Source organism: Paenibacillus sp. FSL H8-0332, from assembly GCF_037963835.1.
GTDB classification, from domain to species: domain Bacteria; phylum Bacillota; class Bacilli; order Paenibacillales; family Paenibacillaceae; genus Paenibacillus_AQ; species Paenibacillus_AQ rhizoplanae.
The window spans coordinates 57,672-173,014 of record NZ_CP150145.1; the positions used below are offsets into that span (position 1 = coordinate 57,672).

The following is a 115,343-nucleotide window of genomic DNA, read 5'->3' on the forward strand; positions in this document are numbered from 1 at the left end:
CTTGCTGCGCGCCTGGCTCTGCCTGAGCCGGTTCTGTTTATCGGATTCGCCGAAACCGCTACCGCCTTGGGCCATAGCATGTATAATGCGTTCGCTGGCGGTGCGTCTTATATTCATACCACGCGTGAGATGATTCCTGAGCTGGAATCGGTGGTCACCTTTGAAGAGGAGCATTCCCACGCCGTAGATCATCTCTGCTATGCCCTGGACGCCGGGTTGTTATCGGGGACAGAGCCGATTGTGCTGGTGGATGACGAGATTACGACCGGTAATACGGCAATTAATACGATCCGGGATATCCAGTCCAAATTCCCGCGCAGGGAGTATGTAGTGGCTTCTCTCTTGGACTGGCGGAGCGATGCCAATATACAAGCTTACCGTGAGCTGGAGCAAGAGCTGGGTATACGGATAACCGCTTTATCCCTGCTTCAGGGAAGCATCAAGGTTGAGGGAATACCGCAGCTGCAAGCCGCAGCTGATAGCGGAGCCGCTGCTTCCACAGGCGCAGAGCTTGTAACCACTTATGTATTCGACGGTTTAGAGCGGCTTCCGGTAACCTCGGCGGATGGGCAGGGCGTTATCAATTCATCGCCTTATCTGAAGCACAGCGGCCGCTTCGGGCTGGAGTCTGCGGATAATGCGCAAATAGATGCAGGTGTAAGCCGTGTGGCCAGGCAGCTCCGGGGACTGCGCGAAGGTGCCCGTACGCTGGTGATGGGCGTAGGCGAGTTCATGTATCTGCCGATGCGGATCGCCGCAGAGATGGGGGAAGGCGTGTTGTACCAGTCCTCGACCCGCAGTCCGATCCATCCCGAGCGGCGTGAGGATTACGGCGTGCATAACGCCGCTGCCTATCCGTCCGCAGGCGATACGGAGATCACGAATTTCATCTATAATGTGGACCCCGGCCAGTATGACGATATCTTCGTCCTGCTGGAGCGGGAGGTACCCTGGCAGCGGATTGCGCCGATGACGGATATTTTACAGAGGCTGGCGGGCAATAAGGTACATCTTGTTGTGCTCAGCTCAGAACCACATACGGGAGGCTCAGGGCTATGAAGGGAATAGATATCGAAGCGATTCACAACAGAAGAATATCCCCTCCGGTTGCGCTGGGCAGCTATCCTGCTTCCGACGTTACCTTTCTGCTCAAGGATCTAAGCGATGTATCCCTGGAGCGGGGAACGGCCGAGCGGGAGGAAGCGATCCAGTCCGGCGTGCATTATTCGGAGATGCTTCCGGTGGAATACCAGCCGACAGAGCAGTATATCGAATTGTTTCATGAGACGCTGCAGCTGACTGCGAAGAAGGTGGCGCTGGCTGTAGCTGTGGTGTCCGAGATGATTGTTGCCCGGCGGGGAACGGCGAATACCGTGCTGGTCTCTCTGGCGAGAGCGGGCACTCCTATCGGGGTATTGATCAAACGTTATATTCTTGAGAAATATGGAGCGGACCTTCCGCATTACAGCATCTCGATAATCCGCGGTAAGGGGATTGATGAGAATGCGGTGCTCTACATGCTGCAGCAGCATGGACGGGATGCCGAGCTGCAATTCATCGATGGCTGGACCGGTAAGGGGGCCATCCGGCAGGTGCTGATAGAGGCCTGTGAGAGTATGCATAAGAAATATGGCATTACGCTAAATGATGATCTGGCGGTACTCGCAGACCCCGGGCACTGCTCGGGAACCTACGGCACCCGGGAGGATTATCTGATTCCAAGCGCCTGCCTGAACTCCACGGTATCCGGTCTGATGAGCCGTACGGTGCTCCGCGATGATCTGATCGGTGCTGAGGAATTCCACGGAGCCAAATTCTACAAGGAATGGCTGGACAGTGATCTGTCCAACGTATTCGTTGAAGCAATTACCCCGTATTTCGCGGAAGTAGCGGCAGAGGCACTAGCACAGGCTGCGGGGATGCTGGAGCATCCGCCGGAGATTACCTGGCAGGGGCTGGCTGATATCCGCAGTATTCAGGATACCTTCGGCATAGATAATATCAATCTGGTGAAGCCCGGAGTGGGTGAGACGACACGTGTGCTGCTGCGCAGAGTGCCCTGGAGAATTCTTGTAGACAGGCTGGATAATCCCAACCTGCGGCATATTCTGCTGCTGGCTGAGGACCGGGGCGTGCCGGTAGAGGTCTATCCCGGGCTGACCTACTCCTGCTGCGGAATCATCAAGCCGCTGAAAGGGGAGAGTGAATGATCTACGCCAGCGATCTGGACCGTACGCTGATCTACTCTCTTAGCGCGATAGGCGTTCCTGAGGACACCCCCGGTCTGGTTCCGGCAGAGGTTGTTGACGGCAGAACGGTATCGTATATCTCACAGCAGGCTCTGGCTACACTGAAAGAGCTGGCGGCGAAGATTGTTTTCATGCCGGTGACTACACGTACGATTGCCCAGTACCGGCGGATTAACCTGTTCCAGGAGACGGTCATTCCGGATTATGCCATCACCAGCAATGGGGGCAATATTCTTGTGAACGGGGTAGTGGACCTGGATTGGCGGACGGCTGTAGGCAGAGCGGTGGAACGCGGCTCCGCAGCGGCGGAAGAAGCCGAAAGTATCGTGCGTGCTGTGGTCCGGGAAGAATGGATCATTAGCCGGCGGTATTGCGATGAGCTGTTCTTTACGTTCGTGGTTCACCGGGATTCGCTGCCGCTGGAGGAGATTGCCCGGATGGCGCAGCGGCTGGGTGAGCTTGGCTGGAAGGTATCCCTGCAGGGGCGCAAGCTCTACATCGTGCCGGAGGCAGTGAACAAAAGCGATGCCATTATCCATGTCCGCCGCACCGTGCATTCGGAGCCGATGGTCGCCTCTGGCGACTCTCTTCTGGACAAGAGCCTGCTCGCCGCCGCCGACTATGCCATAGCCCCCTGTCACGGAGAAATATTTGCCGAGCAGCAGGCGGGTTTAGTACACTTAGAGTATCCGTTTACTGAGCGGCCGGGGGTGTTTGCCGCGGATGAGATTATGCAGTATGTTCACAGGATTTATACACATTTGACAGCATTGGGAGTTGGACCGCCACCATGAAAAAGGTAAATATATATTTCAACCGCTGGTTCTCTGTTGCCTATCACTATATGAATCTCATCCGGAGCAATGAAGACGGGATTCCGGTGCAAATCTTCGCCACCCACCCGGATATCCACCATATGTCGCTGCAAGGCGCCGATGTGGCCGGAACCGAGCCGGCGCTCGAAGGCATTGAATACGTGCAGTTCTGTGTTGATTTTTGCCGCCGGAATGAGATTGATATCTTCATCCCCCGGCTGCATATGCTCGATATTGCGCTGCATGCTTCGCTGTTCGATGAGATCGGGACGAAGGTGCTGGTCTGCCGTGATCTGGATCTGCTTGAGATGATCATGGACAAAGGCAAGTTCTATGAGAGCGTGAAGACCAACGGGATTATGACGATCCCTGATTATCATGTGGTTAGTAATGCAGAACAGTTCAGGGAAGCTTATGAAGATCTCACAGCCAAAGGACACAAGGTCTGCTTCAAGCCTACCGAGACGGAAGGCGGACTCGGATTCCGGATCATTGATAATGACCGCAGTCCCGTGGAGGAGCTGTTCGGGCATGTGACTCCGCTGATCTCCTTCGAGGAGGCTTACCGCATCCTTGCAGAAGCCGGGAGCTTCCCTAACCTGATGGTGATGGAGCTGCTGGAGGGCTATGAATATAGTATTGATTGTCTGTCGGATGAGAAGGGCAATCTGCTGGCCGCCGTCCCCCGCCGGAAGGCGGGCGGCCGTCTGCGGCTGATGGAGTATATTCCAGAGCTTGCGGAGGTTGCCCGCAGGGTGGCTGAGACGTACCGGATTCCGTTCAATTTCAATGTCCAGATGAAGTACAGCGGCGGCGTCCCCAAGCTGCTGGAGATTAACCCGCGGATGTCCGGCGGCCTGCATATCTCCTGTCTGTCCGGAATCAACTTCCCTTATCTGGCTGTCAAAAGCGCGCTCGGCGGCGAGGTTCTGCCTGCGGAGTTCGAGCATAACGTCCTGGCCAGCCATGTTGAGCAGCCGCTGATCATGAGAATAAACGGAGAATCCGTGATTACGGATTCCGTGAATTGAGCGTGAAGCATTCACGCTCATAAGAGGTGAGAGGAATGCAAGCTAAATTCAAAGTACTGGCGTATGCCGGTGCCGGTTATGTCGTAGCCGTACTGACCAGCGGCTTCCTGCCTGAGCTGGTCTCGCTGCTGCTTCCGGTAATCGGGGCGGCACTTGCGGTGCCGGAGCTCAGGCGCACAAGAGTGAATCTCCCGGTGGAGGTGATTCCTGCCGGACAGGAGCCGAAGGCCATTCCGGCGGCATCCGCCGCCGCACCGCAGGCTTCGTCTGCTGCCGCTGTTGCGACTCCTGCTGCTGCGGGACAGGCCTCCCCGGCCCAGTCGGGAGCCGGACACAGGGAGGAAATACAGATCGGGGCAGAGTTCGCCCCGGTGGTGGAGTATCTCAGTATTCTGGAGGATATGATTATCTCCGAAGGGCAGAAGGATACGCTGGACAATGAGATTGTCGAGAAGTCGCTGGCGCTGTTCGCCCGGCTGCAGCGCGTCATTCCGCTGCTCCAGGAGCTGGGCAATGGCGAGATAAACCATACCGTCCGCAGACTGGTGCTGAAGGACCTTAATGGAGTAATCAACCCGTTCCTGCGCCTGGGCGGCGAAGCCAAGACAAGAAACCGGAGAATGCTGCTGAACGGTCTGCGTGATGTCGATGCCAAAATTTCCGATATTGCGTCGACGATTGAGCACAAAGACCTGATGGAACTTCAGACCAAGGCGGAACTGATTCATCAGCGCTACAGCAGTTCCGAATTATAGGAGGAGGATAGCCATGTCCACGCAGTTAATTGAGCTTAGAAAAGAAGATGAGCAGAAGGTAGTCCAGGAGGCTTCCCAGCTAATTGAGCAGGTAGCCAAGACTGACACGGTGGCGCTGGATTCCCTGATGGATGATATCGGGAAGCTTGGGGTGAAGACGCAGGAGAAGGCAGGCCAGACCCTGAAGCTGCTGGACCGCCCCGTTAATGACCTGATGAGCGGCAAGCGGGTGGAAGTGCCCAATATGATTATGAAGCTGCGCAATGAGTGCGAGACCCTTCAGCAGAGCAAGAATGTCAGCTTCTTCGGCAAAATGCTGCGCAAAAGCCCGCTTAAGAATTATGTCTACAAATATCAGTCGGTCCGCACCAACATTGATGCCATTATCACCGGTCTGCGTGACGGCCGGGATACGCTGGAGGAGAGCATCGTCAACATGCGCCAGCTGAAGCGCACCTCCATGGAGGAGATCTATAACCTCCAGACCAAGATCGCCTTCGGCAACAAGCTGAAGGAGCTGTTCGAGGTTGAGATCGCCAAGCCCGAGAATGAATTCCGCAAAGCGTATCTGGAGCGCGGGCTGCGTAAGGTCATGGTGCGGATTCAGTCCATGACCGAGATGATTCTGCTCTACAATCAGGCGATTGCGGCAACGGATATCATCAATGACAATAATGACAAGCTGATTGATTCCGTAAACAACGCGATTGATAAGACCTCCAACCTGATCACCGTCTCGGCGATGATTGCGATGTCCCTGGCTGATCAGGAGAATGTCATCAATGCGGTCGAAGCCACCAACAAGACGATCGAGGACCAGTTCAAGGAGAATGCGCGGCTGCTGCGCACGACGACCGAGAAGACTACGGAGCTGCTCTCCAAGCCATCCATGTCCCTGGAAGCCGTGAATCAGGCCATTGGCGACCTGCTCAGTGCCCTGGATACCTCAGAGCAGTCCAACCGGCGGATCATCGAGAGCTGTCAGGATTATACGTCCAAAATGACCACCATCAACACCCAGCTGAACAACCGGCTCGGGCTGAATGAGGGCTCGCAGCCGCAGGCTTTGAAGCAGGCGGAGAGCGGGCTGAGCAGCTTTTTGAATTAGGGGTTTGATTCTGGGCCGGTAGAAATCCACTCATATTATCCCGCTCTCCCACATACGTTGTCACTAAGGCGACCTGTGGAGAAAGAGGGGATAAGCGGGATGATTCTGGGATGCTTGATCGTGGTGCTTATCGTCGTAGCCAGCAGTGAGAAGGCGGAGGCGATTGCCAGCCTGAATGATCGGGAGGATAACGGCCTGTGAAAAGGGTGCGGGCAGTGAACGGAATCCATAAATTATTGATGCTCTGTGATTCAAGCAATTTCCAGTGGTTTATTGGGTATAATAGCCTGGAGGCTGTACATCAGTCTTCCGGCACCACTGAAAATATAAAGTGAATACGGAGGTCAAATGGAGAACGAGGCACTGCTGCAGGTAGAGAAGCTTGCACTTAAGAAACAGAAGATCTTCCGGCAAAGCGTATTCCGGTACATTGCCAGGGCTATGCTCGCCAGCATGTTTATCGGCTTCGGCGTGATCGTAGCCTTTAAGACCGGCAACTTCTTCTATATGGAACAATCGCCGATGACCTATCCGATGGCTGCGATTACGTTCGGCGCAGCCATCATCCTGATTTCATACGGCGGGGGCGATTTGTTCACCGGGGATACTTTCTATTACACCTATGCGGCACTGAGGCGCAAGCTGGCATGGACCGAGGTTGTGCGGATGTGGGTCGTCAGCTATCTGGGCAACATTCTTGGGGCTGCGGCGTTTGCGCTGCTTATTTTTCTGACCGGATTGTTCTATGATTCCTCTGTCAACGGGTTCCTGCTGGATGTGGTGGCTCATAAGATGGAAGCTCCGGCGATGCAGCTGTTCTTCCGGGCGATTCTCTGTAACTGGCTCGTCTGTCTGGCTTTCTTCGTGCCAATGTCAATGAAGAACGACGGTGCCAAAATGTTCGCCATGGTGCTGTTCGTGTTCTGCTTTTTCATCTCAGGGTACGAGCATAGTATTGCCAACATGTGTACCTTCGCGATTGCCCTCGTCCTGGACCACCCCGGTACGATCTCCTGGGGAGGCGTGGTGCATAATCTCGTCCCGGTCACATTAGGCAATCTTATCGGCGGCGGCGTGCTAATGGGTGTGATGTATTACTATGTGAACAAGCCGTTTCTGGAGGATGAGTCTCACTGAACGGCAATAACACGACACAACAGCGATTCTCCGGTGATAGGGGGATCGCTGTTGTGCGTCCGTAGTTTGGAATTAGGGAACTGGGGGATATTATAGTGAGCTGTCAGACATGTTCCAGTAAAAAGGTGCGTTCTCTTTAGTATTGTGTTGGTACGAGGGTGCATGGTCCGGAGGAAGTACATAGAAAGCAAAAATCAGGGGCACTAATGCCCCTGATTTCGCTTAATGCCGCAGAATAAGTTGTTACATCACCTACCTGTTAGGATGAGTATGTGCTGTAGCGGTAATCTGCTGCTTACCACTTGGAGCCGCCGGAGCTTCGGCCGGATTTGCCGCCGCCAAATGAAGAGCCGCCGGAGGAACGACCGCCACCGCCGCCGCCCCAAGAAGAGCCGCCGGAGGAGCGTCCGCCGCCACCGAATCCTCCGCCCGAAGGCGGGCCGGAATTGCGTCTGCGGGCTTGGTCCCGGCGCTGCTGCTCGCGCAGCATGGCCATTCTGGCTGCGCGTTCGGCCTCTTCCTTCTGGCGGACCAGCCGGTTCGCTTCCTCTACGAAGGACGCGATCTGCGAAGCGTAGGAGCGTCCTGTCTCCTCCAGTTGATCCAGATCGTAAGGACCCGAGGCGAGACGCTGCTCCAGCTCGGTATACTCAGGCAGCAGGGACAGCTGGAAGCGGTTCTGCGAGGCAATTCCTCTGCTGTGCAGCAGATTGTAGGCGGCATCCACCCGGCCCTGCCCTTCCGTGAACAGCCTGCTCAGGCTGTCCAGGCGCTCCTCCAGAGAGTCTAGACTGCTGCTAATGCTACTCATGCTGTTTGCCGTCTCATCCTGCAAGGCAAGCAGCCGGTCCAGCCCGCTGCGGGCATTGTCATACTCTCCGCGTGCATCGCTGGTCCAGGTCTCAAGCTGCGGCACTTCTGCCGCGCCTTGCCGCAGTGCGCCGCCGGCCTCTTCCAGCAGCTTCTCCAGAGCGTCCAGATGCTGCCGGGCGAACCGGTTCTTCACCCCGGCCAGCCGGCTCTGCAATTCATTCCGCCGCTGGCTAAGCATTGCCCATGTGCTGCGTACAGTCTCCAGATCCCTGAGATTATTCTGCCGGATCATAGCCTGGCGTTCCGTCATAGCCACGGCTTCAGTCAGAAGGGCATCCATGTCAGCGCCAATCCGGCGCACTTCGTCCATATGGCCGCTGTGCAGCGGCGCTTCCATGGAACTGGCGGCAGCGGAAGCCTGGTCCAGGCTGTCGTAAGGCTTAACCTTCATATTGTGCAGGGAGTTCTGGTCGATCAGCTCTGCAATCCGGCTACGGGTAGCCGCCAGGATACCGGGGAAGGCCTTCAGCTTGTCGTCAAAGGTCTCCACATCCTGCACATCCTGCACAATCTGCTGTTGCCGCTCCTTCGCTTGTGCAGTAATCTCCTGGGCGGCGATTGGGTCGAACAGCTCCAACTGATCTGCCTTGGCCGTCTCTTCAGCCAGCTCCTGAAGATCTTGGGCAATCTTCTCCAGCGTATAGCCCGTCTCCCGGACCGCTTGCTGGCGCTGTTCTTCAAGCTCGGGGGCAGCCTGCTTCAGCTCGGTGATCTGCTGCTTGACGTTCCGGTCGGCATCGCTTATGACCGCGACCTTTTTCTCTTCTTCCTCCAGGGAGGCACGGAATTCCCCCTCTGTCTGCTGAAGCTGCTCTGCCGCCGCCTTAAGCGCAGACAAGCGGTAGAACGGCGGCAATGGTGCTTGCCCTGCTGTCTGCAATGCAGAGATTTCGACCAGCCGGGAGGTCAGGCGCTTCGAGATGCCCTCGACCATCTCCCCGGTCTTGCCTTGCACAATCCCTTGGAAAGGCTGAAGGGATTCCAGAGCGTGGTTCGCCCGTACCAGCAGGTCGGCGAGCTGCTCGCGCTGTGCGGACAGTCCCTTGCGGCGGCGCAGTCCGGTAATTAGCACATACAGCAGCAATATCAGCAGGGCGGCTAAGACAAGGCCGCCTGCAACCGGCAGGAGGGGGAATCCGCTGCCGCTGCCGTTAGCACCGGAGGCGGCTCCTGCGGTACCCGCAGCCGTACCGCCTGCCGCACCGCTGCCAGTATTACCGCTCTGTCCGCTGCTGCCAATGGCTTGCATCTGTTGGATCACAGAACGTATGCCTTCAGGGATATCTCCGTTTTTGGCATAAGGATTGAAATATTTCTCCAGCACCTTGTTAATTGCTGCGTTACCCGCAGCTCCGCCCTGTTGTATGGACCAGGCATCGAGCGCATCCTGCAGCCCGGGGTTAATGAAGCTGATCTCGGTTAGCTGATCTTCGTAAGCGATCAGGAGCAGGATGTCCCGGGACTTCAGCCCCCAGGTATCATATACATCCGCAGCATAACTGGATATGTCGCTCTCGGCCAGCGAATCAACGGTTAAGACGTGGAAGGTGTACCGGTCTGTAGTGGCAATCCGGCTAAGGCTCTCTGCTTCTTGGGCAGACAGCAGCCGGGCTTCATCCGTAATTACTCCCTGCTGTGCGGGGACATTCGCAGCATAGACCCCCGGTATCCACAACAGCGATAATATCAAGACCAAGGCGAGGGTGAGGTTTTTTCTCAATCTGACACACTCCGATCTATAGGCTATTGTTCATTGTAGTATGCTGATCATTATACTATATCATTAAACATTCTAAGCGCCGCAGATGCAGGCACCGCTGAATTGACGGGATAACCGCACAAAAACCGCACCCCCTTAAGGGATGCGGTTATGTAAGAAGTAAGCTATATTCATCTATTTCTGTATGAAATGGGCTATCTGGTCTGCAGGCACAGGATATACTGCAACCGGGACTTGATTTCTTTCTGCCATTTCATATCTCCGACTTTCACAGCAAGATTGAGCAGGTCCAGGTAATCGTCAACCTGCAGGGCGGTCCGGGTAGTGGCTGCGTTCATGGGTGTTCAGTCTCCTTTTAGCTCAAATATAGAAAATAATGAATGTTATACATCCAATAATGATAATCATTATCAACCACTAATGTTATTATCCACATTTTAACCGCAAAAAGCAATACAAATCTAAAGTTTTTGATTAAATCTAAGATTGTGCGCTCAAGAGTTAAGGATACGGAACCACAGGATGTGCACAATTTATCGGAAATGAGAAAAAAGGAGCAGGAACCCTCCCATTTTTTGTCGAATAAGCTTGTATACATATTAAGCCGATCTTACTGGGATAAAGGAGAATTGCGATGAAGCGGTGTAAATTGTTGCTTCTAATTAGCATTGTGCTCATGCTTGCACACCCCGCTGCCGCTTATGCCGAAAGACAGGAAATTAAGTACCAGGCAGAACTGGAGTATCCACCTTATAAGTACATACAGAATGGTTATCTGACTGGCTTCGATATTGATCTGACAAGTATGATCTTTGAGAAGAATGAATATCTTGTCCACTACAGCACCGGAAATTGGGAGCAGACGTACCGGCGGCTGACTGAGGGCGGGATTGACACTACCGGGCTGATGGCTGTCAGCGAGGAGAGGAAGCAGGATATTCTTTTCTCAAAACCAGTCTTGAAAAGCTATATTTCCGTCTATTCGCGTCAAGGACTCCAGGGTGAGGTCACGCTGGGCACACTCCGTAAGTACAAAATCGGTATCGGTAAAGGACAATATGCAGAGACCATCCTGCAGAACAAGGTGGGTATACCGCCTTCAGAATACATAGAATATGCAACCGTACCGGATGCGTTGGAGGCTCTGCGTCAGGGCGAGATCGACCTGCTGTTCGAGAATCAGGGGGTGGTCGATTATCTGATTGTGGAACAGGGCTTAACCGGTAATATTATCCGCAAAATGAGCAATTTGTATCCGCAGGATGTGGCCTACGGCATCAGCAAGTCCAAGCCGGAGCTGGTGTCCTACGTCAATGCAAGGTTAGAGCATATGGTAAGCTCGGGCGCCTTCGAAGAGCTGTATCAGCAGTATTTCTTCGTGCATTCCGACCATTATAATGAAAAAATGCGTAACCGGATTTTTACCTTATTCTCCATCGGGACCCTTCTGCTGGTTTTGGGCGCCATTCTGCTCCGGATCTATATCCGGCGGCTGCGCCGTACGATTCACTCTGAACAGGAATTTTTCAAGGATGTGATCGAGAATACCGGGGTGATTGTGTGGGCCGTTCACGGGGACAAACGAAGCGTGCGCTTCAACAAATATGCCGAGCTGATGACCGGGCTGACGGAGAAGGAGGTGCTGGGCTTAAGCATAGATGAGCTGCCTCTGGAAGCTGGAGCAGCCGTGCTTAGGGATCTCCTTGCCAAGGCGGCAGCACAGGATTATGCGACTAATGTGGAGCTGAGGCTCCCTGACCATTCTCCGGGTGCGCATTATTTCTCCGTCCGCACGGCCCTCATCAAGGGGATGGACGAGCAGGCGGAGGATATCCTCGTGCTGGTGGGCATCGACATCGATGAACGCAAGCAGAATGAGCTTAAGCTGCAGCTTAGCTACGAGGAGCTGGAGTCCACTTATGAGGAGTTGGCGGCGACAGAGGTGGAGCTGCAGGATCAGTTCAATAAGCTGGGGGTCAGCGAACGGCGGTTCCGCCTCGCCTCGGAAGGCTCGGGTGCGTACATGTGGGAGCTGGACTGGGACAGCGGCTTCTACAAGCTCTCGGACCGGTGGTACGAGGTGATGGGATATACCGAGGCGGAGATCAACTCCTTCGAGGGAGGCGTTCTCAGCATTATTCACCCGGATGATCAGGAATCCGCGCGCAAGGCCAGGCAGGAGCATCTTACCGGACTAACCCCGATCTATGAAACCGAATACCGTATGAGGACGGGGCAAGGGGAGTACATCTGGTTCGAGGTGCGGGGAAAAGCGATCGTTGACCCGAAGGATCAGATTGTCCTGTTCCTCGGCTCTCTGATTGACATCAGCAAGCGGAAGCAGGCTGAATTCAAGCTGAATAACAGCTACCGGGAGCTGGAAGTGACCTATGAGCAGCTTACAGCGACCCAGCAGGAGATTGTAGGGCAATATGATATGCTGCTGGAGAATCAGAAGAATATGCACCGTCTAGCTTATGTGGATTCGCTTAGCAATCTTCCGAACCGGCTCAGTCTGCTGGAGACGATGGAGAGTTATTTCCGCCGGACGGGCGGCAGTGCGGCGCTGCTTTTTGTAGATATGGATAATTTCAAATACATCAATGACACGCTTGGACACAAGTCCGGCGATATTCTGATCCGCAAGGCCAGTGAGCGTCTCCAGTCGGTTGTGCGTGAGACGGATATGCTGTCGCGGCTGGGCGGAGATGAATTTGTTGTTTTCCTTAAGGATATTGAGAGCCGTGTGGATGTGCTTAATCTGGCCGAGGATATTATGCGTGCGTTCCGCAAGTCTTTTCTTATCGGTGAGAGCAATCTGTATGTCTCCTCCAGTATCGGGATCTCCTTCTATCCCGAGGACGGCGAGACGACGGAAGAGATTCTGAAGAATGCCGATGTAGCGATGTACCGGGCCAAGGAAGAGGGGAAAAGCACTTATGTCGTATACGATAAATCCATGCATACCGCCTTCAATGACCGGATGAATATTGAGAAGCATCTGCGCAGTGCGATGAATAATAACGAATTCGAGCTGCATTACCAGCCGCAGGTACAGATGGAGACCGGTCTGATCTCAGGCTTCGAGGCTCTGATCCGCTGGAACAGTCCGGTCCTCGGATTTGTCTCCCCGCTCTCCTTCATCAAGATCGCCGAGGATTCCCGGCTGATTATCTATATCGGAGAGTGGGTGCTGCGCGAAGCCTGCAAATTCATGAACAGCATCCATCAGCGGACCGGCATTCCTTACAAAATATCGGTGAATATCTCCATTATTCAGCTCCTGCAGGATGATTTCGTAGAGATTGTGCTGGATAGTCTCGAGGAGAGCGGCCTTGCGGCATCCAGTCTGGAGCTGGAGATCACAGAGTCGATCTTCATGGAGTCGTTCGGGAGTACGGTCAGCAAGCTGGAGTTCCTGCAGTCCCGGGGGATACGGATTGCCCTGGATGATTTCGGAACAGGGTATTCCTCCCTTAGCTATCTGCAGCAGCTGCCGATCTCTACCCTTAAGATGGATAAAATCTTCATCGATTCCCTGGCCGATAAGGCCTTTAGTGAATCTTTTGTGCAGACGATTATTATTCTGGGCCACAAGATGGGCCTGGATGTAGTAGCAGAGGGCGTGGAGGATGCCAGCCAATGGGCTTTCCTCCGGGAGGCTCACTGTGACAAGGTGCAGGGGTATCTGATCAGCCGCCCGGTGCCGCAGCGCCAGGTGATGGAGCTGCTCGTTCCGCAGCGAAGGTATGACGCGGAGGAGCTTGAATAGAGCGCAGAGAACAAGTGCATAGGAAAGCGGGTCCCCGGCATAGGTTGCTATGCACGGCGGACCCGCTTGTTTGAAATATGGAATTCATATGTTTTGGGGCCTTAGAGGATGACGATTTTGTTTTTGCCGGTTTTCTTGGCCTCGTACAGGGAGTCGTCCGCTTGCTGAAAGATAGAGCTTTTGGAATCCCCGCCGTTATATTCATGCATTCCGATGCTCACGGTAACCGAGTTGTTGTCCATTTCGCTGATCCGAAGGCTCGCAATCCCCATGAGGATATTCTCCATGATCCGTTTCGAATCCTCCAATGTCTTGGCTGTCAGAATAATTACGAATTCCTCCCCGCCGTACCGGGCTGCGAAATCATCCGAGTCGATATGCTGTAGCATAACAGCGGCGACCTGCCGGAGAACGATGTCTCCGACCCAGTGTCCGTACTGGTCATTGACCTTTTTGAAATTATCGATATCAATAACAGCCAGCTGCATGGGAAAAGGATTGCTCTGCTGGTGCTCAATCAGCCAGCCCAGATATTCATGGAAGGTCTTGTGGTTGTACAGATCGGTCAAGGGGTCGATTTTGGACAGCCTGTCCATAATGATGTTCTGGATGCGCAGCTCTTGCTCTGACTTCAACGAATTCTCCAGCGAGCGCATAAGATCCTTGCCCCGGGCTATAACACCAAAGCCGGCCAGCGAGGTTCCGGCTAAGATCAGGGTGATAATGATGTTCTGGATGCGTAGCGTGTAATCGGTAATAGAGGTGTTCAGAAACAGTAGGATGATGTAGATCAGGCAGATCACAGAGGAAATCCTCAGATAATTCTCCCTCAGATAGATCATGGATACCAGCAGGGGAAGCAGCATAATCAGCGGCTTCACATGATATTCGGAACTAAGATTCAGGATGAACACGATGCCGCACAGGTGGCTTCCAAGAATGATTGAGAATTCGGATAACAACGGCTTGTATTTATGGACAGCCTCCAGAATCAGCAGCAGGGCGAACAGAATAGCATCTGGAATCCAGATATGCCTAATGAGATATGGCTTGTCGGACAACTCGGGCCGGTGGCCCCACATGGATAAGTAAACATATAGCTGGCTGGTCAGATAAACAATAAACGCCATCCAAAAGGTATTGAGGATGACGCGGTTCCAATACATTTGGCGAGGAGTAGGCGGCGGGATTTGCATAAGATGTTCCTCTTTTCCAGTGTCAATGTACTTATATATTCGACAATGTTCTCGTTTTTCCTTCTAGGTCTTATGTCGGGTACTAGGTCTGGAATAACGTTCGTGTTTGTGAGGTAATTGTTAGGTGATCTGAGTGTGTAATTCCGAGTTATGCTATAAACACGAACTATTAATGCTATTCATCATTGACACATTCGGATTTATTCGGTAAAATTCCAATTGGCCCGTAATAACGGGTTAAGCTGTTCGTATATCCTCAATGATAAGGTTTGGGGGTTTCTACAGGGGACCGTAAATTCCTGGCTACGAATAGGGTGCATTTTGCATACCTATGAAGAGGCCGGGATTTTTGTGTGCTGTTAAATATGCTGCTTGGAGAAGTGGACTGATATACCGCAGAGACGCGTCGCGGCCCCTGTCAACTGCAGGCCGAAGCCGTTTCACCCTGGGAGGAACAGAGAAGATATGAGTAAATATGATGTAATTGTTGTTGGAGCCGGTCCGGCTGGAATATTCGCTTGTTATGAATTAACGCTAAAGGCCCCTGAGCTGAAGGTGCTGCTGGTGGACAAGGGACATGATATCTACCGCCGCAACTGCCCGATCCTGGAGGAGAAAATCAAGCTCTGTCCGCCCGCCTCCGGCCGCAAGGAATTCGCCGGGTGTCTGCCGGCCTGCTCCATTACTGCGGGCTTCGGCGGTGCTGGCGCATACAGTGACGGCAAATTCAACATTACAACCGAATTCGGCGGCTGGATGACGGATTATTTGCCTCCTTCCAAGGTGCTGGAGCTGATTGAATATGTGGACGGGATCAACCTGGAGCACGGGGCAACCCCGGTCATTACCGATCCGACGACGGAGAGCATTCGCGGCATTGAGCAACGGGGATATGCCGCCGGGCTGAAGCTGCTGCGGGCGCAGGTCCGTCACCTCGGAACCGAGCAGAACCTGGAGATTCTGAAATCGATCTATGAATATCTGCGGACACGCATTGATATGTTATACAAGACGGAAGTAGCAGACATCGTTACTGTCAAAGAGAGCGGAACACACCGCATCACAGGTATTACGCTGAAGAACGGGGAGAGTCATGAGGCCGCTCTGGTGATGATTGCTCCGGGACGGGACGGCTCGGCCTGGCTGACAGAGGTGCTGAAGAAGCGCAGGCTCAAAATGTACAATAACCAGGTCGATGTCGGGGTGCGTGTAGAGACCTCGGATGTGGTGATGAGGGAGATTAATGAGCATCTGTATGAGGGCAAATTCATCTTCAATACCTCCGTGGGTACACGTGTCCGCACCTTCTGCAGCAATCCCTCGGGGCATGTGGTCGTGGAAAATCACAGCGGAGCGATGGCCGCGAACGGGCACTCCTACAAGGACCCGGCGCTGGGCTCGAAGAATACCAACTTTGCACTGCTGGTCTCCCATACCTTCACGGAGCCGTTCGACAAGCCAAATGAATATGCCCGGGAGATCTGCAAGCGGGCGAATGATCTGTCCAGCGGCGGGGTCATCGTGCAGAAATACGGAGATATCCTGCGGGGCCGCCGTTCTACGGAGACCCGGATCAAGGAAGGATTCCTGGAGCCTACGCTGAAGGAAGCGGTACCGGGCGATCTCGGTCTGGTGCTGCCATACATCACGATGAAGAGCCTGATTGAAATGGTTGAAGCTTTGGAAAAGGTAACCCCAGGCATCGCCTCCGAACATACCCTCTTCTATGGCGTGGAAGCGAAGTTCTATTCCGCCCGTCCGAAGCTGACGGATGAGTTCGAGACCGAAATCTCCGGCCTCTACTGCGGCGGCGACGGGGCAGGCATTACCCGTGGACTGGCCCAGGCCGGGGCGGCTGGCGTCTGGATTGCCCGCGGGATGATGGCGAAGAATGCCCAAGAGGTTAGCGTGCAACCGGCAGGAGTATAATCCTGGGCGGGAAGACGCCGTAAGGACAGCCGTACCCTCAAAAGCTGGGGGTGCGGCTGTTTTTTTAGCTGTTATGCCGATGCTTGAATTAACGCGTTTAGCCTGAGGCGGCGAAGGAACTGGAGGAACGGTAGCGACCGCCTGAAAGCTCACAGCAATCCCATAACAGAAAAAATACAATTGCAATCTATATAGTAGTGGTTCCCTTAATTTAACTCTGCTGATATAATGTTAGAATACATAACATGACAGAGTGGAGTGAACGTGCAGAATGGGAATTCGCCGGAGCAAGGCCGCTATCGTTATTATTTTACTGCTGAGTGTGGGGTTGTATGGCTTATGGATGGAGATGTACTGGGTACATAAGGTTGTCTATATGCTGCTGATGGCGGTGCTTGCCGGGCTTGTGCTGGATATCCGCCGGGGCGGAGTGCTCGGAGCCGGGCAACTGGCGGAAGCCCGGAGCAAGGTAGAGCTGCTCGGCAATGAGATCGTTGTGACCTCAGACCGGCTGCATGGTGCTTTGGAGGAGATCACCCGCCATACCGGAGGGCTTCAGCAGACGGCAGATTATTCGCATGCCTACGAGGTGGAGCTGCAGACCCGCAGCAATGAGGCGAAGGCCAATATTGAAGGCGCTTTTGCCACAATGGGCGGAGTAGCGGCGGTTACCGGACATCTTGGAGAATTGAACGGAAGGCTGAACGCAGCCATGCAGGCGGCGCGCACGGGGATGGCAGATATGCTGGATTCGCTGAAGAATACAGATGGGGTCATGGAGGAATTGCAGGAGCAGAGCGGAGATATGCTGGGCAAATTCACCGTGTTAAGCGGACATATTGCGCTGGTGGAGGAGATGAACACCCTGATCGTAGGCATTGGCAATGAGACCTCGCTGCTGGCGTTGAATGCCTCGATTGAAGCTGCGCGGGCCGGGGAAGCGGGCCGGGGGTTCGCTGTGGTCGCAGGCCGGATCAGGCAGCTTGCCGATCAGAGCCGGGATTCCGTGGAGCGCTCAACGGCGGTGCTGCGGGATCTCAATCATGGAGTACGGCAGGTGCTGGAGTCGGTCACGAAGGAGCAGACTGCGGTTGCGCATGGAGTGAATGAAGTGGCGAAGGTGAAGCGGCGTCTCGGGGATATCTCGGCCCGGGTGGAGGAAGTTGGGGTCATAGTTACGGAGTCAGCGGCTGCGGCAGAGCGGCAGAGCAGGCTGATCGACGAGGTGACCGGCGAACTGAGCGGTGCAGTAGGGATTGTCAACGAGACCATTGCTGGCGTAGACCTGACTCTGGAGCAGGTAACCCGCCAACGGACACAGATCGGACAGCTTAATGAGATCAGCGCAAGTCTGCTGCTGGAATCTCAGACCCTGCAGCAGTCGGTGAACGGCATTGCCGGACGCAAAGTCATTGAGCTGAGCCAATATACGGCGCGGCTTGAGGAAATGCAGACGGTGCTTCAGGAGATAGCAGCCAAGCAGGAGATGTGTGCAGCGGATGCGGACATCCATGGCAGAGTTCTTACGGCCTGTAAGAATAAGGTACCGGATGTGCAGGCCATTTGGTCCAACCGGACGGATGGTACCTTCATCTACTCGGAGCCTGCGGCCGGGCTGCTGAATGCGAAGCGCCGTGACTGGTGGAACGGGGCGATGACGGAAGGGCAATACGTCTCGCAGCCGTATGTCTCGGCCATTACCAAGCGTTCCTGTATCACGCTCTCCAGAGCAATTACGAACGGCGACGGGAAGATTGTGGGTGTGGTGGGGATTGATCTGGCAGTTTAGAGGCATTGAATAGTGGATGCATATTGTGTAGTAAGGAAGGGATAGAACGGTGAGAAAACTCAGCATATCGCGGCAGCTCTGAACGAAAAACAAATTCATAGACTGCCGCTATGTTGTTGAACTAACGGTTCCCGTTAGTTGAATCCCATCATTTTAATAAAGTAATCGTTGTAAGATATGATTTGAGGATCATCAAAAATTTGATAACCCAACTGCTTAAGTGATAATCTTCTTTGTTCTCCAAAAGGTATTGCTTTTGTAACAATACTATTTGCTCCAAAGTAGTCATAAAAATAATCCTCAATCATTTGTAACAACTCGGTAATTACATTCGAAATCTCGAATTCAGAACCAAGATCAAGCCGCAAAATTCCAATATTCCCATATTCTTTTTCAGGTTCATTCCTTGTAAAAAATTCAATAGTCCCAATTGATTTCGCTGTACTCTTATTAACAATGCTGAAACGTACATAATATTTTCTTTCGTATTCATAAAGCCAAAAACCTATGTGTTCTTTCATTTTTTCTAATGTCTGTATATTGAAATTATTCATACAGTTATCGCTGTTAAACAAACGATTAGAAACAGGATCGGAATAGCATTCTAAAAGATCTTCAGCATCTTCGATTTTTACTAACCTTACAAAAAAATGTTCTGTTTCAAAACTTGGACACACTTGATATGGATCTTTCACTCTGAAATTCGACATAAATAAACCACCTCAAAGAGAACGTTTGTTCCTATATAATACCATATAATAACAAGTGATAGTTTTAAAAAATGAAAATAATATTAACATTTTTTGAACTCTACTGCCCGGTTATTTTGAGGGGCTGTTATAGCCCCTATAGATTCACTTTCGTTTGTTACGGCCAATTAAGCCGCCAACTATCCAAAAGATCAAAATACCAACAAAGGCAAATACAATCCAAAAAGCTATACGCACAAGCTATCACTCCTTTAAAGAAACCATACGATAATAGTTAATTTTCCGCAATAGAAGGGCTTTTATACCCAGGAGAGAACACGACATCCTGGTTTGGAAATCCAATAGGATTATCTCAACCATTAGAGGCGGCTGGGCGGATTGCTATAACCAATATCCCATCTTATAATGGACCGATAGCTTGTCCTATGGAGGCCTGAGTGTGCAATATAATTTGAGTATTCTGCTGCAATTGTTTGAGCGGGCAGCGCTGCTGCTGATGTGTCTGTTCGTTCTGAGCCGGGTGCCGAGGTTCAAGGAGATTTTTGCCAAAGGGATTCATGCGCCGCAGGAGCTGGCGATTGTCACGGTCATCTTCAGCCTGTTCGCCATCTTCGGAACCTACAGCGGGATTAATGTGGAGGGGTCTCTGGTCAATGTGCGGATTATCGCCATTATAGCCGGGGGGATTCTGTTCGGCCCTTGGGTCGGGCTGATTACCGGGATCCTCTCGGGCGTACACCGCTTCCTGATCGATATCGGCGGGGTCACTTCGCTCCCGTGTCTGATTACCAGCATTACAGCTGGTGTGGTATCCGGGGTTATCTACCGGCGCACTTCGCCTGAACGGCGCTGGATCGCTGCCATTGCCGCCGGAATGGCCTGTGAGGCATTGACGATGGCGCTGATTCTTGTGATGGCTGATCCCCATTCGCTGGGGGTGGATATCGTGTCCAAGATTGCTTTTCCGATGATTATGGGGCAGATCTGTGCCGGGCTGATCGTTACGCTTGTGCAGAGTGTAGAAGGGGAGAAAGAACGTATTGCCGCGAAGCAGTCCAAGCTGGCGCTGGAGATTGCCAATAAGACGCTTCCGTATTTCCGCAGTATTACTCCCGAGTCGCTGCGTACGATCTGCGGAATCATCCAAGAGGATATCGGGGCCGATGCGGTGGCAATTACCGATACCAAAGTCATTCTGGCCTACGTGGGTGTCGGGGAAGAATATTATGCCGAAGCTAATGAGATCATCAGTGAGGAGACGAAGCAGACGCTGAGCAGCGGGGAGATTACCATCCGTGACGACGATACCGAGTACATGAACCGGGACATCCGCTCGTTGATCATTATTCCGCTGAAGGAGAAGGGTGAGGTGACAGGGTCACTCAAGATCTACTATACCCACGCGCATAAAATCACCTATTCCCTCCAGGCTATGGCTGTAGGGCTGTCACAGATCATCTCCACACTGATGGAGGTGTCACGGGTTGAGGGGATCAAGGAGATGGCCAACAAGGCCGAGCTGAAGGCACTGCAGACCAGTATCAACCCCCATTTTCTGTTCAATGCGCTGAATGCGATTATCTCCTCGATCCGGATCGACCCGGACAAGGCGCGTGAGCTGATCGTCAATCTGTCGGGGTATATGCGGTATAATCTGGAGCTGACCGATGAGTCCATAGATATCCGGCGCGAGCTGCAGCAGGTGCAGCATTATGTGGAGATTGAGAAGGCCCGCTTCGGCAGCCGCCTGAGCGTTCTGTACGACATAGATGAGGTAGCGGTGCGCATTCCGAGTCTGGTCATTCAGCCGCTGGTGGAGAATGCGATTATCCACGGGATTTTGAAGGGGAAAGGGAACGGAACGGTGGACATCTCGGTCAAGGACCACGGAGACAGCGTAAGGGTGCGAATTGCCGATACCGGAGCGGGAATCAGTGAAGAGACGATTGCGAAGGTCTACAGCGGAAGCATGGAGGGCAACAAAATCGGCCTCAACAACGTACACCAGCGTATCAAGCTGATCTACGGCACGGGTCTGACCATCCACCGGCTGGCTAAGGGGACGGAAATATATTTTGATGTGATAAAGGAGCAGCGATGAGAGCGATCATTGTCGAGGATGAAGTGCTGGCAAGACAGGAGCTTACGTATCTGATTCAGACCCATAGTCAGTTCAAGATTGCGGCGGAATTCGAGGACGGGCTGGATGCGCTGAAGTATCTGCAGACGGATACGGTGGATGTGATTTTCCTGGATATCAATATCCCTTCGATTGACGGGGTGCTGCTGGCCCATAATATCAGCCGGTTCGCGGTCAAGCCGTATATTGTGTTCATTACAGCCTATAAGGAGCATGCCGCCGAGGCGTTCGAGATTGAAGCATTCGACTATATTCTGAAGCCTTACAGCGAGACGCGGATCAGAGCGATGCTGCAGAAGCTGGAAGGTGCCATCGCGGCCAGAAGCCGCCAGGGGGAAGAGGGGCCGGTGAAGCTGGGCAGCGATAAGGTCAATCTGTGGAAAAATGAAAAGATTATCGTCGTCGATGCAGACGAGATCTATTATGCTTCGGCGCAGGAGAAAACAACGAGTGTGATCACCAAGGGGGAGGAATACAGCATGGCCCTAAGTATCAGCGAATTCCATACCCGCCTGCCACAGGAGCAGTTCTTCCGCTGTCACCGCTCCTATCTCGTCAATCTGTCCAAAATCAAGGAAATCATCCCCTGGTTCAACAATACCTATCTGCTTAGGCTGCGTGATCTGAATGTGGAGGTTCCAGTCAGCTGCAGCAAGGTGAAGGAATTCAGGCAGATTATGCGTCTCTAGCGGCAGTTCATTCCCCGTCAGTGTCATCTCATTCCGGATTTCTCTCAGAAGGAGCTCCTTTCGCTACAATGAAGAGGCAAAGTAAGCCTTGAAGCGACTTCGAAAGAGAAAGAAGGAATCACCATGACAACGACAATGACCAGTAAACGGTGGCTCATCGTACTAGGTACAGTAATTATGCAAATGGGACTCGGTACCATCTACACCTGGAGCCTGTTCAATGCACATCTTGTCAGTACATTTGGGTTTGAGCTTAGCTCAGTTTCGATAACGTTTTCTATTACCAGCTTTGCCTTGGCCTTCGCCACACTGTTCGCAGGCAAGCTGCAGGACCGGTTCGGTCTCCGCAGACTGACCGCAGCTTCCGGCATACTGCTGGGGCTGGGGCTGATTCTAAGCTCGCAGGCCAGTTCCCTGCCGATGTTCTACCTGCTGGCTGGCGTAGTGGTCGGATATGCGGACGGAACGGCGTATATTACTTCGCTGTCCAACCTGATGAAGTGGTTCCCGAAGAATAAGGGACTGATCTCCGGGGTGTCCGTGGGTGCTTACGGAACGGGCAGTCTGATCTTCAAATACATCAACGGCGGCCTGATTGAATCGGCTGGGGTGTCGAATGCTTTTCTATACTGGGGCCTGATGGTCATGATGATGATCCTCATCGGCTCGCTGCTGGTCCGGGAAGCTCCGGTAGCTGCACCAGTCATGGGCAATCAGAAGCTGGCCGCCTCCGGGACTGCACTTCTGCCTAAAGATTATACGGTAAAAGAAATGCTCCGTACGAAGGAAGCCTACCTGCTGTTCGTGATCTTCTTCACCGCCTGCATGAGCGGCCTCTATCTGATCGGTATCGTAAAGGATATCGGTGTGCAGCTGGCGGGGATGGATGTGGCGACGGCGGCAAATGCTGTAGCGATGATTGCTATTTTCAATACGGCCGGACGCCTGATTCTTGGCGCATTATCCGACCGGGTAAGCCGGACCAAGCTGATTAGTATCACGCTGGCGGTAACGGCTGCGGCGATGTTTATCCTCAGCTATGCCACACTGAGCTATGGCCTGTTCTTCGCCTGCGTGGCAGCCATCGCCTTCTGCTTCGGCGGTAACATTACCGTCTTCCCGGCGATTGTCAGTGACTTCTTCGGCCTGAAGAATCACAGCAAGAACTACGGCATCATCTATCAGGGCTTCGGGATCGGCGCGCTATCCGGTTCGTTCATCGCTGCCTTCCTCGGCGGGTTCAAGCCTACTTTTAACATCATCGGACTGCTGTGTATTCTGGCTTGCATCCTGGCGGTTTCGCTGCAGCCTCCGGTAGCCAGAGCAGCCAAAGCCAAGGGAATGAGCCTGAAGCCATCACGGCATACGGCTTAAGCCTATATCGACTTACGTCGGCTTAAGAGAAGCAAATAAGAGTAATATAGACAAAGAGAATAATTCGGAGAAGAGATGTCCTACGTCCGCGTTAGCGGGGGGGAGGTCTCTTTTTTGTTGGGGGGTGGGGTGGAGTGGGGGGAGTGAGGTGGATGGATGTGAAAAACTGAATAGGATGTGCTGGAGCGGGGTGAGGAGGGCGGATGTGTGTGGAAAACTAAATAGAATGTAGTTGCACGGGAGTGAGAGTGCGGAAGTGTCGAGGGCGAAGTGCCAAGTACTGTTGGTATCTTTCGCTAATGTTGCATTTATTACAACTTGGATTCGCACATCCCTAGTTGTTTGGTGAGATTGTTGCAGAGAATACAGGAATTAGCGTGCTTAGTCGCTTGGGTGAGAGGCAATCCTGCATTTCGTACAACAATTGATGAATTTGATTCCTTTTATAAGAGGAATGTTGTATTCTGTGCAGCAGTTTCAATTGTTGTAACCAGAAAACAGGCATCCGGCAGAGCGGGTTCGCTCTACGGATGCCTGTTTGTCTAGGACTATGTGTATAAGAAGGAGGAAAAAGCTGCGGAGGGAAGGTTAGCCTTCCAGCAGCAGGGATTCCGGGTCCTCCAGCAATTCCTTGACTCTAACCAGGAAGCTGACCGCTTCTGAGCCGTCCACGATCCGGTGATCGTAGGACAAGGCGATGTACATCATCGGACGGTTGGCCGTCCGTTCCTCATCCAGCGCGATTGGGCGCAGCTGGATCTTGTGCATGCCGAGAATGCCGACCTGCGGGGTGTTGAGGATCGGTGTGGACAGCAGGGAGCCGAACACTCCGCCGTTCGTGATCGTGAAGGTACCGCCCTGAAGCTCCGGCAGGCTGAGCGTATTGGCGCGCGCCTTGGAGGCCAGCTCGCCGATCCGCCGCTCGATCTCAGGGAAGCTAAGCCGGTCGGCATCGCGGACGACTGGTACAACCAGGCCTTCCTTGGCAGCTACGGCAATGCCGATGTCATAATATTTCTTCAGCAGGAGATCTTCCCCGTCGATCTCGGCATTCAGCATCGGGTAAGCTTTGAGCGCGCCGATGACGGCCTTGGTGAAGAAGGACATGAAGCCGAGCCCGACCTCGTGCTTCTCCTTGAAGGCATCCTTGCGGCGCTTGCGGATGTCGAGAATGGCGGTCATGTCCACCTCATTGAAGGTGGTCAGCATCGCGGCCGTCTGCTGCGCTTCGACCAGGCGGCTGGCAATCGTCAGCCGCCGCCGCGACATGCGCTTGCGCTCGGTGGCTTTGCCGTCCTCGGCGTGCGGCGCCTTGCCCGCTGCCGTCGGCGCGGGCTTCGCCGGCTCCGGCCGCGCAGCCGCCTGCGGCCCGGCTGCGCCATGACCATTCACATCGGCCTGACCGATCCGGCCGATTGGGTCGCGGGCACTGACCTCGCCGAGGTCGATGCCCCGCTCCCGCGCCAGCTTGCGCGCCCCCGGCGAAGCCAGGGCCGCAGTGCCAGCCGCCGCACCTTCGGCGGCGGCTGGAGCCGTTACAGCAGCGGCCGGTTCAGCCGCTGCTGCACTTGCGGCCGCTGCAGGCACGCTGCCGCTCTGCGGTGCGGCCGCTTCCGGCTTGCCGCCGCTGGCAGCACCCGCGGCGCTGCCGGCGCCGATGATGCCGATGGCTTCGCCAACGGCAACGTTCTCGCCCGCCTGGCGCAGGATGGAGGAGATGACGCCGTCCTCCTCCGCACTGATCTCGAGATTGACCTTGTCGGTCTCAAGCTCGGCAAGCACATCCCCCTGGCCGACAGTGTCGCCTTCTTTAACCAGCCATTTGTAGATCGTTCCTTCGGAAATCGATTCGCCCAAATCGGGTACTTTTATCTCGGACACAGGCCGTACCTCCCCAAATATAGTGGTGTGCGTGATATCGTATGACCGCCTTACTGTGCTCAGGAAGACGGTACAGGTGCTTGCACTGCAGCATTCAATTTCAGGGCTTCCCGGACAATGCGCCGCTGCTCGAAGCTGTGGACATCTGCGTAGCCGCTAGCCGGGCTGGAACGATCCGGACGGCCGATGTACTGGACGGTGACCTTCTGCGGTGCGATGGCGCGCAGCCGGGATTCGGCATACGTCCACCCGCCCATATTCTTCGGTTCCTCTTGTACCCAGACGATCTCCTCCAGAGAGCTGAAGCCGCTAAGGTGAGCGCCAATCTCGCGTTCCGGGAACGGATAGAGCTGTTCCATGCGCAAAATGTGCAGCCAGGAGAAGTCCTGTCCGCGTGTGGCCTCCAGCTCCGTCTGGAGATCGATGCCCACCTTGCCGCTGCATACCACGAGGCGCTTCACTGCTTCCGGCTTACTGCCGAGCAGCGGCTCGGGAAGAACCGGCTGGAAGATGCCCGAAGCGAGATCCGCTCCGGCTGAGGTGCTGCGCGTGTTACGGATCAGGCTCTTCGGCGCCATGATAACCAGCGGCCGGGCATCCGGTTGTCCGCAGAGCGCGGCCTGACGGCGGAGCAGATGGAAATACTGCGCAGCACTGGTCAGGTTGGCTACAGTCCAGTTCTCCTCGGCGGAGAGCTGGAGGAACCGTTCCATTCTGCCGCTGGAGTGCTCCGGTCCTTGGCCTTCATAGCCGTGAGGCAGCAGGATTGTCAGGTTGCTGCGCTGTGTCCACTTGGCGCGTCCGGCAGAAATGAACTGGTCAATAATGACCTGAGCGGCATTGGCGAAGTCGCCGTATTGAGCCTCCCAGATGACGAAGGTCTCCGGTGCGAACACATTATAACCATATTCGAAGCCGAGGACAGAGGCCTCGGACAGCGGACTGTTGTAGACGCCGAATGAAGCGGCGGCATCACTCAGCTGATGCAGCGGAGCATAGAGTTCACCGTTCTCGCTGTCATGCAGCACCAGATGACGGTGGGCGAAGGTGCCGCGCTGTGAATCCTGTCCGCTGAGGCGGATCGGCGTGCCATCCTTCAGGATGGTAGCGAAGGCAAGCGTCTCTGCCAGTGCCCAGTCCACCCGCTCTCCGTCATTCAGTGCATCCTTGCGGCGCTGCAATATCCGTTCCAGCTTCGGATAGACCTTGAAGCCGGCCGGTACGCGCAGCAGCTCGCGGTTAATCTCCTGCAGACCGGCCAGCGGGAAGGCATTCGGACGCTTCTGGGGACTGTCGTTATCCAGCGCGACGGCGGTTTTGGATTCCGCATTCTTCTGCTTGCCTTCCTTCATCTGATCGAAGGCCTGCTGAAGGACACTCTCCGCCTCGGCAATCATGTTCGTTACATCATCGGCTGTAATTACCTTCTCGCGCTCCAGGCGTTCTGCATAAGCGCGGTATACAGTAGGGTGGTTCCGCACCTTGCCGTATACAATCGGCTGTGTAGTCTCGGGATCATCCATTTCATTATGCCCGTGGCGGCGGTAGCCGATCAGATCAATCAGGAAGTCCTTCTTGAACATATGGCGGTAAGCGCAGGCCAGACGGACTGCGGCAATACAAGCTTCAGGGTCATCGGCATTGACATGCACGACCGGGATCTCATACCCTTTGGCCAAGTCGCTGGCATAATGGGTGGAGCGGGAATCTTCGCTCTCTGTGGTGAAGCCGATCCGGTTATTGACGATAATATGCACGGTACCGCCATTCTGATAACCCTGCAATTTGCCGATATTAAGCGTCTCAGCGACAATGCCCTCTCCAGGGAAGGCGGCATCGCCGTGCATCAGCACAGCCATGGCCTTGCTTGTATTCAGCTTAGGCATTCCCGGAGCGTTGCGCTCTTCCTGTGCAGCACGTGTGAAGCCCTCAACTACAGGATTGACGAATTCTAGATGACTCGGGTTATTCGCAAGCGTGATCCGGGTGCGCACGGTCTCGCCTTCGCGGACGGCACGGTCAGCCCCGAGATGATACTTCACATCACCGCTCCAGCCGTAGGTCACGCCCATGGAGCCTTCTGAAGGGAACAGCTCTTTGTTCGGCGAGTGATGGAATTCCGAGAAAATAATATCATAAGGCTTGCCCAGAATATGAGCCAGCACATTAAGTCTTCCACGGTGGGCCATGCCCATCAGAATATGCTCTGCGCCATCATGCGCGGCGGCGCGGACAATCTCATCCAGCATCGGCACAAGGGCGTCATTGCCCTCCAGGCTGAAGCGCTTCTGGCCGACGAAGGTCTTGTGCAGGAAGGTCTCGAAATGCTCCACCTGGATCAGCCGCTTCAACAGCTCTTTACGCTCTGTATTATTCAGCGGGGCAGGGGAGGTCATGGATTCCGCCTGGCTGTTGAGCCAGCGCAGCTCGCGTTCATCATGTACATGCCCGAATTCATAGGCGATGGTCTGGGTATAGGCCTGGCGCATTCTGTGGACGGCATCCATCGCGGTATGCACATCCGCAGGGGCATTATCCCAGATCAGCGAAGCGGGCAGTGCATTAAGATCCTCGCGGGTAAGCTCGTAGGTCTCCAGCTCCAGCCATTTGGCCATCGGGTTCGTGCTGCGCTCCAGCGGGTCAATGTCTGCGGCCATATGGCCATATATACGAATATTGGCGATCAGCTTCGAGGCCTTGACGGCCTTTTTGAGCCACTGCGCATCTGCGGATACGGCAGGCCTTGGAGCCCTCTCGGCATCGGGTGCCAGTGGAGGGGGGCCGGATACGGTGAAGAGATCGCGGTAATGTTGTTCAACAGAAGAGGGGTCCTTGACAAATTGCTCATATCTTTCTTGGATGTAGCCCAGGTTGGGGCCGTAGTATTTGCTCCATACTGTGTCGTTATAGGGCTCTTTGACTGCCATGAATAGGTCCTCCTAACGGATAAACTCCACGCGAGGCATCCAGTGTGCCACTTGGCGGAGCTGCAAATGTTTGCGGTTTCATTCTCATCCTATTGTGCTACTTTCCGGCGGGGTAATCAATTCATACTTTCGGTCAATCCGTTCGCAATTTGGCATGATTCATTACAGTATTCATACGGAACTATCATAAATAGAAATAATTCATTTATATATGGACGCACTTAAGAATTGAAACGAAGCTGGACCGTCGCTGCGGTGAACATTTGGACCTCCGGCCGCTGTTGTATTTGAATTTCCTAATTTGAACCGCTCTTCGCGGTAGAAATCCAAATACAAAGGCGGACGCTGCCGCTCCTCCAGTTCCAAATTTCCCCTCCGCTTCTTTTGCTTTTTGTTATTTCTTTAGTGCTTTCAAAATATAAACTCACATAACTCTCCGTTATATATACAAATGGGTAATTGTCTCTATACGATGGTGCGTGCAGCGGTAAGCCGGGGCGGTTAGAGTTCCCTTTAGTATATTTAAACTATTACATAGGGTTTGAACTTGGAACTGGAAATATTTATACAAGCTGCTGGCAATTTCAGCTAAGTTTCCTCACATTTTAACATAAAAAAATTCCAGAAAACGACACACTAATCGCGTATGATCTTGTATAATGTTATTGCGGAGAACGGTTTCATCGATTCTTGCCAGATCCTTTCATGATGGAAAGGGTCCAGTAAAAGGTAAACCTGCCGAAAGACAGGGGCACAAAGTCTCGGATCTAAAGTAGAAATACTACAAAGTAGCAATACTACTATGATGGCCGGACTGCCTGGGGACGCGAAAATTCTAGGAGGAGATTTCTTGGATATGTCCAACCAGGGGAATAACGAGTTGCAGGCAGTAGATCTGGATTTGGAATGGGTAGACTTGCTGATGTCTGCCAAGCAGGCGGGGATCGCGGCAGAGGATATCCGCCGGTTTCTAAGCGAAAAGGCACTCCAGGCGATGTAAGGGCGGTCATCATTGTTCGGATACATACAGAAAAGGCACAGCGGCCGGTACGCTGTGCCTTTTCTGTATGCCTTTGAAAGGATGCCTTCGCCGAAGGTGGCCTCCCTGCCAAGTGAAGTCTTCCCGGCGGCATACAATACTACGTCTAGTTGTCCTTTTGATCCATACGCCATTTCTGGTAATCGAGGAACTCCTTGAATTCCCGTTTGCTTATACCGGAGGCCATGGCCTCCTGAACCAGCCGGAACCATTCCCCGTCCAGAGCCTGTTCTTCCGTCTCTGCCAGCCCGCCATACAGCAGTGCATGAATGGATACCTGAAGCGCGTCAGCGATTTTTTCGATGAATTGAATGGAGGGGTTGGATTGAATGTTCCGTTCCACATTACTGAGGTATGATTTCGCCACATCAGCCTTATCCGCAAGCTCGGATAACGAATAGCCCTTCTCCAGCCGGAGTTTGTGGATGCGGCTTCCCATAGTATCTGACACGATTACAACGCCCTCCGTACTTTTTTGGTAAAAGATAAGAATTTATATGCTTCGCGCTATACATTCTCCTTATCTTTCTCGCTGAAACGGCACCGCCCTTTAAAGGGACAGTAAAGCCGTTTCCATTTGTAAGTATAACAAAAATCCGCAAATCGGACAAAATTCATTGAACCCGGCAGCCGGGAGAAAAGGAAAAGGCACACCCGGCCCGGTTGGGGAAGGATGTGCCGTCTTCATGGATTGCTGACCTACTTGGCTTCTCCCAGTCCTTGAAGTGCATCGAAGGTCCAGTTCAGAGCTAAGCCGTCACCCTGAAAAATGTTCTGATCGAGCGTGTTGTCTACGAATTCGAAAGCGATCTTGAAGGTCTTGGACCCGGCGGCGGCAATCCCTCCTGGCAGTACGCCTGCTGCTACGAGATCGTAGCTGGGGGTATTCTTCAGATCCTTCAGGGAGATCTCGGACAGCACATGACCGCTTAGTGAACCGCCGGTGTACGTACTATCTAGGAGCTTGACCTTGAAGTGGTCTCCGAGATCCTGGCCCGCGTTATCACCCATGGCATCGGTCACGGTGTAAGTGGTGGCAAGCTTGAGGAGCTTGATATCCAGTGTGCCGTCATTGGACAAGGTGAAGGTGCGGACGGTGTAGTCTCCCGGCTTCAGATTCGTCAGCGCTACCGGAGTATTGAAGGAAGAGCCGAGCTTCAGCGTACCTGCGGCGAAGGTTGCCGTGCTGGTGGCTGTGGAGCTGAAGTAAGCGAAGGTGCCCCCGCCGATTAAAGACAAACCCAGTGCTGCCGATGCTACGCCAAGACCCAATGTTTTTTTGATACCCATGATTTATTTCCTCCTCGAATGGTTTGATTTGTTGTGGAATTATTTGAGACTGCCTTTTTCCTGGTTGGCTTCGAAATTCAGCGTCAGTGCAAGCGTATCGCCCTGATAATAGTTCTGCGGCTGGAGGGTCTCCTTGAAGGCAAACTGGATGGTCAGGTTATCCGAGGTACCGGCTTTAATGCCGGACTTCTCTCCGCCTAAGATCGCTCCGACAATTCCCCGGGCCACCAGATCGGGACTCTCCTGCTCCAGATCGGCCAGCGAGATGACCAGGAGCGGCGATTCTTTCTTATCCTTGTTCACGAGGAAGGTCACAATAATATCATCCTTGAAATTGTGGGAGCCGTTGTCTCCCTGAGCGTCTGTAATGGCGGATGAGGTGCGCAGTACCACTTTGGGAATATTGAGTGTCCCGTCATTTTTGAGTTTGAAGTCCCGTAAGACGGTATCACCCGGCTTGAGGTTGCTGAGATTAACAATGACGGAGGGATCAGATTGAAGTGATAAGGTTCCGTTGTTAAAAGAAGCTGAGGAAGTAGAAGTGCTGCTGAAGTAAGCGAAGGTGCCTCCGCCGACCAGGGTCAAGCCTAATGCTGCCGATACAACGCCGAGACCTAATGTTTTTTTGACGTTCATTTGTTCATCCCTCTCTTATGAGTCTGCTTTGTGCATAGCCGGTGCTTCCGGCAAGCTGTATTGTGGCTCCGCGTTTCGTAAACGGGAGAGGACAATCGATCATTGTATGAGGTCAGTCAAAGTATCCGGCCCGCCGCCGCCGGTTGCGGAAGACGAGACGTTCTTCTTTTCCAGTGCCGCAACGGCCTTCCATGAAGAATACAGCGCGTAGAGGAGCAGAAGCAGTCCGGGAATAATCATCAGCACTACGCTTCCGGCTTTGGAGACTGCGAAGCTCATGGCATAGCCCACATAGGGGACGGTCACGCCGGTATACTCACCTACCACATTCGTGGAGCTGACGGCGGCGGTGTCGGCTGAATCATTATTGTCGCCCTTGGTGGTGTAGCTGGCTTCCCCCAGAGCACTGTTCAGCTCGGCAGCGACCACGCGGTGGGTGATCAGAATGTTATCGGGATTCAAAAAAGTGATCACATCGCCCTTCTGGAACCGGCTCATGTCCCCGCCCGGCTTAATGGCCACAATGGAACCGGTCTGAATGCCGGGCTCCATGGAGCCGGATAATACCGTCTTGATCTGGTAGCCGAAGAAGGAGGGCTCGCCGCCGGAGGCTTTGGAGATGACAACGGCTGTGATTAGCACCAGGAACACTATAAGAATCAGAGTGGAAATTATCGTATTGACTATTTTTCGGATGCGCATCTTATTCGCCACCTTTGCTGGGTTCAGATTGTGGAGCCGGTGTAGCTGTAGGAGCAGGCTGCCCGCCGTCCATCACAGTGCCCGGAATTGGAATTTCGCTGCCGGGTTCATGATCTGGAGTCGCTTCCGGTAAAAGAATCTCAGGCGCCGGAGTGGCAGTGGGAGCAATAACCTCTGCTGCTGAAGCTGTGGGGACTGGATTGTCCTGTACAGGAGCTGTGGGAGCGGGCTGCTCTCCCGGCTGGCTTTTGTCAGGAAGACTGGTTGCGGCCGGCTGGTTCTGGGCTTGTTCATGCTCCAGCTTCAGCTTCAGCGCTTCGTCAGCAGCCTTCTGCTTCTCTAAGGCGAGCCGTTCGGCTTCCTCCGCTCTGGATTTATCGGCCTTTTCAAGCGCCAGGCGTTCCTCTTCCTCTTGCTGTGCCTTCGCTTTGTCCTCAAGGGCCGTCTTGGCTTCAGCGATCTCTGCCAGCCGTTCCTGCAAGGTGTGGATGGTGGAGGACAGGGTATCCTTGGACGCCGTTAATTCGCTATTCATCTGCTCATACGTGTTCAGCAGCGCGGGGGATACCTGCGAATCTGCCTGATAGGCGCTGGTTACGAACGAGAGGATAGGCTCCTCAGCAGGGAAGCTGTAGTCATCCTGCCGGAGCAAGACGCGGTCCGGATTGCCGGTGGGCAATGATCCGCCGATATCATGGATCGTGCCAAGGTAATGCATAATTCCGCTTAACGTCTCTGCCAGCGATTCCGATAGAATCCCGCTTTGATGAAGACTCTCCTGAAGCTGGTCGAAGAACTGTGCGTCACGGATTTCCAGACAGTTAGGGTCGAGATTCACCATATATCCTCCGAGCTTGTGCAGAATGGCCGCTGCATGGCCAATTTCCTGCAAGATTTGTTGCCAGACCGTCCCATTGAAGCTCAGTTGCTTCTCCAATAGGTCGATCTCGCTGCCAGCTTGAGTGAGCTCAGCCGAGAGTTCGCCAGCCGCCTGATCCAGCTCCGTAAGCGATAGCTCTCCGGTAGCGACAGAAGTGTTGTACACTCCACTGATGCTATGGCTGCCAAGGGAGGATTTCAGCTCCATGAGGGTGCTTAGGTGCCCGCTGAATTCCGATAGCAGCTGTTCAATCTGACCCGGGAATACCGAGCACAGTCCGATGGAGCTGATCTGTTCCTGGGAGGTTTTGAACTCTCCATAGGTACTGCCGATCTGGCCCGAGGTGTACATCAGAAGCACGGATACTGCCATACCTGATTGCAGAATCCGCAGGCCGAGCTTCCTGGCTTTTCGTTTGCGCCGCTTGGCAGATCTGGGGTACATAGCTAAGCCCCCTCTCAACTTGCTAATGAGTTATTCGTTATATTCGTTCTTTATAAAGAACGTTTTCGTAAGCAAATCATACACTGCGCCGCTTGGAAAAGAAAAATGTTAATTTCAGCGAAATGTTCGCAATAAAGTACGAATTGAGTGGGATATCTCTCTGTAACTGCGGTTATCGCTGTTTTTCACAAATGTTCTTTATAGAGAACAGTCGGCGGGCGTGGCTGGGAGGAGCGGAGAAAGGTGAGGGGGAGACTAGGGGGAGGTAAAGTGCATAGAGTTATTCGCTGATAGTGGGCGAGTGGTGGAAATGAGGGGCAATAGTGCCCCTGAATGGGGCGAAAGTCGGCGGCGAGCGGGAGGGGTGTGGGCCGAATGTATGCGAAAAACTGAACACAATTCGGATGCTGCACCAGTTGGCTAAACGATGGGTTGGTGTATTCCTTGGCAAAGAAAGGGCTACTTTATGTTTTTGGAAGAGACTTTATATGACATTCTCTTAGGATTGGTGTTTCGTATACCGCTTAAACAGCGGAGAGGACGGAACGATTGTGGAAAAGCGGCAGCGGTCGCCTTGGTCTCCGGATTTTCACCGCTAAGGGGAATGAAAAAAATCTGGAGACCACAGCGATTGGAACAACGGTCCGTTCGCGCAGCGTCCACCCAAGTGCTCACGTTGATCCTACTCCGCATAAAGAGCTGTCCCAAGCAGCCATTTCATGGCTTTTGGGACAGCACCTCTCCGCTATTTTATGAAAATGTACGGTTTCGATGAATCTGCACCTGTTCAATCATTCGATTTCCAGTAAAATCCAATCTTAAGGAAGCTTCTCCCCGCGCGAGGTGACGTACAGCTCATACCATTCCTTGCGGGACAGCTCTAGCTGGTCTGCGCCTGCACAGGCGGCGATCCGCTGCGGATTCACGGTGCCGATGACGGGTTGGATGGCTGCGGGATGCGTCATTAGCCAAGCCAGCACGATGGCTTCGGGTGTCGTAGCCTTCTCGTCAGCAAGTCTCCGTACCATGGCCGCTGTATTCACAACATTCTCCGGCTGGCCTTCAAGCGGCCGTCCGCTGAAGAGTCCCTGGGCCAGCGGGCCCCAGGCCTGAAGCTGGATATTCCCGGCACGGCAATACTCCATGGTGCCCTCCGGGAACGTAATGTCCTTCCACGGGTCGCGGTTCACGCTGAGTACGGCGTCAACCCAGCTGATCCGGGACAGGCTCATATGCAGCTGATTGACAATGAACGGCTCGTCGCAATAAGTCTGTAACAGCTGGATCTGGGCAGCACTCATGTTGGAGACACCGAAGTGGCGCACCTTGCCGGAGGCCTTGAGCTGATGCAGCGCTTCCGCTACCTCTTCGGGGTCCATTAGCGGATCGGGTCGGTGCAGCAGCAGAATATCTATATACTCTGTGCCCAGCCGTGCGAGAGTTCCATCGACGCTGGACAGAATGTGCTCCCTGGAGAGGTCGAAGCTATTGGAGATATCGCCTGGCTCCATCAGCTTGATGCCGCATTTCGACTGGAGCAGGATGTCCCCGCGCAGCCCCGGCCGTTCCTTGAAGATCTGCCCGAATACCTTCTCCGCCTTGCCGCGGGTATAGATATCCGCATGATCAAAAAAATTAATGCCTATAGACAGCGCCGCATCCAGCGCCTCATGCCCCTGCTTCACATTCGCAGCCGTGACTGGTTCACGGTCCCAGCCGCCGCCCAGCCCCATGCAGCCCAGGGCGATACGGCTGGCGGGTATGCCGCGCCGGTTAAGGGGTAACGCTCTCAGCAATGTGATCCCTCCATCATATTCAGCTTGAGAATGCTCCGGTTATGTTACCGGAAAAGCATACATCTTTAGAACCCGGTGTGGTATCTCTTGTCACTGGAGGAACGGTGCTTCGTGGTCTCCTTATCCTTCTCTTCCTCTTTCTCAAGTGTCAGGTCCTCTACGGGTATCGGGTCCACATGCTGCTGGCTCTCATCCACATCGAACAGGCTAGGCTTGTCCGTAGGGTATTGCTCCGGGTGGTCACGCTCGTCTCTGATCGGCTTTTTGTCATCACTCATAACGGCTTCACTTCCCTTTCCAGAGTATCCGTCAGGCGGGGCCGGCACAGCAGGTACAATATAAAAGACTAAGGTTTGAATTTGAAGCTGAGTCGCTCGCCAGCGGTTTGCTCCCTAATAAACACATATGGTCTTCGTTAAACAATCACAGCGGCTGAAAGTCGTGATGCAAGTAGGAGATATAAGGTGATTCGCACAGGGCAAAATAGGCGCGTCGGACGACAAGGGGACTGCCTGCTGCCGATAACGGCAGAACGGACAATCCCCCTGATTTCGTACTATTCTATTCATCCGCTTCTTTTATTCGTCTGCGATAATCGGTCTGCCGATATCATTCATTTTACGGACAGCTACATCCTCATACAGACGCTTCAGCCACTTCAGCTCGGTCTGGCTATGCTCATATCTGCCGTACATCATATGCAGCACCGAGCGGGGCACAATGGAGATATGCTCCTCGTATACTTGATAGGCGAAATTCACCTGATGCTCCGCCTCCCGGATGCGCTCTTCCAGCAGCTTAGCCACCTTGTCCTGGTCGATATGGCGCGCAAGGGCCAGGGCCATGTATAGAGGATGATACGGGGGATCACTTTTCTTGATCTGCTGGAGAATGAGCTGCTCCATCAATTCTTTGCCTTTATCCGTAATGCGGTAGATGGTCTTATCCGGCCGGTCCGGACTGTGAATGATCTCCACCGCCTCGATATGGCCGCCTGCAGCTAGCTTGTCAACGGCATAATATAAGGAACCGGTCTGCAGCTTGATGACTTGATCCATGGAGCGTTCCTTCATAACAAGGGTGATCTCATAGGGATGCATATCCCGCTCCAGCAGAATTCCCAGAATCAGCAGCTTCATCGGCATGGCTTACCGCTGACCTTGATTTGCACCGTGCTTGCTGCCCTGCGGCAGCAGACGGTCCTTCGGCATCAGCAGAACGAAGACCACAGTAAGCACCGCCGGAACGATCGCCCACAAGAAGGTATGCGAGATTGACGAAGACAGTGAGTTCGTGATTTTCTCCAGTACAGGCGGCGGAATCTGTGCTCTGGCCTCGGGCGTCAATGCGGAACGCGGATCGCCGAAGGAAGCGGCCTGACCGCCGTCTCCGAAAGCCGTGCTAAGCTCCGAGGCGAAGCTGTTGCGCTGGATAATGCCGAAGATCGTAATCCCCAGCGTCATCCCTAGCGAGCGCATAAAGGTACTGGTGGACGTTGCCGAACCGCGCTGGCGCATGTCGAAATGCTGGATCGAAGACAGGCTGAGCACGGAGAAGGAGAAGCCCACGCCGAAGCCGGTCAGCGCCATGAAGGCATTAAGTGCCATACGGGAAGTCTCCGGGGTCAAGGTACTGAGGGAATAGATCCCGCCCACGAAGCAGACTGCTGACAGCAGCATGATGTTGCGGAAGCTCGTTTTGGTAGTAAGCAGGCCGCCGGACTGGCTGCCGATTACGGTACCGATCATCATCGGCATCAGAATCAGGCCGGAGTTGGTGGCGGAGCCGCCATATACCCCCTGGACGTAGATCGGGATATATACCGTTGCTACGATGAATGCCGAACCATAGAACAAACCAAGGATACTGCTGGTTGCGAACAGGCGCTGGCGGAACATGGCGAAGGAGATGACCGGCTCTGCCGCGATTTTTTCAATGATAATGAAGGCGATCAGAAGCACGGCGAACGCAGCGAACAAGCCGAGAATGACCAGAGAATCCCAGGCATACTGGTTGCCGCCAAGCTCCAGGGCGAACATCAGGCAGATAATCCCCGCCACCAGGGCGAAGGCGCCGCCCCAGTCGATCCGCTGCTTGGAATGCGTTATGGATTCTTTGTAGGAGGACATAATAAGGAAGAACGAGACGATCCCAATGGGCAGATTAATATAGAAAATCCAGTGCCAGCTCACATATTCGGTGATATACGCACCAAGCAGAGGCCCGATCACACTGGAGATCCCGAAGACAGCGCCGAAGAGTCCGGTGAGCTTGCCTCTTTTCTCAGGCGGGAAGATGTCGAAGACAATCGTGAAGGCAATCGGCATCAGTGCACCGCCGCCAATCCCTTGAATCGCGCGGTAAATACTAAGCTGGGTGATGCTGGTAGCCGTTCCGCACAAGGCGGAGCCGATCAGGAACACGATAAGCCCGAAGATGAAAAACCGTTTGCGCCCGTACATATCAGATAATTTGCCGAAGATAGGGGTCCCGGCCATAACCATGACCATATAGGCAGAGGTGACCCAGACGATTTTATCCAGTCCTCCAAGATCGGACACAATCGTGCCCATAGCTGCGGCAACAATGGTATTATCCATGGCTGACATCAGAATGCCGAGCAGCAGTCCGACAATGACGAGCTTGAGATTACTTTCTTTGGTGTGCATGTTAAGCTCCTTTATGTTTAAAATTCAATGGAATCTTATTATATTCAAATTTGAATAGGGTGGCAATTGTTTTTTTCAGGAGGACAGACGGGGTATGAGCTGCTTGGGAACTTGCATATGTGTAATTGGTATTCCTTATCTGCGGGTCCTTTATTCCTGCTGCAATAGGGCAGAGTATCTGGAGGAGGGGCGGGAGGCGCGTGTCCGCTAAGGCCTTGACATACCCGTGGGGGGTATATTATATTGGTGTAGAGGAGGCTGATTCCTGTGTCGACAAAAGAGAAGGAACCTGTTGGACATGATTGCGGCGGTGATGATTGCCATTCTTCCGCTTCCGGTGTGCGCAAGAGCCATCATTCCCCGGAATTCAAGAATGGATTGACTACCCGGCTGAACCGGATTGAAGGGCAGATCCGCGGGGTGAAAGGCATGATTGAACGCGACACCTACTGCGATGATGTGCTTAATCAGCTCGCGGCGGTGCAGGCGGCTCTGAATAGTGTCGGCAGGCTGCTGCTTGAAGGCCATATGAAGAGCTGTATTATTGAACGGATCGAAGCCGGTGAGCATGAGGTGATCGACGAGCTGCTGGTTACAGTGAATAAGCTGATGAAATAGTCTATACCAAACAACAATTAGGAGGGTAATCAAATGTCGAATGTAACATTGAAGGTTGAAGGAATGTCTTGCGGTCATTGTGTAAGTTCTGTGGAGAAGGCTGTGAGCGGCGTGGGTGCAGCGGCGAAGGTAGATCTGCCAGCGAAGACGGTAGCGGTTGAATTTGACGAGAATACAGTAAGCCTGGATGCCATCAAGGCAGCGATCGAAGATCAGGGCTACGATGTAGTGTAAGCATAGTTAAACTTAGCTAAGCTAGCTGTAATGCAAGGGCTTGGTGCCGGGAATCCTGGAGAAGGGGAGCTGGCGCCAATGCCTTTTATTTTAAAGATAAATATACCCCTTGGGGGTATTAGGAGGTGCGTGAGGATGGAAAAGAGTGCAGATTCTGCCCAGAAGCAGGCCACGCTGCAGATTACAGGAATGACCTGCTCTGCTTGTGCGACGCGGATAGAGAAGGGATTGTCCCGTATGGAGGGGGTATCCCGGGCGAATGTTAATCTGGCACTGGAGCAGGCTACGGTCGGGTATGATCCGGCGGTTGCGGATATGCCGCAGATTGAAGAGAAGATCCGTTCTCTTGGCTACGATACGCTGAAGGAGTCGGCGGATTTCGATATTACCGGAATGACCTGTGCGGCTTGCTCGTCACGGATTGAGAAGGTGCTTGGACGGATGCCGGGGATTGCCGCGGTCAATGTGAACCTGGCGCTGGAGACCGCGCATGTGGAGTACTCGCCGGGTAATATCAGTACTGCCGAGATTATGGATAAGGTGAGCAGCATCGGTTACAAGGCGGCCCTCAAGCAGGACCGCAAGGATATCGCCGGACAACGCAGAGAGGAGATTACGCGCAAGCGCAATAATTGGATGATCTCCGCCCTGCTGTCTTTGCCGCTGCTCTGGGCTATGGCTGGCCATTTCTCCTTTACTACCTGGATCTGGACGCCGGAGCTGTTCATGAATCCCTGGTTCCAGCTGGTGCTGGCGACCCCGGTACAGTTCATAATCGGCTGGCAGTTCTATGTCGGCGCTTATAAGGCACTTAAGAACGGCAGCGCCAATATGGATGTGCTGGTGGTACTGGGCACCTCAGCCGCTTATTTCTACAGTCTGTACCTGACGGTGGATTCCTTGAACATGAGCGGTATGCACCATACGGTGGAGCTGTACTTCGAGACCAGTGCGGTTCTGATTACATTGATCCTCGTAGGCAAGTGGTTCGAGGCGCTGGCCAAAGGGCGTTCATCGGATGCGATCCGCAGCCTGATGGGGCTTCAGGCCAAGACTGCGCTGGTGCTGCGTGACGGTGCGGAGCTGAACATCCCCGTAGAGGATGTAGTCATCGGAGACATCGTGCTGGTGAAGCCCGGCACGAAGGTTCCTGTAGACGGTGAAGTGGTAGAGGGACTGTCCTCAGTCGATGAATCCATGCTCACCGGTGAGAGCATCCCGGTGGAGAAGAAGCCGGGTGACTCCGTGATCGGAGCGACGCTGAACAAGAACGGCATGCTGCGGGTCAAAGCCCGCAAGGTCGGCCGTGATACGGCATTGGCACAGATCATTAGAGTAGTGGAAGAAGCCCAGGGCTCCAAGGCGCCGATTCAGCGGGTCGCCGATGTCATCTCCGGCATCTTCGTGCCGATTGTTGTCGGCATTGCCGCTGTAACCTTCGTGATCTGGTATCTCTGGGTGGCACCCGGACAGTTCGCCGAGGCCCTGGAGAAAGCCATCGCGGTGCTAGTCATTGCCTGTCCGTGTGCACTTGGGCTGGCAACCCCGACCTCCATTATGGCCGGGTCCGGCCGGGCTGCTGAGTTCGGTATCCTGTTCAAGGGCGGACATCATCTGGAGGCTGCACAGGGCGTCAAGGTAGTTGTAGTGGATAAGACGGGAACGGTGACCAACGGTAAGCCGGTGCTGACCGATATTATAGCGACTGCAGGAAATGAGACACAGGGCAGGGTGCTTGCCGAGAATCGTCTGCTGTCGATTACAGCGGCTGCGGAGAAGCTCTCGGAGCATCCGCTGGCGGATGCCATTGTGGCGGGTGCACAGGGCAGAGGCATTGATCTTCCGCCTGCCGAGCAGTTCGAGGCCGTGCCGGGCCGCGGCGTGTCGGCTGTCGTAGACGGCCGGAAGGTAAGCGTAGGCACGCGGCGGATGATGATAGAGAACGGGCTGGATATTGAAGCCTGGACCGGGATCATGACCCGGCTTGAGCATGAAGGCAAAACAGCGATGCTGATCTCTGTGGAGGATGCGGTAGCGGGAGTAGTAGCAGTGGCGGACACGATCAAGGAAACCTCGCGCGCGGCCGTAGCCAGATTGCAGGACATGGGTATCGAAGTCATAATGATTACCGGAGACAACAAAATTACAGCTCAGGCTATTGCGGAACAGGCGGGCATCCGCACGGTGCTGGCAGAGGTGCTGCCGGAGGGCAAGGCCGCCGAGATCCGCAGACTGCAGGAAGGCGGAGTCAAGGTCGCCATGGTCGGCGACGGCATCAACGATGCACCGGCGCTGGCGACAGCAGATACGGGGATGGCTATCGGCACGGGTACGGATGTGGCGATGGAGGCGGCGGATATTACGCTGATGCGCGGCGATCTGATGAGCATCCCGGATGCGATCCTGATGAGCCGCAAAACCATGCGCAATATCAAGCAGAATCTGTTCTGGGCGCTGGCCTACAACACAATCGGAATCCCCATTGCTGCGCTGGGCTTCCTGGCACCCTGGTTGGCCGGAGCCGCGATGGCCTTCAGTTCGGTATCGGTTGTACTGAATGCGCTGCGTTTACAGCGCGTCAAGCTGTAAGAATTATGCGGCCTGCCGCAGCCGGAGTCATCCGGACGGACGGAAGGGCGCAACTCAAAGAATCGCCGGAGTGTATCTGCCGGCGATTCTTTATTTTTTAAAAGATAAGAATTTATATGCTTCGCGCTATAACTATCCTTTTTCTCGCTGAAACGGTACCGTCCTTTAAAAGGACGGCAATGCCGTTTCCACTTGTCGAATCAGCTAAATCGATCCACAAATGCTGTCAATTCTGCTCTATTTGCCTGTTGATGCGGAAGCCGCAGCGGTCTTTTTCCGGCCAAGCAAGTTCGTGCCAATGACCCCGGCGATGATCAGGAAGGATCCGATCCAGTGATAGACCGTGATCTGCTCACCCAGGAAGATCGCTCCTGCTGCAATGGATACGATGGTGGATAGATTGGTGAACACGCTCATGAGTGAGGCCTCGATTTTGGATAAAATATAGGTTGAAGTCAGGGTTGTGACCAGCGAGGCGATCACCCCCAGATATATGGCGGACAGGACAAATGTTGTGCTTCCCAGCGGATTCAGGAAACCCCCAAGCGTTCCGCTGACTGTATGTCCGGTGAGCGAGATGATCATGAAGGTGGCGAAGCCGACCCCCATCATCAGGTAGCTGAGCTCAGCCGGGCTGAAGTGGCTGGAGAGGGAGCGGGCCAGCACACTGTACCCGGCAAAAGCGAGACAAGTCATAAACAGCAGCACAATCCCGGTCATATTAGACAGCTGAATGCCGCTTCCCTTCATGACGAAGATGAATACCACGCCGAATACCGAGAGGAAGATGCACAGCTTTTGCAGCAGGGTAGTCTTCTCTTTCAGGAAAATTCCGGCGATGATCATCGTCACCACCGGAGTGAACGAGTAGAGGATGCCTCCCTCGGCTGAGGTGGCGCGCTGAAGTCCGAAGACCTGCAGGGTGAAGAAGCCGAGCGGATACATCGCGGCGAGCAGCAGGGCCCGGCCAATCGGCTTGCCCCGGTAGGAAACCTTGACCCAGCCGAGGGCGACCGGAACCGACATCACGGCAAAAGAGGCAGCGAACCGGAAGGTCAGCGTGTCGAGCGGCCCGGCATGAACGAGTGCCACTTTGGTGAACAGGAAGGAGAAGCCGATAATGACCGCATTGAGTACGGCGAAGCTGTAGGCCAGCTTAAGTCCTTGTTTGTGCATGGGTACATCTCCTTGTAGGTTAGTGAAGATTGGATGCTGTAAACATTCGATCTATTACTTTAAAATTAAAGGAAAAGGCGTACACCAACAATACAAGGTTTCCTCAACTGTACCGGTACAGTTTGACGCGATCCCTATATAATAAGGGAAGAATAATAGGATAGAATACACGGCATAGCTTGGTAATGACGGCGAACGGAGGCGGGCGATGAACAAGTATCATCAGGTGATCACAGAGCTGGAGCGGCAGATGAAGGAAGGGCAGTACCGCCCGGGAGATAAGCTGCCGTCTGTGCGGAGTGCTTCAGAAACCTACGGCTGTAGCGTCAGTACCATTCTGAAGGCTTACGGGGAGCTGGAGCGGACGCATACGATCTACTCTATTCCGCAGAGCGGCTATTACATGGTGGACAAGAGTGCAGATTCGGCAGCGGCGGGGAGTGAAGGAACGGTTGATTTTGCTTCGGCATCGCCGGATCTGAACGTCTTTCCGTACCTGGACTTCCAGCATTGCCTCAATAAGGCGATTGACCAGTACAAATACCATCTGTTCACCTATGGCGATGCCCTGGGACTTGCGACGCTGCGCCGCACCCTGGTGTCGCATCTGGCGGAGTATCAGGTGTTCGCCAAGGCGGAATCGATCCTGATTACCTCGGGGATTCAGCAGGCGCTGGAAATTCTGGCCAGAATGCCTTTTCCCAGCGGCAGGACAGAGATTCTGGTGGAACAGCCGGGGTATGATATCTATCTGCGGTATTTGGAGGCTGAGGGCCTGCCGGTGAGCGGAATCGGGCGTTCGGCGGCGGGCATCAACCTGCAGGAGCTGGAGGAGCGGTTCGCCAGCGGACGATTCAAATTTTTTTATGCGATGCCCAGATATCACAACCCCCTTGGGACAACCTACAGCACAGAGGAGCGCAAGGCCATTGCCGGACTGGCAGCCAAATACGATGTCTATATCGCCGAGGATGATTATATGGCGGATCTGGGGATCGGACGGCGTTATGACCCGATCTATGCGTATGACCAGACCTCCCATGTCATTTATCTCAAAAGCTTCTCCAAAATCATCTTCCCGGGCCTTAGGCTCGGTGCGGTGGTGGTGCCGCAGCCGCTGCTGGAGACTTTCCGCTCCTATAAAGGCTACACCGATACCTCGCTGCTGTCTCAGGCTGCGCTTGAGGTATACATTAAGAACGGGATGTACGGGCATCACAGGCATAAGATCAAAGCCATGTACGCCAAAAAAATCCGTGCGGTATACGAAGCGCTCGGGCGGCATAATACGGAAGGCTTAATCGAAGCCTCTGCGGACAGCTCCGGCATCTATATCCAGTTCAAGCTCCCGCTCACCGTCAACCTGGAGCGTCTGGTCAAGCGCCTGGCCGGGCGGAAGATCCGCGTGGTGCCAGGGAACGGCTTCTATCTGCCGGGTTACCAGACCCGGGACAAATTCCTCCGTATCAGTATCTCCCGCGCCGGGCTGGAGCAGATTGATGAGGGAATCCTGGCGATTGTCCAGGAGGTGAAGCGCGGGAGCGGGTGGTAGAGGCGGCAGAGGAAGAGGAGTAAGAGGAGGAGGAAGAAGAAGGAAATCCCGCTTGTTGTCTGAGCCGCGAAATGGGATCATAATAGGCTTATATAGGAGTGAAGAGAGGCGGGACGATAATGAAACCTACGAATGAAACCCTTGAACTGTTGAACCGTCATACCTCTGTCCGTCAGTATCAGGACAAGCCGGTCAGTGACGAGCTGCTGGCAGCGGTAATTGGAGCGGGACAGATGGCTTCGACCTCCAGCAATGTTCAGGCTTACACAGTTATTGCTGTAACCGAGTCTGCGATTAAAGAGCAGCTATCCGTTTTGTCCGGTAATCAGGCCTACATCAAGCAGTGCCCGGTCTTTCTGGTCTGGTGTGCGGATCTGTACCGTCTGCGGGAAGCGTCCGCTCCGCATTTGCAGGGGAAGCCGTCCTACGAGGATACGGCCGAGAATCTGATTGTAGCGACTGTCGATGTGGCGCTGGCCGCGCAGAATGCCGCTGTTGCCGCAGAATCGCTCGGCCTGGGCATTGTCTATATCGGCGGCATCCGCAATGAGATCGCCGCTGTATCCGAACTGCTCGGACTGCCGGAGCTGGTCTATCCGGTCTTCGGCATGTGCCTCGGGTATCCGGCAGCCATGAACAGCATCCGCCCGCGCCTGCCGCAGGCAGCAGTGCTGCATCATAACGGCTACAATGCCGAAGCCGCAGTGGAACAGGCCCGCGTGTACGACGCAATTTCCAGCGACTATATGCGGGAGCGTACCGGCGGCCAGAGCGCAGCCTCCTGGTCGGAGATGATGGCAGGCCGGCTGGCTCAGCCTGCCCGGCTGCACATGAAGGAATTCCTGCTTAGCAAGGGATTCATGCAGCGTTAGAATTGGAAAGGCCTTCTCCGGAGTCTGTGGGGGAGGCCTTTTTTTGATTGGCGTGCCCAGAGGCACGCATTATCTAGTTGGTGCAAGTCCAACCAAGAGAGGGGCCAAGCCACTCTTGTAGCTAGGATGCTTGCGCATGGCGAAATCTGTGTGTAAAAGCGCATCGACAAAAGTACCGGTCAGAGACTGGGCGAGCAACAACCCAGGCCGTAACATCAAGTGAATCCTGCCGCGTCGTCAAAAAGGCCCTGCGAAGGGGAAGAGAGGAAGCCGAGTCCCGCTTTCATGGACGAAGGCCAAGGAAGCTGTACAGAACTTGGAACAACAGTGAAGAATCCTCCGGGGTATAGGGATCGGCATGGGTTGAAAGATAATGCAGTGAACTGGGGAGACCCTCCCCCACACGGGGGTTTTTTTTTTTTTAGAAACCCGTAAATAGGCGCTCTATAAGTCCAAAAGACGAAATGAACCGTCTGTGGGAAGGGAGTCCGAGGGGCTCGTAGTACCGAAGAACCTAAGGACAACATAACCTTAGGGAGGGAAGGAGCCCTGCTTTGTTTACGCTTTTGGAGGAGGTACGAGTGAGTGAATGCCAACCGGCTAACGACACCCAAAGAAAAAGTTCAAGAACTCCAAGAAAAGCTAGGTCATGCGGCCAAGGAGAACAACAAGCGTAAATTCCATGCGCTGTACGACAAAGTCTATCGCTGGGATGTGCTGAGTGAAGCCTGGAGACGAGTTAAGGCAAACAAGGGAGCGGCTGGAGTAGATGCCGTGACGCTCGCAGATATTGAAGCACAAGGAGAAATACGGTTCCTGAAGGACTGTGAGCGAGAATTGAAAGCAGGTAGCTACGATCCAGAGCCCGTACGGCGGCACTATATCCCAAAGAAAGACGGGAAACAAAGACCGCTGGGTATCCCGACGGTGCGCGACCGAGTCATACAGATGGCAACGAAACTCGTGATTGAACCGATCTTTGAAGCAGACTTCGAAGAAGTATCCTTCGGATTTCGCCCGAAGCGAAGTGCGAAAGGAGCGCTGGATCGAATCCGGAAAGCCTGCAACCGCAAAGGGAATTGGGTAGTCGACGTCGATATCCAAGGCTACTTCGACAACATTAACCAGGAGAAACTTATGAAATTGGTACAAATGCGTATCAATGACAGGCGAATCCTGAAATTAATACGGAAGTGGCTTCAAGCGGGTGTGATGGAAGAAGGAAACGTAAGGCGTTCCGATTTAGGCACACCGCAAGGTGGGGTGATTTCACCGCTACTGGCGAATATCTATCTGAATTACTTTGACCGACTATGGGAGAAATACGGAAGGGGGTTGGGAGAACTGACAAGGTATGCAGACGACCTGGTGGTGGTCTGTAAAACCAAAAAGGACGCCGAACATGCTTATGAGCTCATAAGCAGGATTATGGAACGTCTAGAGTTAACCTTACACCCGGTCAAAACTCGCATTGTAGGCCTGTGGACAGGAGAGGAAGGATTCGACTTCTTAGGAATGCACCACCGAAAAACGAAAGCAGAAACCTCTCAAGGGAAGGTGTACTATACCACCCAGCAGTGGCTAACGAAGAAGGCAGAGGAACGTATTCGAGGCGTGGTCAAAGATAGATTAGCACCGCCCGGCATGCGATCTAAATCGTTTGCGGAACACGTGAAATGGCTCAATCCGAAGATACAAGGATGGAGAAATTATTACTACACGAACTACAGCCAAAAGAGATTAGCTAAGCTAGACTGGTATATTCTGCAGCGATTAACCCGGTGGTACGCGAAGAAGAGACAGCGCAGAAGATGGATGAGTTCACTATCTGAAGTCAAGTATATAGCCAACATGAATGGACTAAAAACGCTATTGTGATCTGCATGCTCATGAATGACAAACATCGGAAAGCCGTATGAGGGAAAACCTCACGTACGGTTTGATGAGGAGGGGCTGGTTAATCCAGCCCTTTACTCTAGGACGAGGATGGACCGAACGTATGCGTAAAACCGAATACTTTAGGCTGGCGTGAAGGAACGCAGGCTCAATACGCCACAGCCAATAACAAATATTGAAATTTCCTGCAAGAAGTGCAACAATGCTGCCCAATATAAGCGGCCTATGCAGAAATCCTGCACGAAATGCAACTATGCCAACGCTAACTTGCTCAAAACACCAAAATTCCTGCAAATCCTGCAACATTGCGCCGCAGCCAGTAACGTATCTGGAGAAATCCTGCAAAAACTGCAACAATGCTACCATATACAAGCGGTTGCTGAGAGTAAAAACTCTCAAATTGGCCAGTGACAGGCAGAGCGCCGCTATGAGAACGGGAAATCTCTCAGAACGTATGCGGAAAACCTAAAATAGTGGGCTGGCGGGAGGGAGCGAGTTCCAAATGTATGCAGAAAACCGAGCACAATGGTCTCGAGCGGAGGCAAGCGTGCCGAATGTAATCGAAAAACCGATTACAATGAGCTGACGGGAGTCGCGAGGACCAAATGTAACCGTATTAAACCGAACCCATTGGGCGACCGCGCGCGGAACGTAATTCTCCCGTTTAACAAATTTACGCTCCTCGAAAATGCGCATTAAGAAAAATTGCGTGTTGCGCAAAAATATGGAATGCGCTAAAATCTGGGAAGAGGTTGGATTTCGCTGGACGCCAACACCCGGGCCCGGAATCGCGCCGTAGCCTAATTCCCTCTCCGCTTCGCGGCTGTGTGTGCTGTGGATGATCTTGAAATGATAGATTGGAGAAGGAGGAGAATGATATGGTACAGGTAGATGGGCAAGAGACAAAGGTGGCTGCACGTTTGACGCACAAGGTATTCTTCGAACGCGATGATATTGACTTCACGTTCCAGTGGCTGCTGTCGTTTGCACACTGCGGCGGCGTGGCACAGGGGGAATTATTCAAGCTGGCGCGGCAGATCGACCCGAACTCTATTACCAGCTGGAAGAATGAATTCGAGCAGGAAGCGGCCAAGGTGGAGGCAACCGCAGAACGAAGTCTGAAGAAGGGCCATCTGATCAGCGCCGGTGAGGCATTCATCCGTGCCCATTCGTATTACAGGGCAGCCTTCTATGGAGCTTTTCCCGGCGAACCGGATTTCGCGCGGTATCACGGCAAAAGTGTGGAATGCTTCCGCAAGGCGCTGGATGCGAAGTCTGAGCAAATTCCCCATGAATGGGTCGAGGTGGAATACAAGGGGTATAAGTTCCCGGGCTGCTTTCTGAAGGCGGAACACGGTAATGCGCCTAAGCCAACAATAATTTTCCATAATGGCGGGGAGACGCATAAGGAAGACACCTATTTTCTCGGAGGGCAAGCGGCTATTGACCGGGGATACAACGCGCTGATCGTAGATCTTCCTTATGATGTATGTGTCAGATTCTATGAGCCGGAGGCGACAGCCCGGAACTTCCCGCGCGAGGAGCTGCATAATGTCTACAGAGCCACCACGGATTTCGTTCTGGCCCGTCCGGATGTGGACCCTGAGCGGCTGGTGGTCAGCGGCATGAGCTATGGCGGGGCCAAGACGATGGTGCATGCCAGCTGTGACGACCGCTTCGCAGCGGCAGTGCCCAACTCACCGGTGTACTCCATGGCGTCCTTCATTGAACGTGGTATGCCTTCGTTTCTCCGGGGCAGTGCAGAAGAAGCGGCGGAGCAGACTAAGAAAATGCCATACACCGGCCAGGTCCTGTTCGCCGCATCGGCTTGGTCGCACGGCTTCGACAGTATTGCCGAATGGTATCATCTAGCCAGGGAAGCCATCGAAGTGGACCCGAAGGACGTCAAATGTCCCCTGCTCTCCATGTATTCTGAAGCGGAGCATCCTGAGATGCAGCGGCAGGCGAGAGACACTTACGAGAAGGCTCCGAACAAGAAGAACGCGATCTTCAAGGGGACGGAAGAGGATGGTGCCGACCTGCACTGCCAGCTGAATAATCTGCCGCTCAGCTACCAGGTGATGTTTGACTGGCTGGACGAGGTGCTGGATTATAACATTCAGCTACAACCGGCGCAGTAAGCAATTCTGCAGGTTCGGGCCGGATCTGTGGTGCTGTCCTTTCAGCACCGCAGATCTTTGACTACATATAAGGATTGGAGCAATAGAGTGCCATGACGACTGAGAAACCGGGCTTGAGAGAACGTAAGAAGGAAGAAACCAGGCGGACGCTGAGTGATGTAGCATGTAGTCTAGCCATGGAGAGAGGAGCCAGTCAGGTCCGGGTGGAGGATATTGCCGCAGCCGCGAATGTCTCCATGCGGACGTTCAATAACTATTTTGCGTCCAAAGAGGCTGCGATGGTCGGCAATGCGTATCAGCGTTCCGAGCGGGTTGCTACTACCCTTGCCGGCCGCCCTGCTGATGAACCGCTTCAGGACTCAATCCGCTCCGCTGTACTTGAAGGATTCGCTGAGACTACAGACCGGCAGTGGTATGCGCGCATCGTCCTTCTCCGCGATGATCCGGCATTGTTCGGCGCGACGCGCAAGGTGGAGATCGAGATTGAGCGGGAGCTCGCCAAGGTGATCGCGGAACGTACACATAAGGATTTGAAGCTTGATCTCTATCCCACCTTATTGGCCTCGCTGCTCATGGCGGCGATACGCGCAGCGGTTTTCCATTGGGTAAGCGCCCCTCCCGGAGGGGAGACGCTGAACGACATGCTGGAACAGGCGATTGGGCGATTGAGGTTTGAGTAATATGCACACGGAGGCGCTCCTGCTACGATAACGGAATCGTGGACAGGAGCGCTTTGTTTTTGCCGGGTGACAGTTGTCACTTTGAATCGATGACAGTCCATACTGATGCTCCACTCCGGTCTCCGGTACTATAGCAATATAGCCAAGAGGGCAGAAGGACACGGAGGGATACACGATGGAACATGTCATTGAAATGAAGAATGTCAGCCGCAGCTTCCAGGAGAAGCAAGCGGTGAAGCAGGTGAGCTTCAGCATTAGCCGCGGCTCGATCACAGCGGTGCTTGGCCCTAACGGAGCCGGCAAAACCACCACACTGGCGATGCTTCTTGGCTTGCTTGAGCCCTCGGAGGGCAGCGTGAAGGTGTTCGGTCTTAAGCCGGCAGACGTCAGGGTGAAGCAGCGGACCGGAGCCATGCTCCAGGAGGTCAGTGTCATGGACCGGCTGAAGGTCCGGGAGATTCTGGCCCTGATCCGCAGCTATTATCCCAAGCCTATGGAGATGGAGACGCTGCTTCAGGCCACGGGCCTTGGAGCGGGAGATTTGAACCGCTATGCGGAGAAGCTCTCCGGCGGGCAAAAACGCAGTCTCAGCTTCGCGCTGGCGTTGGCGGGTAACCCGGATTTGCTGTTTTTTGACGAACCGACGGTGGGGCTGGATACGATGGCCCGGCGGCATTTCTGGGAGAGGGTGCGGGGACTGGCCGATCAGGGCAAGACGATTCTGTTCAGCACCCATTATCTTCAGGAGGCTGAGGATATCGCGGACCGGATTCTGCTGTTCAACCGGGGAGTGCTGGCGGCGGACGGAAGCCCGGATGAGATTAAGGCGAGACTGGTCAAAAAGTCGCTGTCCTTCCTGGCGCTCGGCGACCCGGCGCTGCTGCGCAATCAATTGCTGGAGCTGCCAGCAGTGGAAGGCTGCTACGAGAAGGATGGACGGCTGCATGTGACGACAGGGAATACGGATGAGGCGCTGCGGGCTATTTTCGTGAACGGGCTGGCCGTGCAGGATGTACGGATTGACCAGGGGAAGCTGGATGAAGCGTTCGAGCAATTGACCCTGAATCCAGAGGAGGCGGCAGTATGATAAAACCTATGATGGCCCAGTGCAAGGCAGAGCTGCTGCGGATTATCCGCAATCCCTATTATGTATTCTGGTCGCTGCTCATGCCGATTATGTTCTACTTCATCTTCACGCGGGTGGTGAATACGGGGGCGGACGATACGAAGCAGTGGCAGGCGCATTATCTGATGTCGATGGCGGCCTTCAGCGTGATGGGCTCGGCGATTATGACCCTCGGCATCCGGCTGGTGCAGGAGCAGACGCAGGGCTGGAATACGTTTATCCGCATTACTCCGCTGCCGTCCTCAGTATATTTTTTCGGCAAAATGTTCGGTCAGAGCGTCATGCATCTGTTCTCGATTCTGTGTATTTTCGCAGCCGGGTATCTGATTAACGGGGTATCGCTAACTGCCTCGGAGTGGCTGCTTAGCGGACTGTGGCTGCTTGCTGGCTCTCTGCCTTTTCTGGCGCTGGGTACGATTATCGGGTCCATGAAGCGGGTGGATACGGCGAGCGGAGTGAGCAATGTGCTCTATATGGGGCTGGCGGTGGCCGGGGGCATGTGGATGCCTCTCGACATTATGCCTAAGCTGATGCAGAAGATCGGGAACTGGCTGCCGTCCTACAATTATGGAGCTGGGGCCTGGGCGATTGTAGCGGGAGGTTCCCCGTCGTGGAAGGCCGTGCTGCTGCTGCTCGGTTACCTGGCTGTATTTATGTTATTATCGGTCTATATAAGGCGAAAACAGGAAGCGGTGTAATCCATGGTGGCGCGTCAGCAGTTCCGGGTCTTTCCGGAAAGGTTCGGTTTCTTCCCCTATATCTGGCTGATCTATCTGGTGTTCCCGGTGATGAATTTCGCTGGCTACAGCGGCTATAAGCTGATGGCGGGTTATGCGCTGCTCTTGCTGTTCCTGGTGACGTACCGCCAGCTCTATTGGGCGGAAGATAGAATGTATACGGCCTGGTTGGGACTGCAGCTGCTGATTATTGTCGTGCTAACCGTAGTCTATAGCCCCTACAATATGTATATGGGCTTCTTCTCCAGTAACTTTGTAGGCTGGTATACCGATATGCGCCGGTTCAGACGGGCTCTGGCGGCGTTTACCGCCGTGCTGGCCGGACTGGGCCTGTTCTATCTGCCGCAGGTGTATGGCCCGGATATCCTGTTCATGCTGCCATTTGCGCTAATGATGCTGATCACGCCCTTCGGCATCCGCTCCATTAACCGGCGGCGGGTGCTGGAGAAGGAGCTGGACCAGGCCAACGAGCAGATCAAGGAAATGATCAAGCGCGAGGAACGGATGCGCATCGCCCGCGATTTGCATGACACGATGGGACACACACTGTCGCTTATTACGCTTAAGAGCCAGCTGATCGAGAAGCTGGTCGTCAAGAATCCTGAGCGGGCGCAGGCGGAAGCGCGAGAGATCCAGCGGACCTCACGGGCTGCGCTGCGCCAAGTACGGGAGCTGGTCTCGGAGATGCGCGCGGTCTCAGTCGCCGAAGAGCTGGCCGAGGCGACGGAGATGCTGCGCAGCGCGGAGATCGCGCTTGAGGTAGAGGGAGATGCAGCACTGCCGGGCGTATCCGATCTGACGCAGAGTATTCTCAGCCTCTGTATCAAGGAGGGAATCACCAATATCGTCAAGCATAGCCGTGCGGACCAGTGCCGGATTAGCATCGTAATGACACCCGGCGAGGTACAGATTACGCTGGAGGATAACGGCATAGGGGTAGAAGCCGGCGGTTCGCAAGGGACGGAGCGCCGGGACGGCAACGGCATGAAGGGGATGGGCGAGCGGCTGGCCCTGATTGACGGCTCGCTGACGCTTGCTCCGGGACCCGGCGGGGGAACCCGGCTGACGGTGGTAATACCACGGGTAGTTAATGGAAAGGATGGGGAAACGGCATGATCAGGATCATAATTGCCGAGGATCAGCGGCTGCTGCGCGGCGCAATGGCATCGCTGCTTGATCTGGAGGATGATATTGAGGTGGCGGGCGAAGCCGGGGATGGGGCGGAGGCGCTGGCCCTGATCGAACGTGTCCAGCCGGATGTATGCCTGATGGATATTGAAATGCCGCTGATGAGCGGCCTGGAGGTGGCGGAGATACTGAAATCGCGGGGCTGCGCCACCAAGATTATTATCCTGACCACCTTCGCCCGTCCCGGCTATTTCGAGCGCGGGGTGAAGGCCGGAATTCAGGGGTATCTGCTGAAGGATGAGCCGGTGGATAAGCTGGCGGATGCCATCCGCCGCGTGATGGCCGGAGGCCGCGAGGTCTCACCCGAGCTGGTCTTCGGCAGCCTGCGCGAAGAGAACCCGCTCTCGGACCGGGAGCGGGAGATTCTGAAGCTGGCCGCCGCGGGCCGGAGCGCCGGAGAGATCGCCGCGGCGCTCCACCTCTCCTACGGCACCGTCCGCAACTACATCTCGGAGATCCTCAGCAAGCTTGCGGTCAAGACCCGGATCGAAGCCGTGCGGCTGGCGGAGGAGAAGGGCTGGATGTAAGGCGGCTAAATTAGCTCAATTGTAATTAGTACAACAGATGTCCCCTGAATCCGCAGCAAAATCGAATCTGTTGTACGCTGTACAGCAGAAATCTGCGAAAGTGGTGTTTATGGGCAAGTAAACAAAAATCTGCTGTATAAAATACAGCAGAAGTGAATTTTGCCTGGAATATTGCAGATTCTATTGTAGTAAATACAATCAGGCAGAGTTATGCCGCTACAGACTACAGGTAGTGCCAAATCACCAGCGCAGCAACCCCTCTTAGCTCTGGCTCTTCGCCTGCTCCTCGCGCATCCACTCTGAGAGCTGGCGCCGCATCCGGAGGAACTCCGGCGAATCGGCGATCTCTTCGCGGCGCGGACGCGGGAAGGGGACCTCCACGGTGTGGAGGACGGAGCCGGGACGTCCCGAGAAGACGTAGATGCGGGTGGAGAGCAGCAGCGCCTCCTCGATGTTGTGCGTGATGAACAGCACGGAACGGCGGTTCTCCTCCCACAGCTCCAGCAGCCAGCGCTGCATCTGCTCGCGCGTCAGCGCATCGAGCGCGCTGAACGGCTCATCGAGCAGCATCAGCTCCTGCGGCGCGAGCATGGCCCGCAGGAAGGCGGCCCGCTGCTGCATGCCGCCGGACAGCATGTGCGGGTAGGCCCGCTCGAAGCCGCCGAGGCCGATCTTCGCCAGCCAGTGGCGCGCAGCCTCGCGGGCCTCCCGCTGCGGGGCGCCTTGCAGCTCGCCGCCAAGCAGGACGTTGTCCAGTGTGCTGCGCCACGGAAACAGCGCGGGCTGCTGCGGCATATAGCTGATCTTACCGCGCTGCCCGGTCACCGGGATGCCGTTCATGCGTACGGTTCCAGTATCGGGCAGCGTAAGGCCGCCGATAATATGGAACAGCGTGCTTTTGCCGCAGCCGGACGGGCCGACAATGGAGACGAATTCCTGCGGCTCCACGGTCAGGGACACCTGATTCAGCACCTGCGTCTCCCGGCGGCGGTGCGTGAATGACTTGGAGATGCCGCTGACTTCCAGTGCAGGCGGTGTATTCCTTACCTTAGGGCGTCCGTCTCCGTCCGCCTTATCCAGTTCAATCCTCGTAAGCTCAGACACTTGGCTTAGCCTCCTTCAGTTGATTATTTCTGATTCCGTTTTGGATTATCCTCTCGTGCTTCTTAAGCTTCCTTGCGCGGCTTCCAGCGCACCAGCCATCTCTCCAGCAGGGCAATGAGTGCGAATAATACGAGACTTAGCAGCACGATAATGGCGATGGCTACGAACATCCGGTCCGCACGGTAAGAGGCCTTTTGCAGCAGCAAATAGTAGCCGATGCCCTTGTCAGCGCCGATCCATTCGGCCACCACCGCGCCCATAACGGCATAGGTGGCGGAGATTTTGAGGCCCGAGAACAGAGAGGGAAGCGAGCCGGGAAGCTCCAGCTTGGTGAAGATCTGCCACTTGCCCGCACCGGCCATCTTCATATAATTCATCATCACCCGGTCGCTTTGGGCCAGCCCGCCCATGGCTGCAACAGCTACGGGGAAGAAGCAGACGAGGGTGATCAGGATGATTTTGGGCAGCAGGCCGAAGCCGAACCAGATAATCAGCAGCGGGGCCAGCGCAAGGGAGGGCACATTCTGGCTGAGGATCAGCAGCGGATAGAACGCTCTCTTGAGCCAGGGCAGCAGATGCAGCAGCAGGGCGGTGAAGAGGCCGATGCCCGTGCCGACCGGGAAGCCGATCAGGGTCAGCCGCAGCGTAGCAGCGGTGTGCTCCCAGATCCCGGAGGCGTTGTTCTTCGACTCACGCGCGATATCCGTGGGACTCGGCAACTGGTAGGCCGGGATGTCGAACAGCATGACCGATAGCTGCCATATCCCGACAAAAAAGAGGACCGCCACAAAGGGCGGCCACACTAGCTTCCAGGTGCTTCTCACGGCCGGTATTTCTCCGTCAGCTTATCCATGCTGATGCCGCCCGGATTATGGGCGATCTTGATCTGTGAGATCACACTCGGACTGCCGGAAGCGATCAGCGCCTCATGCATGTCACGCACGATATCCAGCAGCTCGGACAGTTCGCCTTCCATCGTGGTCTCCAGCGGATTCACCTGATGCTTCACGCCTGATTTCTGAATGACCTCTATAGCCTTGTCCACGTAAGGGATGGAATCCTCGTTGTTCGGTGTCTTGGGAATTACCTGAATGCTAAGCAGTGTGTTAGCCATGATGAATCCTTCCTCTCCAAGTTAAGTGTAAGATTCCCGCCATGCGGGTTCATTATGATTCCGGCAAAAATTCATTCGTAAACGTACTCTCCGCATCCAGCGGCTTATCCAGCAGCTTCAGGCCGTACATCCAGTCGGCGTAATTCTTCCAGATCTCAAGCTTCTGCTCACCCCAGCGCGGGGCGTCTTCCTTGTATTTCGGGCTAAGCCATTTCTGGCTGGCCAGCACCAGCTTGGGGTCCAGATCAGGTACAGCATCGGACAAGACCGTCGCGGCTTCTTCCGGGTGGTCGATGGCGTACTGATAGCCTTTTGACGTAGCCTTCAGGAATGCCTTCACCACTTCAGGATGCTCGGCGATCTCCTTCTCGCTGGTCGTCAGTACCGGGGTGTAGTAATCCAGCTGCGGAGCGTAATCCTTCAGATACAGCATATCCAGTGGCTCCCCGCGCAGCTCAGCTTCCACCCCGGTCCAGGCGTAGAAGATCCAGGCGAAGTCAATATCCCGCTTCACGGCTGTGAAAAAGTCCGCTTCGCCGATATTCACCAGCTTCACCTTGGAGACATCCCCGCCTTCGGGGTCCATGATGGCTTTCATGGCAGCCTGCTCCGCAGGGGAGCCCCAGCCTCCGTACGTTTTACCTTCAAAATCCTTCGGCGTCTTAATATTGCGGTCCTTCGGAGCCGCGAAGCCGGAGGTGTTATGCTGAATGATTGCAGCAATTGATACCAGCGGCACATCCTGCAGACGAGCCAGGGTCAGCGCCTCTTGGGCACTGATGCCGAATTGGGCTTCACCGGAAGTGACCATCGTGTCGGACCCGGCAGCACCAGGCTGTACAATCTGAACGTCAAGACCTTCCTCCGCGTAATAGCCAAGCTCCTTAGCTGCATACAGGCCGGTATGATTCGTGTTCGGCGTCCAGTCCAGGGCAATCTTGACCGGCGTCAGCGCCTTAGGTGCATCCGTGGGTGCGGCTGCGGATGCATCAGGCGCAGCCGTGCTGTTCCCGGCAGCAGGTGCGCTGGCTCCTGCATTGCCGCTGTTGTTCCCGCCGCCACATCCCGCTACGGTGAGCAGCAGCATGGAGCTGAGCAGTAGTGTGACTGTTTTTTTGACTCCCATTTCTCTTTCTCTCTCCTTCCAGCAACCCCTGGTCTTCAGAGCTTACAGAAACCTTATTCCTGTACATCCTTAGAATCAAAAAAGCGTCCCGAAGATCGGGACGCCAGTGACTTGCGTGAGGGGACTTCAGCTTCAGTACCGCTTAAGGCACTGTGCCGAATGAAGATTCCTACGCTGGCATTATCCAGATCAGGTATAAGGGTCAGTATCTTGTGGGATACAATCTCAGCCGGCCAATTCCAGCACCCCTGGTTCTATAAAGTTCACGGGTATTGCTATGTTCTTACGGTGTATTATAGACGGCAGCTTCGCGGTTGTCCAGAGCCGTCTATTCAATCCTTATCATAGTACCGCCTTTTGCGGCGGCTGCGGATTCCATTCCGCGCCTCCCGCAGTGTTAAGCCGATACTGACCGCGATCCCCGAAAAGGTCAGGAACAGAGCCAGATATTCGAATACGGAGTACTCCAGCATTTTGCTCCAGTCGATCTGGCCCTTCAGATCCTCGATGACCTGATTCATCCCGTAGATTCCGCTGATGACCGTAAATACGGTGAGCACCATCAGGAGCGTATCCCGGCGTTTGGCCTGGAATTTGTCCTGATACTGAAACAGATCATTCAGGGTCATCTTCACTTCATCGAACAGAGCATCATTGCCGTAAACCTTGCGCAGCTGGAAAAAAATCTCCCGCCCCTGCGACTGCGAGATCAGCTCCAGAAAATAGAATTTGGCGGAAAATTTATTGATCAGAAAGATCAGATTCTCGATCTCGTCGTAATCGTGGTTGATGCGCAGCCGGGAATGCAGATTGGCGAGCTTCAGCAGCACGATTTTATGAAAAATACTCAGCAGCAGTCCATAATAATACTCTCCGTACATCTGGTTGACCAGCTCCGTGGCAATATCGGGCTTCGCCCGGCTCAGGCAGCAGAAGGTCTGCTCGTTCGTCATATAATAGGTGTCCGGCCCCCAGCGGCTATAGCAATGCTCCCGGGTGTACTGCTCGATATACTCAGGATCACTCGCACTGGTAAAAGGTTTACCGTCTATAGTCAGCCCATCCAGCTGGGAGGCACGGTAGCGCAGCTCTACACTTATCTCATCCAGCTCTTCCTCACGGTTGAAGCCATAGAAGGCCTGCACCAGCATCCGTTCATCCACGAAAAAAGGCAGGGTCTCGAAATACGCGCCATCAATCTCCGCAGGGTCGAGAAACGGCTCCAGACCGGAGACGAGATTCTTGAACACGAAATCCTCCACCCGGCCGAAGGACTTCTCCTGGCAATGGATAAAGGCATGTTTATCCTGATAACACACATCCTCCAGTGTTCGGAACCGGTCAGCGAATTCCAGCACAGTGCTGAAGGGAAGGTTTTTCTCCTCGATAGCCACTCTTATGGTCAGAAAGCCCAGCTCAAATGGGCAGAGGAACACATCGGTGGACAGAATCCGGAAATTCACAGACTCGAAGAGCATTTCCAGCCGGCACGGCAGATCGTTTACCCGGGAAAAGCGGCGGAAGGAATCGCTGTCCTTCTCACGCGGAAACAGCACATGAGCGGCAAACGGCAGATAGCTGCGCTCCATTTTCTCATGGGACACGCAGTAGCCTTCTCCGTAATAGGCATTCTCCAGTTCCTTGTTATCGAGAAAAAAACGCGTGAACCCATCCTTCTGCAGACTTGCTATCAGCTCTTTATCCTGTCCGGGCTTGATGGAGAAGGGGAAAATAAATTGCAGCAACGCTGTATGCAGGGTGGGTTCAGAATGCAGTTCAACCATGTGGGTGTTCCATCCTTCTTCGCAGAATATGGATCTTGTTAGCTATATTACCCGATTCTCCAGGCGGTCACACTTAGGAGGAATAAAAGGGCGGCAAAAGTGGCCAATAGCCCCGACGTCTGGGCAATCTGCATATGATCCATGGACCAGCCGGTCAGCAGCGGCAGCACCGCGCCGCCAATTCCGCCGGAGGCGATCATAATGCTGGGCGTCGATTCTTCCGCGCCGGGCAGCAGCTTGCTGGAGAAGACCAGCGCGATCGAGAAGATGCCGGACATGAACAGGCCAAGCAGCAGGATGATCGCAAATGCGGCAAGCCGGTGACCGGCGAACGGGAAAATAACGAGCAGCAGCAAAGCGGCAAAGCAGCTGATGAGCACATAGATGCGGTAGGAAATCTTCTCGGCGATGACACCGGCGAACAGTCTGCCTGCCGACATGGCCAGCCAGAAGAAGGTCACCGTGAGCGCAGCCGCGGCCTCGCTCATGCCCAGCTTCGCGATGAAGATCGCCGGCATGAAGTTCACCAGGCTCATCTCGGTGCCTACATAGAGAAAGAAGAACAGAATGAACAAGCCAAGCACGACCCATTGCTTGCCCTTGTAGGGCAAGGACGACCGTCTGGTGGTTCCCGCTTCCGCTGCCGCCGCGCGGTCAGGGCGGGCAGGCCGCTCATTCAGCGCGCTGTCCAGCGGGCCGAATCTGCTCTTCGCCCAGAAGAGCAGCGAGAGAAGGGAGCAGGCGGCAACGATCAGGAAGGCCAGCCTCCACTGTCCTGCGGCAATCAGCGGACTGGCCGCCAGCGGCATGATCAGCGCCCCGACACCGAACAGCACCTCCAGCCTGCTCATGGCAACCGCCGTTCCTTCGGTGACTGCGGCTATAATAATCGTGCCGATGACGGCTTCGATCATCCCGAAGCCGAACCCTGCGGCTACGGCAATTACGTACATCCAGCCCCAGGGCGGGAGGAAGGCGTAGGCAATTTCGGCGCAGAACAGCAGGCCGGTGGCAATCAGAATGCCGCCGCGCTTGCCGAACCGCCGGTTCAGCAGCGGCGAGACCAGTACGCCGGCCAGGAAGCCCGCGAACTGGCTGAAGATCAGCTCGCCCCCTGCACTGTAGCTGCGGTCATAATGCTGGAGCAGCACTGGCAGAATGGAGCCCAGGACGACATGGGCGAGGCCGATTACGAAATAGGAGAGACAGCCGATCCAGATTAGTTTTTTCAAGGATAAGACTCCTTATTAATCAATTTATGAACAGATGCCGGGATTCAGAATGAACGGGAAGGGTACACTATATTAGGCACAGGTTAATCATAAATCCAAACCGTGGACGTGAATATATAAACTTATATTCACATGAATTTGAAGGGAGCTGTGACGTCAATGGATAACAAAGAGCTGGAGAAAACAATCATACAGGTGCTGGACGACAACAGGTTCGGTTCCTTCGGCACGATTGAGGCCGGTAATAAGCCTAAGGTGCGTTACATGGCGATATTTCATGACGGACTGTCCATCTATCTGGCAACTAACCGCAAGACTCATAAGGTAGAAGAGCTTCAGGATAATCCGAATGCTAGTCTCTTGCTGGGCTATGAACAGGGCGGTGGCAAGGATGTACTGGAGATTGAAGCTACGGTTGCTGTGACGAAGGATGATAGCTTGCGCTCTAAGGTATGGAATGAGTCCCTGGAGAAATGGTTCAAGGGACCGGATGATCCCGATTATGTCATTCTTGAGCTGTCTCCGTCACGGATTGAATATATGGGCAAGAACGGTGAGCATGGGGTGTGGCAGTCTTAAGCGGCTGTCTTTGGCAAAAAGGTGGCGGTGTCCGGTAACGGATAAGTCCCGCCTAAGCCTAAGTATTATATAGCCCGGCAACCCGGGCCTCTTAGGGACCTTCATGGTTCATAGGGGGCCCTTTCTGCTGCTGCTTTCCTGATTGTGCCGGAGGAATCATGCTATAATGACCTCAGGTTATCGACATCATGAAGCGGAGGGGAATGGCATGAACTGTGTTGACTGTGCTGACATCGACCCGATAGAGGATCAAGGGGAGCTGAAGCTCCGCCCCTGTTCTGATCCGCTGGCTGCTGCCATCCGAAATGCCGGTTATGAAGCATTTCAGACAAGCAAGACCTGTATCATTCCATATCATCGTAAGGAAGAGCTATTGAAGCTTATAGAAATGCTGGTGGCGGCTAAGGACATAGCGGACTCCTTATCCGTATGCGTTAAGAGCAAAGGCGCCCCTGCGGCTCCGGACCGGTGGCTGACCTTCGATCAGCTGAAGGTCCGTTTCGCTAATGAGAATCTGGTGTCCATCATTATGAGCCATGATTTCTGCAGCCACATGCAACCGATTGTGAATTTCAGCGAGGAGATTGTCGGCTTTGAATTTCTGCTGCGCCCGCTGCCCCAGGGCAGTTATTTTCAGCCCTATGAGCTGTTTGAAATTGCCCGCCGTACAGGGTTTCATTCCTTCCTTGACCGGGCCGCCCGGATCTCGGCGATAGAGACCGGCAGTAAGCTGCTGCCCAAGGGCATTAAGCGGTTCATTAACTTCCTGCCCTCTTCTATTTATAATCCCAAGTATTGTCTTACTCATACCTTCGAGGCGATCCGGAGGCTGGACCAGAACCCGGAGGATTATGTATTTGAAGTAGTGGAGACGGAGCAGATCAGCGATGTTGCACATCTGCGCGCCATTTTCGCCGAATACCGACAGCAGGGGATGCGGGTTGCGCTGGATGATGTCGGCGCGGGCTACTCGACGCTAGAGCTGATGTCCAGCCTCCAGCCCGATTATGTCAAGGTTGACCGTAGTCTGATCAGCTTCTGTGACCGGGATGAGGAGAAGCAGCGGATGCTAAGGGAGATTATCTCCAGGGCAGGACAATTCGGTGCAAGCCTGCTGGCCGAAGGCATTGAACGCCGTGAGGAATTCCTGGTCTGCCGTGATCTGGGCATGGATCTGGGACAAGGCTATCTGTTCGGGCTGCCGGAGGATAAGCCGCCGGGGCGATTCGGAATTACGGCCTGAACAGTAAGGATGATTCTCCCCGGATGCAGGCAGACCCCAAGGCTGCCGGTATCCGGGGATTTGTGATGTCACTTAGAAGGAAGAAAGGATGGAGAACAACGTGAGTGTAACCCTATTGTACGTAGAAGATGACCGGGAGATCGGCAGTGTCGTAGCGGCAGATCTGCGGGAACGGGAATATGCTGTGCGCTGGCTGGAGAGCGGGGACGGAGCGCTTGAAGCCGCAGAGGGCTGCCAGCTGGCGATTCTGGATGTGATGCTGCCGGGGCTGGACGGCTTCACCGTCGGCCAGCGGCTGAAGCGGGCTTATCCGGAGCTGCCGGTTCTGATGCTCTCGGCGCGCACCTCCATTGACGATAAGCTTCAGGGGCTGGACTTCGCCGATGATTATCTGACCAAGCCGTTTCATCCCGATGAGCTGGCGGCGAGAATCGAGGTTCTGCTGAGAAGAAGCGGCGCTGCTGCGCCCGCTCAGTTGACCCTTAAGCATCTGGTTGTCAGACCGGGGAGCAGTGTGGTCACGGAAGCTGCGACCGGACGGGAGATTATGCTTACCGGCAAGCAGTTTCAGATCTTCTCTTATCTGCTGCGGCATTTGGGCCAGATTCTGACCAAGGAGCAGATCTATGAAGCGGTCTGGGGGGAGAGCTATATCGACGGCGACAAGACGCTGATGGTACATATCCGTTATCTGCGCGAGAAGCTGGAGCTTGATCCGGCCGCGCCGGAGATTATTGAGACCGTGAGGGGAATCGGCTACCGGGTGAGAGGGTGAAGGGGGCAGGGCGTTTCCAGCTGCTGCACCGTTCGCTGCTTTTTCGCTATCTGCTCATTATCGTAGCTGCACTGCTGTTCGTGCCGGTTGTTATTCCGCTGACGATTGCAGTGTACAGCATCTTCGGGGGGCTTACTCATACAAGTCCACCCAAGGAGTATAAGCAGTATTCCAGTGTGGATAAGCTGGAGATGATGTGGCATGAGGAAGCCCGCAAGCTCCTTGACCAGCCCCCTGCGGATATCACCCGGCGGCTGTCGGTCTTAAGCGAAGCCTATCCGTTGTCCAGAATATTCTGGGTCGATCATGCGGGGAAAACACAGCTGGTGACAGAGCCTTCAGGACCGCCGCTGTTCTTGACGGGAGAGGCTCCGGCTGTTCCCGCCCAGTGGAGCGCCGCTGAAGCGGTAGCCTTCATGAAGGACAGTGCGGCGCTGAAGCCGCTGGCGATTGTCGCATTTATAGGAGACCGGGCAGAGGCCGCAGAGGGCTTCATGGTTATGCAGATTCCTGAGGATATTACGAAGAGCAAATATGCGGCAGGACTGGATAAATGGTATTCGATTGCCATGCTGGTGTTCTTCCTGCTGTTCATCACCAGCTCCTGGTTCTTCTTCATCATGATCCGCAGAAGGCTGCTGCGGCTGCAGACCGCTATGGTGTTCACCGGGCAGGAGGGCTTACCGCAGATTGTTCCGCCGGGGAAGCCGGATGAGATCGGGCATCTGGAGGAAGCGTTTAATACTATGGTGACGGAGCTTAAGGCAGGCCGTGCAAGGGAGGCGGAAGAAGAGGCGCTGCGCAAGCGGCTGGTAGCCGATCTGTCGCATGATCTGCGGACTCCGCTGACCGTCATTCGCAGCCACCTCCATGTACTGGGCAAGGAGCCGTTGTCAACACGCGGCCAGTCCTCCCTGGAGCTGATGGATCAGCGGATTGAGAGCCTTGGCATCCTGATTGAGAACCTGCTGTCCTACAATCTGCTGAACAGTGGACGCATTGCGCTGACTCTGGAACGCCGGGATGTGCTGAGACTGGTACGGGAGAGCGCCGCCGCCTGGTATCCCGTCTGGGAGAAGGAGGGGTACCGGATTGACATTGATCTGGAGGCTGCGCCGCTGTATTGGGAGGTCGATGACACCTGGTTCCGTAGGGTGCTGGATAACCTGTTCCAGAACATTCTGCGTCATGCACGCAGCGGATTATATGTAGGAATTCTTACGGAGATCCGTGAGGGCAACCGGGTGATTATCATTTCGGATCACGGCGGCGGCCTGGAGCAGAGCTCGGATTCCGCCGGAGCAGGTCTGGGACTGTCGATTGTCGATCTGCTGCTGAAGCGGATGGACCTGGAATGGAGCATGGAGAGTACGGCGAAGGGTACCGAGGTTGTGATCTGGAAGCGGGACGCCTGAACAATTTAAACAAAATTTAAACTTGCTGCTTCCGTGCTTTTAACCTTGGGGCGTTATGCTGTTACCGAGGTGAAGAGAATGAAGGATACAGTGATAGAGACAAGAAATCTGCTTAAGGAATACCGCGGCCGTGCGGCTGTGAAGAACCTGAATCTCAATATTACAAAAGGGGAAATCTACGGGTTCCTCGGGCCGAACGGTGCCGGCAAAACAACAACTATCCGCATGCTGCTCGGCCTGATCAAGCCGACCTCCGGCAGGATTGAAATCTTCGGCAAGGAGCTGCGTGCGAACCGGATGCAGATTCTGCGCAAGATAGGCTCGCTGGTGGAATCGCCGTCCTATTACGGGCATCTGAGTGCATGGGACAACCTGGAGGCGATCCGCCGGATTCTGGGTGTGCCCAAGGTGCGCATTGCCGAGGTGCTGGAGATCGTATCGCTTACCGGGGAGGAGAAGCGGCCGGTCAAGGGCTTTTCACTGGGTATGAAGCAGCGGCTGGGGATAGCGGCAGCTCTGCTGGGCAGCCCGGAGCTGCTGATTCTCGATGAGCCGACTAACGGGCTGGACCCGTCAGGCATACAGGAGATCCGCTCCCTGATTAAGCGGCTGCCCGGCGAGCAGGGCATTACAGTTCTGGTATCCAGCCATCTGCTGAGCGAGATTGAGCAGATGGCCGGTACGGTCGGCATTATCCGCGAGGGGCAGATGGTCTACCAGGATACTATTGCCCATCTCCAGCAGCAGGCGGCCGGCCATCTGCGCCTGGCGTTATCCGAGCCGGAGACTGCGCTGATGACGGCGGTGCGGCGCGGCTGCGGCGGCGAGCTGCAGGAGGGCCGGCTGGTCCTGCCCCGGATGAGTGATGCCAGAGTATCGCTGTTGGTCAAAGAGCTGGTCGAGGAGGGCCACGCGATCTACAGGGTAGAGGAGCACAGGCAATCTCTGGAGGAATTCTTCCTGCAGGTGGTTGGGGGAGGGGAGCTATGATGTGGCGTGCGCTGTCGGCGGACTGGCTTAAGATCCGCGGCAAAGGCATATGGTTCCTCGCCTTCCTTGGCCCGCTGGGCCTCATCGCCATGCAGGGACTGAATTTCGGCCTCCGTTATGACTATCTTCGCGGGCAGTACCGGGAGGACCTGTGGGGTGGCCTGCTCAGTGAGGTCGTCCCGTTTGTACCGATTGCCCTGTATCTTGGAGGCACACTGATCTGCTCCCTGATTGCGAATGTCGAGCATCAGACCAGCGCCTGGAAGCAGCTCCTGGCGCTGCCTGTCTCCCGTACGGCTGTGTTCCTGGCGAAGCTGCTGCTATGTCTGCTGCTGCTTATCGTGTCCTGCCTGCTGCTGTCGGCGGGGACTGTCATTCTCGGGTTGCTGCTCGGATTCGGTGCTCAGCCGATACCGCTTGCGGACGTCCTGCGGATGGGCTTCGCCGCTTATGCTGCGGCCATGCCTATCATTGCACTCCAGCTGTGGCTGTCTCTATCCAGCCGGAACCAGACTCTTCCGGTATCGGTGGGGTTGACTTTGTCACTGGTCAGCCCGTTCGGGTTATACTTCACGGAATGGTTCCCGCTCTCCTGGCCTGCCTTAGCCTGGAGTGATCCGCGTCCTTGGCTGTTCAGCGGAGCCGGCCTGTTGCTTGGACTCCTGGTAATCCTGCCTGGAGCCATACATTTCGCGCGAAAGGATGTGGACTGAATATGCGGACTTTTCTGCGAATAATGTCTGCGGAGTGCATGAAGATAGCCGGATTCCGTACCTGGCTGTTAATTCTGCTCAGTCCGCTGGTCTCTCTGCCGATTGGTGCGCTTTCGGACATGCAAGAGGATAGGGTGATAACCTGGCAGGTTCTGCTGAGTACGATGTCAGCGGTACATGCGCTGCTGTTTCTTCCGGTACTCTCTGGACTCTTCGCCGCTTTAATCTGCCGCAATGAGCATAGTGACGGTGGCTGGAAGCAGCTCCTGGCGCTTCCGGTTACACGGACCTCCGTATATTTTGCCAAATATGCATTAATTGTAGCGCTGCTGGGTGCGGTTCAGCTGCTGTTTCTTGCAGGGGTTCTGGGAGTGGGATGGTATCGGGGTGCAGAAGGGGGAGTTCCCTGGGGGCTGCTGATGAGCAGCCTGTTCGGAGGCTGGTTTGCCTGCCTGCCGCTGGCTGCCCTGCAACTGGCGATATCTCAAGGCTGGAGCAGCTTCGGCGCTCCGCTGGCGCTGAATGTCTGCTTCACCATTCCCAATATGCTGATTGCCAATTCCTCCACCTACGGTCCTTATTATCCATGGGTACAGCCGGTGCTGGCCATGTCCCCCTTCGGCGAAGAACGTTTCGGCGCCTTCAACCTGCCGCTGGAGAGCCTGATGATTGTCGTGTCGGGGAGCCTGCTTCTGTTCCTGGGAGCTGGCTTGATAGCCTTTTGGCGTAAGGCGGTATAAGATTCCCTTCTCCATGGACATTGGACGCCATTTTTTCTATAATTAATCGTAGAAGATACTATTAAGCGCCGGTGATGCCGGATGAGCATATGGAGGAGGGCGGGAGCATGGAACCAGCGGCACTTGAAGAATGCGATAACACCTGTAATGGTTCCGAACTGGAACCGGAATCGATGGCCTTGATTCTGCCGGACCGCGAGATTACAGATAAGATGGCAGAGATGTTCAAGGCACTGGGTGATCCGACAAGAGTTCGGCTTATCTACGCGTTATCCCAGCAGGAGCTATGTGTGCATGACTTGTCCTCCATACTGGATATGGGACAGTCGGCAGTCTCCCATCAGCTCCGCTATCTGCGCAATCTGCGGATTGTGAAGCGCCGCAAGGAAGGCAAGACCGTATATTATTCGCTGAATGATGCACATGTAGAGCAGATCTTCCTGCAGACCCATGAGCATATCCGGCATGAATAGATTGTTGTGACAGGAAAAAGGGTTGTCCCAAAGCCAGGTAATGGCTTGGGCAGCCCTTTTTCTCATTTTCAGGAAACTTAATACATGTGCCAGTGCGAGGGTATGTGTACGAAATGTATGCCTCCTCCACTTACCTCCTCTTCCTCAGACCGGAAGGTGACCGTGCTTCACAGCGGAATTCTCAATCTGCAGTGTGGAGTGCTGGATGCCGAAATTCTCTTCCACTAATTTAAGTGCTTGTTGCAGCACCTGCTCCGTATTCACCCCGTCTTTGATCAGCAGATGACCGCTTAGGGCATCCAGGCCGGAGGTGATGGTCCAGATATGCAGGTCATGCACATCCTGAACCCCTTCAATGCCCAGTAGCGCCTTCTCGACATCATCGGCATTCACGCTAAGCGGAGTTCCTTCCATAAGAATATGGAAGGCCTGCTTGATGACACCCCAGGCGCTGCGCAGGATGAGCAGGGCGACCAGCACGCTGATGATAGGATCTGCGACATACCAGGAGAACAGGTTCATAATCAGACCAGCCACTAGTGCGCCGACGGAGCCGAGGGCATCGCTGATCACGTGCAGGTAAGCACTGCGGATATTGATGTTGTCTTTAGCCCCGCTTTTGCGCATCAGTGACCACGCGCTGACGAGATTGGCCAGCAGTCCGACACTGGCAATCAGCATCATCGTTCCGCTGGCTACCACCGGAGGGGCGGAGAAGCGCTGGAAAGCTTCATACATAATGAATCCGGCAATCACGAACAGGGTCACCCCGTTGAACAAGGCTGCCATAATCTCGAACCGGTGGAAGCCGTAGGAGTTCTTGGAGGATGCCGGTTTCACCGCGATAATCATGGCTACAAGGCTAAGGGCAAGGGAGGCGGTATCGCTGAGCATATGCCCCGAGTCGGACAAAAGAGCCAGACTCCCGGTGAACAGGCCGCCGAAGAATTCAAGAAACATAATACCGCCGGTGATGATTAAGGCGATCAGCAGGCCTTTCTTATTATCCGGTGCGTGTGAATGTGAATGGGAATGCCCGTCAGCGTGCGAATGAGCATGTGATCCAGCATGTGAGTGAGTGTGTAAATCGTTGTTCATTTTGGAATTGTTCATTAGTAGGACCTCTTTTCAGTTAACATATGAATGATTGCTCATATGTTAATATTATGGCGAACGCAGGCAAATTACAAGCTTTTCTTATTTTTATTTTTGCCACAATCTGTGGGCCGAATGCATTGACACTGCATGATTCAGGGGAATATAATAAGTGTAAGTTAACATATGAACAAATACTCATATATAGGTTCGATCAAGGGAGATGAGTCATTTGAGTACGGTAGAAGACAATGTGAAGCGGAAATGGGTCCTGGATGGGCTGGACTGCGCGAACTGCGCAATGAAAATCGAGAATAAGGTCAAGAAGATTGAAGGCGTGTCCTCCTGCTCCGTCAACTTCGCCACGAAGACCATGATACTGGAGACAACGGCGGCTGCTGCGGATGAGATCGCCGGGCAGGCTGAGCATACAATTACCAAGCTGGAGCCGCATGTGAAGCCGCGGGCAGTTCAAGCTTCGCGGGCTGCTAAGAAGCCGTTGTCTGCGGAGAGTGCAGCTCAGGTGCGCGGTGTAGCGGTTCAAGGACAGGGCCATGTTCATACCCACGGTGAACCGCACGGTCATGAGCATGCCCACGGAGAAGGGCGTGCCCATGAAGACGGGCACCAGCATTCACATGCCGCTGAGCACAGCCACAGCCAGGAGGATTCACATGCCCACGGACACAGCCATGAGCATGGGGAGGGCAATACGCGCCGCATCCTGATCCGGCTGGGGGGCGGTGCTGTTCTGGCTGCTGCCGGGATGTTCCTGCCGGTCAGCGGAATTGCCGAGCTGCTGATCTTCTTAGCAGCCTATCTGATTGTCGGCGGTGAGGTTGTCCTCGCCGCTGCCCGGAATATTGTAAGAGGCCAGGTGTTCGATGAGAACTTCCTGATGGCCCTTGCGACCATCGGTGCTTTCGCCATCGGCGAATATCCCGAAGGCGTCGCGGTTATGCTCTTCTATCAGGTAGGGGAGCTATTCCAGGGAATGGCCGTGAATCGTTCACGCCGTTCGATTACAGCGCTGATGGATATCCGGCCGGAATTCGCCTATCTGAAGGAAGGCAATAATCTGCGCAAGGTGTCCCCCGAAGAGGTTAGAGTAGGGGACAGCATCGTAGTTAAGCCCGGCGAGAAGGTTCCGCTGGACGGGATTATTCTTGAGGGCAGCGCGATGATGGATACCTCGGCACTGACCGGAGAATCGGTACCCCGCTCGACACAGCCGGGAAGCCAGGTGCTGAGCGGATTCATTAACCGCAATGGCGTGATTACCATTGAAGTGACCAAGGACTTCGGTGAATCGGCAGTCTCGCAGATTCTGGAGCTGGTACAGAATGCTACGAATAACAAAGCGAAAACAGAGAATTTCATCACCAAATTCGCCCGTGCCTATACGCCGGTTGTAGTTATAACAGCGCTGCTGCTGGCAGTGGTTCCGCCACTGATTCTGAGCGGAGCGACCTTCTCGGACTGGATCTACCGTGCACTGGTCTTCCTCGTTATTTCTTGTCCTTGTGCGCTTGTCGTGTCGATTCCCCTCGGGTTCTTCGGCGGGATCGGAGCGGCTTCCCGCAGCGGGATTCTGGTGAAGGGCAGCAACTACCTGGAAGCGTTGAATGATGTGAAGATCGTTGTGTTCGATAAGACAGGAACCTTGACCAAAGGCCAGTTCACCGTGACCGGCAATGTTCCGGCAGAAGGCTTCACCGGGCAGGAGCTGCTGCGGGTAGCGGCTTATGCGGAGAGCCATTCCAGCCATCCGATTGCGGAATCCATCCGTGCAGCCTATGGCGAAGCTATTCCTGGTGAAGCCATTACCGACTATAACGAAATCTCCGGGCACGGCATCGCCGTTACCGTGGAGGGGAAGGCAGTGCTGGCCGGGAACATGCGGCTGATGGAGCGTGAAGGAATTGCCAGCGTGACCCCGCAGGAGTATGGAACGATCGTTCATATTGCTGTAGATAAGCGCTACGCAGGATATCTCGTCATTGCAGATGAAGTGAAGGACGATTCCCTTAAGGCGATTCAGGCTCTGAATGCACTGGGAATTCACAAGACGGTCATGCTGACCGGCGATGCCGCTCCTGTAGCCGAGTCTGTCGGCAGACAGCTGGGCATTAAGGAGATTCATGCAGAGCTGCTGCCGGGAGATAAGGTCGCGGCGATTGAACGGCTGGAGCGGGAAAAGGGGCCGAAGGAGAAGATCATTTTTGTCGGGGACGGGATTAATGATACTCCGGTGCTGGCCAGAGCGGATGTCGGGATTGCCATGGGCGGACTTGGCTCGGATGCGGCGATTGAAGCAGCAGATATTGTAATCATGACGGATGAGCCTTCCAAAATCGCCTCCGCCATTGGGATCGCCAAGCGGACACGGACCATCGTCTGGCAGAACATTGCTTTTGCGCTGGGAGTCAAAGCGGTCTTCCTGCTGCTGGGAGCGTTCGGAATAGCCACCATGTGGGAGGCCGTATTCTCGGATGTCGGAGTTACTGTACTCGCTGTACTGAACAGCATGCGCGCCTTACAGCCGCCGAAATCGGTATAATCGTGTAAGATGAATCGATAATGAAATAATTATGAAAAGTATAAGCCTTAATGATCCTAATTTTTGGGTCTTAAGGCTTATTTTTATTGCATGTATTATGTTTTTTGTCTATTTATGCCGATATATCAATATATATTTACAGCATATGGAAGACCACAATGGGTTTTTAGGGGGATTTTGCGGTGAATGAGGCAAGCGTATGGTCAAAATTGAAAATGAATGCAAAGAACGGAAAATCACTATCGCTGCAAAGCAAGTATTCGCTTGTTATTTTGGCAATTGCTATTGTACCTCTGCTTGGTGTCACGATCTTTTTCATGCAATATTTCGGGGGTGTGACCAGAGACGACAGTGAGGAGCTCGCCCAGAATATTCTGGAGATGAATACCACACGGATCGTAGAGTGGCTGAATACGCGGACATCTGCGGTCCAGGAGCTGATTGCGCAGCATCCTGAATTCGATACCGCAAGACCGGATACTATTTTCCCTGTGGTCAAGGTACTGGAAGAGAGCGATACGCAGTCCGAAGGCTACAGTGTCATTAACAAGCAAGGCATTCTGGCTAATTCCCTTAAGCTTACGGCGGATGTAGGCCAATCGGCATATTTCCTGCAGGCCAAGAAGAGTCTTGCCCCGGCGGTAGCGGAGATGTCTTATCTGGAGCAGCTCAGTAAATATATTATCCCGGTATTCGTTCCGGTCGTGGACAAGGACAAGCAGTTTGGCGGCGGCATCGCCTTCTCGGTGACACCGGACATTCTGATGGAGATGGGCAAAAACATCCACGTGGGCGATACCGGCTACGGATACGTGATCTCGGGCAAGGGGGATTATTACGCCTACTCCGAGACCGAGCGGATCGGCAAGAATATCGCGGATTATGCCAAGACAACGGAGATGAAGCAAGCCGTAGAGCATATTCTCGGCAAGGAAGCGGGCTCGGAGGCCTACAAGGGAGAAGACGGCAAACAGGTGATTACCTATTTCCGTACCGTCCCGGGCACAGACTGGAAGCTGCTGATTACGGTTCCCAAAAGCGAGATTACCGCCAAAGTCACCTCAGCCCAGCGGATATCCACATTGTTCATTGTAATCATCATTCTGGCGGTCATTGCCGTGGCCTTGTATCTGACCCGTCTGATTGTGAAGCCGATTGCAGCAATCTCCGGGGTGATGAAGAAAGTGGCGGACGGCCAGCTCAGCGAACGGGTAACCGTACGTTCCAGTGATGAGATTGGCCAGATGAGCCAGAGTATTAATGATATGATCGGATCCTTGTCCGGCATTGTCGGTAAAATCGATGCTACAGTGGCGCAGGTCGCTGTATCTGCAGAAGGGGTGCTGAACTACGCCAGCCAATCCTCCAATACGTCGGCAGAAATTGAGACGGTGGCCCAGGAAGTCGCCCATGGAATGGGAGAGCAGTTCAAGGGATCGGAGCAGGCGGCCAGAGCTACGGAGGAGATGGCGATCGGGCTGCAGCGGATTGCGGAATCCTCTGTTAATGTGTCCGACCAAGCGGAGACGGTCAGCACTGAGGTCGAGAACGGCTACGTGGAGATTCAATCCACACTTAAGCAAATGACTGTAATTAGCGGCGCAGCGGAGGAGACCTCGGCTCTGATCAGTAATCTGAGCGGGCAATCCGAACAGATTGGGCAGATTATCGATGTGATCTCGGAAATCTCCAATCAGACGGGCCTGTTATCCCTCAATGCGTCGATTGAAGCGGCCAGAGCAGGCGAGCACGGGCGCGGGTTCGGCGTGGTAGCGAATGAAGTGAAGAAGCTGGCGGAGCGCACGAACAGTGCCATTGTGAACATTGTGGAGCTGATCCGTCAGATTCAGGAATCCACCAGAGCGGCCGAGGTCTCTATGGAGAAGAGTATTGCTGAGATCGGCGACGGGATGGGTAAAATGCAAAACGTAGGCACCTCCTTCGACCATATCCGCTCGTCCATCCGTGAGGTATCGGTTCAAATTCAGGACGTCTCTGCCGTCAATGAGCAGATGTCCGCCGGGACAGAGGAGATTACAGCCTCCATCTCCGATATGCTGATCATTGCCAGAGATTCTGCCGAGAGTGCCGAGATGGTGGCGGAGGCTTCCACCGAGCAGCGGAATCTGATGGGCCAGGTCGTAACCTCAGCCGAATCCCTCAACCAGCTAATGAGCGAATTGCGCAGCGAGATCGAGAAGTTTCAATAATATCAGGTAAAATAATCGTAAACACCCCTCTGCCGCACAGGTTACTGTGTATAGCAGAGGGGTGTTTGCTGTAAGGCTGTGCTGTTAAGCTTAGTGCTGCTCCTCCAGCGTGAGGCTATCTATTCCCGCGCGGATGATGCTGCAGGAGGCAGTGAATTTGGCCATCTCCGTATCGCTGAGGTTCAGCTCCAGCAATTCCTGAATACCGCTGCTGCCGATAATGGCCGGCACTCCGGCACATACGCCGCTTTGTCCGTATTCCCCGTCCAGGATGGCGGAGACGGCGATGATTTTGTGTTCGTCATTCAGAATGGAGCGGGTGATGTAGGCGAGCGCACTGCCGATCCCGAAGTGAGTTGAGCCCTTGCGCGTAAAAATCTCCCAGCCTGCATCCTTCGTCTTGCGGGCGATATCCATAAGGTCCAGGCTGCTGAAGCGCTCGCGGTGCTGCTCCATAATCTGCAGAATCGGCTTGCCGCCGATCGTCACATGGGACCAGGCCACGAACTGCGACTCTCCGTGCTCGCCAAGGGCGTAGCCGTTGACGCTGCGCGGATCAATCGTGAACACCTCCGACAGCAGTGTTTTCAGCCGGGAAGAGTCGATGGAGGTACCTGTGCCGATTACCCGGTGCCGCGGCAGGCCGGAGATCTGCCAGACCATATAAGTGACAATATCTACAGGGTTCGCAGCGACGACGAAGATCCCATCGAAGCCGCCTGCCATAATCTCGGTGATAATCTCCCGGGTAATTACAGCAGCGGCATCCAGTACATCCAGCCGGGTCTGCCCGGGCTTGGGATTGGCGCCAGCCGTCAGAATGACGACATCCATCCCCGCGCAGTCGCTGGCGGTGCCGGCATAGACCTTGGTGCGTGTTCCGGTGAAGTCCATGCAGTGCGAGAGATCAAGCGCTTGTGCCATGGCCCGGTCGTAGGTGCGGTCGATCATCATGATCTCATCGCATATAGCCTGATTCACCATGGAATAGGCAACGCTTGAGCCGACCATGCCGGAGCCGACGATTGCCACTTTTCTCGATTTACTTTTCAATTGCCCAGTCCCCACTCTCTACAAGTATGGTACTATTCTAACTGATCTCATCGCAAGTTACCTGACATGGCACCGAAAATGCCCGCTATAGCCGTCCGTTATTTGGCCACAATTCACATGGAAGGTTAGAGTATCAGGGTTCTTATGAACTATAATATGCAGCTGATGGGCATTTGGGAAGGCAGAAGGAAGGGGTGCTCCCGGCAGTCATCCATGTGGCTGCCAGGGACACCCCCTGTTAATTGAAGATCATTCGTCCCCGCTTGGCCCTAGACCCGGGGCTGCGGAATCTGCGGCTCGGCAGGCAGCATTCCGGTGTAGTGCTTATACATGAACAATCTCCAGTGGAGGATCATGCCGAAGGCCAGAATGAAGAATAATCCGCCGGATTGCGGAACAGATACATACCGGTTGATGAACTCATGGAGCAGGGTGCGGACCAGCAGCAGTCCAAGCAGAATGAACGCGAAGCTCTTGGAGCGCTGGGCATAGATCAGCCCTTCACGTTCTTCGAACCGCGTACTGCGAATTAGCGGATAGGCAAAAATAAACCAGCCGACCAGGAATGCAAGGGCCGCCCACCACCAGGGGAAGCGCACTTCCGGTACGACAAACATGGCGAAGCCGGTGGACATGCCAAGCGGCGGAATCCATATTTTGCGGATGGTTACCGGGCGGGCACTGGCCTTCATGCGGATAAAAATCACCATCAGCGCCATGAATACGGCCCCCAGCGTGGAGCCCACATGCAGAAGTGAGGGGTTGATGTTACCCATAATTCACTGTCCTCTCTGTGATTTCGGTCACTATTGTCTTCATTATAGCAGATAATGAACGGATGTCAGAATGAGGTACATACAGCAAACCCGCCAGGGGTCTACCCCGGCGGGTCTGCTTGCTAAGTATAGTCAGCTGCTTCAGAGATGAAGCCTGCTATTAAGCTTAAGAACGGCTACGTCCGCCAACCGAACGCAGAATCAGGCTGACGATAAAGATCAGAACCACAGCACCGATCAGTGATGGGAAGACATAGTAGTCGCTGATCTTAGGTCCCCAGCTTCCCAGCAGCATGCCGCCGAGCCATGAACCGAGAATACCAGCGATAATGTTTCCGATAATTCCGCCTGGAATGTCTCTACCCATAATCAACCCGGCCAGCCAACCAATTACGCCACCAACAATCAACATCCATAGTAAACTCATTAACTCTCAGCTCCTTTTGTGTTTGTTGTCTTCGATGGTTACTATTAACCTTATGCACAGCGTTTAAACCAGTGTTAAATTTTGCCGGCACACATTTATTTAGTATTCCAGTCTGTCCAAATTTATGCTGTTTAACCCTGATATGGTGGTGGGTACATAAAGATGTTAGAGTGAAATAAAGGATCACCCGCTGAGTGAGAATAGGGGTGTACAGGTTATATAAGCTTATATACTATACAATAAAGGAGCCGCAGCCATGCACCAGCCTAATGAAGTGTTATTCTATATTGGAACGTACAACAGTGAGGAGAAAGAGGCCATCTTGCTCGGTGCGCTGGATAAGGAGACCGGAGAAATGAGGGTTATGGGCGGTAGCCAGGGGATCCTGAATCCTTCCTATCTGGCGGTTAATGCAGCGCAGACTGTATTATATGCAGTGAGCGAGCAGGATGAGGGTGCAGTTCATGCCTATGCCATTGAACCCGGCAGCAAAGCCTTACATCCGCTGGGCAGCAGAGCGACCGGGGGAGGTGCACCGTGTTATGTGTCCGTAGCTCCGCAGGGAGATTACATATTCGTATCGAACTATACGGGAGGCAACGTCAATGTGTTCCCGCTGAACCCGGACGGGTCCTTGCAGGAGATGTCTTCCCAGGTGAAGCATGAAGGCTCGGGAATCCGCAGTGACCGTCAGGATGCACCCCATCCTCATTCCGTGATTCCAGACAAGACGGGTGAACATGTGCTGGTCTGTGATCTCGGCCTCGACCAGATCGTGTTCTACCGTGTGGAGAGCGGGAAGCTGGTTACTCACCGGGAAGTAGAGCTTCCTCCAGGCTCAGGACCGCGCCATCTGGCGGTTCATCCTTCGCGGCAATGGATCTATCTGGTCAATGAACTGAGCAATACGGTCACCGTATTCGCCAATGATGAGCCTCAGGGTAATCTGAAGCTCCTGCAGAGCATCAGCAGTCTCCCGGAGCACTATACGGCCGGAAGTGATGATACGGCTGCCGATATCCATGTATCGCCATGCGGACGCTACCTCTACGTATCCAACCGTGGACATGACAGCATCGCCCTGTTCCACATCGATAATGCTACAGGTCTGCTGGAAGCGGAGGACTGGGTAATCTCCGGGGGACGCACACCGCGCAACTTCGCTCTGATCGGCGGCATGCTGCTCGCTGCTAACCAGAACAGCGGCAATATTGCCTCCTTCCGCATAGACAGTGAGACCGGCCGGCTGATCCCTACCGGCAATGAACTGGAAGTGCCGGCACCTGTCTGCCTTGTAGCCCTGGACTAACCTCTACAAGTGTCCATGTGCAGGAACAACAAAGCCCCCTGTCCGCCGGAATATGGCGGACAGGGGGCAATTTGGGCTTTTTATAGATAGAATAATGTCCGGTTAATGCACTCCTGTCCGCGGTTCCTCCCGCTCATAGAAGCCGATGTCGTCCAGCATAATCTTGTCTTCTGTCCCTTGCAGATAAAAGGTGATACCCTTCAGACTGTCCGGATCAAGCTCAGGCTCTTCCTCAAGGAACAGCTCGAAGGGCAGCTTGTACGTCTGGTAGACGGCCTCCGAGAGGTTGCTGAATTTGCCGTCACTGATCCGCTCCTCCAGCCATGGACTAAGCGTAAATTCCGTCTGCGGCAGCGGCAGAATGTCCATCACCTCGTCCAGAGGGATTCTTGCGGCGGTATCCTTGCTGTCGGTTAGCTCCACCTCCACATCCGGGGAGAGCTCAACCTCCGGCAGCGGCTTGGAATCTCCGTCCTCGTTAGGATCGGAATTATGGTTCGCCAGGGAGAAGGTCAGCCCCTCTACGGCAGGGGATTCCGCAAGCGTCCGGGTCAGCGTGTCGCTGAGCCTAATGCTGTAAGCGGCCTCGGCATCCGCAGGCTCCTGATCCGGGCTTGCGCTGCGCTCCAGCAGAATACCATAAGAGGGCTTATTGTTCCGCTCGCGGTCCTTCGCGGCCTCTTCGCTCCATTGAAGCCCGGCAGTTGAGACGGTCCCGCCTTGGACGGCACCTCTCTTGCGGTCTTCATCATAGTCAGCCACCGTAATATAGTTCCCGCTCTGGAAGCGGTTATAGTAGGCGGTATCCGGCAGCCACCGGGCGCCGCTACGGTAATCGCGGAACAATTGCCGGTATTCGGACTTTCCGTGCACCGTGGTCTCCAGGAAGGCAGAGACATAGATCTTGGCGATCTGCCGCTGCTGCTCCCCGTCCATGATCCGTGAGCGCTTCAGGAAGAGGCCGGTTGGCAGCGTCTGGTCGTATAGCCCCCAGTCCGTATTGAACTGGCTATGATTAGCGTCGGCAATATAGAGCGAGCTTTTGAAGCCAGGGGTATTGCCGGTGTAGGAAGCACGCATATATTGCCGGTCCCCGTAGAAATCATGCACATCGCCGTCACGGGCGCCCTGCAGGGTCAGGTAGCTCACATCGGTTAGACGGGCCTGCTTGCTGTCGATTATTTTATCCGTAGGGGCCAGGGCAATGACTGAAGTAATATGGAACTGCTGAAGGGCGTCCAGAGCCGGATCACCGCTGAACCAGCGTGACGCATCCGCAGCCATCGCTACGGCCTGCCCGCCGCGGCTGTGGCCCAGCAGCGCAACAGAGTCATAATCAACCTTCTGGTAAAAGGGGGTGCCAGGCTGCTCCGCGAAGCTGCCGATCTGCTGCAGATGCTTCAGAATCATCCAGGTCCGCGCCTTGAAGTCGTTGTCCGGAATACCCGACCAGGCCGAATAATTCAGGAAATTCTCATCCAGGGTGACCGCGATGAAGCCCCGGCTGGCCAGTAATTCACCAAGATAGGCATAGCCGTCCTCGGAGAAGTCCTCCATCATATGATTTCCATGCACCATGAGCACCAGCGGATAAGGCCCGTCCCCATCCGGCATCCACACTCTGGCATTCAGCGGGAGGGAAGCGGGATCGAACCCCCAGAACAGGGTCCGCAGCACGGGCCAGGAAGAGATATACCCGGTAGCGTCTACGGAAGCGGAGGCTAGCAGGACATCCTTGCCATACGCCTTGCGCTGCAGATCCTTGCCGCTGCCATAGGTGAAGGTGTGGAACTCATAGACGCCCGGCTGGGTGGGATCGTCCGCCGTTACGGGAAGCACCTGTCCGTCCGCCGCCAGACTCTGAAGCGAGGGTGCAGATACCGGGCTGCTTCCCGTCCCATAGCCATAGGCCAGTGCGAAGGGGGAGAGGAAGAGTGCCGCTGCCAGCAGACCACCGGTGAGCATTCTCCGGGTCCGCAGAAGACCGGCCGCAAGTCCCCCTATCCCGCAGGCCAAGGCTGCGATACAGGCGACAACGGCTGCAGCTCCAAGCTCCAGATCGGAAAAATACAGGATGAGTAGTACAGCCCCATAGGTGCTGAGCAAAGAGCCCGCGAACAGATGCGGACAGCGGAGTCCAGTTAGGGAGAGCAGCACAGCCAGCAGATTGCCGGCCAGCGCCATAACAAGCGTCCCCGCGCCGGCTGCCAGCATAATATCCGCTGCGCTTCCGAGTCCGGTAGGAATACCCATAATAACTATAGAAAAAGCCAGAATGCATAGAATCCAAGGACCGCTGAGCGCAGTCCTCCATAAGGTGGTATCGTATCTGTACGTCTCCAGAATGCGTCTGCCCAGTTCTCTGAGTACGCGCCTGTGCAGCCGCGGTCCCTGCGGCGCGGGGCCATACTCCAAATCCATTCCCATGATTATTTCCCCCTATAAGATGTAGCAATGATATTACTTTGGGGCAACAATAACAAGTGGGTCTTACAGGAACTGGAGCCGCTCCCTGCTCCGGTCCCATCGATTGTAGTCTTTCATCCAAAGTGAAAAAAGGTTTGACAGCGCGGGAAGCGTTCAGTATTATAGCTGTATAACCTACTAAATGGGTAGGAATAATAGAATAAGTTCTTACCGTACAGACGGAGGAACGCCTGCTTCAGGCTCGCAGATACGTGTCTACAAGACCGGTTTGACTTGCCGCAAGCGGGCTTTCCTGCGTCTATTGCTTGTTACAAGACTATTATGGGGAGTGGGCTAAGATGACAAAAGGGATCAAGAAGGGGCTTCTCGCCGGGTTTGCATTGATATTGACGGCAGGGCTTACGGCTTGCGGGAACAGTAATACAGGGAACAGTGCGGGTGCAGGAACAGCGGCCCCGGCAGCAACAGAAGCGGCTGCGAATACGCCAGCTGCACCGGAATCCACCCAGACACAGTCCAAAGATCCTGTAGAGCTGCTGAATGTATCCTATGATCCAACGCGTGAGCTGTATGCGAACTACAACAAGGCCTTCGCCGCCTACTGGGAGCAGGAGACCGGACAGAAGGTAACAGTTAAGCAATCACATGGCGGATCGGGCAAGCAGAGCCGGGCCGTGCTGGACGGCCTGGAGGCAGATGTCGTTACACTGGCGCTCGGGTATGACATTGATGCGCTTCAGGAAGCTGGGCTGATCGGCGCGGACTGGCAGAGTAAATATGAGCATAACAGCTCCCCGTATACCTCCACCATCGTGTTCCTCGTCCGCAAAGGCAACCCGAAAGGCATCAAGGACTGGCCGGATCTGCTGAAGGAGGGCGTAGAGGTCATCACCCCTAACCCCAAGACCTCCGGAGGTGCCCGCTGGAACTATCTAGCTGCCTGGGGCTATGCGCTGGACCACAACAATAATGATGAAGCCAAGGCTCAGGAATTCGTGCAAAAGCTGTTCAAAAATGTACCGGTCCTTGACACTGGCGCTCGCGGGTCCACCACTACCTTCGTGGAACGCGGCATCGGAGATGTGCTGATCGCTTGGGAGAATGAGGCGTATCTGTCCATCAAGGAGCTGGGTCCGGACAAATTCGAGATTGTGAATCCGTCAGAGAGTATTCTGGCTGAGCCGCCGGTTGCGGTGGTGGATAAGGTGGTCGATAAAAGGGGAACCCGTGAGGTAGCAGATGCCTACCTGAAATATCTCTACACCGAGGAAGGCCAGAAGATTGCTGCCGAGAACTATTACCGTCCGACACTGGATAGCGTGAAAGCCGGGTTCAAGGATCAATTCCCGGAGATCAAGCTGTTCACCCTGGCGGATAAATTCGGAACCTGGAAGGAGACCCAGGCGAAGCACTTCAATGACGGCGGGATTTTCGACAAAATCTACGTGCCGGGCAGCTGACCGTAAGATGCGGAACGGAGCTGCCCGGAACAGGTAAGGTGAATCTATGCAGGGCGGGTCCCGTCAAGGCTGATCGGCCACACGCCGAAGGCAGGAAAGGATGAATGGGCACATGAATGTCACGACCAAAGCTGCTGCAAGGACGGTGTCACGGCGCAAGCTGCTGCCGGGGTTCGGGATTACGATGGGGTTCAGCGTACTCTATCTGAGTCTTGTTGTCCTGCTGCCGCTGTCCGCGCTGCTCTTCAATTCAACGGGGCTGAGCTGGGCCAAGTTCTGGGATGTGGCTACGGATGCGCGCGTCCTGGCCTCCTACCGTGTCAGTCTGAGTACGGCGGGCGCTGCGGCCCTGATCAATGTTGTTCTGGGACTGCTGCTGGCCTGGGTGCTGGTGCGGTATGAATTCCCCGGTAAAAGAATCTTCGACGCCCTGATCGACCTGCCGTTCGCGCTCCCTACAGCCGTGGCGGGCGTATCGCTGACCGCCCTCTATTCCCAGAACGGCTGGATCGGCTCCCTGCTGACGCCGCTGGGCTTCAAGGTAGCCTTCACGCCGCTGGGCATCACGCTGGCGCTGATGTTCATCGGCATTCCTTTTGTCGTCCGCACGGTGCAGCCGGTGCTGGAGGATCTGGACAGGGATATGGAGGAAGCCGCTGCTACGCTGGGGGCAGGCCGCAGGCGTACCTTCCTGCGGATTGTCCTGCCGGAGCTGTTGCCTCCGCTGCTTACGGGCTTCGCCCTGGCGTTCGCCCGGGGCATTGGCGAGTACGGCTCTGTCGTGTTCATCTCCGGCAATATGCCAATGCGCACAGAGATCGCCCCGCTGCTGATCATGTCCAAGCTGGAGCAGTTCGATTACGCCGGAGCGACCGCCGTGGCCCTGATTCTGCTGTTGCTTTCCTTCCTGATGCTGCTGGTTATCAACAGCCTTCAGCATTGGGCGCGGAGGAGCTCGCGATAAGGGAGAACGGGTATATGCTTCATAAAACTTAAGTGAATGCTTCCGAAGTGAGTTTTGCACGAAGCAGATTCAGGAAGCCTATGCTAACAAAACTTAAGCGTATGCTTCCGAAGCGAGTTTTATTGCGATGTGTAGTCATGAAGTAGATGCTTCATAAAACTTTTAGGAGGAATAAATATGGCCGGTACGGTTCCCCTGCGTGTCCCTGGGCCGAGAACAGGCGCGTCATCGCCCTCTACGACAGAGTCACAAGCGGTGAAATGGGTGCTCATCTCCTTGGCCGGCCTGGTCCTGCTCTGGCTGATTGCGCTGCCGCTGATCATTGTGCTGGTGGAGTCGCTGAAGCGGGGGCTGGATGTCTACTGGGCCGCATTGACCGACCCGGATGCCGCCTCGGCGCTGAAGCTGACGCTGCTGGTCGCCGCGATTACGGTTCCGCTGAATACGGTCTTTGGCGTCATGGCGGCGTGGGCGGTGACCAAGTTCCGTTTTCGCGGCAAAGGCTTTCTGATCACGCTGATCGATCTGCCTTTTGCCGTATCACCGGTGATTGGCGGGCTGATCTTCATTCTGGTGTTCGGCTCGCACGGCTGGTTCGGCCCCTGGTTAAGCGACCATGATATCAAAATCGTCTTCGCCCTGCCGGGCATCGTGCTGGCTACGCTGTTTATCACGTTCCCGTTCGTGGCCCGCGAGCTGATCCCGCTGATGGAGGAGCAGGGCACGCAGGAGGAGGAGGCTGCCATTACACTCGGGGCGCACGGCTGGCAGATCTTCTGGCGCGTGACGCTGCCGAATATCAAGTGGGGCCTGCTGTATGGCATTATTCTCTGTAATGCACGGGCCATGGGCGAGTTCGGCGCCGTCTCGGTGGTGTCCGGGCATATTCGCGGCGAGACGAATACTTTGCCGCTGCATGTCGAAATTTTGTACAACGAATATCAGTTTTCGGCATCCTTCGCGGTGGCTTCTTTGCTGCTTCTGCTGGCCCTCGTGACGATGATTGTGAAAGGCTTGCTTGTACGCAAAAATGCGCATTGACAGCTATTGGGTGCCGTGCTAAGTTAATTCATAGTATACAAGGTGGTAATTACGGAATTTAGTGGAGTTACTTCCCTAACCGGGAAAGGGAGGCTTGCGAATGGCTAAACCACTGAAGGTGGATGAGGTATGGCTTGCACGGATCACGGAACTGCTCGACGATATGGAATTCGGCTCTTTGCACATCGTGGTGCATGAAGGCCAAATCGTACAGATGGAGCGCACGGAGCGCAAACGTTTCGAGAACAGCACAGCAAATACACGTGGTAGTGGAGAGACCGGAAGCCGGCGGACCGATACCCGTATTGGGGGATGAGGATAATCCAAAAAGACCTTCGATTGGGAAACCAATGGAAGGTCTTTTTGGATTGACTGTCAGTAACGTGGATTGCGCCGTGATCCGCTCAGCCCTTCTACGAGCAGAATAATAGCGGTAATTGCATGCATAATCCAGCCGACAAAAGGAATCAAGGCAACCACCGAGGTGACCACGCCCACTGCATTCCCGATGATCGGACCGCGCTCTCTCAGCAGAATGATTATGGCTACAGCATGCAGCAGAAAAGCGATTCCTAGCGGAGCCCAGGCATTTGCCACGACAAAGCTTCCCCCGATAATCGGCAGCGCCAGAAAAGCCTCATAAGCGAAAGTTCCCCATTTGAATAGTTTCCCTGTAGGAGACATAATTACTTCACCAACCTTCCAAAATAATAGTGTTGTTTGTCTATCCACAGTTTACCCAAGGACACGGGGTAAGAATAACCTGCCCGCCCTCAGAGAGCAAGTGCTGTGTTTTGAGTTATTGTACGCCGGAGGAGGCGGGGCGTTTCAATTTTGAACAAATACATATATATTGGTATCAGTATGGCAGCGGGATCTGCTTGCAGATTGCAGGATATTGGAGGAGAATTATGACAAATTCAGCACAGCCGGAGATCCGGCAGGAGCTGCCCTCAGTTGAGGATTATCTGGCGCTGCGGCAGGAAGCCGGGCTTAGTCCGATGAGCATAGAGGGAGCGTCCGCCGGACTGCCTAACTCCGCTTTTGCGGTGTCGGTGTATGTGGGGGAGCTGCTGGTGGGAATGGGCAGGGTAATTGGGGACGGGGGATGTTTTTTTCAAGTGAAGGATATAGCAGTGAAGCCTTCCTTCCAGGGACGGGGTCTCGGAAAAACCATCATGGGGGAAATCCGCACATTCCTGGACAGTGTGCCGGAGAAGGCATATATCAGTCTCATTGCTGACGGGGAAGCGGCCAAGCTGTATGCCAAATACGGGTTCGCGCCGGTAATGCCTGCTTCACAGGGAATGTTCCTGCGGCGATAAATAGTGTGAACTCGTGTAATGATAAGGGATAGCAGATTAGGAAAGTGAGGCAGCGGGAGAATGGATATTGTAGTGTTTGGAGCATCGGGCAGGGTTGGAAGTGCCATCGTACAGGAAGCGTTAAAAAGAAAACATGAGGTCACGGCTGCGGTACGCAGACCAGAAGCCTTCGGCCTCCAGCATGAGCGGCTGCAGGTGGTGGCTGCTGATCTGCTGGACCCGGCCTCGGTAACGGCAGCCGTGCGCGGGCATGAAGAGGTAATCAGTGCGTTCGGTCCGGCGGCGGGGCATGAGAATGATCTGCTGCGGGTGGCGGATTCACTGCTGGAGGGAATGCGGGCAGCTGGGCTTGAGCGTCTGATCATTGTCGGCGGAGCAGGCAGCCTCAAAACAGAATCGGGAGAATGGCTGATGGACACCGCCGGATTCCCCGAGGACTACCGCGCGCTGGCTTCGGCTCATGCTAATGCCTATGAGATCTATAGAGGATCAGAGCTGGATTATACGTATCTTAGTCCGCCTGCTGCTCTGGTAGACGGGCGCCGCACCGGCCAGTTCCGTATCGGCCTCGACCGGCTTATTGTAGATGAAGACGGCCGGAGCGGCATCAGCATCCAGGACTTCGCTGTGGCGGTCATCGATGAGCTGGAGGAAGGCAATTTCAGCAGGGCCAGGTTTACTGTAGGATATTGATTTTACTGTAGGGTATTGATGGGAGTGTACGCGGAGGCGGAAGGTGAAAAGGCAGCGGTAGAGTCAGCGGCAGGTTTAATCGCACTCTGTACAACTAAAACGCCTGATTTTACAAGGATTATCCGTTTAGTTGTAGTCTGTACATTTAAAACTCCCTCAGTGCCGGGATTCTCCCCAATCGGGCAGATTTAGTTGTACAAACTACAACTAGAAGAGGAAGGCTGTGCTTTTGAGTGTTTGTAGGTGTATGGAATACAACTATGGATGCAAGTATGCTTACTTTAAATTATATTTACCTATTTACTTATCTGGTCCTCAGGACTGAATAGTTGGAATCATTACAAGCAGGTAGTTGTGAATCCTTATCTATCTAACATAGAGGTCCTCTTCGTAGCGGGAGGACTTTTTGCTGTATAGGCCGATCCTTACTCGTTACTCGTTGGCCGCCATGAGCTACCTGGGGCATTTGTTTGCTGAAACGGGACTTAGTACAATCGAAGCAACTATAAAGGAGGTCTGGACCAATGGATGTAGTGACAGCGGAGGAGATGCGGGCATTCGACCGCAACACGATTGAGCGGCTGGGCATCCCGGCCATCGCCCTGATGGAAAATGCCGGACGGGCTATTGCCGAGGAGGTCATCGCCTTGTGCCGCCGCCGGGCAAGCTCGGCTGGTGGCGGGGCGTGGGGGGCTGGAGCGGTTGATGGTGGAGTGCGGAGGAATGAAGCGGGAGTGCCAGGTAGTGATGTGGGGCGGGACGGAGCGGGTGTAGTTGGTGGAAATGCACGGCGTGTTGGAGCAGGCACGGCTGGAGGTGGAGTGCGGAGTAGCGAAACGGTATCAACTGGTGGCGTAGCGGATGCGTCCAGCGGGCGCGGGGCACCAGGCTTCGGCACTGACGCTGCGGGCTTCACCGTCAGCGGAGATGCGGCGCTGATGCTTGCCGGTGCCGGCGGAGAGCATTGGCTCGTCCTCGCCGGCAAGGGCAACAACGGCGGCGATGGCCTCGCCGCCGCCAGGCATCTGCGTGAGGCCGGCATCGCCGTCACGCTGGTGTACGCGGCCGCGCCGGAGTCGCTGGCCGGCGAAGCCGCGCTGCAGCGTGATGCCGCTGCAGCCATGGGCATTCCTGCCGTAGTCTACGGCAAGGATGCCCTGGACCTTGCCGCATGCAGCGGCATCGTAGATGCGCTGCTCGGCACAGGCAGCGCGGGAGCCCCGCGCGGTGCCTATGCGGAGCTGATTGCCGCTGCGAACGCCAGCGGCAGAGCCATTGTGTCCGCGGACATCCCCAGCGGGCTGGATGCGGACACGGGGGAGACGCATGAGCCATGCATTCATGCGTCAGTGACCGTCTGCCTCGCGTTCCTGAAGCGAGGGCTGCTGCAATATCCCGGCGCAGAGGCCGCCGGGCGGGTCGTGGTCCGCTCCATCGGTATACCCGCTGCCCTTGCCCGGGAGGGCGGCGTCAAGGTCAGCCTGCTGACGCCGGAAGTACTGACGGCGCGCCTTAAGGTTGACCTGGCGCGCCGCCGTTCGCCCGAGGGCCACAAGGGCACCTACGGGCATGTCCTGCTTGCAGCAGGAAGCCTGCGCATGAGCGGCGCAGGCCTGTTGTCTGCCCGCGCTGCACTGCGTGCAGGCTGCGGGCTGGTAACTTGGGCGCTGCCGGAGAAGCTGCTGCCCTATGTGATCGGTTCCGTACCGGAGCTGATGCTGGCCCCGGTCGCCGGAGGCGACGGGGAGTGGAAAGCGGGTACGGCCGCTGAAGTGCTGCGGCTGAGTGCCAGCCGCGATTGTATAGCCATCGGCCCCGGCCTGGGCCGGTTCGAAGGAGATACGGAGTGGCTCCGCAGACTGTGGGAGGAGACGGACGGTCCTATGGTTATCGATGCGGATGCGTTGAATATACTGGCAGATGCCGATTACCGGAGCTGGAGCCGCCGCCATCCGGTTATTCTGACCCCGCATCCGGGGGAGATGGCCCGTCTGGCGGGAATATCTACAGCGGAGGTGCAGCGGGACCGGATCGGATTGGCATTGTCCTACGCAGTTGAGCATGGAGTGATCCTTGTGCTCAAAGGCGCCCATACCGTAATAGCAACGCCTGAAGGGCAGGCCTATATCAATATCACCGGGCATCCCGGCATGGGTACCGGCGGTGCGGGGGATGTGCTGACTGGCATCATCTCCGGTCTGCTGGCCCAGGGTCTGGATGCGGATCAGGCCGCAGCGTTCGGAGTTTACCTGCACGGGCTGGCCGGAGAACGCGCCGCCCGGAAGCGGGACCATCCTGCCGCCCTGATCGCTGGGGATATTATCGAGGCGCTGTAAGTGTAAGCACCGGGTTTGATGTCTCCAACCAACAGCGCCAGCCCTCCGGCAACATTTCATTAACAAGTTCAAGCTCTTGCTCGCTCTGGCGCACGGGCTGCTTGGAGTTCAAAGTCTATGTTAGTCTGCTGTCTGCTTGAGCGGATAATTAGGTGGATTTTGTCCACCTGCTGATGAGCGGATGAGCTCTGGCGGGACGTTAGTTGGATAAACGGCACTTAATTTAGCACATTTCACCCCAGGCGACAAAACTAACTTTATTAGTTGGAGCTTTTCCACTTGCCTGCCTGTAAACGGCAGAAACGGATGAAATAAGACACATTTCTCCAATTGTTTGCTTCGGGCATCCTATTGAGCGCGATGCACCGGACGATAAGAGTTAACGCAATGTGCCAGCGCGAGGTCATCGGGCCCAATGTAATCGAAAAACCGACTACATTGGTCGTGACGGAGACGTGTGGTCCAAATATAGTCGAAAAACCGACCATATTGGGCCTGACGGAGACGTGTGGTCCAAATATAGTCGAAAAACCGACCACATTGGTCGTGACGGAGACGTGTGGTCCAAATATAGTCGAAAAACCGACCATATTGGGCCTGACGGAGGCGTGTGGTCCCAATGTATGCGGAAAACCGAACACAATGTGCGGTGAGAAGGGTTTGCGGTTTCCGAATACTGATCCCATCCAGCCCGGCCTCCAGCCTTACCCGCTATCCCAGCCCTCCCCAATGCCCCCGCCTGAACCCGCCCTGATCAGAACAAGACCAGACAGACAAGCGGAATGAACAGAGCGAAGAAGGGAAGCAGGATCGGGAAGCGTTCGCCCGCGATTTGGGCGATGCGGAACAGCAGCAGGATTGCGAGTCCAGTAAGGCCGGAGACGAGGGCGTCGCCGCCCTGCTCCGCAGCGAGCCACAGGCCGGCGCCATAGCCGGCAATGGCGTACAGGGCCAGTGCCGGGCTGAGCGAGGTGGAACGGAACAAGCGCAGCAGCGCATCGGCCAGGATGGCAGCCGGTAGGCCGTAGGCGTAGATGGCATAAGGCACCGATACCGGCCAGCCGGACGGAATTCCGTTCTCATAGCCATGGATCAGCATGAACAGGGAGATCAGGATGAAGGTCAATCCGGCGGCCGACAGCTTGGTCAGAGCGTACATGCCCGCATTCAGGCGGACAGAAGGCAGGTTGAAATCCTTGTGTTGATTCATCGCTATACATCCTTTCGGGTTGGGGAATGAACACGGCCGGAATGACCGGCTGAAGCCTGGACATGGATCAGCTGGTCACCATGTCCCCGCCGTTAACATGAATGCAGGTGCCGGTTACATAAGAAGCATCATCGCTGGCCAGGTAGACATAGGCTCCTGCCAGTTCGTAAGGCTGTGCCGCACGTTTGAACGGAGTCTCAGTACCGAAGGCACTGACCTCCTCCGCAGAGAAGCTGGCAGGAATCAGCGGCGTCCAGACCGGACCGGGAGCTACGCTGTTGACACGGATGCCGCTGCCGGCGAGGGACAAGGCGAGAGAACGGGTGAAAGAGACGATAGCGCCCTTGGTGGACGAATAGTCTATCAGCTCCTTGTGGCCCCGGTAAGCAGTTATGGAGGCGGTGTTAATGATGCAACTCCCGGGATGCAGATGCGGAAGCGCCGCCTGAGTCAGGAAAAAAAACGGGAAAATGTTCGTCCGGTACGTCTGATACAGCTGCTCCTCCGAAATATCCAGAATACTCTTCTGCGGATATTGAACGCCGTGGTTATTGACCAGAATATCCAGCTTGCCGAAGGTCCGCACGGTATGCTCTACCGCTGCGAAGCAGCATTCCTTATGGCGCAGGTCCGTCTCGATCCGCAGGCATCGGCGACCCAGCTCTTCAATCCGGCGCTGGGTCGCTGCGGCATCGGCAGCTTCATCCAGATAGGCGATAGCAATATCTGCTCCCTCTCTGGCAAAAGCGAATGCCGCCGCTCTTCCAATACCGCTGTCTCCGCCGGTAATCAGCGCGGTCTTTCCCTGAAGCCGCCCGCTTCTGCCTTGCGGCTGCTCGCTGATTGGAGGCGGCTGCATCACGCTCTCCAGCCCGGGCTGGTGGTCCTGGTGCTGAGGGGGGAAAGCGACAGGCTGCACATGACAGACCGTCTTTTCACCATAATAAGGATACACGGGGTTCATCTGGGGTTACTCCTCCTTGCTGGCTCATCTCTTCCGTATATGGGTATGCATACGCCCAGAAAAGCGTGCGGCGTGAAGTGGAGTCATTAACTTAGAAATGGGGGAAATGAATGATGTATAGAGCAATGATAGGGGACGATTACGACGCGGCTTATCAGTTATGGGAGAATACGGACGGAATGGGCCTCAGTGAAGCCGACTCACGTGAGCATATTATCCGTTATCTGGAGCGGAATCCGGGGATCAGCCAGGTGTGCGTGAAGGAAGATGGCACTCTAATGGGCACAGCGATGTGCGGGCATGACGGACGCCGAGGCTATATGTATCATGTGGCTGTCGACAGCGGCAGCCGGGGAAGCGGTACAGGCCGTGAGCTGGTGAGGCGTTGCCTCGCGGAGCTGCGGGAAGCAGGCATAACGAAATGCCATCTCATGGTGATCGAAGATAATGCCCTGGGCCGCAGCTTCTGGACCCGTATCGGCTGGCAGGAGCGGGACGGGCTGTTGCTTTTCTCGAAATAAGAGCAGCGGATAATAGGTCACAATTCATGTAATAGTGTAGCTTTGGTGCGGACGCAGTATAATATATAGGTGCTGTACAATGAACGGATGGACATCCTTACATCATTCGCTGTACATGGCCGAATTCAGATAGCGGGAGACCAGAACTATGAGATTTAAAGATGTATTCTCAATTATAGGTCCGGCCATGGTCGGGCCTTCCAGTTCTCATACAGCGGGAGCCGCGCGGATCGGACGGGCGGCAAGGCAGGTGCTTGGTGAGCTGCCGGGAGAGGCCGAGGTTACGTTCTTTGGTTCTTTTGCCGCGACTTATCAGGGACACGGGACAGACCGGGCGATCGCCGGAGGCCTGCTTGATTTCGCCACGGACGACCACCGGCTGCCGGATTCCATTGAGCTTGCGGCCGAAGCCGGGATGAGCATCTCCTTTGGTCAGGGAACGGGGCTGTTTCCCCATCCCAATACGGTCCGTCTGCGTCTTGCAGGCAGGGAGAGCGGGACAGAGATGACCCTAACCGGCACCTCCATCGGCGGCGGCAATATTGAGATTGTGGATATTGACGGCTTCAGTGTGAAGCTGACCGGCATGTACCCGACGGTGCTGATTCAGCATATGGATTATCTGGGTGTGCTGGCCAGTGTTACGGATGTTATGCGGGAGGGCCAGTTCAATATCGGACATATGTCACTGGACCGGAAGAACCGCAGCGGCGCAGCCCTAACGGTGCTGGAGCTGGATGAGCCAGCCACGGCGGAGCTGCTGGAGAAGCTGCGGGCACTTCCGGCAGTGAAGAGCGTCAAGGTAATCGATTTGAATGGCAATACACAAGAACAGACACAGAAGGGGAAGGACATCACAACATGAATTTTCAAACACTCAGCCAGCTGGCTGTACTATGCGGGGAGCGGGAGCTGGGAATCGGCGCTCTAATGCTTGAGGAGCAGAGCGCCGAATCCGGCCGTTCTCAGGAGCAGGAATTCGCCACCATGCGCGAGTATTACGGGGTCATGAAGGAAGCGGTGCAGCGCGGCATGACCGAAGACACCACCTCACGCAGCGGCCTGACAGGGCTGGATGCCCAGCGGGTGGCCGCCTATAATGCAGCGGATGAGCCTTGTCTCGGGGGACCGGCAGGCCAGGCGATGGCGTATGCCCTTGCCGTCTCTGAAGTGAACGCCTCCATGGGCCGGATTATTGCCACACCGACTGCCGGCTCCTGTGGGATTATTCCCGGTGTGTTCCTGAGCTGTCAGGAGCGCTTCGGCTGGGACGATGATTATATGGTCTCTGGTTTGTTCGCGGCTGGAGCGATAGGGTATGTTATTGCTAATAATTCTTTTGTATCGGGTGCGGAAGGCGGCTGTCAGGCTGAGGTGGGTTCAGCGATCGGCATGGCGGCGGGAGCGTTGACCGAGATGCGCGGCGGGACTCCGGCACAGGCTGTACATGCGGTAGGTCTCGCGCTCAAAAATACACTGGGGCTGATTTGTGATCCGGTAGGCGGACTTGTGGAGATTCCATGCATTGTCCGCAACGGCTTCGGTGCCGTTACGGCGCTGGCGGCGGCGGATATGGCCCTGGCCGGCGTCCGCAGCGTGATTCCGTCCGATGAAGTGATCAAGGTCATGCTGGAGGTTGGCTCTGCGATGCCCGAGAAGCACCGGGAGACGGCCGGGGGCGGGCTGGCCCAGACCCCGACCGGCCGCCGGATTATGAAGGATCTGCGGAACCCGAAATAACCGCCCGGTCACAGGCGCTCCGCAGTCTGCCGTTCATCAGAGCATACGGAAGCGTTCCAGGTGCTCCCATAAGCCCTCCTGCCGGAGAATCTCCGCCTGCTTCGGGCCCATGAGGTCGAAGTGGGGGAACGGCTGGCGGTTATGAATATACCGCGCCGGGAGACCGTGCTTCTTGCACCACTCCCGCAGGCGGGGCAGATCGCTGCAGCCCACCTTGGTGACTGTTGTAATCTCAGGGTAGCGTTTATCGATCCAGTAATGGGTCAGGAACGCAATCTCCCCTGCGGAGACGGCCTGTTTCCAGCGGGTTAATTCCGCCCGGTTGATTCCAAAAGCCATGGCTGTTCATCCTTATCTGTAAGAGGAAGTAGACGATATATAACGCAAATATTACCGGAAGGAGAGTGTATTATGAACGGACAAGTAAGAGCGGATATCCGCCCCGGCATTCAGGTAGACATCGTACTGAAGCAGGATCAGGCGACCGGCAAGCTCACGCACGGCACAGTGAAAGACATCCTGACCAACTCGCCCCGCCATCCGCACGGAATCAAGGTGCGGCTGGCGGACGGCCAGGTTGGACGGGTCAAGAACATTACCGGCTCATAAATTGCTCCACTAACTGGTCGGCCTTCGTCTGATTGCATAAATTGCAGGCACAGACGCAGTTGTCCGGCGTAGTATGCCCGCCCTTGGCGCGGGGGAGCAGATGATCGATGGTATCCCCGTATTGGCCGCAGAAATAACAGGTATAGTTGTCCCGCGTCAAAATATAGGCGCGGAAGTCCTTGTTGCTGTATATGCGGCGGATCGTACGCCGGTTCACGACGATGGCTGCATGCTCCTTGACCAGCGTCACGGCAAGCTCAAGGTCGATCTCCTGATGCCAGCGGCGGCCCTTATCGCTGTGCCCGCGCATGAGAATCATGCCCTTGGACGAAGGAATCAGGGCAGAGGCATCCTGCGGATCGGGCTTCGGCCCGCGCTGCTGCGGAAGGCTGCGCCCGGTCTCGGCGGCATGCCGGGGACGCGCCTTGCCCTTAAGGCCGGCTGTGCCCGCGCTGCCTCTAGCGTCCCGGGCACGTTCCGGCCGGGACGCTGGACGGGGCTGGACTATGGGTGGCTTAGCCTTCTCGGGCGCAGCTGCCCCGGAGATAGAGACCGGCCCATTGTGCTGCTTGAGGGAGCCGGCCGGTCTGGCCTGGCGCTCCGGCAGGGCAGGCGCTACGCTTGAATGCACTGGCGGCAAGGAAGCTTCGGCCTCGCGGAGCTTGCGGCATTCCCGGCACGCTCCGCGCCGGGACACGCCCTTGGCGCGCTTGCCTGTGCGCCTGCGGAATTCAGCGAGCGGCTTAAGCTGATGGCAGTACGCGCATTTTTTGGATGGTGGTAGAGTTGTGGTCTCAGTCATAAGTGTACTTGGCAGAAGCGGCCCTTAAGCCGCAACCATCCAATCCCTTCTGTATTGTGAATGATAAGTACATATACTTGCATGCGTCCGTTGATGTCAGTAGTTGTCCTAATTGATACTAGTATAGCGTAAACCGCAGACATTCACACAGCAGGCACATCATGTAAATTTTCCGGAGTGTGATTTCTTTCCCGGCAATCTTGAGGAGAAATCTGTAAAATCTCAATAAAGCATAGGCGCTAACCAGAAATAGCCCTAATCCGTAGCCGGAAAACATGTGCCTGAAATGAGGAATGAGGATGAACGCAGCTAAAAAAATGCCAGTCGCTGTTAAGGTGCTGGTTGTACTTCAAGGTTTTTTGAGCTTGGGGGCTATCGCAGGCGGGCTGGCGCTGCTGGCAGATCCCAGCGGAGAATTGCTCGGCATGCCGGTCTCGGCAATGGTACGAATGCCCTTTCACAGCTTTGCTGTCCCTGGGCTGCTGCTGTTGTTCGTATTCGGCATGCTCCCGCTGCTCGTGCTGTACGGCCTCTGGAAGCAGCCGCAGTGGGCTTGGAGCTACGCCTTGACACCATTTAAGGAACGGCATGCGGCCTGGAGCTTTTCGCTCTATATCGGCTTCGGCCAGATTATCTGGATTATGGCGCAGACCTACATGTGGAACAGGGTCAGCTTGATTCATGTGTTCTATATGTCGCTGGGAATGCTGATTCAGATCGTGACGCTGCTGCCTGAGGTCCAAAGATATTTTATGCTGGACGGCCGTCCCGAAAGAAGTTAGAATGTCAGTGAACATAAAAGGGCTTACATTGAGCTGCGGGAGTGAACCGGAAATGACTACGATCTATGATATTGCCAAAAGGACCGGCTACTCACCAACCACAGTGTCCAAGGCGTTCAATAACTATTCCGATGTGCGGGCGAAGACGCGTGAGGAGATTCTGCGTACCGCCCGGGAGATGGGGTATCTTCCCAATGCGCATGCACGTACACTGACGACCAAGAAGTCCTGGACCATCGGTGTGCTGTTTGTGGAGAACACGGGGGCGGGAATCCGCCATCCTTTTTTCAGCGCAGTGATTGAGAGCTTCAAGCAGGTTGCCGTAGCCAAGGGCTATGCCCTCATGTTCATCTCGAAGGATGTCGGCGGCAAGCAGAGCGGATATCTGGAGAACTGCCGGATTCGCGGCGTCGACGGGGTGGTAGTGTTCCTCTCTGATTATGATGACCCGTATTTCCGGGAGCTGCTCGAGAGTGATATTCCGACCGTGGTGCTCGATTTCGAGACGGAGCTGTCGCATACAGTCTGTTCGGATAACATGACGGGTGCCCTGCAGGCGGTAGAGTATCTGGTTAGTCTTGGACACTGCCGGATTGCCCATATCTCGGGAGGCGGGAACACCTATCCGGGACAGCAGCGGGAGCTGGGGTACAGAACGGCGATGGAGCAGCAGGGATTTGAGGTGCCGGATGAATATGTGGTCCAGGGAGCCTTCTACGCGCTGGAGAATGGTTATGCTGCAATGAAGCGTCTGCTGGCCCTGCCGCAGCGGCCGACGGCTGTTTTTGCTTCGGGTGACTTGCTGGCCCTGGGTGCGGTCATGGCGGCTAAGGATCAGGGGCTTGCGGTGCCGGAGGATGTCTCGGTGATGGGCTATGACGACATTGAGCTTGCCGGATACGTCACGCCTGCGCTGACCACTGTACGCCAGAATACCGGACTGCTGGGGACCCGGGCGGCGGAGCTGCTGCTGGCATCTATGAACGGTCCAGGTACGGTTCAGGAAGCGCTTGTGCTGCCTGTGGAGATTATTGTGAGGGATTCCTGCGCACCGCCGCGCATGTGATGAAGGTGCGTTCATTCAGGAATACCTTTTTTTTTGGCAAAATCGAAACCGGTTTCGATTTCTTTCGTTTTCACCATTCGAAGAGGAGTGATTGACATGTTCACCGTTCAAACCGTAGTCACCGCAAAAGATACAGGAGATCGCCTGAGTTCCAAGGATGGCATTCAGTTTAGCGCAGAGGGCGCAGCGGCAAAAGCAGATATCGTGCTGCACCCGGAGCAGGCGTTCCAGACCATTATTGGTTTTGGCGGCGCGTTCACTGAAGCAGCGGCGTATACCTTGTCCCGGATGAGTCCGGCGAAGCGCACAGAGGTCATTCGGCGGTATTTCGATCCGGTAGACGGGCTGAATTACAGTATGGGCCGTGTGCATATCCATAGCTGCGACTTCGCACTCGGCAATTATACGTATGTGGAGGATGGGGATACGGAGCTTAAGACCTTTGATATCTCGCGTGATCATAAGTGGGTTTTGCCGCTGATTAAGGATGCCATGAAGGTCCGGGGCGGACCGTTCAGCATGCTGGCCTCCCCGTGGAGCCCGCCCGCCTGGATGAAGACCAACGGGGAGATGAACAACGGCGGCTCGCTGAAGCCGGAGTATGCGCCGGTCTGGGCACAGTACTATACCAAATTCATCGAGGCCTACCGCAAGGAATGCGTTCCGGTCTGGGCTGTCTCTGTGCAGAATGAGCCGGCAGCGGTGCAGACCTGGGACTCCTGCGTGTACAGTGCTGAGGAAGAGCGTGATTTTGTCAAAAACCATCTCGGCCCCGTGATGCACGAAGCCGGAATGGGCGATGTGAACATCGTGATCTGGGACCATAACCGCGATATTATGGTCGAGCGCGTGACCCCGATTCTGTCGGACCCGGAAGCTGCAAAGTATGTCTGGGGGACCGGTATCCACTGGTACGGCGGCGAGGAGTTCGGCAACGTGGAGCAGGTGCATGAGCTTTTCCCGGATAAGCATGTACTCTTCACTGAAGGCTGCCAGGAGGGCGGCGTTCGGCTGGGGGAATGGTTCACAGGAGAGCGCTACGGCCGGAACATGATTGGCGATCTGAATGCGTGGACGGAAGGGTATCTGGACTGGAATCTGGTGCTGGATGAGACGGGCGGGCCGAACCATGTGGGCAATCTCTGCGATGCTCCGGTGATTGCGGATACGGCTACAGACGAGGTCCACTACAACAGCTCGTATTATTACATCGGGCATTTCAGCAAATTCATCGCTCCGGGTGCGGTGCGGATCGGCATGGATTCGGCAGCGGCAGATGTGCTGGCCGCAGCGTTCCGCAATCCGGACGGCAGTCTCGCTGTGGTGTTGATGAACGAAGGCGGGGAAGCACGTACGCTGACGCTGGGACTGGGCACTGAAACCGCCGAATGCAGCCTGCCTGCGCACTCTATTGCGACACATCTGATTAGGCAGGGTTAGGCCTGCGGGGCAAGAGGAAGAGGGTTGGGACGGCGGAGTATGCTTGCAGGAGTAGAGGCTGTGATAGGTGGGCTAGGCGGAATGATGTGAGTCTGAAAGCATGGCAGCTTCCGGGTGCCGACGATTGTATTTTGTACACTAGATTCCTCCTATTCCCGCCTACATTAGCGATCTATTGCACTATGTACAGTAGAATTCTGCGAAAACGGCATTATAGGGCAGTAAGCCGGAAATCTGCTGTATGAAATACAACAGAAGGCTGCCAGAAGCGCAACTAGACAAATTCTAGTGCACAAAATGCAATCACTGCTAACGCAATCACTCATACACGAGCGGATGTATCAAAGTCACTCGCATCATTCTATTCTACGGAACCTTCAGCAAGGCTTATAGGGGCCGCTCCGCAGCACTCTTGCTGAAGCACAGCCGCGTAATGAATACGTACATTGATATTTTAGGAGGAGTAAATATGAGCAATTATTATTTTGATTCAGGTAAATTTATCATCGAGCAGTTCCATGAAGGTAAGCCGTTCGCCAGCTTCCTGCCCGGCCTTGCCGGACTGAAGGGGATACCGATGTGGACGTTCTATGTGAACCGCGGCCAAGGGATCAGCAGCTTCGGCGTGCGGGACAAAAACTCGCCGATCATGGAGTTCTCGCCAGCCAATATCTCCTACAAGAATGTAACATCGACCGGCTTCCGCACCTTCATCAAGCTGAAGGGGGCAGCGGAGATCTATGAACCGTTCCAGTCGGCCCGCCCGGACCCGGCAGCCAAGCGGATCATGACGATTCTCCCGAACGGACTGACCATTGAGGAATCGCATGCCGGACATGGACTGAAGACCACGGTCCACTACTTCAACCTTCCGGGGGATGATTATGCCGCGCTGGTCCGTCAGGTGGAGATTCAGAATATCGGGGGAGCTGAGCTTGAGCTTGAACTGCTGGACGGTCTGCCGGAGGTGCTTCCATTCGGGGTGGAGAACAGTAACTATAAGGAGATGGGGAACCTGCTCCGCAGCTGGATGGATGTGTTCAACCTGGAGAACGGAATTCCGTTCTACAAGCTGCGTTCCAGTACGAATGACGATGCGGAAATGAGCTCGATTGAGAGCGGACACTTCTATCTTTCCTCCACGGGAGAAGGGGAGCAGTTGTATCCGATCGTGGATTATGAAGTGATCTTCGGCGGGAATACTTCACTGACCTATCCCGACCGCTTCGCGGCGCTTCCGCTGGCCGGGCTGCTGGCACAGGCGCAGTATCCGGTCAACAAGGTGCCGTGCGGATTCAGTGGGACTGCCAGAACACTTGCCCCGGGGGCTTCGCTGAAGCTGAACACCATCATCGGGCATGTAAATGATATTGCCCGGATTAATGAACGGACGGCGGAGTTGTGCCGTGAGGAGTATTTTGCCGCCAAAGCCCTTGAAGCTGCCGCTCTGACCGAGGACTTAACTGCGGATATTGCTACCCGGACGTCCTCGCCGATATTCGATGCCTATTGCCGCCAGTCGTATCTCGACAATCTACTGCGCGGGGGGTATCCGTTTATCTTCGACAATGGGGCTGAGGGCTTCGTCGTACACCTCTACTCACGCAAGCATGGCGATATGGAACGGGATTATAATTTCTTCTCGCTGGCTCCGGAGTATTATTCGCAGGGCAACGGTAACTTCCGTGATATGAACCAGAACCGGCGTAATGATGTCTTTTTCCATCCCAAGGTGGGCAGCTTCAACATTAAAATGTTCTACAGCCTGATTCAGGCGGACGGCTATAATCCGCTCAGTGTGCAGGGCACCAGCTTTGAGATTCTGCCGGATGCTGGGGATAAGCTTAAGGCGTGGCTGGCCGGAGCGCTTGAAGGCGATGATGAAGGACTGGAGCGGCTGCTGGCCGGGCGCTTCACGGCAGGCAGTCTGATTAATTATATTGCCGATCATCAGATTACGCTGCAGATTAGCGAGCAGGAGTTCCTCAGCGGTGTGCTTGCCCTGTCACAGCAGAATATTGAAGCCGCCTTCGGGGAGGGCTTCTGGTCTGATCACTGGACGTACAATCTGGATCTGGTGGAAGGCTATCTCGATATTTATCCTGAGCGCCGCGGGGAGCTGCTGTTTGGGGATGAGACCTACGCGTTCTACGACAGTGCGGCGTATGTCCTGCCGCGCAGCGAGAAATATGTGATCAGCGGCGGCAAGGTCCGGCAATTCGGAGCCTTGCTTGAGGATGATGAGAAGCTGCACAAGCTGAAGCGGAAGGCCTCTGATACCCAGTGGCTGCGGACACAAGGCGGACATGGGGAGATCTACCGGACCAGCTTGTTCGTGAAGATGCTGTCGCTGGCCCTGAACAAATTCACCACTCTTGACCCGTACGGCATGGGTGTTGAGATGGAGGCGAACAAGCCGGGCTGGAATGATGCCATGAACGGGCTGCCGGGACTGGTTGGCTCCGGTATGAGCGAGACGCTGGAGCTTAAGCGGATGCTGGTATTCATGCTGGAAGCACTGGAGAACACTGCGGATCTGCCTTCAGCCGTGGCACTTCCAGCGGAGATAGCGGCGCTGCTGACGCAGGTAGACCCTGCTGTAACTGAAGTGCTGGACGGCTCACTGGATTCATTCCTGTATTGGGACCGCGTGGCCTCGGCACGCGAGGCTTACCGGGCAGAGATCCGCTTCGGGATTACAGGCGAGACCGCCGATTGGTCCCTTACGGTGATCCGCGATATGCTGGCCTTGTGGCTGCGTAAGGTGGATCAGGGTATTGAGCTTGCGGTGACCATGGGCAATGGACTGGTTCCGACCTACTTCCGGTTCGAGGCTACACGCTTCCAGCCGGTCACCGATGAAGCCGGAGAGCCGGTAATCAGCGGTTATGGACTGCCGAAGGCCAGAGTAGAGGCGTTCGAGGCTTCCGCTCTGCCGTATTTCCTGGAAGGCCCTACCCGTTGGCTCAAAACCCTGGACAATAAGCAAACCGCCAAGGAAATCTATAACAAAGTGAAACAAAGCGGCCTGTTCGATCCGGTTACCTCCATGTACCGGACTTCGGTGTCGCTGGAAGCGGAAACGCATGATATTGGCCGCATCCGGGCCTTCACGGCGGGCTGGCAGGAGCGGGAATCCAACTTCCTGCACATGTCCTATAAATATTTGCTGGAGCTGCTCAAGGCGGGGCTGCATGAAGAATTCTATAGTGAGCTGAAGACGTCACTGATCCCGTTCCTTGATCCGGAGGTCTACGGACGCAGTACACTGGAGAATTCCTCCTTTATCTCCACGGGCGGCAACCCTGACCCGCATACACACGGACGGGGATTTGTTGCCCGCCTGAGCGGCTCCACGGCCGAGTTCCTGAGCATGTGGAGAACGATGATGGCAGGCAGCAGCCTGTTCGCTACCCGGGATGGCGAACTAACGCTGGCGCTGCATCCGGCCCTTCCCGGCTGGCTGTTCGACGAGCAGGGAGAGGTCTCCTTCAAGCTGCTGGGCAGCACGGAAGTGACGTATGTGAATCCGCGTCATGCGGATACCTTCGGCGACAGCAAGGCGGTTATCCAGACGCTTGCACTGACCTTCCGGGATGGCGCGGAGCGCGTAATTACCGGCGGCTTGCTGCGCGGTGCAGATGCCGAGGCCTTGCGGCGGGGGGAGATTGCCGCGATCCGAGCGGTGATGGAATAAATGTGGCCTGCAATTCCAGTACAATAAGACATAGGAGGAGGCCCGCCCGGGTCTCCTCCTATGTCTTATTGTTGAATTGGCGGCAAGCGCAAATGAGGAGCAGAAGTGCACCTGCGTGGAGGGCTCCCCTACTCCAGCCGAAAAATGAGCCCCTAAATACGAAAAATGAGGCCTTTTACCGGGTACCTAAAACGCATACAATAAATACATAGAGATGAAAACGCTTTACAATAAAGATAGGTATTTTGGAGGTCCATACGATGGAGAACAAACGTAACACCAAGCCGAATCCGGCCATGGGGCCGTTCATTCCGGCGTCAATCGAAACCGGTTCAGGTCGCAAAAAACCACTGTGGAGGAAGTTTGTAGCCCAGCGTCATCTGCAGACCATGGCCCTGCTCGGCGTAGTCTGGATGATCATTTTCAACTACATTCCGATTTATGGCTTGATTATTTCCTTCAAGGAATATAACATCGTCAAGTCGATTGCCGAAGCTCCATGGGTAGGGCTGGAGCATTTCAGAGAGCTGTTCGCTGATGAGGATCTGCCGAATGTCATCCGCAATACGCTCGGCATCAGCTTAATCAAGCTGTTCATCGGTTTTCCGCTGCCGATCCTATTCGCCCTGTTTCTCAATGAGGTCCGTTCCATCAGATACAAGAAGGCTATTCAGACGATCTCCTATCTGCCGCATTTCCTGTCCTGGGTTGTGCTTGGCGGGATTCTGGCCACCTGGCTGGCTGATGTAGGGATTATCAACAATATTCTGCTTGCGCTGAACCTGATTGACAAGCCGATTACGTATCTGGCAGAACCCAGTTACTTCTGGACGATTATTATTACTTCCGACATTTGGAAGGAGCTTGGCTGGTCCGCCATTATCTATCTCGCGGCCATCGCCGGCGTATCTCCGGAAATGTACGAAGCGGCAACGATTGACGGAGCGGGACGCTTCCAGAAAATGTGGTTTGTCACACTGCCGTCCATCCGGGCAACGATCAGCATTCTGTTCGTTCTGGCCGTCAGCGGGGTACTGAATTCCAACTTCGACCAGATTCTGGTCCTGCGAAACTCGCTGAATGACAGTGCTTCTAACGTAATTGATTACTATATCTATCAGACTGGTATTGTCTCCAACCGCTTCTCCTATTCTGCGGCGGTCACCCTGGTCAAAGCGGTTATAGCACTGATTCTGCTGCTGATTGCCAACCAGGTATCCAAAAAAATCAACGACACGTCGCTGTTCTAGGACAAGGAGGACCTATATATGTTTGCTCTAAAACGTAAAACCAAAGGTGAAGCCATCTTTGATATCGTCAATAATCTGGTCATGCTCTGCGTCTGCTTCCTGACGCTGTATCCTATCTGGTATGTGCTGGTCAATTCCTTCAATGACGGGAACGACGCCATGCTGGGCGGCATCTACTGGTGGCCGCGGATGATCACGCTGAAGAATTTCGAGGCGGTATTCGCAAGTCCCGGTATTATGCTCGCCATGGGAATTACGGTAGCCAAGACAGTGCTTGGTGTCGCTGTCCACGTATTCTTCACCGCAATGGTGGCGTATGCTTTATCCCGCAGGGATCTGGTAGGCGGCAAAATCTACATCCTGATCGGCACTGTTACGCTGTTCTTCAACGGCGGTCTGATTCCGACCTTCCTGCTGAACCGCGATCTTCATCTACTGGATAACTTCCTGGTCTATATCATTCCGGTGATGTTCAGCTTCTTCGATCTCATTATCTTCATGACCTTCTTCCGGGAGATTCCTGATGGTCTGGAAGAGGCGGCCCGGATTGACGGGGCCAACGACTGGTCCATCTTCCTGCGGATCGTCCTTCCGGTCTCCATGCCGGTCATTGCGACCATTGCGCTGTTCCACGGCGTGTATCAATGGAATGATTATTTTGCCGGAATTATCTATATTAACAATGTGGACCTGCAGCCGATTCAGACGTATCTGTTCCGTGTAGTCGCCCAGTCAAGCTCCAATACAATGATGGTGGCTGTCCAGGGTAACGCGGCAACAAGGTCGGTAACCTCCCAGTCCATCAAGCTGGCAACCATGGTTGTCACTACGCTGCCTATCGTATTCGTCTATCCGTTCCTGCAGCGTTATTTTGTCAAAGGCATGATGATCGGCTCCATCAAGGGCTAATCATCTCCTTGCTACCAGGTAACTCCTCCAGCGCCCGGGTGTCTTATGGGCAACGGGGTTGAGCTTATAATTATTATTTTCTAGAAAAGGGGTAAACAAATGGTCATGAAACATAAGCCAAAGAAAATGGGTCTGCTGCTCGCAGCAGGACTAATGCTGACCTCCCTGGCGGCAGGCTGCTCCAGCAGCAATAACGCAACGGGGAGCAATAAACCGGCGAATGCGGAGGCTACCAAAGCACCGGCCACAGAAACAGCAGCACCTGCACTGAACGCTGATGAGCCGGGCTGGAAAAGCGATACTTCACCGATTACCTTCGACTGGTATCTGAACTTTGCCTGGTTCGCCAACAAGTGGGGCGTTGACCCGACTTCGCAATATATTACCAAGAAGACCGGCGTTAACCTTAACTTCATCGTTCCTGCCGGCAATGAGAATGAAAAGCTGAATACGCTGATTGCTTCCGGCAAGCTGCCTGACTTCATCACACTCGGCTACTGGGAAGATGCGATCAAAAAAATGGTGGAAGGCGAGCTGGTGCTTCCGCTGAACAAGCTTGCTGAGGAATATGACCCGTACTTCTTCAAGGTCTCGGATAAAGATAAGCTGGGCTGGTACACACAGCCGGACGGCAACGTCTACGGCTATCCTAACTCTTCCTCTTCTCCTGCCGACTACGAAAAATATGGCGATACTTATGTTTCGAACCAGACCTTCGCGGTCCGCAAGGATATCTATGAAGCGATCGGCAGCCCGGATATGCGCACACCTGAAGGCTTCCTCGGCGCCCTGAAGGCAGCCCAGGAGAAATTCCCTGAAGTGAACGGACAGCCGCTGATTCCGCTTGGTCTGCATGAGTTCACTGAGAATGGAAATGATTCCCTTGAAGGCTACATTCAGAACTTCCTGAACATTCCTTGGGAAAAAGACGGCAAGGTCTACGACCGCGAGACGGACCCTGAGTATGTCCGCTGGATGAAAACTCTCCGCCAGGCGAACCAGGACGGACTGCTTGCGAAGGATATCTTCATTGACAAGCGTGCTCAAATGGAAGAAAAGATCGTACAGGGCCGCTACTTCGCCATGCTCTATCAACGTACAGACTTTGCTTCCCAGCTCGGCACTATTTTCCAGAAGAACCCTGATCAGGTCTACATTGCAGTAGACGGTCCGGCCAACACCAAGATGGATCAGCCTGCACTGAACGGCCCTGGGATCTCCGGCTGGACAGTAACCCTGATCTCGAAGGATGTTAAGGATAAGGCGCGTGCGATCAAATTCCTCAGCTATCTGAACAGTGAGGAAGGCAATAAGGATCTTTATCTGGGCGAAAAAGGGGTCAGCTATGATACAATTGACGGCAAGGACCAGTTCCTGCCTGAAGCGTTGAAGCTCATGAACTCAGACCGTTCAGCCTTCGATAAGCAATTCGGCTCCTCCTTCACTTTCTGGATGATGCAGAATACGAATATCACCGACCAGTGGAAACCGGAATCCGTTGAGCCGTTCAAGCAACTGGAAGACTGGACCAAAGGCAAATCGATTAATACTTCGGAGTTCCAGTTAATCGATCCTACGGGTAACTCACCGGAAGGCATTGTTGCCACCAAGCTGAAACAGCTCCGCGGCAAAACGATGCCGAAGCTGCTGATGGCTGATTCCGATGCAGAATTCGACAAGATCTGGACGGAATATATTGCGAAGAAGGATAAGGAAGGTCAAGCAACCTTCGATGCCTACCGCCAGACGAAATATGAAGAGAACAAGAAAAAACTCGGAATGTAAGTTTTTAAATAAAAGACCCAATGGCCCGCATACTGCGGGCTTTTGGGCTATTTTCAAGAGGTGGGCATGAGAGAGAGAACAGGAGCATTATGGCACTCCTTCCACTACTGGTGGGGGCGGAGGTCACTGCAGAGCCGGCTGATTGCGGCCTATATCTTCATTATTCTGGGACCCAGCCTGCTGGTGTCCTTCTATTCGTATAAGGAAATCAACAACACCTATATGCGGGATTCAATCGAGAAGAACAGCTATCTGCTGCAAATGGAGAGAATGCATGTACTTAACCAGATTGAGGCAATGGAACGGGCCCTTCAGATGGCGTATAACGATAAAAGCGTGCGGGATTACCTGATCAGTGAGGACGATCCGACCCTGGGCGAGTTGATCGACTTCAATACGACTACTTTTTTGAATTTCAGCCAGATTCAGTTCAATAACCCCAACATCGAGCATCTGTATCTGTTCTCTGCCAGTCCGAATGTGTATGAGCTGTGGCCGGTTATTTTCCGTGAATCCCGGGTCTCCATGGAGCCCTGGTTCCAGCAGGCCATGAGACTGGAAGGAAGGCGGAATCTCTGGTCCTTTCAGAATACGGACATCGATCTGATGCAGCGTTTCTCGGGAGGAGCCGGGGAAGGTCAGCCGAAGGTATCTGTGCTGCGGGAGATCAGTATTCCGGCAGGGAATCATATCGGGATGGTTCAGGTAGATATGCTGCTGAGCAAGTTCACGCCCAAGACTTATACCTCTGTGCAGGATAACGAATCCCAGATGGTCATTGTAGATGATGCGCTGAATCTGTTCACGCGTACAGATAACTCCTTCCTGACCACTGATTCCGGGCTGAGCGCAGCGATCAAGGAGCGGCTGTCCGTCTACCGCAAGACCGGGGAATGGGAGATGGATTACAAGGAGAACGGGAATTCGTACCTGTTGATTCAAGCGCCGGTGGAGCAAATTGATGCCTCCCTGGTCACTGTTGTCTCGATGAAAGGCCTGATGAAGGATATTTCGCGGACCCGTAATTTGATTATCGGGGTGAATATCGGCTTTATTTTCCTGGTTACGGCGATTACCTATGTGCTGAATGCATTCATTCTCAAGAATCTCCGCCGCCTGACAGAGACGATGAAAAAGGTGCGCCGGGGCGAGCCGTATGGCAGTATTAAGGTTAGCGGGGGCGGAGAGGTCGGAGAGCTGGCGCATCATTTCTCCAAGCTCATGAATACGATCAATACGCTGGTTGCCCAGGCGGTCTATAAGCAGGCGCTGTCCAAGGAGGCAGAGCTGCGGACTCTGCATAATCAGATTGATGCCCATTTCCTCTACAATACGCTGGAGAATATCAAGATGCTGGCCGAAATTGAGAACCAGCGGACCATCTCGGATGCACTGACCCGCCTGGGCGGGATGATGCGTTATAATTTCAAGTGGACCGGGGAATATGTGAAGCTGAGAGACGAGCTCCGCCATATCGAGAATTATATAGAGGTCATGAATATCAGGTTCGAACACACCATTCAATTGGAGCTTCATATTGACAGCGCTTATCTGGAAGTGGAGGTGCTTAAGATGTCCTTGCAGCCGATTGTGGAGAACAGCGTGAAGCATGCCTGGAATGCAGACGGTGTAGAGTTAACGGACCGGATTGTGAAGATCGAGCTTTCAGAGGCGGAGGGGGATATCTTCATTGTCCTGCGCGATAACGGGCTGGGGCTGACGCAGGAGCGGCTGGTGGAGCTGCATGAGGCGATCTATGCGAAGGAAGAGCCTGGAGCGGATGCTTCCGGGATCAGCAGCGGAGGCTATAAGGCGGGAGGCGTCGGGCTGCGCAATGTGCATCAGCGCCTGCAGCTCTTTTACGGGGAAGCCTATGGGCTGGAAGTGCAGAGCGAAGCAGGGAAGTGGACAGCGGTGTACATGTCTCTGCCCAAAGTTCTATTGACGGGGGATAATCAGCGATGACAAATCTGATGATTGTGGATGATGAGAGAATGATCCGTCAAGGTCTGAAGGTGATGATCGAACGGGAATATCCGTCGGTCTACAATATATCGATGGCGGGAAACGGTGCAGAGGCACTGGAGCAGTACAAGCAGGAGCGGCAGGATGTGATTATCACCGATATCCGGATGCCGATTATGGACGGGATTACGCTGCTGGCGCGGCTGTCTGCGGAAGCAGGGGCGGGCGGAGCTCCGGCTGTGATTATTCTCAGCGGCCATGATGATTTCGAATATGCCAAAAGCGCAATCCGCTACCGCGTCAAGGATTATCTGCTGAAGCCGATCCGCCGCGAGGAGCTGTTCGAGATTCTCGAGCGGATTGCCAGTGAAGGGGCGGAGCGGGAATCGAGCAGCCATAAGCAGTTGCAGGAAGCAGAGGGCTACCGCCGCGAGCTGCGGGCGGCCCGTCTGCGCAGCCTCCTGATGCAGCAGGAGGGCGAGGTATCGGCGGCTCAGGAGGAGGAGCTTGCGGGGCTTGCGCTGCCTTTTACAGTAGGGGTGCTGAACTATCATCACAGTGACGGTACACGGATGAAGCCTGGAGAGGTGCAGGGGCTGCTGGAGCAGCTGGGCGGACCGCTGGAGCACAAATTCACGGAGATTCTGACGGACGGGGACGGGAAGCTGGTGCTTGTCGGAGAGGGGGAGAGCTTCCTGGAGCTGGCAAAGAAGGCCGAATCCAAGGAGCTTACGCGGCTGCTGCTCGGAATCAGCAGAGAGAGTCACAGTGCGGAGCAGTTCCGCACCTGTTATCTGGAGGCTTGCCGGGCGCTGCAATATACCTTTCTATCGCCGCAGGCCAGCTTCGTGGACTATACGGATATTCAGGCTGGACGGCTGAGCTTCCCGCTCCCGGAGGAGGAGCTGCGGAAGCTGCTTAATATGCTGGGAACCGGGCGGGAGAAGGAGATCAAGGCGCTGCTTGGCGTTATTTTTCAGACGGAGCATCTGCTCAGGCTGGATCTGAGTTACCTGGAGAATGTAGGGCGGAGTATGAATGAACGTGTACTGGATGAGGTGTTCCGTACGCATGGCGAAGCTTCGGTGGAGGTGCTGAAGCTCTACCGCCTAGTAGGCAACCTGCATAATTTCCGCCATTTCCACGACTATTACCGTGCGCTTGAGCATCTGCTCCTGAGCGTTAACGATTATATTATAGGCATCAAATCCGCTCATACGGAGCATGCCGATATGGAGGAAGCGCTGGCGTATATCGAAGCGAATTATGCCCGTCCGCTGAACATGGCGATGGTCAGTAATTATGTGTCCCTCAACTATTCTTATTTCAGCGAGGCGTTCAAGGCCTATACCGGGGAGAGCTTCGTGCTGTATCTCAAAAAAGTCCGCATCCGCCACGCCAAAGAGCTGCTGGCCGATAACCGGGTCAAGCTGGCCTCCGTCTCCGAATCCGTCGGCTTCGAGAACAGCAAGCAGTTCGCGCGGGTATTCAAGGAACTGGAGGGCATCTCCCCCGGGGAATACCGGGCGAAGCTGCTGATGGGGCGTTATCCCGGCCAGGCTGAGGATAAGGAGTCTTAGGGCTGGAGCAGATGCAGGAATGATAGCGGGTGAAATAGAAGGGACGGGTGGCAACGCTGCCGGTTCTGGTCTATGATAGGAGAGATGAAAGGCTAGGAGGTTACTTACATTGGAGGAAGTACAAGGAACACTGATTACGGTGGATATGCTGGCCGCAGACTTCCGGCAGTTGGGCGTTCAGGAAGGCATGACACTGCTCCTGCATTCCTCCTTCAAATCACTCGGGCAATGGGTGGCAGGCGGACCGGTTGCCGTGATCCTGGCGCTGGAGCAGGTGCTGGGCGAGGAAGGGACGCTGGTGATGCCGACGCAATCCGCGGATCTGACCGATCCGTCAGGCTGGAGCAGACCGCCGGTGCCGGAGGCCTGGTGGCCGGAGATCCGGGAGCATATGCCGGCGTACGACCCGGACCTGACACCTCTTCGCGGCATGGGGATTATCCCGGACTGCTTCCGCAAGCAGCGGGGCGTGCGGCGCAGCAGCCATCCGATTGATTCTTTTGCCGCCTGGGGGATGCACCGGGATGTCATTATTGACGGCCATGGCCTGGAATATGCCTTCGGAGAGCGGTCGCCTCTGGCCCGGATCTATGAGCTGGGAGGAAGCGTGCTGCTGCTTGGCGTAGACCATGGGAACAACACCTCGCTGCATCTGGCAGAGCACCGTGCGGATTATGCCGGGAAGCAGGAAGTGATCGCAGGCGCTCCGATGCTGGTGGACGGTGCCCGGCAATGGGTGGAGTTCAGTGATTACAACTGGAATTCGGATGATTTCGCTCAGCTTGGCGCGGACTTTGATAAGGAGACCGGGCGGATTGCCAAGGGCTTCATTGCAGCGTCGGCGGCGCAGCTGGTCCCGCAGCGGGAGATTGTCGATTATGGGGTGAAGTGGCTGGAGCGCAGCCGCAGGTAATTATCGATACATACCAGGTAAAGGGGAATCGGAATTCATGACTACTACGGTGTATATTACAAGACACGGACAGACGGAATGGAATGTGCAGAAGCGGATGCAGGGCCATCAGGATTCGCCGCTTACGCCGCTGGGCGTCCAGCAGGCGGAGTGGCTGAGCAAGAGCCTGCTGGACGTCCATCTGGACGCGGTCTATGCCAGCTCCAGCCCCCGGGCGCTGCGGACGGCTGAGATTATCAGGGGCGGGCGGGAGATCCCGCTAACCGCCTATGATGAATTCAAAGAGATTAACCTCGGCGTCTGGGAAGGCCGGGAGGCTGGTGAACTGGAAGAACAGTACCCGGAGCAGCACCAGTTGTTCTGGAGCGACCCGGCGCTGTTCAGCATCCAGGGCGGCGAGACCTTCGCCGCCGTGCAGGAGCGTGCGCTCGGCAAGCTGCGTGAGCTCATAGACCTGCACGAAGGCGGCACGATACTCATTGCCACCCATACGGTAGTAGTGAAGGTGCTGATGGCTTATTTTGAAGACCGGGCCATGGAGAAGCTGTGGGATCTGCCCTACATCCACCCTACCTGCCTATGCAGAATTGATATTATTGGCGGCGTGCCGGAGATTGTGCTGCACGGAGATACCAGTCATTACGTAACCGCTCAGGGCGGCCTGGAGTCCTGAGTAGCAGTTAGTGGATAGCAGCACAGCAGGTGCAGTTACGATAAACAGGCGATGCGCATGTGGCATCGCCTGTTTGGCGTGGGGCGGGGTGGGATGGCGTAGGGGCATGCGTGGAAATCCTGCACGAAATACAACAATGCAGCTCCCACTAGCCTCGAATCGCCCGAATTCCTGCAAAAGTTGCAACAATGTGCCGTAACCAGTAACAAATTTAGAAAAATCCTGCACGAAGTGCAATACTGTGGCTTGATAGGGGTGGCTTGCGCGGAGATCCTGCACGAAATGCAACAATGCAGCTCCGACTAGCCTCAAATCGCCCGAAATCCTGCAAAAGTTGCAACAATGTGCCGTAACCGGTTCGGCCCCCTAATTATGGAGACATTCTGCTAAAAACTCGTGTTTTCGCAGGATCTTGTTTACAGCTTTATTTCTATCGGTTTTAGCTTGCCTGCTTTCCATGCGGCGTGGTATTGCTTGGGGCTCATGCGCTGCAAACTGCCATGAAAACGGCGCTCGTTGTAAAAATTAATATAAACTGCGACCGCTTCATAGGCTTCTTCAAACGTTTCAAAGTACCTTTTCGTGTACAAATCTCTCTCCAAAATACTGTGAAACGACTCAATGTAGGCGTTCATATTCGGCGTTTTTGGAGGAATCCGCTCATGCTCCAGAGGACGCTGCGTTTCCGCACACAGCTCGCCAAAGACGTCGCTTAGGAATTGCGGGCCGTTATCGGAACGGATCACCGGTGAGGGATCTCCAGGCTGTAAACGTCGGCCCAGCGCCTCCCTTAACGTGGCACAGACTTGCTTCGCTGTACAGCTCGCGCCCACGTGGTAGCCGACGATACAGCGGTCAAACACATCAATCATATCAAAGATAAAAAAGAAGCGGTCGTAGCCATGAATGTATCCATATTTAATGTCAATCTGCCAGAGTTGGTTGGGGCCGGTGACCACTCGATTTCGCGCTAAACGTCGAGGGTATTTTAGGTTCCTCACCGGCTTTTTCTGAAGCAATCCGAGCTTCTTGCACAGCCGGTACGCCTTCTTGTGGTTGAGGATTAAGCCCTGCTGGACCGATAGGGCATACGCCAGGTTCCGGTAGCCATAGCCGTTCTCCTCGCCCTCTACCAGCTCACTCAGCCACTCCTCGATCTGTAGGTCACTGACCCGCAGACCGCCGGTAGTGAGGGAATAGGCGGGGATCGGACGACCCGAAGTCACGACCGCATCCGGGGCACTCCAAAGCCCCAGGAAACGTTTTTTATGCGCATAATAGGTGGAAGGTTGAACCTCCACGATACGTAGAACCAGTGTAGCCGAATAACCCCGCTTTATCGCTTCGTCGGCCAGTTCGAGTTTGTCTTGTAAGCGGGGTTGGCTTTTTTTAAGAGTTCACGCAGCAGTTCGATTTCCAGATCCTTTTCACCCAATAACTTAATGGCCGTCTCCATCTTCGTCTCCAGATCTTGGACACGCTCCGCATCTTCAATCCGTTCTTGGACGGACGGAGTGGCCTCTTCTCCAAATCGTTCTTTGTAGAACTTCACCCAATTGGCAATGGTGCTGGGAGAGACGGAATACTTTCGGGCCAGGAAGGAAACCTTGGTTCCATTGATCGCTTCTTGGGCTACTTTGATCCGCTGTTCGTCATACAACTTGTTGCTTCTCATCGGCTCCACTCCCTCTTCTTAGTGTACCTCTTACATGTCAAGGTCTCCACTTTGATTAGGGGGCTTAAGAGTAACCAGTAACAAATTTAGAAAAATCCTGCACGAAGTGCAACACTGTGGCTTGATAGGGGCGGCCTGGGCGGAAATCCTGCACGAAATGCAACAATGCAGCTCCGACTAGCCTCAAATCGCCCGAAATCCTGCAAAAGTTGCAACAATGTGCCGTAACCAGTAACAAATTTAGAAAAATCCTGCACGAAGTGCAACACTGTGGCTTGATAGGGGCGGCCTGGGCGGAAATCCTGCACGAAATGCAACAATCCAGCTCCCGCTAGCCCCGAATCGCCCTAATTCCTGCAAAAGTTGCAACAATTCGCCGTAACCAGTAACAAATTTAGTGAAATCCTGCATAAAGTGCAACACTGCGGCTCGATAGGGGCGGCTTGCGCGGAGATCCTGCACGATGTGCAACGCTGGAGCTCCATAGAAGCGACCTGGGCAGATATCCTGCACGAAATGCAACAATGCAGCTCCTTAAGGTCTATCTACATAGAGATATCGCCCGCCAGCGCAGCCTCCTGGCGCTGGCGGTCCCGCTGCTCCAGCACAGACAGGTCGCCGTCCAGCGCTTTCAGGCCGGGCAGGCGCATGGCCACTCCGGCGTATAGCACCGGAAGAAGGCCTGCGGCAAGCAAAAGCACAGGAACCCCATACAGCTCGGCGACCGTACCGGCTGCCAAGGCGCCAATCGGCGACAGGCTCCCGCCAATCAGGAAGCGGACCGAGTTGACCCGGCCCTGAAGCTGACCGGGCACGAGCCGCCCGTGCAGAGAGGAGCTTAAGGAACTGAAGAAGGGCCCCATCAGTCCGGCGGCGAATACGGCGAACAAGGCGAAGGCATAGCTGGGGATGAAGCCCCACAGCATGGTGACGATGCCCGACAAGCCCAGGCTGCCCAGCATGACAGCGCGCCGCTGCTTAATCTCGCCCATCAAGGAGATGACTCCGAGTCCGGCGAGGTAACCAAGCGCAGAAGCTGTAGATAGCGTGCCTACAGCCGCCGCATCGCGGTGCAGCACTTCGCGGACATAAGGGACCATCATCGTCCATATGGCGGTGGAGCTAAGATTGCTGACGGCAGCCATCATCATGATCGTCAGCATGGCGGGGAACCGCCGGTAGAATGAGAAGCCTTCGGCCACCTCCCGCAGATAGCCGGACACGGAGACGGCAGCTGCAGGCGGCCCGGCGGGCTTGCCCATCCGGGGCAGCCACAGCAGCATAGCAATGGCTGCCATATAGCAGACGGCGTTGACCCCGAGTGCCGGCAAGGCGCCGCTGGCCGCGGTCAGGATGCCGGCAAGCGCCGGTCCGAGCAGCACGGCAGCGCCCTTGCAGCCGTCAATGATTGCGAAGGCGCGCATCAGCTTGCCGGTCCCGGTGATTTCGGGGATGACAGCCATGGCCGTCGGCAGGAACAGCGCCGAGCAGGCGCCGCTCAGGCTGGCGGCAGCGAACAGCTGCCAGAGCTGGAGATGGCCGGCGAGGCCCATGCCGAGCGGAAGCAGGAGCGCCAGCAGCCGCAGCACGGCGAGGCAGGCCATGAACCGCACGCGGGGCAGCCGGTCGGATAGCGGCGAGCCGAGCAGGCGCAGCACTTGCTCGGGAATCATGGAGCTGAGCGCAAGCGCCCCCATCGCTACCTTGGAGCCAGTCAGGTCATAGACCAGCCACTCCATGGCCAGCAGCCCAAAGGCATCGCCGAAGGCGCTGAGTGAAACCGTGGATAACAATCCGTAATAGCTCCGTTTCTGCAACCCGCTCACCCCTTCAGATAGTCCTCAATATGTCCGGGCAGATCATCCAGCGCCTCCAGCCGCAGGCTGTAGGAGACACTTTTGCCGCTGGTGTGAACGATGACCAGACCTGCTGCGCGCAGCGCGATCAGGTGGTAGTGAATCGTGCTTTTGGACAGCTGGACCGCCTTCACAATCTCCGTGAAACTCATCTGACTGCCGGTAAGCTGCCGGAGAATGAACAGCCGGGTCTCATCCGATAACGCCCGGGTAAGCCGCAGCAGCGCGGCAGCGGGCCGTCCTTCTTCAGCAGGGAGCGCATCGCAGGAGTAGCTGGTGAACACAAACTCATCATATTGAGAGGAGATGACCAGCGGTCGGGCATGATATTGCGGAGTGATAATAACCTGCTTCAGCGTCTTAGGCGGATAGAGCCGCATCCCTTCGGTAGCTGCCTCGTAGACAGCCATATCATTCGTGCCGTCCAGCATCGCTGCCCGTGCACTGGCCTCCTGCCGCAGCCCTTCCATAATGGCCGGATCAATGCCACTGAAATAGCTGTCATTCCACACCCGGATCACTTCAGCCGCAGCATCCCTTAGCCCGGCAAGATTCGCAGGCACACTCTGTCCGAACCGCCCGGCAATGTCGTATAGGTCCCCCGGAGACAGCTCCTCGAACCAATGCAGAAATTCCTCCGCCGTACGCTCTCCGGGACAGCTCCAGATGTAGGGGGAGAGACTGAAATTATCCGTGAGCTTCAGCACCTCCTTCATACGTTGGAGCATGACAGGGGCGAACTGCGTCTGGACCTGGCGGACCCAGGAGGTCCCGGCATCCATAGCCGTATGATTTTGCTTGCCGATAAAAGCGTTCAGGCTGGTAATGCATTCATAGACAGGCGCGAAGTCTACAGTTACTTTATAATCCATAAGGAATTCCTGCTTTCTGGTATAGTTGAGATATTTTTGTTCTATAAACGTAGAACTTATTTTAGTTTTATAATAAACGAACAATACCTCTTTGGCAAATGATTCTTTTTTGGCGGAGGAGTAATCTTTGCTTCACAAAAAAAGGCGGTTCCCGCAGCGCATCATGCGCCTTGGGAACCGCCTTTACTGATTTAAATCTCGTATAACGCTGTAGCGTGCGTTAGTTAATGAATTGCAGCGACTTCAGGGTCTTCTCCAGCATCGTAGCCGCTTCTGCACGGGTAGCCAGCTTCGCCGGAGCGAACGCACCATCAGGGGTTCCCTGGATGATGCCAGCGGCGGCGATCTCTGCTACCGCTGCTCTGGACCAGGCCGGGATGCTTGAGGCATCGCGGAATTTAGCCAATACAGCCGGATCGGTCGTCAGGGTCTTGCCGGTGTATTTCATAGCTTTGGACAGGACGGCGGCCATCTCTTGCCGGGTAATCGGACTGCCTGGCTTGAAGCTGCCATCCGTATATCCGGTAATCAGGCCTGCGGCAGCGGCTGTCTGCACAGCCTCTGTGTACCATGCGCCTGCGCTAACATCCTTGAAGGCCGTTCCTGTTGCTGCCGGGGCAAGGCCCAGGGAACGGGTGATCAGTACCGCGAACTCTGCCCGTGTTATGGACTGCGCAGGCGAGAAAGCGGTGCTGCTGGTGCCGGTAATCACCAGCTTCGAGGCCAGCAGTTCAATGGCGGATTGTGCCCAGTGTCCGGTAGTATCTCCGAAGGTCTTGGACGACTTCACCACAGTATAATAGCTGTTGCTGTTGCGCTTAATCGTTACTTCCGTATGTCCGTCTGCCGGATTTGCGAAGACCGAAGGCACAAAGGACAGCTTGCCTGTGGCCGGGTCAAAGGCGACACCGGTCGCACCCTTGGCATCAAGTGCACCAGTGGCCGTGATTGTCCGCTTCACATAAGTGTTGCCGAAGCTGTTCAGCGGCACGCTTGACTGACCTGCCTGGGCACTGACGCTGAATTCAATGACGGGTGCAGCAACGGTGATCGTACCTGCCTGTGCGGCGATGGCCTTGTTCAGGCTGTCCAGTACAGCGGTATCTGCCTGAAGCAATGATACGGTAATTGTGAAATCACTGGTGCCAAGCTGGGCGGCTAGAGCCGTTCCGTTAATAAGACTCAGCGGCAGGGAATAGGAAGCACCGCCGGTAGAGATGAAGGTCAACACTGTGTTCGGATGTGCCGCCGCCTGCTGCACTAGGACACTGCCTGGCAGCACAGCCTGTGCGCCGCCTGCTGAAGCCGTGAGCGGGAGCTTCAGCTCATTCGTACCGGCAGGCAAGGCTGCAAGCTGAGCGGTGAGATCCGCTGCAGTAAACGTCGTTACCTGCGGCGGTACTCCTGTGGTGGCTGCCGGACTTGGAATCGGAGTGGCTGTCGGGGTAGTACCCCCGGTTCCACCCGGATTAGATCCGCCCGGATTGGTAGTTGGTGCCGGGGTTGGAGTAATAGTCGGACTTGGAACGGCGCCCATCAGATCGGTGATCCGTCCTTCGACGCTCGAAGTCACCGGTTTATGCTTCTTCAGATAGGCCAGCAGGACTTCGAAGTCGGGAAGACCCAGTTCATAATAACGTCCATCCGCCTTGGCTGAAGCCAGCGCGCGGTAGAAGTCTCCACCACCTGCCATGAAGGAGTTCGTAGACAGAATGTAATAGGCTGCCGGATCAATCGGCAGGTAAGAGCCGTTTGCCTGTTTGATTTCTACGGAGATTATGCGTTCTCCCGCTTGCGTGACCTTGCCGGTTAATGAATCGATAATCTCCGGCTTCTTGGTGGAATCATACGAATATTTCATCCCTGAGACATGGGCGAACCGACCCTGGTCGGAAGCCAGGCCGCTTACTGCGTTCTCCAGGGAGGAGATGATCTCTGCACCGGTGACTTTCAGAGCTGCAAGTCCATTGCCGAACGGCAGTGTCGTCAGCACTTCGCCCATGGTGATATCGCCTGTATTGATGGCTTCGCGGATACCTCCGCCATTCTGGATGGCAACAACGCCCTTGATGGAGGCGAGGTCAGAGGCTGACACGAAGCTTGGCATCAGCTCCGTAACCTTTTCCGCAATACTGTCGGCGATCATATTGCCGATGGGAGTCTCTTCCTTACGAACAACACGGACAGACTTTCCGTCGATGATGCGGTGAGTGTAGAGATCTACAGAAGAGTAGCCTACAACCTGGTTGCGGACCGTTGCCAGCTCAGCATCAATCGGGGCTAGCATTTTTTTGGCAGCAGGGTCTTCACCGAACAGGTTAACATCCAGCAATTTCCCCTGATAGGCTTTAACCTCACCGTTCTTATCGAAGGTAACATCAAGCTCACCGAGGAACTGGCTGTATTCGCCGGTTTGTACAATCAGGACCTTCTTGTCCGTACCTGCAATCACCACAGGAGTTGGAGGGTTGTCGATCTTCGTGTGGGAATGTCCGCCGACGATAATGTCGATCCCCGGAACAGCTTTGGCCAGCTCCTGATCCACGGTGTACCCCAGATGGGTGACGGCGATAATCTTGTTGATGCCCTGGGCTTCGAGCGCCTGGACGGTCCGCTTCGCGCTTTCTACATGATCTTTGAAAATAATCTTGTCGCCAGGAGACGCGAGGCCTACAGTATCCTCAGTCGTCAAGCCGAAGATTCCGATCTTCTCTCCATACACGTCCTTGATGACGGAAGGATAGATATGACCGTCATTGGCTGTGCTTTTGGACTCATCGGTCTCAAGAATACCAGTCATCTCGTGATAGAGGTCAGCAAGCTCACTATTCTTGGTGGTGAAATCAATATTGGAGCTGGCGAATGGGAACTTGGCCGCCGTAACGAAATTCCGCAGGATTTCCGGATTCTCCTTATTCATATCAAACTCATGGTTGCCGAAGGTCATCGCGTCATAGCCGATATTATTCATGAACTTGATGTCTGCCTGACCCTTGAACTGGTTGAAATACAGTGTTCCGGAGAAGACGTCCCCCGCATCCAGCAGCACCGTATTGCCTGTCCGTTCGCTGCTGATGGCTGAGGTCCGCTTGGTGATATTCTCCAGATGGCTATGGGTATCGTTTGTATGCAGGACCCGCAGATTGAAATCTGTCGTGCCGAAATCAATCTGTGCCAGCAGCG

Annotated in this window: 96 protein-coding genes and 3 riboswitches (2 of these 99 cut by a window edge); of the genes, 59 read left to right on the forward strand and 37 right to left on the reverse strand. The window is 54.9% G+C overall.

Annotated features, from left to right (window positions below):
• The 7 genes from NST43_RS00265 to NST43_RS00295 form a co-directional block, all read left to right on the forward strand.
• Positions 1 to 1,059 carry the 3' portion of a phosphoribosyltransferase gene (locus tag NST43_RS00265; RefSeq protein ID WP_209992916.1) on the forward strand. The gene continues 234 nt to the left of window position 1, outside the view, so 1,059 of the gene's 1,293 nt are visible here — the last part of the coding sequence; the start codon falls outside the window, past its left edge; its stop codon occupies positions 1,057 to 1,059.
• Complete coding sequence (locus NST43_RS00270) at positions 1,056 to 2,210, forward strand: cysteine protease StiP family protein (protein WP_339221769.1); 1,155 nt, start codon at positions 1,056 to 1,058, stop codon at positions 2,208 to 2,210. Before NST43_RS00265 ends, NST43_RS00270 begins: the two co-directional genes overlap by 4 nt.
• Positions 2,207 to 3,043, forward strand: a complete 837-nt coding sequence (locus tag NST43_RS00275) for an HAD family hydrolase (RefSeq protein ID WP_209992891.1) — start codon at positions 2,207 to 2,209, stop codon at positions 3,041 to 3,043. The genes NST43_RS00270 and NST43_RS00275 overlap by 4 nt, the downstream gene beginning before the upstream one ends.
• On the forward strand, positions 3,040 to 4,095 hold the full coding sequence (locus NST43_RS00280; RefSeq protein WP_339221771.1) for an ATP-grasp domain-containing protein: 1,056 nt from the start codon (positions 3,040 to 3,042) through the stop codon (positions 4,093 to 4,095). Before NST43_RS00275 ends, NST43_RS00280 begins: the two co-directional genes overlap by 4 nt.
• 35 nt (positions 4,096 to 4,130) lie before the next feature.
• Positions 4,131 to 4,850, forward strand: a complete 720-nt coding sequence (locus NST43_RS00285) for a hypothetical protein (RefSeq protein ID WP_339221772.1) — start codon at positions 4,131 to 4,133, stop codon at positions 4,848 to 4,850.
• A 13-nt stretch (positions 4,851 to 4,863) separates the two neighbouring features.
• Entirely contained in the window at positions 4,864 to 5,958 is a 1,095-nt protein-coding gene (locus NST43_RS00290; RefSeq protein WP_036723538.1) for a toxic anion resistance protein, read from the forward strand.
• A 348-nt stretch (positions 5,959 to 6,306) separates the two neighbouring features.
• Positions 6,307 to 7,095 carry a formate/nitrite transporter family protein gene (locus NST43_RS00295; protein WP_339221775.1) on the forward strand — a complete coding sequence of 263 codons (789 nt, stop codon included), beginning with the start codon at positions 6,307 to 6,309 and terminating at the stop codon, positions 7,093 to 7,095.
• A gap of 295 nt (positions 7,096 to 7,390) precedes the next feature.
• On the opposite strand, the gene NST43_RS00300 is transcribed toward NST43_RS00295, so the two are convergent.
• Entirely contained in the window at positions 7,391 to 9,688 is a 2,298-nt protein-coding gene (locus tag NST43_RS00300; protein WP_339221776.1) for a TPM domain-containing protein, read from the reverse strand.
• A 194-nt stretch (positions 9,689 to 9,882) separates the two neighbouring features.
• On the reverse strand, positions 9,883 to 10,026 hold the full coding sequence (locus NST43_RS00305) for a hypothetical protein (protein ID WP_171720322.1): 144 nt from the start codon (positions 10,024 to 10,026) through the stop codon (positions 9,883 to 9,885).
• Between the two features lie 296 nt (positions 10,027 to 10,322).
• On the opposite strand from NST43_RS00305, the gene NST43_RS00310 reads away from it, so the two are divergent.
• On the forward strand, positions 10,323 to 13,460 hold the full coding sequence (locus tag NST43_RS00310; RefSeq protein WP_339221780.1) for an EAL domain-containing protein: 3,138 nt from the start codon (positions 10,323 to 10,325) through the stop codon (positions 13,458 to 13,460).
• A 101-nt stretch (positions 13,461 to 13,561) separates the two neighbouring features.
• On the opposite strand, the gene NST43_RS00315 is transcribed toward NST43_RS00310, so the two are convergent.
• Positions 13,562 to 14,626, reverse strand: a complete 1,065-nt coding sequence (locus NST43_RS00315) for a GGDEF domain-containing protein (RefSeq protein WP_339221782.1) — start codon at positions 14,624 to 14,626, stop codon at positions 13,562 to 13,564.
• Between the two features lie 256 nt (positions 14,627 to 14,882).
• A riboswitch (purine riboswitch) is annotated at positions 14,883 to 14,982 on the forward strand.
• A gap of 139 nt (positions 14,983 to 15,121) precedes the next feature.
• Between NST43_RS00315 and NST43_RS00320 the strand changes: the two genes are divergently transcribed.
• Together NST43_RS00320 and NST43_RS00325 are read left to right on the forward strand one after the other, a co-directional pair.
• The gene (locus NST43_RS00320) at positions 15,122 to 16,585 is read left to right on the forward strand and encodes an NAD(P)/FAD-dependent oxidoreductase (RefSeq protein WP_339221784.1); all 1,464 of its coding nucleotides are present in this window, start codon (positions 15,122 to 15,124) and stop codon (positions 16,583 to 16,585) included.
• 271 nt (positions 16,586 to 16,856) lie between these two features.
• Positions 16,857 to 18,374: a methyl-accepting chemotaxis protein gene (locus NST43_RS00325; RefSeq protein ID WP_339221785.1), complete on the forward strand. Its 1,518-nt coding sequence runs from the start codon at positions 16,857 to 16,859 to the stop codon at positions 18,372 to 18,374.
• A gap of 134 nt (positions 18,375 to 18,508) precedes the next feature.
• Here the strand turns inward: NST43_RS00325 and NST43_RS00330 are convergent, their stop codons facing one another.
• On the reverse strand, positions 18,509 to 19,084 hold the full coding sequence (locus tag NST43_RS00330; protein WP_339221786.1) for a GNAT family N-acetyltransferase: 576 nt from the start codon (positions 19,082 to 19,084) through the stop codon (positions 18,509 to 18,511).
• Positions 19,085 to 19,523: 439 nt separating this feature from the next.
• Between NST43_RS00330 and NST43_RS00335 the strand changes: the two genes are divergently transcribed.
• From NST43_RS00335 to NST43_RS00345, 3 genes are all read left to right on the forward strand, one after another.
• On the forward strand, positions 19,524 to 21,185 hold the full coding sequence (locus NST43_RS00335) for a sensor histidine kinase (RefSeq protein WP_339221787.1): 1,662 nt from the start codon (positions 19,524 to 19,526) through the stop codon (positions 21,183 to 21,185).
• A complete protein-coding gene (locus NST43_RS00340) occupies positions 21,182 to 21,913 on the forward strand; it encodes a LytTR family DNA-binding domain-containing protein (RefSeq protein ID WP_339221789.1) in 732 nt (243 codons plus the stop codon). The genes NST43_RS00335 and NST43_RS00340 overlap by 4 nt, the downstream gene beginning before the upstream one ends.
• A gap of 123 nt (positions 21,914 to 22,036) precedes the next feature.
• Positions 22,037 to 23,287, forward strand: coding sequence for an OFA family MFS transporter (locus tag NST43_RS00345; RefSeq protein WP_339221790.1), 1,251 nt, complete (start codon positions 22,037 to 22,039; stop codon positions 23,285 to 23,287).
• A 588-nt stretch (positions 23,288 to 23,875) separates the two neighbouring features.
• On the opposite strand, the gene odhB is transcribed toward NST43_RS00345, so the two are convergent.
• Together odhB and NST43_RS00355 are read right to left on the reverse strand one after the other, a co-directional pair.
• Positions 23,876 to 25,168 carry a 2-oxoglutarate dehydrogenase complex dihydrolipoyllysine-residue succinyltransferase gene (odhB, locus tag NST43_RS00350; protein ID WP_339221791.1) on the reverse strand — a complete coding sequence of 431 codons (1,293 nt, stop codon included), beginning with the start codon at positions 25,166 to 25,168 and terminating at the stop codon, positions 23,876 to 23,878.
• 59 nt (positions 25,169 to 25,227) lie between these two features.
• Complete coding sequence (locus NST43_RS00355; RefSeq protein ID WP_339221792.1) at positions 25,228 to 28,095, reverse strand: 2-oxoglutarate dehydrogenase E1 component; 2,868 nt, start codon at positions 28,093 to 28,095, stop codon at positions 25,228 to 25,230.
• Between the two features lie 718 nt (positions 28,096 to 28,813).
• A riboswitch (cyclic di-GMP riboswitch) is annotated at positions 28,814 to 28,917 on the forward strand.
• Positions 28,918 to 28,951: 34 nt separating this feature from the next.
• Here NST43_RS00355 and NST43_RS00360 point away from each other — a divergent pair.
• The gene (locus NST43_RS00360) at positions 28,952 to 29,095 is read left to right on the forward strand and encodes an anti-repressor SinI family protein (protein ID WP_339225304.1); all 144 of its coding nucleotides are present in this window, start codon (positions 28,952 to 28,954) and stop codon (positions 29,093 to 29,095) included.
• 145 nt (positions 29,096 to 29,240) lie between these two features.
• Here the strand turns inward: NST43_RS00360 and NST43_RS00365 are convergent, their stop codons facing one another.
• The 9 genes from NST43_RS00365 to NST43_RS00405 form a co-directional block, all read right to left on the reverse strand.
• Positions 29,241 to 29,573, reverse strand: coding sequence for a helix-turn-helix transcriptional regulator (locus NST43_RS00365; protein ID WP_209994448.1), 333 nt, complete (start codon positions 29,571 to 29,573; stop codon positions 29,241 to 29,243).
• Positions 29,574 to 29,833: 260 nt separating this feature from the next.
• Positions 29,834 to 30,424 (reverse strand): TasA family protein, encoded by a 591-nt coding sequence (locus NST43_RS00370; RefSeq protein ID WP_209994437.1) that lies wholly within the window; start codon positions 30,422 to 30,424, stop codon positions 29,834 to 29,836.
• Between the two features lie 39 nt (positions 30,425 to 30,463).
• Positions 30,464 to 31,060, reverse strand: coding sequence for a TasA family protein (locus NST43_RS00375; RefSeq protein WP_209994436.1), 597 nt, complete (start codon positions 31,058 to 31,060; stop codon positions 30,464 to 30,466).
• A 99-nt stretch (positions 31,061 to 31,159) separates the two neighbouring features.
• The gene (locus NST43_RS00380; RefSeq protein ID WP_339221794.1) at positions 31,160 to 31,762 is read right to left on the reverse strand and encodes a signal peptidase I; all 603 of its coding nucleotides are present in this window, start codon (positions 31,760 to 31,762) and stop codon (positions 31,160 to 31,162) included.
• A gap of 1 nt (position 31,763) precedes the next feature.
• Positions 31,764 to 33,086, reverse strand: coding sequence for a hypothetical protein (locus NST43_RS00385; protein WP_339221796.1), 1,323 nt, complete (start codon positions 33,084 to 33,086; stop codon positions 31,764 to 31,766).
• Between the two features lie 818 nt (positions 33,087 to 33,904).
• Positions 33,905 to 34,882: an aldo/keto reductase gene (locus NST43_RS00390; RefSeq protein WP_339221798.1), complete on the reverse strand. Its 978-nt coding sequence runs from the start codon at positions 34,880 to 34,882 to the stop codon at positions 33,905 to 33,907.
• A gap of 65 nt (positions 34,883 to 34,947) precedes the next feature.
• Positions 34,948 to 35,160, reverse strand: a complete 213-nt coding sequence (locus tag NST43_RS00395; protein WP_036699028.1) for a hypothetical protein — start codon at positions 35,158 to 35,160, stop codon at positions 34,948 to 34,950.
• A 300-nt stretch (positions 35,161 to 35,460) separates the two neighbouring features.
• On the reverse strand, positions 35,461 to 36,021 hold the full coding sequence (locus tag NST43_RS00400) for a PadR family transcriptional regulator (protein WP_339221800.1): 561 nt from the start codon (positions 36,019 to 36,021) through the stop codon (positions 35,461 to 35,463).
• Between the two features lie 9 nt (positions 36,022 to 36,030).
• Positions 36,031 to 37,551, reverse strand: a complete 1,521-nt coding sequence (locus tag NST43_RS00405; RefSeq protein WP_339221802.1) for an MDR family MFS transporter — start codon at positions 37,549 to 37,551, stop codon at positions 36,031 to 36,033.
• A gap of 339 nt (positions 37,552 to 37,890) precedes the next feature.
• On the opposite strand from NST43_RS00405, the gene NST43_RS00410 reads away from it, so the two are divergent.
• The 3 genes from NST43_RS00410 (at position 37,891) to NST43_RS00420 (ending at position 40,992) form a co-directional block, all read left to right on the forward strand.
• Positions 37,891 to 38,169 (forward strand): metal-sensitive transcriptional regulator, encoded by a 279-nt coding sequence (locus NST43_RS00410; protein WP_209994445.1) that lies wholly within the window; start codon positions 37,891 to 37,893, stop codon positions 38,167 to 38,169.
• Between the two features lie 33 nt (positions 38,170 to 38,202).
• On the forward strand, positions 38,203 to 38,403 hold the full coding sequence (locus NST43_RS00415; RefSeq protein WP_339221804.1) for a copper ion binding protein: 201 nt from the start codon (positions 38,203 to 38,205) through the stop codon (positions 38,401 to 38,403).
• Positions 38,404 to 38,538: 135 nt separating this feature from the next.
• Positions 38,539 to 40,992, forward strand: a complete 2,454-nt coding sequence (locus NST43_RS00420) for a heavy metal translocating P-type ATPase (RefSeq protein WP_339221806.1) — start codon at positions 38,539 to 38,541, stop codon at positions 40,990 to 40,992.
• A 237-nt stretch (positions 40,993 to 41,229) separates the two neighbouring features.
• Here the strand turns inward: NST43_RS00420 and NST43_RS00425 are convergent, their stop codons facing one another.
• Positions 41,230 to 42,168, reverse strand: coding sequence for a DMT family transporter (locus NST43_RS00425; RefSeq protein ID WP_339221807.1), 939 nt, complete (start codon positions 42,166 to 42,168; stop codon positions 41,230 to 41,232).
• Between the two features lie 208 nt (positions 42,169 to 42,376).
• On the opposite strand from NST43_RS00425, the gene NST43_RS00430 reads away from it, so the two are divergent.
• The 9 genes from NST43_RS00430 (at position 42,377) to NST43_RS00470 (ending at position 52,887) form a co-directional block, all read left to right on the forward strand.
• Entirely contained in the window at positions 42,377 to 43,720 is a 1,344-nt protein-coding gene (locus NST43_RS00430; RefSeq protein ID WP_209994429.1) for a PLP-dependent aminotransferase family protein, read from the forward strand.
• 119 nt (positions 43,721 to 43,839) lie between these two features.
• Positions 43,840 to 44,592, forward strand: a complete 753-nt coding sequence (nfsA, locus tag NST43_RS00435; RefSeq protein ID WP_209994428.1) for an oxygen-insensitive NADPH nitroreductase — start codon at positions 43,840 to 43,842, stop codon at positions 44,590 to 44,592.
• 585 nt (positions 44,593 to 45,177) lie between these two features.
• Entirely contained in the window at positions 45,178 to 46,470 is a 1,293-nt protein-coding gene (ltrA, locus tag NST43_RS00440; protein ID WP_339221615.1) for a group II intron reverse transcriptase/maturase, read from the forward strand.
• 896 nt (positions 46,471 to 47,366) lie between these two features.
• Entirely contained in the window at positions 47,367 to 48,629 is a 1,263-nt protein-coding gene (locus tag NST43_RS00445; protein WP_339221809.1) for a prolyl oligopeptidase family serine peptidase, read from the forward strand.
• A 92-nt stretch (positions 48,630 to 48,721) separates the two neighbouring features.
• A complete protein-coding gene (locus NST43_RS00450) occupies positions 48,722 to 49,309 on the forward strand; it encodes a TetR family transcriptional regulator (RefSeq protein WP_339221810.1) in 588 nt (195 codons plus the stop codon).
• Between the two features lie 175 nt (positions 49,310 to 49,484).
• Positions 49,485 to 50,396 carry an ABC transporter ATP-binding protein gene (locus NST43_RS00455; protein WP_339221812.1) on the forward strand — a complete coding sequence of 304 codons (912 nt, stop codon included), beginning with the start codon at positions 49,485 to 49,487 and terminating at the stop codon, positions 50,394 to 50,396.
• Positions 50,393 to 51,133: an ABC transporter permease gene (locus tag NST43_RS00460; RefSeq protein WP_339221814.1), complete on the forward strand. Its 741-nt coding sequence runs from the start codon at positions 50,393 to 50,395 to the stop codon at positions 51,131 to 51,133. The genes NST43_RS00455 and NST43_RS00460 overlap by 4 nt, the downstream gene beginning before the upstream one ends.
• A gap of 3 nt (positions 51,134 to 51,136) precedes the next feature.
• A complete protein-coding gene (locus tag NST43_RS00465; RefSeq protein WP_339221816.1) occupies positions 51,137 to 52,288 on the forward strand; it encodes a sensor histidine kinase in 1,152 nt (383 codons plus the stop codon).
• Positions 52,285 to 52,887, forward strand: a complete 603-nt coding sequence (locus NST43_RS00470) for a response regulator transcription factor (RefSeq protein WP_339221818.1) — start codon at positions 52,285 to 52,287, stop codon at positions 52,885 to 52,887. The genes NST43_RS00465 and NST43_RS00470 overlap by 4 nt, the downstream gene beginning before the upstream one ends.
• 261 nt (positions 52,888 to 53,148) lie before the next feature.
• Here the strand turns inward: NST43_RS00470 and NST43_RS00475 are convergent, their stop codons facing one another.
• The 6 genes from NST43_RS00475 to NST43_RS00500 form a co-directional block, all read right to left on the reverse strand.
• Complete coding sequence (locus NST43_RS00475) at positions 53,149 to 53,973, reverse strand: ABC transporter ATP-binding protein (protein WP_339225305.1); 825 nt, start codon at positions 53,971 to 53,973, stop codon at positions 53,149 to 53,151.
• Positions 53,974 to 54,053: 80 nt separating this feature from the next.
• Positions 54,054 to 54,815, reverse strand: coding sequence for an ABC transporter permease (locus tag NST43_RS00480; RefSeq protein WP_209994421.1), 762 nt, complete (start codon positions 54,813 to 54,815; stop codon positions 54,054 to 54,056).
• The gene (locus NST43_RS00485; RefSeq protein WP_209994420.1) at positions 54,812 to 55,105 is read right to left on the reverse strand and encodes an MTH1187 family thiamine-binding protein; all 294 of its coding nucleotides are present in this window, start codon (positions 55,103 to 55,105) and stop codon (positions 54,812 to 54,814) included. Before NST43_RS00485 ends, NST43_RS00480 begins: the two co-directional genes overlap by 4 nt.
• Before the next feature lie 52 nt (positions 55,106 to 55,157).
• Entirely contained in the window at positions 55,158 to 56,231 is a 1,074-nt protein-coding gene (locus NST43_RS00490; protein ID WP_339221819.1) for an ABC transporter substrate-binding protein, read from the reverse strand.
• Positions 56,232 to 56,380: 149 nt separating this feature from the next.
• A riboswitch (TPP riboswitch) is annotated at positions 56,381 to 56,491 on the reverse strand.
• Between the two features lie 72 nt (positions 56,492 to 56,563).
• Complete coding sequence (locus tag NST43_RS00495) at positions 56,564 to 58,015, reverse strand: hypothetical protein (RefSeq protein ID WP_339221821.1); 1,452 nt, start codon at positions 58,013 to 58,015, stop codon at positions 56,564 to 56,566.
• Positions 58,016 to 58,062: 47 nt separating this feature from the next.
• Positions 58,063 to 59,247 carry an MFS transporter gene (locus NST43_RS00500; protein WP_339221823.1) on the reverse strand — a complete coding sequence of 395 codons (1,185 nt, stop codon included), beginning with the start codon at positions 59,245 to 59,247 and terminating at the stop codon, positions 58,063 to 58,065.
• Positions 59,248 to 59,406: 159 nt separating this feature from the next.
• Between NST43_RS00500 and NST43_RS00505 the strand changes: the two genes are divergently transcribed.
• The 8 genes from NST43_RS00505 to NST43_RS00540 all read left to right on the forward strand — a co-directional run bounded on the left by NST43_RS00505 (position 59,407) and on the right by NST43_RS00540 (position 66,175).
• A complete protein-coding gene (locus tag NST43_RS00505; protein WP_339221824.1) occupies positions 59,407 to 59,826 on the forward strand; it encodes a pyridoxamine 5'-phosphate oxidase family protein in 420 nt (139 codons plus the stop codon).
• Positions 59,827 to 60,034: 208 nt separating this feature from the next.
• Positions 60,035 to 61,069 carry an EAL domain-containing protein gene (locus NST43_RS00510; RefSeq protein WP_339221826.1) on the forward strand — a complete coding sequence of 345 codons (1,035 nt, stop codon included), beginning with the start codon at positions 60,035 to 60,037 and terminating at the stop codon, positions 61,067 to 61,069.
• Between the two features lie 100 nt (positions 61,070 to 61,169).
• Positions 61,170 to 61,844, forward strand: coding sequence for a response regulator transcription factor (locus tag NST43_RS00515; protein ID WP_339225306.1), 675 nt, complete (start codon positions 61,170 to 61,172; stop codon positions 61,842 to 61,844).
• The gene (locus NST43_RS00520; RefSeq protein ID WP_339221828.1) at positions 61,841 to 63,259 is read left to right on the forward strand and encodes a HAMP domain-containing sensor histidine kinase; all 1,419 of its coding nucleotides are present in this window, start codon (positions 61,841 to 61,843) and stop codon (positions 63,257 to 63,259) included. The genes NST43_RS00515 and NST43_RS00520 overlap by 4 nt, the downstream gene beginning before the upstream one ends.
• Before the next feature lie 78 nt (positions 63,260 to 63,337).
• Entirely contained in the window at positions 63,338 to 64,249 is a 912-nt protein-coding gene (locus tag NST43_RS00525; RefSeq protein WP_339221830.1) for an ABC transporter ATP-binding protein, read from the forward strand.
• Positions 64,246 to 64,962: an ABC transporter permease gene (locus tag NST43_RS00530; protein WP_209994412.1), complete on the forward strand. Its 717-nt coding sequence runs from the start codon at positions 64,246 to 64,248 to the stop codon at positions 64,960 to 64,962. Before NST43_RS00525 ends, NST43_RS00530 begins: the two co-directional genes overlap by 4 nt.
• Before the next feature lie 2 nt (positions 64,963 to 64,964).
• On the forward strand, positions 64,965 to 65,702 hold the full coding sequence (locus tag NST43_RS00535; RefSeq protein ID WP_339221832.1) for an ABC transporter permease: 738 nt from the start codon (positions 64,965 to 64,967) through the stop codon (positions 65,700 to 65,702).
• Positions 65,703 to 65,809: 107 nt separating this feature from the next.
• Positions 65,810 to 66,175, forward strand: coding sequence for a metalloregulator ArsR/SmtB family transcription factor (locus NST43_RS00540; protein WP_036732785.1), 366 nt, complete (start codon positions 65,810 to 65,812; stop codon positions 66,173 to 66,175).
• A 144-nt stretch (positions 66,176 to 66,319) separates the two neighbouring features.
• On the opposite strand, the gene NST43_RS00545 is transcribed toward NST43_RS00540, so the two are convergent.
• On the reverse strand, positions 66,320 to 67,273 hold the full coding sequence (locus tag NST43_RS00545; protein WP_339225307.1) for a cation diffusion facilitator family transporter: 954 nt from the start codon (positions 67,271 to 67,273) through the stop codon (positions 66,320 to 66,322).
• Positions 67,274 to 67,493: 220 nt separating this feature from the next.
• On the opposite strand from NST43_RS00545, the gene NST43_RS00550 reads away from it, so the two are divergent.
• Both NST43_RS00550 and NST43_RS00555 read left to right on the forward strand, forming a co-directional pair.
• Positions 67,494 to 69,830, forward strand: coding sequence for a heavy metal translocating P-type ATPase (locus NST43_RS00550; RefSeq protein WP_339221834.1), 2,337 nt, complete (start codon positions 67,494 to 67,496; stop codon positions 69,828 to 69,830).
• 215 nt (positions 69,831 to 70,045) lie between these two features.
• Complete coding sequence (locus NST43_RS00555; RefSeq protein WP_339221836.1) at positions 70,046 to 72,040, forward strand: methyl-accepting chemotaxis protein; 1,995 nt, start codon at positions 70,046 to 70,048, stop codon at positions 72,038 to 72,040.
• Positions 72,041 to 72,130: 90 nt separating this feature from the next.
• On the opposite strand, the gene NST43_RS00560 is transcribed toward NST43_RS00555, so the two are convergent.
• The 3 genes from NST43_RS00560 to NST43_RS00570 form a co-directional block, all read right to left on the reverse strand.
• Positions 72,131 to 73,093, reverse strand: a complete 963-nt coding sequence (locus NST43_RS00560) for an L-lactate dehydrogenase (RefSeq protein WP_339221838.1) — start codon at positions 73,091 to 73,093, stop codon at positions 72,131 to 72,133.
• Positions 73,094 to 73,362: 269 nt separating this feature from the next.
• Positions 73,363 to 73,869: a CcdC protein domain-containing protein gene (locus NST43_RS00565; RefSeq protein WP_209994407.1), complete on the reverse strand. Its 507-nt coding sequence runs from the start codon at positions 73,867 to 73,869 to the stop codon at positions 73,363 to 73,365.
• 166 nt (positions 73,870 to 74,035) lie between these two features.
• The gene (locus tag NST43_RS00570) at positions 74,036 to 74,296 is read right to left on the reverse strand and encodes a GlsB/YeaQ/YmgE family stress response membrane protein (protein ID WP_036732764.1); all 261 of its coding nucleotides are present in this window, start codon (positions 74,294 to 74,296) and stop codon (positions 74,036 to 74,038) included.
• A gap of 256 nt (positions 74,297 to 74,552) precedes the next feature.
• On the opposite strand from NST43_RS00570, the gene NST43_RS00575 reads away from it, so the two are divergent.
• On the forward strand, positions 74,553 to 75,605 hold the full coding sequence (locus NST43_RS00575) for a beta-propeller fold lactonase family protein (RefSeq protein WP_209994406.1): 1,053 nt from the start codon (positions 74,553 to 74,555) through the stop codon (positions 75,603 to 75,605).
• 102 nt (positions 75,606 to 75,707) lie between these two features.
• On the opposite strand, the gene NST43_RS00580 is transcribed toward NST43_RS00575, so the two are convergent.
• A complete protein-coding gene (locus NST43_RS00580; RefSeq protein ID WP_339221842.1) occupies positions 75,708 to 78,032 on the reverse strand; it encodes an alpha/beta hydrolase in 2,325 nt (774 codons plus the stop codon).
• Positions 78,033 to 78,370: 338 nt separating this feature from the next.
• Here NST43_RS00580 and NST43_RS00585 point away from each other — a divergent pair, with 338 nt between their 5' ends.
• The 4 genes from NST43_RS00585 to NST43_RS00600 all read left to right on the forward strand — a co-directional run bounded on the left by NST43_RS00585 (position 78,371) and on the right by NST43_RS00600 (position 81,813).
• Entirely contained in the window at positions 78,371 to 79,492 is a 1,122-nt protein-coding gene (locus NST43_RS00585; RefSeq protein ID WP_339221844.1) for a sulfate ABC transporter substrate-binding protein, read from the forward strand.
• Positions 79,493 to 79,604: 112 nt separating this feature from the next.
• Positions 79,605 to 80,456: a sulfate ABC transporter permease subunit CysT gene (gene cysT, locus NST43_RS00590; protein ID WP_339221846.1), complete on the forward strand. Its 852-nt coding sequence runs from the start codon at positions 79,605 to 79,607 to the stop codon at positions 80,454 to 80,456.
• Between the two features lie 177 nt (positions 80,457 to 80,633).
• The gene (gene cysW, locus NST43_RS00595; RefSeq protein WP_339221848.1) at positions 80,634 to 81,497 is read left to right on the forward strand and encodes a sulfate ABC transporter permease subunit CysW; all 864 of its coding nucleotides are present in this window, start codon (positions 80,634 to 80,636) and stop codon (positions 81,495 to 81,497) included.
• A gap of 100 nt (positions 81,498 to 81,597) precedes the next feature.
• On the forward strand, positions 81,598 to 81,813 hold the full coding sequence (locus tag NST43_RS00600; RefSeq protein ID WP_209994402.1) for a DUF2292 domain-containing protein: 216 nt from the start codon (positions 81,598 to 81,600) through the stop codon (positions 81,811 to 81,813).
• Between the two features lie 59 nt (positions 81,814 to 81,872).
• Here the strand turns inward: NST43_RS00600 and NST43_RS00605 are convergent, their stop codons facing one another.
• A complete protein-coding gene (locus tag NST43_RS00605) occupies positions 81,873 to 82,181 on the reverse strand; it encodes a hypothetical protein (protein WP_209994401.1) in 309 nt (102 codons plus the stop codon).
• A gap of 227 nt (positions 82,182 to 82,408) precedes the next feature.
• On the opposite strand from NST43_RS00605, the gene NST43_RS00610 reads away from it, so the two are divergent.
• The 3 genes from NST43_RS00610 to NST43_RS00620 all read left to right on the forward strand — a co-directional run bounded on the left by NST43_RS00610 (position 82,409) and on the right by NST43_RS00620 (position 85,851).
• The gene (locus NST43_RS00610; RefSeq protein WP_339221851.1) at positions 82,409 to 82,822 is read left to right on the forward strand and encodes a GNAT family N-acetyltransferase; all 414 of its coding nucleotides are present in this window, start codon (positions 82,409 to 82,411) and stop codon (positions 82,820 to 82,822) included.
• 60 nt (positions 82,823 to 82,882) lie between these two features.
• Positions 82,883 to 83,515: an NAD(P)H-binding protein gene (locus NST43_RS00615; protein ID WP_339221853.1), complete on the forward strand. Its 633-nt coding sequence runs from the start codon at positions 82,883 to 82,885 to the stop codon at positions 83,513 to 83,515.
• A 524-nt stretch (positions 83,516 to 84,039) separates the two neighbouring features.
• Positions 84,040 to 85,851, forward strand: coding sequence for an NAD(P)H-hydrate dehydratase (locus NST43_RS00620; RefSeq protein WP_339221855.1), 1,812 nt, complete (start codon positions 84,040 to 84,042; stop codon positions 85,849 to 85,851).
• A gap of 754 nt (positions 85,852 to 86,605) precedes the next feature.
• Here the strand turns inward: NST43_RS00620 and NST43_RS00625 are convergent.
• Both NST43_RS00625 and NST43_RS00630 read right to left on the reverse strand, forming a co-directional pair.
• Positions 86,606 to 87,061 carry a hypothetical protein gene (locus tag NST43_RS00625; protein ID WP_209994864.1) on the reverse strand — a complete coding sequence of 152 codons (456 nt, stop codon included), beginning with the start codon at positions 87,059 to 87,061 and terminating at the stop codon, positions 86,606 to 86,608.
• Between the two features lie 67 nt (positions 87,062 to 87,128).
• Complete coding sequence (locus NST43_RS00630) at positions 87,129 to 88,025, reverse strand: SDR family oxidoreductase (RefSeq protein WP_339221857.1); 897 nt, start codon at positions 88,023 to 88,025, stop codon at positions 87,129 to 87,131.
• A gap of 110 nt (positions 88,026 to 88,135) precedes the next feature.
• Between NST43_RS00630 and NST43_RS00635 the strand changes: the two genes are divergently transcribed.
• The 3 genes from NST43_RS00635 to sdaAA all read left to right on the forward strand — a co-directional run bounded on the left by NST43_RS00635 (position 88,136) and on the right by sdaAA (position 90,286).
• Complete coding sequence (locus NST43_RS00635; protein ID WP_339221859.1) at positions 88,136 to 88,546, forward strand: GNAT family N-acetyltransferase; 411 nt, start codon at positions 88,136 to 88,138, stop codon at positions 88,544 to 88,546.
• 148 nt (positions 88,547 to 88,694) lie between these two features.
• Positions 88,695 to 89,411, forward strand: coding sequence for an L-serine ammonia-lyase, iron-sulfur-dependent subunit beta (gene sdaAB / locus NST43_RS00640; RefSeq protein WP_339221861.1), 717 nt, complete (start codon positions 88,695 to 88,697; stop codon positions 89,409 to 89,411).
• Entirely contained in the window at positions 89,408 to 90,286 is an 879-nt protein-coding gene (gene sdaAA, locus NST43_RS00645; RefSeq protein WP_036732726.1) for an L-serine ammonia-lyase, iron-sulfur-dependent, subunit alpha, read from the forward strand. Before sdaAB ends, sdaAA begins: the two co-directional genes overlap by 4 nt.
• A 36-nt stretch (positions 90,287 to 90,322) precedes the next feature.
• Here sdaAA and NST43_RS00650 read toward each other — a convergent pair whose 3' ends face one another.
• Positions 90,323 to 90,625, reverse strand: a complete 303-nt coding sequence (locus NST43_RS00650; RefSeq protein WP_209994860.1) for a hypothetical protein — start codon at positions 90,623 to 90,625, stop codon at positions 90,323 to 90,325.
• A 72-nt stretch (positions 90,626 to 90,697) separates the two neighbouring features.
• On the opposite strand from NST43_RS00650, the gene NST43_RS00655 reads away from it, so the two are divergent.
• Positions 90,698 to 90,895: a YwbE family protein gene (locus NST43_RS00655; protein ID WP_209877346.1), complete on the forward strand. Its 198-nt coding sequence runs from the start codon at positions 90,698 to 90,700 to the stop codon at positions 90,893 to 90,895.
• On the opposite strand, the gene NST43_RS00660 is transcribed toward NST43_RS00655, so the two are convergent.
• Positions 90,882 to 91,697, reverse strand: a complete 816-nt coding sequence (locus NST43_RS00660; protein WP_339221865.1) for an HNH endonuclease — start codon at positions 91,695 to 91,697, stop codon at positions 90,882 to 90,884. The genes NST43_RS00655 and NST43_RS00660 overlap by 14 nt on opposite strands.
• A 299-nt stretch (positions 91,698 to 91,996) precedes the next feature.
• Between NST43_RS00660 and NST43_RS00665 the strand changes: the two genes are divergently transcribed.
• The 11 genes from NST43_RS00665 to NST43_RS00715 all read left to right on the forward strand — a co-directional run bounded on the left by NST43_RS00665 (position 91,997) and on the right by NST43_RS00715 (position 107,757).
• Positions 91,997 to 92,479 (forward strand): hypothetical protein, encoded by a 483-nt coding sequence (locus NST43_RS00665; RefSeq protein ID WP_339221867.1) that lies wholly within the window; start codon positions 91,997 to 91,999, stop codon positions 92,477 to 92,479.
• A 52-nt stretch (positions 92,480 to 92,531) separates the two neighbouring features.
• Positions 92,532 to 93,545, forward strand: a complete 1,014-nt coding sequence (locus NST43_RS00670; RefSeq protein WP_339221869.1) for a LacI family DNA-binding transcriptional regulator — start codon at positions 92,532 to 92,534, stop codon at positions 93,543 to 93,545.
• 96 nt (positions 93,546 to 93,641) lie between these two features.
• Positions 93,642 to 94,985, forward strand: a complete 1,344-nt coding sequence (locus NST43_RS00675) for a glycoside hydrolase family 30 protein (protein WP_339221871.1) — start codon at positions 93,642 to 93,644, stop codon at positions 94,983 to 94,985.
• Between the two features lie 469 nt (positions 94,986 to 95,454).
• Positions 95,455 to 98,682 carry a cellobiose phosphorylase gene (locus tag NST43_RS00680; protein ID WP_339221873.1) on the forward strand — a complete coding sequence of 1,076 codons (3,228 nt, stop codon included), beginning with the start codon at positions 95,455 to 95,457 and terminating at the stop codon, positions 98,680 to 98,682.
• 260 nt (positions 98,683 to 98,942) lie between these two features.
• Positions 98,943 to 99,932, forward strand: coding sequence for an ABC transporter permease subunit (locus NST43_RS00685; protein WP_209994716.1), 990 nt, complete (start codon positions 98,943 to 98,945; stop codon positions 99,930 to 99,932).
• Between the two features lie 18 nt (positions 99,933 to 99,950).
• Positions 99,951 to 100,841: a carbohydrate ABC transporter permease gene (locus NST43_RS00690; RefSeq protein ID WP_209994715.1), complete on the forward strand. Its 891-nt coding sequence runs from the start codon at positions 99,951 to 99,953 to the stop codon at positions 100,839 to 100,841.
• Between the two features lie 99 nt (positions 100,842 to 100,940).
• On the forward strand, positions 100,941 to 102,626 hold the full coding sequence (locus tag NST43_RS00695; protein ID WP_339221876.1) for an extracellular solute-binding protein: 1,686 nt from the start codon (positions 100,941 to 100,943) through the stop codon (positions 102,624 to 102,626).
• Between the two features lie 66 nt (positions 102,627 to 102,692).
• Positions 102,693 to 104,591: a histidine kinase gene (locus NST43_RS00700; RefSeq protein ID WP_339221878.1), complete on the forward strand. Its 1,899-nt coding sequence runs from the start codon at positions 102,693 to 102,695 to the stop codon at positions 104,589 to 104,591.
• A complete protein-coding gene (locus NST43_RS00705) occupies positions 104,588 to 106,171 on the forward strand; it encodes a response regulator (protein ID WP_339221880.1) in 1,584 nt (527 codons plus the stop codon). Before NST43_RS00700 ends, NST43_RS00705 begins: the two co-directional genes overlap by 4 nt.
• Before the next feature lie 109 nt (positions 106,172 to 106,280).
• The gene (locus tag NST43_RS00710) at positions 106,281 to 107,084 is read left to right on the forward strand and encodes an AAC(3) family N-acetyltransferase (protein ID WP_339221882.1); all 804 of its coding nucleotides are present in this window, start codon (positions 106,281 to 106,283) and stop codon (positions 107,082 to 107,084) included.
• Between the two features lie 37 nt (positions 107,085 to 107,121).
• Entirely contained in the window at positions 107,122 to 107,757 is a 636-nt protein-coding gene (locus tag NST43_RS00715; protein ID WP_339221883.1) for a histidine phosphatase family protein, read from the forward strand.
• A 416-nt stretch (positions 107,758 to 108,173) separates the two neighbouring features.
• Here the strand turns inward: NST43_RS00715 and NST43_RS00720 are convergent, their stop codons facing one another.
• From NST43_RS00720 to NST43_RS00740, 5 genes are all read right to left on the reverse strand, one after another.
• Entirely contained in the window at positions 108,174 to 109,112 is a 939-nt protein-coding gene (locus tag NST43_RS00720; protein ID WP_339225308.1) for an IS3 family transposase, read from the reverse strand.
• A complete protein-coding gene (locus NST43_RS00725) occupies positions 109,094 to 109,432 on the reverse strand; it encodes a helix-turn-helix domain-containing protein (protein WP_039310863.1) in 339 nt (112 codons plus the stop codon). Before NST43_RS00725 ends, NST43_RS00720 begins: the two co-directional genes overlap by 19 nt.
• 545 nt (positions 109,433 to 109,977) lie before the next feature.
• Complete coding sequence (locus NST43_RS00730; RefSeq protein ID WP_339221885.1) at positions 109,978 to 111,249, reverse strand: MFS transporter; 1,272 nt, start codon at positions 111,247 to 111,249, stop codon at positions 109,978 to 109,980.
• Between the two features lie 5 nt (positions 111,250 to 111,254).
• The gene (locus NST43_RS00735) at positions 111,255 to 112,160 is read right to left on the reverse strand and encodes a winged helix-turn-helix domain-containing protein (protein WP_339221887.1); all 906 of its coding nucleotides are present in this window, start codon (positions 112,158 to 112,160) and stop codon (positions 111,255 to 111,257) included.
• A gap of 220 nt (positions 112,161 to 112,380) precedes the next feature.
• Positions 112,381 to 115,343 carry the 3' portion of an S-layer homology domain-containing protein gene (locus NST43_RS00740; RefSeq protein WP_339221889.1) on the reverse strand. Its footprint extends 2,167 nt past the window's final position, so the window shows 2,963 of its 5,130 coding nt (coding positions 2,168–5,130); its start codon lies beyond the right edge, outside the window — the gene reads right to left on this strand; the stop codon is at positions 112,381 to 112,383.

What these genes read in the sequence shown, in the direction of transcription:
- NST43_RS00345 (WP_339221790.1), top strand. Translation starts at nt 22,037, where the DNA reads ATGACAACGACAATGACCAGTAAACGGTGGCTCATCGTACTAGGTACA.
- NST43_RS00545 (WP_339225307.1), bottom strand. Translation starts at nt 67,273, where the DNA reads ATGAACAACGATTTACACACTCACTCACATGCTGGATCACATGCTCAT.
- NST43_RS00670 (WP_339221869.1), top strand. Translation starts at nt 92,532, where the DNA reads ATGACTACGATCTATGATATTGCCAAAAGGACCGGCTACTCACCAACC.
- NST43_RS00275 (WP_209992891.1), top strand. Translation starts at nt 2,207, where the DNA reads ATGATCTACGCCAGCGATCTGGACCGTACGCTGATCTACTCTCTTAGC.
- NST43_RS00305 (WP_171720322.1), bottom strand. Translation starts at nt 10,026, where the DNA reads ATGAACGCAGCCACTACCCGGACCGCCCTGCAGGTTGACGATTACCTG.
- sdaAA (WP_036732726.1), top strand. Translation starts at nt 89,408, where the DNA reads ATGAATTTTCAAACACTCAGCCAGCTGGCTGTACTATGCGGGGAGCGG.
- NST43_RS00655 (WP_209877346.1), top strand. Translation starts at nt 90,698, where the DNA reads ATGAACGGACAAGTAAGAGCGGATATCCGCCCCGGCATTCAGGTAGAC.
- NST43_RS00735 (WP_339221887.1), bottom strand. Translation starts at nt 112,160, where the DNA reads ATGGATTATAAAGTAACTGTAGACTTCGCGCCTGTCTATGAATGCATT.
- NST43_RS00570 (WP_036732764.1), bottom strand. Translation starts at nt 74,296, where the DNA reads ATGAGTTTACTATGGATGTTGATTGTTGGTGGCGTAATTGGTTGGCTG.
- NST43_RS00550 (WP_339221834.1), top strand. Translation starts at nt 67,494, where the DNA reads ATGAGTCATTTGAGTACGGTAGAAGACAATGTGAAGCGGAAATGGGTC.
- NST43_RS00415 (WP_339221804.1), top strand. Translation starts at nt 38,203, where the DNA reads ATGTCGAATGTAACATTGAAGGTTGAAGGAATGTCTTGCGGTCATTGT.
- NST43_RS00315 (WP_339221782.1), bottom strand. Translation starts at nt 14,626, where the DNA reads ATGTATTGGAACCGCGTCATCCTCAATACCTTTTGGATGGCGTTTATT.
- NST43_RS00470 (WP_339221818.1), top strand. Translation starts at nt 52,285, where the DNA reads ATGATCAGGATCATAATTGCCGAGGATCAGCGGCTGCTGCGCGGCGCA.
- NST43_RS00665 (WP_339221867.1), top strand. Translation starts at nt 91,997, where the DNA reads ATGAACGCAGCTAAAAAAATGCCAGTCGCTGTTAAGGTGCTGGTTGTA.
- NST43_RS00430 (WP_209994429.1), top strand. Translation starts at nt 42,377, where the DNA reads ATGAACAAGTATCATCAGGTGATCACAGAGCTGGAGCGGCAGATGAAG.
- NST43_RS00455 (WP_339221812.1), top strand. Translation starts at nt 49,485, where the DNA reads ATGGAACATGTCATTGAAATGAAGAATGTCAGCCGCAGCTTCCAGGAG.
- NST43_RS00660 (WP_339221865.1), bottom strand. Translation starts at nt 91,697, where the DNA reads ATGACTGAGACCACAACTCTACCACCATCCAAAAAATGCGCGTACTGC.
- NST43_RS00540 (WP_036732785.1), top strand. Translation starts at nt 65,810, where the DNA reads ATGGAACCAGCGGCACTTGAAGAATGCGATAACACCTGTAATGGTTCC.
- NST43_RS00565 (WP_209994407.1), bottom strand. Translation starts at nt 73,869, where the DNA reads ATGGGTAACATCAACCCCTCACTTCTGCATGTGGGCTCCACGCTGGGG.
- NST43_RS00615 (WP_339221853.1), top strand. Translation starts at nt 82,883, where the DNA reads ATGGATATTGTAGTGTTTGGAGCATCGGGCAGGGTTGGAAGTGCCATC.
- NST43_RS00465 (WP_339221816.1), top strand. Translation starts at nt 51,137, where the DNA reads ATGGTGGCGCGTCAGCAGTTCCGGGTCTTTCCGGAAAGGTTCGGTTTC.
- NST43_RS00445 (WP_339221809.1), top strand. Translation starts at nt 47,367, where the DNA reads ATGGTACAGGTAGATGGGCAAGAGACAAAGGTGGCTGCACGTTTGACG.
- NST43_RS00295 (WP_339221775.1), top strand. Translation starts at nt 6,307, where the DNA reads ATGGAGAACGAGGCACTGCTGCAGGTAGAGAAGCTTGCACTTAAGAAA.
- NST43_RS00625 (WP_209994864.1), bottom strand. Translation starts at nt 87,061, where the DNA reads ATGAATCAACACAAGGATTTCAACCTGCCTTCTGTCCGCCTGAATGCG.
- NST43_RS00610 (WP_339221851.1), top strand. Translation starts at nt 82,409, where the DNA reads ATGACAAATTCAGCACAGCCGGAGATCCGGCAGGAGCTGCCCTCAGTT.
- NST43_RS00685 (WP_209994716.1), top strand. Translation starts at nt 98,943, where the DNA reads ATGGAGAACAAACGTAACACCAAGCCGAATCCGGCCATGGGGCCGTTC.
- NST43_RS00620 (WP_339221855.1), top strand. Translation starts at nt 84,040, where the DNA reads ATGGATGTAGTGACAGCGGAGGAGATGCGGGCATTCGACCGCAACACG.
- NST43_RS00700 (WP_339221878.1), top strand. Translation starts at nt 102,693, where the DNA reads ATGAGAGAGAGAACAGGAGCATTATGGCACTCCTTCCACTACTGGTGG.
- NST43_RS00320 (WP_339221784.1), top strand. Translation starts at nt 15,122, where the DNA reads ATGAGTAAATATGATGTAATTGTTGTTGGAGCCGGTCCGGCTGGAATA.
- NST43_RS00530 (WP_209994412.1), top strand. Translation starts at nt 64,246, where the DNA reads ATGATGTGGCGTGCGCTGTCGGCGGACTGGCTTAAGATCCGCGGCAAA.
- NST43_RS00355 (WP_339221792.1), bottom strand. Translation starts at nt 28,095, where the DNA reads ATGGCAGTCAAAGAGCCCTATAACGACACAGTATGGAGCAAATACTAC.
- NST43_RS00650 (WP_209994860.1), bottom strand. Translation starts at nt 90,625, where the DNA reads ATGGCTTTTGGAATCAACCGGGCGGAATTAACCCGCTGGAAACAGGCC.
- NST43_RS00385 (WP_339221796.1), bottom strand. Translation starts at nt 33,086, where the DNA reads ATGTACCCCAGATCTGCCAAGCGGCGCAAACGAAAAGCCAGGAAGCTC.
- NST43_RS00330 (WP_339221786.1), bottom strand. Translation starts at nt 19,084, where the DNA reads ATGTCGAATTTCAGAGTGAAAGATCCATATCAAGTGTGTCCAAGTTTT.
- NST43_RS00420 (WP_339221806.1), top strand. Translation starts at nt 38,539, where the DNA reads ATGGAAAAGAGTGCAGATTCTGCCCAGAAGCAGGCCACGCTGCAGATT.
- NST43_RS00450 (WP_339221810.1), top strand. Translation starts at nt 48,722, where the DNA reads ATGACGACTGAGAAACCGGGCTTGAGAGAACGTAAGAAGGAAGAAACC.
- NST43_RS00490 (WP_339221819.1), bottom strand. Translation starts at nt 56,231, where the DNA reads ATGGGAGTCAAAAAAACAGTCACACTACTGCTCAGCTCCATGCTGCTG.
- NST43_RS00585 (WP_339221844.1), top strand. Translation starts at nt 78,371, where the DNA reads ATGACAAAAGGGATCAAGAAGGGGCTTCTCGCCGGGTTTGCATTGATA.
- NST43_RS00485 (WP_209994420.1), bottom strand. Translation starts at nt 55,105, where the DNA reads ATGGCTAACACACTGCTTAGCATTCAGGTAATTCCCAAGACACCGAAC.
- NST43_RS00605 (WP_209994401.1), bottom strand. Translation starts at nt 82,181, where the DNA reads ATGTCTCCTACAGGGAAACTATTCAAATGGGGAACTTTCGCTTATGAG.
- NST43_RS00555 (WP_339221836.1), top strand. Translation starts at nt 70,046, where the DNA reads ATGAATGCAAAGAACGGAAAATCACTATCGCTGCAAAGCAAGTATTCG.
- NST43_RS00375 (WP_209994436.1), bottom strand. Translation starts at nt 31,060, where the DNA reads ATGAACGTCAAAAAAACATTAGGTCTCGGCGTTGTATCGGCAGCATTA.
- NST43_RS00425 (WP_339221807.1), bottom strand. Translation starts at nt 42,168, where the DNA reads ATGCACAAACAAGGACTTAAGCTGGCCTACAGCTTCGCCGTACTCAAT.
- NST43_RS00365 (WP_209994448.1), bottom strand. Translation starts at nt 29,573, where the DNA reads ATGGGAAGCCGCATCCACAAACTCCGGCTGGAGAAGGGCTATTCGTTA.
- NST43_RS00635 (WP_339221859.1), top strand. Translation starts at nt 88,136, where the DNA reads ATGATGTATAGAGCAATGATAGGGGACGATTACGACGCGGCTTATCAG.
- NST43_RS00280 (WP_339221771.1), top strand. Translation starts at nt 3,040, where the DNA reads ATGAAAAAGGTAAATATATATTTCAACCGCTGGTTCTCTGTTGCCTAT.
- NST43_RS00675 (WP_339221871.1), top strand. Translation starts at nt 93,642, where the DNA reads ATGTTCACCGTTCAAACCGTAGTCACCGCAAAAGATACAGGAGATCGC.
- nfsA (WP_209994428.1), top strand. Translation starts at nt 43,840, where the DNA reads ATGAAACCTACGAATGAAACCCTTGAACTGTTGAACCGTCATACCTCT.
- NST43_RS00715 (WP_339221883.1), top strand. Translation starts at nt 107,122, where the DNA reads ATGACTACTACGGTGTATATTACAAGACACGGACAGACGGAATGGAAT.
- NST43_RS00325 (WP_339221785.1), top strand. Translation starts at nt 16,857, where the DNA reads ATGGGAATTCGCCGGAGCAAGGCCGCTATCGTTATTATTTTACTGCTG.
- NST43_RS00270 (WP_339221769.1), top strand. Translation starts at nt 1,056, where the DNA reads ATGAAGGGAATAGATATCGAAGCGATTCACAACAGAAGAATATCCCCT.
- NST43_RS00680 (WP_339221873.1), top strand. Translation starts at nt 95,455, where the DNA reads ATGAGCAATTATTATTTTGATTCAGGTAAATTTATCATCGAGCAGTTC.
- cysT (WP_339221846.1), top strand. Translation starts at nt 79,605, where the DNA reads ATGAATGTCACGACCAAAGCTGCTGCAAGGACGGTGTCACGGCGCAAG.
- NST43_RS00725 (WP_039310863.1), bottom strand. Translation starts at nt 109,432, where the DNA reads ATGAGAAGCAACAAGTTGTATGACGAACAGCGGATCAAAGTAGCCCAA.
- NST43_RS00340 (WP_339221789.1), top strand. Translation starts at nt 21,182, where the DNA reads ATGAGAGCGATCATTGTCGAGGATGAAGTGCTGGCAAGACAGGAGCTT.
- NST43_RS00695 (WP_339221876.1), top strand. Translation starts at nt 100,941, where the DNA reads ATGGTCATGAAACATAAGCCAAAGAAAATGGGTCTGCTGCTCGCAGCA.
- NST43_RS00535 (WP_339221832.1), top strand. Translation starts at nt 64,965, where the DNA reads ATGCGGACTTTTCTGCGAATAATGTCTGCGGAGTGCATGAAGATAGCC.
- NST43_RS00285 (WP_339221772.1), top strand. Translation starts at nt 4,131, where the DNA reads ATGCAAGCTAAATTCAAAGTACTGGCGTATGCCGGTGCCGGTTATGTC.
- sdaAB (WP_339221861.1), top strand. Translation starts at nt 88,695, where the DNA reads ATGAGATTTAAAGATGTATTCTCAATTATAGGTCCGGCCATGGTCGGG.
- NST43_RS00310 (WP_339221780.1), top strand. Translation starts at nt 10,323, where the DNA reads ATGAAGCGGTGTAAATTGTTGCTTCTAATTAGCATTGTGCTCATGCTT.
- NST43_RS00360 (WP_339225304.1), top strand. Translation starts at nt 28,952, where the DNA reads ATGTCCAACCAGGGGAATAACGAGTTGCAGGCAGTAGATCTGGATTTG.
- NST43_RS00505 (WP_339221824.1), top strand. Translation starts at nt 59,407, where the DNA reads ATGGATAACAAAGAGCTGGAGAAAACAATCATACAGGTGCTGGACGAC.
- NST43_RS00370 (WP_209994437.1), bottom strand. Translation starts at nt 30,424, where the DNA reads ATGGGTATCAAAAAAACATTGGGTCTTGGCGTAGCATCGGCAGCACTG.
- NST43_RS00380 (WP_339221794.1), bottom strand. Translation starts at nt 31,762, where the DNA reads ATGCGCATCCGAAAAATAGTCAATACGATAATTTCCACTCTGATTCTT.
- NST43_RS00510 (WP_339221826.1), top strand. Translation starts at nt 60,035, where the DNA reads ATGAACTGTGTTGACTGTGCTGACATCGACCCGATAGAGGATCAAGGG.
- NST43_RS00495 (WP_339221821.1), bottom strand. Translation starts at nt 58,015, where the DNA reads ATGGTTGAACTGCATTCTGAACCCACCCTGCATACAGCGTTGCTGCAA.
- NST43_RS00630 (WP_339221857.1), bottom strand. Translation starts at nt 88,025, where the DNA reads ATGAACCCCGTGTATCCTTATTATGGTGAAAAGACGGTCTGTCATGTG.
- NST43_RS00575 (WP_209994406.1), top strand. Translation starts at nt 74,553, where the DNA reads ATGCACCAGCCTAATGAAGTGTTATTCTATATTGGAACGTACAACAGT.
- NST43_RS00600 (WP_209994402.1), top strand. Translation starts at nt 81,598, where the DNA reads ATGGCTAAACCACTGAAGGTGGATGAGGTATGGCTTGCACGGATCACG.
- NST43_RS00395 (WP_036699028.1), bottom strand. Translation starts at nt 35,160, where the DNA reads ATGAGTGATGACAAAAAGCCGATCAGAGACGAGCGTGACCACCCGGAG.
- NST43_RS00525 (WP_339221830.1), top strand. Translation starts at nt 63,338, where the DNA reads ATGAAGGATACAGTGATAGAGACAAGAAATCTGCTTAAGGAATACCGC.
- NST43_RS00405 (WP_339221802.1), bottom strand. Translation starts at nt 37,551, where the DNA reads ATGCACACCAAAGAAAGTAATCTCAAGCTCGTCATTGTCGGACTGCTG.
- cysW (WP_339221848.1), top strand. Translation starts at nt 80,634, where the DNA reads ATGGCCGGTACGGTTCCCCTGCGTGTCCCTGGGCCGAGAACAGGCGCG.
- NST43_RS00400 (WP_339221800.1), bottom strand. Translation starts at nt 36,021, where the DNA reads ATGAAGCTGCTGATTCTGGGAATTCTGCTGGAGCGGGATATGCATCCC.
- NST43_RS00690 (WP_209994715.1), top strand. Translation starts at nt 99,951, where the DNA reads ATGTTTGCTCTAAAACGTAAAACCAAAGGTGAAGCCATCTTTGATATC.
- NST43_RS00290 (WP_036723538.1), top strand. Translation starts at nt 4,864, where the DNA reads ATGTCCACGCAGTTAATTGAGCTTAGAAAAGAAGATGAGCAGAAGGTA.
- NST43_RS00460 (WP_339221814.1), top strand. Translation starts at nt 50,393, where the DNA reads ATGATAAAACCTATGATGGCCCAGTGCAAGGCAGAGCTGCTGCGGATT.
- NST43_RS00580 (WP_339221842.1), bottom strand. Translation starts at nt 78,032, where the DNA reads ATGGGAATGGATTTGGAGTATGGCCCCGCGCCGCAGGGACCGCGGCTG.
- NST43_RS00705 (WP_339221880.1), top strand. Translation starts at nt 104,588, where the DNA reads ATGACAAATCTGATGATTGTGGATGATGAGAGAATGATCCGTCAAGGT.